General features: G+C 72.9%; 100 protein-coding genes and 1 tRNA gene (2 of these 101 only partly in view). 52 read left to right on the top strand and 49 right to left on the bottom strand.

Annotated features, from left to right (window positions below):
- Positions 1-1,906, top strand: the 3' portion of a protein-coding gene (locus ACIPN7_RS16720; RefSeq protein WP_400544324.1) for an FtsK/SpoIIIE domain-containing protein. 1,280 nt of this gene lie to the left of the window's left edge; only the last 1,906 of its 3,186 coding nucleotides appear in the window; its start codon lies beyond the left edge, outside the window; its stop codon occupies positions 1,904-1,906.
- Here ACIPN7_RS16720 and ACIPN7_RS16715 read toward each other — a convergent pair.
- Complete coding sequence (locus ACIPN7_RS16715; protein WP_400544321.1) at positions 1,854-2,024, bottom strand: hypothetical protein; 171 nt, start codon at positions 2,022-2,024, stop codon at positions 1,854-1,856. The two genes, ACIPN7_RS16720 and ACIPN7_RS16715, sit on opposite strands and share 53 nt — an antisense overlap.
- A gap of 539 nt (positions 2,025-2,563) precedes the next feature.
- Here ACIPN7_RS16715 and ACIPN7_RS16710 point away from each other — a divergent pair.
- Positions 2,564-2,812, top strand: a complete 249-nt coding sequence (locus ACIPN7_RS16710) for a WhiB family transcriptional regulator (protein ID WP_026365970.1) — start codon at positions 2,564-2,566, stop codon at positions 2,810-2,812.
- A 97-nt stretch (positions 2,813-2,909) separates the two neighbouring features.
- On the opposite strand, the gene ACIPN7_RS16705 is transcribed toward ACIPN7_RS16710, so the two are convergent.
- Positions 2,910-4,391, bottom strand: a complete 1,482-nt coding sequence (locus ACIPN7_RS16705) for a sensor histidine kinase (RefSeq protein WP_400544413.1) — start codon at positions 4,389-4,391, stop codon at positions 2,910-2,912.
- Positions 4,392-4,551: 160 nt separating this feature from the next.
- Here ACIPN7_RS16705 and ACIPN7_RS16700 point away from each other — a divergent pair, with 160 nt between their 5' ends.
- The 7 genes from ACIPN7_RS16700 (at position 4,552) to ACIPN7_RS16670 (ending at position 12,966) form a co-directional block, all read left to right on the top strand.
- Positions 4,552-5,076 carry a DUF2505 domain-containing protein gene (locus tag ACIPN7_RS16700; RefSeq protein ID WP_400544317.1) on the top strand — a complete coding sequence of 175 codons (525 nt, stop codon included), beginning with the start codon at positions 4,552-4,554 and terminating at the stop codon, positions 5,074-5,076.
- 292 nt (positions 5,077-5,368) lie between these two features.
- The gene (locus tag ACIPN7_RS16695) at positions 5,369-6,712 is read left to right on the top strand and encodes an ABC transporter substrate-binding protein (protein WP_400544314.1); all 1,344 of its coding nucleotides are present in this window, start codon (positions 5,369-5,371) and stop codon (positions 6,710-6,712) included.
- Positions 6,713-6,915: 203 nt separating this feature from the next.
- A complete protein-coding gene (locus ACIPN7_RS16690; protein ID WP_400544312.1) occupies positions 6,916-8,238 on the top strand; it encodes an extracellular solute-binding protein in 1,323 nt (440 codons plus the stop codon).
- Between the two features lie 171 nt (positions 8,239-8,409).
- Complete coding sequence (locus ACIPN7_RS16685; protein ID WP_400544309.1) at positions 8,410-9,426, top strand: carbohydrate ABC transporter permease; 1,017 nt, start codon at positions 8,410-8,412, stop codon at positions 9,424-9,426.
- Positions 9,423-10,340, top strand: coding sequence for a carbohydrate ABC transporter permease (locus ACIPN7_RS16680; protein ID WP_400544306.1), 918 nt, complete (start codon positions 9,423-9,425; stop codon positions 10,338-10,340). The genes ACIPN7_RS16685 and ACIPN7_RS16680 overlap by 4 nt, the downstream gene beginning before the upstream one ends.
- A gap of 5 nt (positions 10,341-10,345) precedes the next feature.
- A complete protein-coding gene (locus tag ACIPN7_RS16675; protein ID WP_400544410.1) occupies positions 10,346-11,944 on the top strand; it encodes a GH1 family beta-glucosidase in 1,599 nt (532 codons plus the stop codon).
- A complete protein-coding gene (locus ACIPN7_RS16670; RefSeq protein WP_400544303.1) occupies positions 11,941-12,966 on the top strand; it encodes a LacI family DNA-binding transcriptional regulator in 1,026 nt (341 codons plus the stop codon). Before ACIPN7_RS16675 ends, ACIPN7_RS16670 begins: the two co-directional genes overlap by 4 nt.
- Positions 12,967-13,041: 75 nt before the next feature.
- Here ACIPN7_RS16670 and ACIPN7_RS16665 read toward each other — a convergent pair whose 3' ends face one another.
- Entirely contained in the window at positions 13,042-16,578 is a 3,537-nt protein-coding gene (locus tag ACIPN7_RS16665; protein WP_400544300.1) for a bifunctional proline dehydrogenase/L-glutamate gamma-semialdehyde dehydrogenase, read from the bottom strand.
- Between the two features lie 109 nt (positions 16,579-16,687).
- On the opposite strand from ACIPN7_RS16665, the gene ACIPN7_RS16660 reads away from it, so the two are divergent.
- Positions 16,688-17,452, top strand: coding sequence for an AraC family transcriptional regulator (locus tag ACIPN7_RS16660; RefSeq protein WP_400544297.1), 765 nt, complete (start codon positions 16,688-16,690; stop codon positions 17,450-17,452).
- Between the two features lie 8 nt (positions 17,453-17,460).
- Here ACIPN7_RS16660 and ACIPN7_RS16655 read toward each other — a convergent pair whose 3' ends face one another.
- Positions 17,461-18,252: an ABC transporter permease gene (locus tag ACIPN7_RS16655; protein WP_400544294.1), complete on the bottom strand. Its 792-nt coding sequence runs from the start codon at positions 18,250-18,252 to the stop codon at positions 17,461-17,463.
- Positions 18,249-19,247: an ATP-binding cassette domain-containing protein gene (locus tag ACIPN7_RS16650; RefSeq protein ID WP_400544291.1), complete on the bottom strand. Its 999-nt coding sequence runs from the start codon at positions 19,245-19,247 to the stop codon at positions 18,249-18,251. The genes ACIPN7_RS16655 and ACIPN7_RS16650 overlap by 4 nt, the downstream gene beginning before the upstream one ends.
- 90 nt (positions 19,248-19,337) lie before the next feature.
- On the opposite strand from ACIPN7_RS16650, the gene ACIPN7_RS16645 reads away from it, so the two are divergent.
- The 3 genes from ACIPN7_RS16645 (at position 19,338) to ACIPN7_RS16635 (ending at position 22,791) form a co-directional block, all read left to right on the top strand.
- Positions 19,338-20,102 carry a TetR/AcrR family transcriptional regulator gene (locus ACIPN7_RS16645; RefSeq protein WP_400544288.1) on the top strand — a complete coding sequence of 255 codons (765 nt, stop codon included), beginning with the start codon at positions 19,338-19,340 and terminating at the stop codon, positions 20,100-20,102.
- A gap of 392 nt (positions 20,103-20,494) precedes the next feature.
- Positions 20,495-21,802: a Glu/Leu/Phe/Val dehydrogenase gene (locus tag ACIPN7_RS16640; protein ID WP_400544286.1), complete on the top strand. Its 1,308-nt coding sequence runs from the start codon at positions 20,495-20,497 to the stop codon at positions 21,800-21,802.
- 83 nt (positions 21,803-21,885) lie between these two features.
- Complete coding sequence (locus tag ACIPN7_RS16635) at positions 21,886-22,791, top strand: putative protein N(5)-glutamine methyltransferase (RefSeq protein WP_400544283.1); 906 nt, start codon at positions 21,886-21,888, stop codon at positions 22,789-22,791.
- A 29-nt stretch (positions 22,792-22,820) separates the two neighbouring features.
- Here ACIPN7_RS16635 and hemQ read toward each other — a convergent pair whose 3' ends face one another.
- The 3 genes from hemQ to ACIPN7_RS16620 all read right to left on the bottom strand — a co-directional run bounded on the left by hemQ (position 22,821) and on the right by ACIPN7_RS16620 (position 25,746).
- Positions 22,821-23,570, bottom strand: a complete 750-nt coding sequence (hemQ, locus tag ACIPN7_RS16630; protein WP_400544280.1) for a hydrogen peroxide-dependent heme synthase — start codon at positions 23,568-23,570, stop codon at positions 22,821-22,823.
- Positions 23,571-23,616: 46 nt separating this feature from the next.
- Entirely contained in the window at positions 23,617-24,771 is a 1,155-nt protein-coding gene (locus tag ACIPN7_RS16625; protein WP_400544277.1) for a ferrochelatase, read from the bottom strand.
- A 96-nt stretch (positions 24,772-24,867) separates the two neighbouring features.
- On the bottom strand, positions 24,868-25,746 hold the full coding sequence (locus ACIPN7_RS16620; RefSeq protein ID WP_400544274.1) for a LysR family transcriptional regulator: 879 nt from the start codon (positions 25,744-25,746) through the stop codon (positions 24,868-24,870).
- Positions 25,747-25,818: 72 nt separating this feature from the next.
- Here ACIPN7_RS16620 and ACIPN7_RS16615 point away from each other — a divergent pair, with 72 nt between their 5' ends.
- On the top strand, positions 25,819-27,096 hold the full coding sequence (locus ACIPN7_RS16615; RefSeq protein ID WP_400544271.1) for an MFS transporter: 1,278 nt from the start codon (positions 25,819-25,821) through the stop codon (positions 27,094-27,096).
- Positions 27,097-27,108: 12 nt separating this feature from the next.
- Here the strand turns inward: ACIPN7_RS16615 and ACIPN7_RS16610 are convergent, their stop codons facing one another.
- Together ACIPN7_RS16610 and ald are read right to left on the bottom strand one after the other, a co-directional pair.
- Positions 27,109-28,260: a glycerate kinase gene (locus ACIPN7_RS16610; protein WP_400544269.1), complete on the bottom strand. Its 1,152-nt coding sequence runs from the start codon at positions 28,258-28,260 to the stop codon at positions 27,109-27,111.
- 26 nt (positions 28,261-28,286) lie between these two features.
- Complete coding sequence (ald, locus tag ACIPN7_RS16605) at positions 28,287-29,405, bottom strand: alanine dehydrogenase (RefSeq protein ID WP_400544266.1); 1,119 nt, start codon at positions 29,403-29,405, stop codon at positions 28,287-28,289.
- An 86-nt stretch (positions 29,406-29,491) separates the two neighbouring features.
- Here ald and ACIPN7_RS16600 point away from each other — a divergent pair, with 86 nt between their 5' ends.
- Complete coding sequence (locus ACIPN7_RS16600; RefSeq protein ID WP_400544263.1) at positions 29,492-30,391, top strand: LysR family transcriptional regulator; 900 nt, start codon at positions 29,492-29,494, stop codon at positions 30,389-30,391.
- 52 nt (positions 30,392-30,443) lie between these two features.
- Here the strand turns inward: ACIPN7_RS16600 and ACIPN7_RS16595 are convergent, their stop codons facing one another.
- Complete coding sequence (locus ACIPN7_RS16595) at positions 30,444-30,911, bottom strand: MarR family winged helix-turn-helix transcriptional regulator (RefSeq protein WP_285105856.1); 468 nt, start codon at positions 30,909-30,911, stop codon at positions 30,444-30,446.
- 138 nt (positions 30,912-31,049) lie between these two features.
- Positions 31,050-31,811, bottom strand: a complete 762-nt coding sequence (locus ACIPN7_RS16590; RefSeq protein WP_377230233.1) for an isoprenyl transferase — start codon at positions 31,809-31,811, stop codon at positions 31,050-31,052.
- Positions 31,812-32,106: 295 nt separating this feature from the next.
- Here ACIPN7_RS16590 and ACIPN7_RS16585 point away from each other — a divergent pair, with 295 nt between their 5' ends.
- Complete coding sequence (locus ACIPN7_RS16585; protein WP_400544259.1) at positions 32,107-32,865, top strand: hemolysin III family protein; 759 nt, start codon at positions 32,107-32,109, stop codon at positions 32,863-32,865.
- On the opposite strand, the gene ACIPN7_RS16580 is transcribed toward ACIPN7_RS16585, so the two are convergent.
- The 4 genes from ACIPN7_RS16580 to mca form a co-directional block, all read right to left on the bottom strand.
- A complete protein-coding gene (locus tag ACIPN7_RS16580) occupies positions 32,841-33,971 on the bottom strand; it encodes a nucleoside hydrolase (RefSeq protein WP_400544256.1) in 1,131 nt (376 codons plus the stop codon). The two genes, ACIPN7_RS16585 and ACIPN7_RS16580, sit on opposite strands and share 25 nt — an antisense overlap.
- An 86-nt stretch (positions 33,972-34,057) precedes the next feature.
- Positions 34,058-34,876, bottom strand: coding sequence for a carbon-nitrogen hydrolase family protein (locus ACIPN7_RS16575; protein WP_400544253.1), 819 nt, complete (start codon positions 34,874-34,876; stop codon positions 34,058-34,060).
- On the bottom strand, positions 34,869-35,249 hold the full coding sequence (locus tag ACIPN7_RS16570; RefSeq protein WP_400544251.1) for a hypothetical protein: 381 nt from the start codon (positions 35,247-35,249) through the stop codon (positions 34,869-34,871). Before ACIPN7_RS16570 ends, ACIPN7_RS16575 begins: the two co-directional genes overlap by 8 nt.
- Positions 35,246-36,133 carry a mycothiol conjugate amidase Mca gene (mca, locus tag ACIPN7_RS16565; protein WP_400544407.1) on the bottom strand — a complete coding sequence of 296 codons (888 nt, stop codon included), beginning with the start codon at positions 36,131-36,133 and terminating at the stop codon, positions 35,246-35,248. Before mca ends, ACIPN7_RS16570 begins: the two co-directional genes overlap by 4 nt.
- Positions 36,134-36,304: 171 nt before the next feature.
- On the opposite strand from mca, the gene ACIPN7_RS16560 reads away from it, so the two are divergent.
- Positions 36,305-36,814, top strand: coding sequence for a DUF4307 domain-containing protein (locus tag ACIPN7_RS16560; protein WP_400544248.1), 510 nt, complete (start codon positions 36,305-36,307; stop codon positions 36,812-36,814).
- Positions 36,815-37,019: 205 nt separating this feature from the next.
- Positions 37,020-37,502, top strand: a complete 483-nt coding sequence (gene greA, locus ACIPN7_RS16555) for a transcription elongation factor GreA (RefSeq protein ID WP_108495916.1) — start codon at positions 37,020-37,022, stop codon at positions 37,500-37,502.
- A 64-nt stretch (positions 37,503-37,566) separates the two neighbouring features.
- On the opposite strand, the gene ACIPN7_RS16550 is transcribed toward greA, so the two are convergent.
- From ACIPN7_RS16550 to ACIPN7_RS16530, 5 genes are all read right to left on the bottom strand, one after another.
- On the bottom strand, positions 37,567-38,976 hold the full coding sequence (locus ACIPN7_RS16550; RefSeq protein WP_400544244.1) for an RNA polymerase sigma factor: 1,410 nt from the start codon (positions 38,974-38,976) through the stop codon (positions 37,567-37,569).
- A complete protein-coding gene (locus ACIPN7_RS16545) occupies positions 38,973-39,314 on the bottom strand; it encodes a YciI family protein (RefSeq protein WP_400544241.1) in 342 nt (113 codons plus the stop codon). The genes ACIPN7_RS16550 and ACIPN7_RS16545 overlap by 4 nt, the downstream gene beginning before the upstream one ends.
- 11 nt (positions 39,315-39,325) lie before the next feature.
- Positions 39,326-39,670, bottom strand: coding sequence for a YciI family protein (locus ACIPN7_RS16540; RefSeq protein WP_400544238.1), 345 nt, complete (start codon positions 39,668-39,670; stop codon positions 39,326-39,328).
- A 118-nt stretch (positions 39,671-39,788) separates the two neighbouring features.
- Positions 39,789-41,048: a threonine ammonia-lyase gene (gene ilvA / locus ACIPN7_RS16535; RefSeq protein WP_400544235.1), complete on the bottom strand. Its 1,260-nt coding sequence runs from the start codon at positions 41,046-41,048 to the stop codon at positions 39,789-39,791.
- Between the two features lie 29 nt (positions 41,049-41,077).
- Positions 41,078-42,325, bottom strand: coding sequence for an AI-2E family transporter (locus ACIPN7_RS16530; RefSeq protein ID WP_400544232.1), 1,248 nt, complete (start codon positions 42,323-42,325; stop codon positions 41,078-41,080).
- A gap of 225 nt (positions 42,326-42,550) precedes the next feature.
- On the opposite strand from ACIPN7_RS16530, the gene ACIPN7_RS16525 reads away from it, so the two are divergent.
- From ACIPN7_RS16525 to ACIPN7_RS16515, 3 genes are all read left to right on the top strand, one after another.
- Positions 42,551-44,908 (top strand): M6 family metalloprotease domain-containing protein, encoded by a 2,358-nt coding sequence (locus ACIPN7_RS16525; protein WP_400544229.1) that lies wholly within the window; start codon positions 42,551-42,553, stop codon positions 44,906-44,908.
- Positions 44,909-45,039: 131 nt separating this feature from the next.
- Positions 45,040-45,459, top strand: a complete 420-nt coding sequence (locus ACIPN7_RS16520; RefSeq protein ID WP_400544226.1) for a hypothetical protein — start codon at positions 45,040-45,042, stop codon at positions 45,457-45,459.
- A complete protein-coding gene (locus ACIPN7_RS16515) occupies positions 45,456-46,004 on the top strand; it encodes a peroxiredoxin family protein (protein ID WP_400544223.1) in 549 nt (182 codons plus the stop codon). Before ACIPN7_RS16520 ends, ACIPN7_RS16515 begins: the two co-directional genes overlap by 4 nt.
- A gap of 9 nt (positions 46,005-46,013) precedes the next feature.
- Here ACIPN7_RS16515 and ACIPN7_RS16510 read toward each other — a convergent pair whose 3' ends face one another.
- Together ACIPN7_RS16510 and ACIPN7_RS16505 are read right to left on the bottom strand one after the other, a co-directional pair.
- The gene (locus ACIPN7_RS16510; RefSeq protein WP_400544220.1) at positions 46,014-46,484 is read right to left on the bottom strand and encodes a helix-turn-helix domain-containing protein; all 471 of its coding nucleotides are present in this window, start codon (positions 46,482-46,484) and stop codon (positions 46,014-46,016) included.
- Positions 46,485-46,616: 132 nt separating this feature from the next.
- Entirely contained in the window at positions 46,617-47,216 is a 600-nt protein-coding gene (locus tag ACIPN7_RS16505; RefSeq protein ID WP_400544217.1) for a YdeI family protein, read from the bottom strand.
- A 111-nt stretch (positions 47,217-47,327) separates the two neighbouring features.
- Between ACIPN7_RS16505 and ACIPN7_RS16500 the strand changes: the two genes are divergently transcribed.
- Positions 47,328-47,891 (top strand): hypothetical protein, encoded by a 564-nt coding sequence (locus ACIPN7_RS16500; RefSeq protein ID WP_400544214.1) that lies wholly within the window; start codon positions 47,328-47,330, stop codon positions 47,889-47,891.
- Between the two features lie 21 nt (positions 47,892-47,912).
- On the opposite strand, the gene ACIPN7_RS16495 is transcribed toward ACIPN7_RS16500, so the two are convergent.
- From ACIPN7_RS16495 to ACIPN7_RS16485, 3 genes are read right to left on the bottom strand one after another with little or no spacing between them, the layout of a single operon-like run.
- On the bottom strand, positions 47,913-48,368 hold the full coding sequence (locus tag ACIPN7_RS16495; RefSeq protein WP_400544211.1) for a type II toxin-antitoxin system VapC family toxin: 456 nt from the start codon (positions 48,366-48,368) through the stop codon (positions 47,913-47,915).
- Positions 48,365-48,580, bottom strand: coding sequence for a ribbon-helix-helix protein, CopG family (locus tag ACIPN7_RS16490; protein WP_400544208.1), 216 nt, complete (start codon positions 48,578-48,580; stop codon positions 48,365-48,367). The genes ACIPN7_RS16495 and ACIPN7_RS16490 overlap by 4 nt, the downstream gene beginning before the upstream one ends.
- Before the next feature lie 32 nt (positions 48,581-48,612).
- The gene (locus ACIPN7_RS16485; RefSeq protein ID WP_400544205.1) at positions 48,613-49,404 is read right to left on the bottom strand and encodes a metallophosphoesterase family protein; all 792 of its coding nucleotides are present in this window, start codon (positions 49,402-49,404) and stop codon (positions 48,613-48,615) included.
- Positions 49,405-49,530: 126 nt separating this feature from the next.
- Here ACIPN7_RS16485 and ACIPN7_RS16480 point away from each other — a divergent pair, with 126 nt between their 5' ends.
- The 6 genes from ACIPN7_RS16480 to ACIPN7_RS16455 all read left to right on the top strand — a co-directional run bounded on the left by ACIPN7_RS16480 (position 49,531) and on the right by ACIPN7_RS16455 (position 57,704).
- On the top strand, positions 49,531-50,529 hold the full coding sequence (locus ACIPN7_RS16480) for a hypothetical protein (RefSeq protein ID WP_400544202.1): 999 nt from the start codon (positions 49,531-49,533) through the stop codon (positions 50,527-50,529).
- The gene (locus tag ACIPN7_RS16475) at positions 50,526-51,293 is read left to right on the top strand and encodes a hypothetical protein (RefSeq protein WP_400544199.1); all 768 of its coding nucleotides are present in this window, start codon (positions 50,526-50,528) and stop codon (positions 51,291-51,293) included. The genes ACIPN7_RS16480 and ACIPN7_RS16475 overlap by 4 nt, the downstream gene beginning before the upstream one ends.
- Positions 51,294-51,378: 85 nt before the next feature.
- Positions 51,379-52,062 carry a peptide-methionine (S)-S-oxide reductase MsrA gene (gene msrA / locus ACIPN7_RS16470; RefSeq protein ID WP_400544196.1) on the top strand — a complete coding sequence of 228 codons (684 nt, stop codon included), beginning with the start codon at positions 51,379-51,381 and terminating at the stop codon, positions 52,060-52,062.
- 101 nt (positions 52,063-52,163) lie between these two features.
- Positions 52,164-52,766 (top strand): pentapeptide repeat-containing protein, encoded by a 603-nt coding sequence (locus ACIPN7_RS16465; RefSeq protein WP_400544193.1) that lies wholly within the window; start codon positions 52,164-52,166, stop codon positions 52,764-52,766.
- Between the two features lie 122 nt (positions 52,767-52,888).
- Positions 52,889-55,435 (top strand): glycoside hydrolase family 2 protein, encoded by a 2,547-nt coding sequence (locus ACIPN7_RS16460; protein ID WP_400544190.1) that lies wholly within the window; start codon positions 52,889-52,891, stop codon positions 55,433-55,435.
- 100 nt (positions 55,436-55,535) lie between these two features.
- The gene (locus ACIPN7_RS16455) at positions 55,536-57,704 is read left to right on the top strand and encodes an alpha-galactosidase (protein ID WP_400544187.1); all 2,169 of its coding nucleotides are present in this window, start codon (positions 55,536-55,538) and stop codon (positions 57,702-57,704) included.
- Between the two features lie 318 nt (positions 57,705-58,022).
- Here the strand turns inward: ACIPN7_RS16455 and ACIPN7_RS16450 are convergent, their stop codons facing one another.
- On the bottom strand, positions 58,023-58,682 hold the full coding sequence (locus ACIPN7_RS16450) for a hypothetical protein (RefSeq protein ID WP_400544184.1): 660 nt from the start codon (positions 58,680-58,682) through the stop codon (positions 58,023-58,025).
- Between the two features lie 134 nt (positions 58,683-58,816).
- The gene (locus tag ACIPN7_RS16445; RefSeq protein ID WP_400544181.1) at positions 58,817-59,749 is read right to left on the bottom strand and encodes a LysR family substrate-binding domain-containing protein; all 933 of its coding nucleotides are present in this window, start codon (positions 59,747-59,749) and stop codon (positions 58,817-58,819) included.
- Between the two features lie 87 nt (positions 59,750-59,836).
- Between ACIPN7_RS16445 and ACIPN7_RS16440 the strand changes: the two genes are divergently transcribed.
- From ACIPN7_RS16440 to ACIPN7_RS16430, 3 genes are all read left to right on the top strand, one after another.
- Positions 59,837-60,238 carry a DUF5997 family protein gene (locus ACIPN7_RS16440; protein ID WP_285105820.1) on the top strand — a complete coding sequence of 134 codons (402 nt, stop codon included), beginning with the start codon at positions 59,837-59,839 and terminating at the stop codon, positions 60,236-60,238.
- On the top strand, positions 60,235-61,629 hold the full coding sequence (locus tag ACIPN7_RS16435; RefSeq protein WP_400544178.1) for a class I SAM-dependent methyltransferase: 1,395 nt from the start codon (positions 60,235-60,237) through the stop codon (positions 61,627-61,629). Before ACIPN7_RS16440 ends, ACIPN7_RS16435 begins: the two co-directional genes overlap by 4 nt.
- Positions 61,630-61,713: 84 nt before the next feature.
- Complete coding sequence (locus ACIPN7_RS16430) at positions 61,714-63,720, top strand: adenylyl cyclase (RefSeq protein ID WP_400544175.1); 2,007 nt, start codon at positions 61,714-61,716, stop codon at positions 63,718-63,720.
- An 83-nt stretch (positions 63,721-63,803) separates the two neighbouring features.
- Here ACIPN7_RS16430 and ACIPN7_RS16425 read toward each other — a convergent pair whose 3' ends face one another.
- Together ACIPN7_RS16425 and ACIPN7_RS16420 are read right to left on the bottom strand one after the other, a co-directional pair.
- Positions 63,804-64,205: an FKBP-type peptidyl-prolyl cis-trans isomerase gene (locus ACIPN7_RS16425; RefSeq protein WP_182619247.1), complete on the bottom strand. Its 402-nt coding sequence runs from the start codon at positions 64,203-64,205 to the stop codon at positions 63,804-63,806.
- Between the two features lie 58 nt (positions 64,206-64,263).
- Positions 64,264-65,175, bottom strand: a complete 912-nt coding sequence (locus ACIPN7_RS16420) for a LysR family transcriptional regulator (RefSeq protein WP_400544172.1) — start codon at positions 65,173-65,175, stop codon at positions 64,264-64,266.
- Between the two features lie 83 nt (positions 65,176-65,258).
- On the opposite strand from ACIPN7_RS16420, the gene ACIPN7_RS16415 reads away from it, so the two are divergent.
- A complete protein-coding gene (locus tag ACIPN7_RS16415) occupies positions 65,259-66,230 on the top strand; it encodes a DMT family transporter (protein ID WP_400544169.1) in 972 nt (323 codons plus the stop codon).
- A gap of 98 nt (positions 66,231-66,328) precedes the next feature.
- Positions 66,329-67,345 carry a LacI family DNA-binding transcriptional regulator gene (locus ACIPN7_RS16410; protein WP_400544166.1) on the top strand — a complete coding sequence of 339 codons (1,017 nt, stop codon included), beginning with the start codon at positions 66,329-66,331 and terminating at the stop codon, positions 67,343-67,345.
- Positions 67,346-67,440: 95 nt separating this feature from the next.
- Here ACIPN7_RS16410 and ACIPN7_RS16405 read toward each other — a convergent pair whose 3' ends face one another.
- From ACIPN7_RS16405 to ACIPN7_RS16375, 7 genes are all read right to left on the bottom strand, one after another.
- Positions 67,441-69,582 (bottom strand): family 10 glycosylhydrolase, encoded by a 2,142-nt coding sequence (locus ACIPN7_RS16405; protein WP_400544163.1) that lies wholly within the window; start codon positions 69,580-69,582, stop codon positions 67,441-67,443.
- Positions 69,579-70,418: a carbohydrate ABC transporter permease gene (locus ACIPN7_RS16400; RefSeq protein WP_400544160.1), complete on the bottom strand. Its 840-nt coding sequence runs from the start codon at positions 70,416-70,418 to the stop codon at positions 69,579-69,581. The genes ACIPN7_RS16405 and ACIPN7_RS16400 overlap by 4 nt, the downstream gene beginning before the upstream one ends.
- A complete protein-coding gene (locus ACIPN7_RS16395) occupies positions 70,418-71,395 on the bottom strand; it encodes a carbohydrate ABC transporter permease (RefSeq protein ID WP_400544404.1) in 978 nt (325 codons plus the stop codon). Before ACIPN7_RS16395 ends, ACIPN7_RS16400 begins: the two co-directional genes overlap by 1 nt.
- Positions 71,395-72,684 carry an ABC transporter substrate-binding protein gene (locus ACIPN7_RS16390; RefSeq protein ID WP_400544157.1) on the bottom strand — a complete coding sequence of 430 codons (1,290 nt, stop codon included), beginning with the start codon at positions 72,682-72,684 and terminating at the stop codon, positions 71,395-71,397. The genes ACIPN7_RS16395 and ACIPN7_RS16390 overlap by 1 nt, the downstream gene beginning before the upstream one ends.
- Before the next feature lie 97 nt (positions 72,685-72,781).
- Positions 72,782-73,750, bottom strand: coding sequence for a D-2-hydroxyacid dehydrogenase (locus ACIPN7_RS16385; RefSeq protein WP_400544154.1), 969 nt, complete (start codon positions 73,748-73,750; stop codon positions 72,782-72,784).
- Positions 73,747-75,846, bottom strand: a complete 2,100-nt coding sequence (locus ACIPN7_RS16380) for a hypothetical protein (RefSeq protein WP_400544151.1) — start codon at positions 75,844-75,846, stop codon at positions 73,747-73,749. Before ACIPN7_RS16380 ends, ACIPN7_RS16385 begins: the two co-directional genes overlap by 4 nt.
- Positions 75,843-76,739: an NAD(P)-dependent oxidoreductase gene (locus ACIPN7_RS16375; RefSeq protein ID WP_400544148.1), complete on the bottom strand. Its 897-nt coding sequence runs from the start codon at positions 76,737-76,739 to the stop codon at positions 75,843-75,845. Before ACIPN7_RS16375 ends, ACIPN7_RS16380 begins: the two co-directional genes overlap by 4 nt.
- 129 nt (positions 76,740-76,868) lie before the next feature.
- Between ACIPN7_RS16375 and ACIPN7_RS16370 the strand changes: the two genes are divergently transcribed.
- The gene (locus ACIPN7_RS16370) at positions 76,869-77,657 is read left to right on the top strand and encodes a hydroxypyruvate isomerase family protein (RefSeq protein ID WP_400544145.1); all 789 of its coding nucleotides are present in this window, start codon (positions 76,869-76,871) and stop codon (positions 77,655-77,657) included.
- Positions 77,658-77,673: 16 nt separating this feature from the next.
- On the opposite strand, the gene ACIPN7_RS16365 is transcribed toward ACIPN7_RS16370, so the two are convergent.
- Entirely contained in the window at positions 77,674-78,966 is a 1,293-nt protein-coding gene (locus ACIPN7_RS16365; RefSeq protein WP_400544142.1) for an RNA polymerase sigma factor, read from the bottom strand.
- Between the two features lie 38 nt (positions 78,967-79,004).
- On the bottom strand, positions 79,005-79,427 hold the full coding sequence (locus ACIPN7_RS16360; RefSeq protein WP_400544139.1) for a YciI family protein: 423 nt from the start codon (positions 79,425-79,427) through the stop codon (positions 79,005-79,007).
- A 287-nt stretch (positions 79,428-79,714) separates the two neighbouring features.
- On the opposite strand from ACIPN7_RS16360, the gene ACIPN7_RS16355 reads away from it, so the two are divergent.
- The 4 genes from ACIPN7_RS16355 to ACIPN7_RS16340 all read left to right on the top strand — a co-directional run bounded on the left by ACIPN7_RS16355 (position 79,715) and on the right by ACIPN7_RS16340 (position 84,099).
- Positions 79,715-81,643 carry a glycoside hydrolase family 15 protein gene (locus ACIPN7_RS16355; RefSeq protein WP_400544136.1) on the top strand — a complete coding sequence of 643 codons (1,929 nt, stop codon included), beginning with the start codon at positions 79,715-79,717 and terminating at the stop codon, positions 81,641-81,643.
- A 128-nt stretch (positions 81,644-81,771) separates the two neighbouring features.
- Entirely contained in the window at positions 81,772-82,698 is a 927-nt protein-coding gene (locus ACIPN7_RS16350; protein ID WP_400544133.1) for an alpha/beta fold hydrolase, read from the top strand.
- Entirely contained in the window at positions 82,691-83,350 is a 660-nt protein-coding gene (locus tag ACIPN7_RS16345; protein WP_400544130.1) for a WHG domain-containing protein, read from the top strand. Before ACIPN7_RS16350 ends, ACIPN7_RS16345 begins: the two co-directional genes overlap by 8 nt.
- Positions 83,347-84,099, top strand: a complete 753-nt coding sequence (locus tag ACIPN7_RS16340) for a hypothetical protein (protein ID WP_400544128.1) — start codon at positions 83,347-83,349, stop codon at positions 84,097-84,099. Before ACIPN7_RS16345 ends, ACIPN7_RS16340 begins: the two co-directional genes overlap by 4 nt.
- A 75-nt stretch (positions 84,100-84,174) precedes the next feature.
- Here ACIPN7_RS16340 and ACIPN7_RS16335 read toward each other — a convergent pair whose 3' ends face one another.
- Positions 84,175-85,056 carry a Bax inhibitor-1/YccA family protein gene (locus ACIPN7_RS16335; protein WP_377229051.1) on the bottom strand — a complete coding sequence of 294 codons (882 nt, stop codon included), beginning with the start codon at positions 85,054-85,056 and terminating at the stop codon, positions 84,175-84,177.
- A gap of 177 nt (positions 85,057-85,233) precedes the next feature.
- Here ACIPN7_RS16335 and ACIPN7_RS16330 point away from each other — a divergent pair, with 177 nt between their 5' ends.
- Both ACIPN7_RS16330 and ACIPN7_RS16325 read left to right on the top strand, forming a co-directional pair.
- A complete protein-coding gene (locus ACIPN7_RS16330) occupies positions 85,234-86,187 on the top strand; it encodes an ABC transporter ATP-binding protein (protein ID WP_400544125.1) in 954 nt (317 codons plus the stop codon).
- Positions 86,184-87,071, top strand: a complete 888-nt coding sequence (locus ACIPN7_RS16325) for an ABC transporter permease (RefSeq protein ID WP_400544122.1) — start codon at positions 86,184-86,186, stop codon at positions 87,069-87,071. The genes ACIPN7_RS16330 and ACIPN7_RS16325 overlap by 4 nt, the downstream gene beginning before the upstream one ends.
- A gap of 160 nt (positions 87,072-87,231) precedes the next feature.
- Here the strand turns inward: ACIPN7_RS16325 and ACIPN7_RS16320 are convergent, their stop codons facing one another.
- Both ACIPN7_RS16320 and ACIPN7_RS16315 read right to left on the bottom strand, forming a co-directional pair.
- A complete protein-coding gene (locus ACIPN7_RS16320; protein WP_400544119.1) occupies positions 87,232-91,125 on the bottom strand; it encodes an efflux RND transporter permease subunit in 3,894 nt (1,297 codons plus the stop codon).
- A gap of 209 nt (positions 91,126-91,334) precedes the next feature.
- Positions 91,335-92,570 (bottom strand): MFS transporter, encoded by a 1,236-nt coding sequence (locus ACIPN7_RS16315; protein WP_400544116.1) that lies wholly within the window; start codon positions 92,568-92,570, stop codon positions 91,335-91,337.
- Positions 92,571-92,626: 56 nt separating this feature from the next.
- Between ACIPN7_RS16315 and ACIPN7_RS16310 the strand changes: the two genes are divergently transcribed.
- The 4 genes from ACIPN7_RS16310 (at position 92,627) to ACIPN7_RS16295 (ending at position 94,846) form a co-directional block, all read left to right on the top strand.
- Positions 92,627-93,118: a MarR family winged helix-turn-helix transcriptional regulator gene (locus tag ACIPN7_RS16310; protein ID WP_400544113.1), complete on the top strand. Its 492-nt coding sequence runs from the start codon at positions 92,627-92,629 to the stop codon at positions 93,116-93,118.
- Positions 93,119-93,225: 107 nt separating this feature from the next.
- Complete coding sequence (locus ACIPN7_RS16305) at positions 93,226-93,438, top strand: hypothetical protein (RefSeq protein WP_400544110.1); 213 nt, start codon at positions 93,226-93,228, stop codon at positions 93,436-93,438.
- 30 nt (positions 93,439-93,468) lie between these two features.
- Positions 93,469-94,161 (top strand): ArsR/SmtB family transcription factor, encoded by a 693-nt coding sequence (locus ACIPN7_RS16300; protein ID WP_400544107.1) that lies wholly within the window; start codon positions 93,469-93,471, stop codon positions 94,159-94,161.
- Positions 94,162-94,243: 82 nt separating this feature from the next.
- Positions 94,244-94,846, top strand: coding sequence for a ClpP family protease (locus tag ACIPN7_RS16295; protein ID WP_400544104.1), 603 nt, complete (start codon positions 94,244-94,246; stop codon positions 94,844-94,846).
- Positions 94,847-94,886: 40 nt separating this feature from the next.
- On the opposite strand, the gene ACIPN7_RS16290 is transcribed toward ACIPN7_RS16295, so the two are convergent.
- Positions 94,887-95,411 carry a helix-turn-helix domain-containing protein gene (locus ACIPN7_RS16290; protein ID WP_400544101.1) on the bottom strand — a complete coding sequence of 175 codons (525 nt, stop codon included), beginning with the start codon at positions 95,409-95,411 and terminating at the stop codon, positions 94,887-94,889.
- 125 nt (positions 95,412-95,536) lie between these two features.
- Between ACIPN7_RS16290 and ACIPN7_RS16285 the strand changes: the two genes are divergently transcribed.
- On the top strand, positions 95,537-97,777 hold the full coding sequence (locus tag ACIPN7_RS16285) for an ATP-binding cassette domain-containing protein (protein WP_400544099.1): 2,241 nt from the start codon (positions 95,537-95,539) through the stop codon (positions 97,775-97,777).
- Positions 97,778-97,780: 3 nt separating this feature from the next.
- Here the strand turns inward: ACIPN7_RS16285 and ACIPN7_RS16280 are convergent.
- From ACIPN7_RS16280 to eno, 6 genes are all read right to left on the bottom strand, one after another.
- Positions 97,781-97,854, bottom strand: a tRNA-Leu gene (locus tag ACIPN7_RS16280).
- A 105-nt stretch (positions 97,855-97,959) separates the two neighbouring features.
- Entirely contained in the window at positions 97,960-99,414 is a 1,455-nt protein-coding gene (locus ACIPN7_RS16275) for an NAD(P)/FAD-dependent oxidoreductase (RefSeq protein WP_400544096.1), read from the bottom strand.
- A 168-nt stretch (positions 99,415-99,582) separates the two neighbouring features.
- Entirely contained in the window at positions 99,583-100,530 is a 948-nt protein-coding gene (locus tag ACIPN7_RS16270) for an exopolyphosphatase (RefSeq protein ID WP_400544093.1), read from the bottom strand.
- Positions 100,531-100,624: 94 nt separating this feature from the next.
- The gene (locus tag ACIPN7_RS16265; protein WP_400544090.1) at positions 100,625-101,125 is read right to left on the bottom strand and encodes a DUF501 domain-containing protein; all 501 of its coding nucleotides are present in this window, start codon (positions 101,123-101,125) and stop codon (positions 100,625-100,627) included.
- A 75-nt stretch (positions 101,126-101,200) separates the two neighbouring features.
- Positions 101,201-102,163, bottom strand: coding sequence for a septum formation initiator family protein (locus ACIPN7_RS16260; protein ID WP_400544087.1), 963 nt, complete (start codon positions 102,161-102,163; stop codon positions 101,201-101,203).
- A 184-nt stretch (positions 102,164-102,347) separates the two neighbouring features.
- Entirely contained in the window at positions 102,348-103,628 is a 1,281-nt protein-coding gene (gene eno, locus ACIPN7_RS16255; protein ID WP_397398353.1) for a phosphopyruvate hydratase, read from the bottom strand.
- Positions 103,629-103,918: 290 nt separating this feature from the next.
- Between eno and ACIPN7_RS16250 the strand changes: the two genes are divergently transcribed.
- The 7 genes from ACIPN7_RS16250 to ACIPN7_RS16220 form a co-directional block, all read left to right on the top strand.
- Positions 103,919-105,445: an ABC transporter permease gene (locus ACIPN7_RS16250; protein ID WP_400544084.1), complete on the top strand. Its 1,527-nt coding sequence runs from the start codon at positions 103,919-103,921 to the stop codon at positions 105,443-105,445.
- An 11-nt stretch (positions 105,446-105,456) separates the two neighbouring features.
- Positions 105,457-106,134 (top strand): ABC transporter ATP-binding protein, encoded by a 678-nt coding sequence (locus ACIPN7_RS16245; protein ID WP_400544081.1) that lies wholly within the window; start codon positions 105,457-105,459, stop codon positions 106,132-106,134.
- Between the two features lie 241 nt (positions 106,135-106,375).
- On the top strand, positions 106,376-110,569 hold the full coding sequence (locus tag ACIPN7_RS16240; protein WP_400544078.1) for an endo-1,4-beta-xylanase: 4,194 nt from the start codon (positions 106,376-106,378) through the stop codon (positions 110,567-110,569).
- A 174-nt stretch (positions 110,570-110,743) separates the two neighbouring features.
- Positions 110,744-112,366, top strand: a complete 1,623-nt coding sequence (locus ACIPN7_RS16235) for an ABC transporter substrate-binding protein (protein ID WP_400544075.1) — start codon at positions 110,744-110,746, stop codon at positions 112,364-112,366.
- Positions 112,367-112,460: 94 nt separating this feature from the next.
- A complete protein-coding gene (locus tag ACIPN7_RS16230) occupies positions 112,461-113,465 on the top strand; it encodes an ABC transporter permease (RefSeq protein ID WP_400544072.1) in 1,005 nt (334 codons plus the stop codon).
- Positions 113,458-114,387, top strand: coding sequence for an ABC transporter permease (locus ACIPN7_RS16225; protein ID WP_400544069.1), 930 nt, complete (start codon positions 113,458-113,460; stop codon positions 114,385-114,387). Before ACIPN7_RS16230 ends, ACIPN7_RS16225 begins: the two co-directional genes overlap by 8 nt.
- Positions 114,384-115,343: the 5' portion of an ABC transporter ATP-binding protein gene (locus ACIPN7_RS16220; protein ID WP_400544066.1), read on the top strand. It continues 123 nt past the right edge of the window; 960 of the gene's 1,083 nt are visible here — the first part of the coding sequence; the start codon lies at positions 114,384-114,386; the stop codon falls past the right edge of the window. Before ACIPN7_RS16225 ends, ACIPN7_RS16220 begins: the two co-directional genes overlap by 4 nt.

Here is a 115,343-nt window from a genome sequence, read left to right as displayed (position 1 = left end):
CGCTCTTGTCGACGGCGGCGCAGGCAGCGCCCTCCCCGGGACCGCCGACGCCCGGCGGAGCCTCCCGACAGCCCACGCCGGCGACCCGCGCCTGCCCGCCGCCGTGTCACTGACCAGGGCGCACGGTCTCGACGAGACCCCCGGACCGGACCAGGTCGCCGCTCGCTGGGCGCACGCCGACGGCTGGGCCGTGCCGCTCGGCCTCGGTGCGGACGGCGCGCCCGTGCTCCTGGACCTGGTCCGGGACGGGCCGCACCTGCTCGTCGCGGGCACCACCGGGTCGGGCAAGTCCGAGCTGCTCCAGACGCTGGTGCTCGGGCTGGCGCTGGCCCGGTCGCCCGCCGACGTCGCGCTCGTGCTGGTCGACTTCAAGGGCGGCGCGAGCTTCGGCGCCTGCGGCCGGCTGCCGCACGTGGTGGGGCAGGTGACCGACCTCGCACCCGGCCTCGCCGCGCGGGCGCTCGCCGGGCTGCGCGCGGAGCTGCGGCGCCGGGAGCGGGTCCTCGCCGAGCGCGGCGCGGCCGACGTCGTCGCCCTCCCGCCCGGCGTGCTGCCCCGGCTGGTCGTCGTGATCGACGAGTTCCGCGCCCTGGCCGACGACCTGCCCGCGTTCCTGCCGGCCCTGCTGCGCGTCGCGGCGCAGGGCCGGTCGCTCGGCGTGCACCTGGTGCTCGCGACCCAGCGGCCGGGCGGCGCCGTCGGCCCCGACCTGCGGGCCAACCTCAGCGCACGGCTGGCGCTCCGGGTCACCGATCCGCTGGAGTCGCGCGACGTGGTCGACGACCCCGCCGCCGCGCACATCCCGGGCACGACGCCGGGGCGGGCCGTGCTGCGCCTCGGATCGGCGCCGCCCGTGCTGCTGCAGTGCGCGCACGTCACGACGCCGCCCGAGGCGCGGATGCCCCTGGTGCGCCGCGCGCCCGCACGCCCGGGAGCCCGTGCGGCGGTACGCCGCCTCGCTGGACCGGGCACCCCGGAAGCGGACGCCACCGCGCCGCACGCCCCGGGACACGACATCGCCGGACACGACCCCGCCGTTCCGGACGTCGCCACGCTGGTCGTCGACGCCGCCCGCCGGGCCGCCGGGACGCTGGGTCATCGCCCGGGCGCGCCGCCCTGGCTGCCGCCGCTCCCCCGGTCCGCCGGGACCGCCGACCTGCCCCCGCGCACCCGGCGGGACCGGGGCGGCCTCGCGCTCGCCCTGGGCGACGACCCGGAGGCGCAGCGCCGCACGACGATCACCTGGCGTCCGGAGGACGGCCACCTCGCGGTGCTCGGCCGGGCCCGTTCGGGCCGCACCACCGCCCTGGTCGCGGTGGCCCTGGCGGCGCTGCACCTGGGCTGGCGGGTCCACGGGATCACGCGCGACGCCGCCGGGCTGGGAGCGCTGCGGGACCGTCCCGGCTACGCCGGCACCAGCCACCCGGACGACGCCGGGACGCTGGACCGCCTGCTGTCCGGCGAGCCCGTGACCGGCGTCGGCACCTCCCGGACGGCCCCCGGGACCTGGACGGGCACCGAGCCCACCGCCCCCGGCGGCGCGCCCCGCACGCTGGTGCTGATCGACGGTGTCGAGGACGTGCGCGCCACGCTGCCCCTCGCAGCGCTGCGGTCGGGGGTCGCGTTCGCCGTGACGGCCGACGGCCCGTCCGTGGGCGGCCTGGCCGCGCGGTTCGGACCGCACCTGGTGCTGCTGAGCACCGACCGCGCGGCCGACGTCGTGCTCGGGGCTCCGGCGATGCTCGCGGGTGCCGGCGGGCCGCCGGGCCGGGCCGCCTGGTGCGGCCGGGGCGATCCGGTGCTGTGCCAGGTGCTGGAGCCGGAGGTCGCGCCACCGGACCGGCCCCGGGCGCTCAGTCCTCCGAGCGGGTCCCGGACGTCGCCGCGACGACGGAGGGCGTCATGAGCAGCGCGGTCACGCCCACCGCGATCACGAGGGCCACCCACCCGCCCGGGACGGCGGGGCCGCTGCCGCTCCCGATCGCCGCGATCGACCCGATGATCTGGAAGAGCTGCCAGGTCACGACGGGTCCGCGACCGGATCGACGACCCGCGAGAAGCGCACGGCAGCACACCACGAGAACCCAGGCGACTCCCAGGAGGAAGAGAACCAGAAAGAGGCTCACTCCGACCGACATGGAACCGCCCGTAATGAGTTCGCCAAGAAGCACCAGCGCGAAAGCAACGAGGCCGATCACCTCGACCACGACGCCGATCACGAGGGCACGAAGAAACGGCGGGACACGAGGCGCGAAAAAGGCTTCCAGTACGGGCACGACGGACTAGGATACTTGCGAGACGGGTATTCACAATAGTGTGACGGATACCTCAGGGTTCATGGCCCAGAAACTTCGCCGTAACCCCTTGTGCGAGCGTTCACGAGCGTGTGAACCTAGATGCAGCAATCCCACACACCCCCGAACACACCCCCGTCGGTCGCCGCCTGGCGCTCAGGGATCGGAAAACGATCCACAACCAGACCTGCGCGCCCCAGACGCACGACGACGATGCTCCCTAGTGGCGAGCCGGACGGTGGGAAGTTCCTTCCAAGGAGTACGTGACCATGGACTGGCGCCACCGCGCAGCATGCCTCGAAGAGGACCCCGAGCTGTTCTTCCCCATCGGCAACACGGGCCCCGCCCTGCTGCAGATCGAGGAGGCCAAGGCCGTGTGCCGTCGCTGCGACGTAGTCGACACCTGCCTCAAGTGGGCGATCGAGTCCGGCCAGGATGCCGGCGTCTGGGGCGGCATGAGCGAGGACGAGCGCCGTGCGCTCAAGCGCCGCACCGCGCGCGCTCGTCGCGCAGGCTGAACCGACAGCACAGCACCACCCCGCACCACGATCTCCGCGAGCCACGCCTGAGCACACCCCCTCCGCCCAGGCGTGGCTCGCGTCTTTCCTGAGGCCGTCAGGAGCGGGCCGGCTCCGCCACCCGCAGCACGAGCTGCAGCACCACCTCGGTGCCGCCGTCGGGCCGCGCCGACCACTCGATGGTGCCGCCGAGCTCGTTGGTGACGAGCGTGCGCACGATCTGCGTGCCCAGGCCGCTGCCGGGGCCCCGTCCGCCGGCACCTCCGTTCTCGGGCAGCCCCACGCCGTCGTCGGCCACGACCACCCGCAGGTCGGAGTTCTCGCGCTCCACGGCGATCTCCACCGTGCCCGCGGAACGCCCGACGAACCCGTGCTCGACCGCGTTGGTGACCAGCTCCGTCAGCACGAGCGCGAGCGGCGTCGCGTCCTGCGCGGGCACCATGCCGAACGAGCCGGTACGCACGGTCCGCACCGAGGTGTCCGCCGACGCGACGTCGGCCGTGAGCCGCAGCGCCCTGCCCACCATGTCGTCGAGCTCGACCTGCTCGTCGAGCGTCTGCGAGAGGCTCTCGTGCACCAGGGCGATCGTGGAGACGCGCCGCATGGCCTCCTCGAGCGCCTCCTTGGCGGCCGGCACGTCCATGCGCCGGGCCTGGAGCCGCAGCAGCGCGGCCACGGTCTGCAGGTTGTTCTTCACGCGGTGGTGGATCTCACGGATCGTCGCGTCCTTGGTGATCAGCTCACGCTCGCGCCGGCGCAGCTCGGACACGTCGCGGCACAGCAGCACGGCGCCGATGCGCTGGCCACGGTCGGTCAGCGGCATCGCCCGCAGCGACAGGGACACCCCGTGCGCCTCGATGTCCGTGCGCCACGGGGCGCGCCCCATCACCACGAGCGGCAGCGACTCGTCCACGGGCTGGAGCTGCTCCACCATGTCGGCGGTCACCTCGACGAGGGACTGCCCCACGAGCGGGCCGATCACGCCGAGCCGGTGGAAGCACGAAAGCGCGTTGGGGCTCGCGTACAGCACCTCGCCCTCGGAGTTGAGGCGGATCAGGCCGTCGCCCACGCGCGGCGCGCCGCGGCGCGAACCGGTCGCCGCGTTCGGCAGGGGGAACTCGCCCCGCGGGATCATCGCCACGAGGTCGTCGGCCGCCTCGACGTAGTTCAGCTCCAGGCGCGACGGCGTGCGGCCCGAACCGAGGTTGGTCTGCCGCGCGATCACGGCGACCGCCGTGTCCTTGTGCACCACGGGGATCGCCTCCTCCCGCACGGCGTACGCGCCGAACCAGCGCGGCTCGCGGGCGCGCTGCGCCTTCGCCTCGGCCATCGCCTTGGCGAGCTGCGGGCGCTGCCCCTCGGGCGCGAACGAGCCGACGACGTCGTCGTAGTGCACGGTGGCACCCGTCGACGGCCGGCACTGCGCGATCGCGACGAACCGCCCGTCGTCGGTCGGCAGCCACAGGACGAGGTCCGCGAACGCGAGGTCCGAGACCACCTGCCAGTCGCCGACCAGGAGATGCAGCCACTCCACGTCGGCCGGCTCAAGGTCGGCGTGCTCAAGGATCAGGTCACTCATCGCAGACACGCGCCAAGCCTATGTCGGAACCGGCTCATGGCCCGATGAGTGCGCGGCGCGTACCCGGGGTCCGGGTACGGCTCCCTCAGATCGGACGCGCGCAACGCGTCGGTTAGAGTTCCACCACCGGCATGCCCCGTCGGCGCGAGGAGGAGAGCCCGTGCACCTGACAGTGGACCTGACGTTCCCCGCAGACATCGACGACGTCTCCGCGATGCTCGCCGACGAGTCGTTCGTGCGGTGGCGCGCCCAGCGCTCCACCGGCTCGGTGAACGGCGTGGTCGAGCAGGCCGACGTCACGGGGACCGCGGTCACCGGCTTCACCGTGGTGGTGCGCCGCACCCTGCCGACCGACATCATCCCCGTGCAGGCCCGCCCCTTCGTGGGTGCGCACCTCGAGATCCGCCAGGCCGAGGCCTGGGAGGCGGCGTCCGACGGGCGCCGGACGGGCACCGTGGCGGTCGAGATCATGGGCGCGCCGGTGCGGGTGACAGCCACCGCGGCCCTGACCGCCCTGCCCGACGGCGGCACCCGCCTGACCTACGCGGGCGACGTCCGGGCGACGGTGCCGCTGTTCGGCACCGTGATCGAGGAGGCCGCGGTCAGCGCCGTTCGCACCACCCTCGAGACCGAGGCCGCGGCGGGACGCGACTGGCTCGCCGGCAAGCGCACGGGAACGGCCTGAGCCGTCCCGAACGGGACTTCCCCTGACGGGGACGACCCTGCCAGGATGCCCCTGCGGGCCGCACCCGACGGTGCGGTCCGACTCAGATCCTGACGAGTTTTTTCCCTTCCAGGCACGACTGCGGCATTTCAGACATCGTTTGCTAATTGGTACTTTACGTTCGTTCCACCTCGTTCGTTTCCCGACGGCGAGGTGCTAGAACCTGAGCGAACATTCGTGTCGGATGTGGGCGAGTTTGTGCTCTGATATCGCTTTCACGCATCCACACGCGTACCGAACCCAAGGAGTATCAGTGCCCACCAAACACGGACCGGTCCGACGCCGGACCGTCGCCCCCCGCCGCGCGGCTGTCGCGACGCTCGCGGCCTTCGTCCTGCCCCTCACCGGATGCGGTTCGCTCCTGGGTGAGGATGCCGCGGGCTCCGACGGCGACGACGTTCCGATCACCCTGACCGTGTCCACGTTCAACGACTTCGGGTACACCGACGAGCTGCTCGCCCGGTACACCGAGGAGCACCCGAACGTGACCGTCGAGCACATCGTGGCGCCGACGTCCGACGAGGCCCGCCTGCAGATGCTCAAGGCATTCACCACGGGTGACGGCTCCGAGCTCGCCGACGTGGTCGCGGCCGAGGTCGACTGGCTGCCGGAGCTGATGGAGCACTCGGAGCTCTTCGAGGACCTGACGGACCCCGAGGTCACCAAGCGCTGGGTGGACTGGAAGGTCGCGCAGGCCACGACCACGGACGGCGAGCTCCTGGGCTACGGCACCGACATCGGCCCGGAGGCGATCTGCTACCGCGCCGACCTGTTCGAGGCCGCGGGGCTGCCGACCGGCCGCGACGAGGTCGCCCAGCTGCTCGGCGGCAAGGACGCCACGTGGGAGCGCTACTTCGAGGTGGGCCGCCAGTTCACGGCGCAGTCCGACGCCGCGTGGTTCGACGGCACCACCGGCATGTTCCAGGGCATGGTCAACCAGCTGCCCGCCGCCTTCGAGGACCCGGCGACGCAGAAGCCGACCGACCTGGCGACCAACAGCGAGGTCCGCGCGATCTACGACCAGATCACCTCCGGCATCAACGACGGCCTCTCGGCCGGCCTGGAGCAGTGGACCCCGCAGTGGACGGCCGGGTTCCAGCAGAACGCGTTCGCCACGATGCTCTGCCCCGGCTGGATGATGGGCCCGATCGAGTCCTACTCCCAGGGGGTCAAGGGCTGGGACGTGGCCAACGTCTTCCCCGGCGGCGGCGGCAACTGGGGTGGCTCGTTCCTGACGGTGCCCTCGGCCGGTCTGCACACGGCGGAGGCCAAGGAGCTCGCCGCGTGGCTCACGGCACCGGAGCAGCAGACGGAGGCCTTCACGACCGCGGGCGCGTTCCCGTCGCAGATCGAGGCCCAGGACTCCGAGGCCGTGCAGGGCTACGTGAACCCGTTCTTCAACAACGCGCCGGTCGGCACGATCTTCACCGCCCGGGCCCAGTCCATCGACGGCGCCCCGCACAAGGGCCAGTACTACTTCGCCATCCGTGACGAGGTCAACAACGCGCTGGCCGCCGTGGACGCCGGGACCAACAGTCCCGAGATCGCCTGGAACCAGGCGGTGCAGACCGTCTCGGGCTTCCGGATCAAGGAGTAGGCGCACCGGGCTTCGCCCACCCCCCGCCTTGACACAGCAGGGCACAGAACGCAACGATCAGGTCGCGTGGTAGCGCTCCCACACCCCAGGAGTGGGAGCGCTCCCAATGCCGGTACGCAGATGTGCCAAGCCCGGCACCAGAGCGCGACCCGCAGGAACCCGCAGAACCCGTAGGACCAGACCGCACGACAAGGGAGTCCCCAGTGCTGAGCAGTACCCGACCCACGCGGCGCGCAGCCGCCCGTACCCTCCAGGCGACCGCCGGCGTGGCCGCTGTCGCCCTCGCCCTCACCGCCTGCGGCGGCGGATCCGACGAAGGATCCGGCGAGGAGGACGGCCCGATCACCCTGAAGGTCGCGACCTTCAACGACTTCGGCTACACCGACGAGATGCTCGCCTCGTACACGGACGAGCACCCGAACGTCACGGTCGAGCAGGTCAAGGCAGCCACGTCGGACGACGCCCGCGCCAACCTGACCACCAAGCTCGCCGCCGGTGGTGACGGCCTGGCCGACATCGAGGCCATCGAGGTCGACTGGCTGCCGGAGCTCATGCAGTACCCCGACCTGTTCACCGACCTGGCCGACCCCGAGCTCGACGGCCGTTGGGTGGACTGGAAGGTCCAGCAGGCCACCACGACCGACGGCACGGTCATCGGTTACGGCACCGACATCGGCCCCGAGGCCGTCTGCTACCGCGCCGACCTGTTCGAGAAGGCCGGCCTGCCGACCGACCGCGAGGAGGTCGCGGAGCTGCTCGGCGGCGAGGACGCGACGTGGGAGGACTACTTCGCCGCGGGCCGCAAGTTCGTGAAGAAGTCCGACAGCGCGTGGTACGACAGCGTCGGCGGCACCTTCCAGGGCATGGTCAACCAGCTCCCCGCGGCGTTCGAGGACCCGGAGACCGGTGAGCCCAAGGACCTCGCGGACAACACCGACGTCAAGGCCATCTACGACGAGATCACCGGTTCGGTGGACGACGACCTGTCGGCCGGCCTGATCCAGTGGGAGGCCGACTGGGACGCGGGCTTCCAGAACGACGCGTTCGCCACGATGCTCTGCCCGGGCTGGATGACCGGTGCGGTCGAGGAGCGCGCCGGTGGCGTCGAGGGCTGGGACGTCGCCAACGTCTTCCCCGGCGGCGGCGGCAACTGGGGCGGCTCGTTCCTGACCGTCCCGGCATCCGGCGAGCACGCCGAGGCTGCCAAGGAGCTGGCCGCGTGGCTGACCGACCCGGAGCAGCAGACCAAGGCGTTCGAGGCCGCGGGCACCTTCCCGTCGCAGCTCGAGGCGCAGGACTCCGAGGCCGTGCAGAGCTCGACCAACGCGTTCTTCAACGACGCGCCGGTGGGCGAGATCTTCTCGGAGCGTGCCCAGAGCATCGACGGCGCCCCGTTCAAGGGCGCGAACTACTTCGCCATCCGTGACGAGGTCACCAACGCGCTGAACCGCGTCGACGTCACGAAGTCGCAGGACGCCGACAAGGCCTGGGACGAGGCCGTCGAGAAGGCTGCCGCGCTCGGCTGAGCAGGCTCTGCCTGAACCGGGCCCCTCCCGGGCCTGAACCGCTGGCCGCGACCGGTGGTCGGGTTGGTCGAGACACGCGTCTCGGCGACCCGGCCACCGGTCGCGCCACGCGGGCGTCGCACCGAAGCGACGACACGACGATGACACAGCGGAAGATGACCGGAAGATGACATGGCCGTCCTGACACCTCAACGATCGGCACCGGGGTCCGGTGCACCACAGCGCGAGTCGCGCAGACTCGGCTTCACCCAGCGGCTCGGCCGCTGGGACGTGAAGCTCTCCCCGTACCTGTACATCTCGCCGTTCTTCGTCCTGTTCGCGGTGACCGGCCTGTTCCCCCTCGCCTACACGGCCTACGTGTCGGTGCACGAGTGGAGCCTGCTGGGCGGGCAGGGCGACTTCGTGGGCCTGCAGAACTTCGTGGACGTGCTGAACCAGCCCACGTTCTGGAAGGCCCTGGTCAACACGCTGTCGATCTTCCTGTTCTCGTCGGTACCTCAGGTGATCCTGGCGATCGTCATCGCCGCGCTCCTCGACCAGAACCTGCGCGCGGCGACCTTCTGGCGCATGGGTGTGCTGATCCCCTACGTGGTCGCGCCCGTCGCCGTCTCGCTGATCTTCGGCCGCCTGTTCGCCGACCAGTACGGCCTGATCAACGGCATGCTCAACGCGATCGGCCTGGACTCCATCGCCTGGCACGGCGACCGGATCGCCAGCCACGTGGCCATCGCCACGATGGTGAACTACCGCTGGTTGGGCTACAACGCGCTGATCTTCCTCGCCGCGATGCAGGCCGTGCCCCGCGACCTGTACGAGGCCGCCGTGATCGACGGCGCAGGCCGCGTGCGCCAGTTCTTCTCCATCACCGTGCCGCAGATCCGGGCCACCATCATCTTCGTCGTCATCACGTCGACCATCGGCGGCCTGCAGATCTTCGACGAGGTCCGCCTGTTCGACTCGATCGGCCTCGGCGGGCCGGACCAGAACTGGATGACCACCGTGGTGTTCCTCTACGACCTCGCGTGGGGCGACCAGCACAGCCTCGGGCGCGCCTCGGCCGTCGCCTGGCTCCTGTTCCTCCTCATCGTGCTGATCGGCCTCGTGAACTTCCTGGTCACCCGCCAGATCTCGACGTCGGGCACCGACAAGAAGCCCAAGCGCAAGCGCATCACCAGGGGGAACGCATGAGCTCCGTCGCCGTCACCGCCCAGACCGCGGGATCGGGTGCCGCCAAGGCGGCCGCCCGCCGCCGGGCCCGGAAGGCCGGCGGCGGCGCGCACCGCCGCGCCGGCTGGATCGTCTACACCCTGCTGGGGATCGTGCTGCTCGTCTCGGCCTTCCCGCTGTACTTCACGCTGCTGCTCGGCTCGTCCGACCCGGTGGAGATCTCGCGCAGCGCGGTGCCGCAGTGGCTCCCCGACCTGTCGCTGTTCACGCAGTTCCGGACCGTCATCGAGTCGACCCAGATCAACTTCTGGAAGGCGCTGACCAACTCGGTGATCATCGCGGTCGTGGTCTCGGCCGCCGTCGTGCTGTTCTCGACGCTCGCCGGCTACTCGTTCGCGAAGCTGCGCTTCCGCGGCCGCGGGCCCCTGCTCGTGTTCGTCATCGCCACGATGGCGGTGCCGACGCAGCTCGGCGTGATCCCGCTGTACATCCTCATGTCGGACCTGCACTGGGTCGGCAAGCTCCAGGCGGTCATCGTCCCGGTGCTGGTCAGCGCGTTCGGCGTCTTCTGGATGACGCAGTACCTGTCGGAGTCGCTGCCCTACGAGCTGATCGAGGCCGCCCGCGTGGACGGCGCCTCCATGATCCGCACGTTCTGGAGCATCGCGCTGCCCGCGGCCCGCCCGGCCGCGGCCATGCTCGGCCTGTTCACGTTCGTGCAGCAGTGGACCAACTACTTCTGGCCGTCGATCGTGCTCAGCTCGGACAACCCGACGCTGCCGCTCGTCGTAAAGTCGCTGCAGTCGAACTACTTCGTGGACTACTCGTTGGTCATGGGCGGTGTGTTCCTCGTGACGCTGCCGCTGCTGGTGATCTTCGCCTTCGTCGGCAAGCAGCTCGTCGCAGGAATCATGCAGGGAGCCGTGAAGGGATGAACCAGATGACCCGCGAGCTCACGCAGAGCTTCAAGACCGACCCGACAGCGCCGCGCGTGCCCGCCCCCGGCATCGCGCTGCCGTACACGCCGAGCGCGCCGCGCACCGCGCCGTCGTCGAACGCGACCGGGAGCGTGGCCTTCCCCGACGGCTTCCTCTGGGGCGCGGCCACCGCCGCCTACCAGGTGGAGGGCGCCGCCCACGAGGACGGCCGCGAGGACTCCGTGTGGGACGTGTTCGCGCACGTCCCGGGCGCCGTCCTGAACCAGGAGGACGGCGAGGTCGCGTGCGACCAGTACCACCGCTACCCCGCCGACGTCGCGCTCATGAAGGACCTCGGCATCAAGGCGTACCGGTTCTCGACGTCGTGGTCCCGGGTCGTGCCCGGCGGGCGCGAGGTCAACCCGGCCGGCCTGGCCTACTACGACCGGCTCGTGGACGAGCTGCTGGGCGCGGGCATCCTGCCGTGGCTCACGCTCTACCACTGGGACCTGCCGCAGGCGATCGAGGCGGAGTCGAACGGCTGGGTGAACCGCGACACCGCGTACCGGTTCCGCGACTACGCCGTGACGATGCACGAGGCGATCGGTGACCGCGTCGACGTGTGGACCACGCTCAACGAGCCGTGGTGCGCCGCCTTCCTGGGCTACACGGGCGGCCAGCACGCGCCGGGCCGGCAGTCCCGCGAGGACGGCCTGGCCGCCGCGCACCACCTCATGCTGGCCCACGGCCTGGCCGTGCAGGCGCTGCGCGAGCGCGCGCCGGACGCCAACCTGGGCATCACGCTCAACTTCGAGGTCGAGGACCCGCTGAACCCGGACGACCCCGCCGACGTCGACGCCGCACGCCGGCTCGACGGGGGCTTCACCCGGATCTTCGCCGACCCGATCCTGCGCGGTGCGTACCCGCTGGACGTGCTGGAGGACGTGCGCGAGTACGGCCTGGAGCAGCACATCCAGGAGGGCGACCTCGAGATCATCTCGACGCCCATCGACTCGCTCGGCGTGAACTACTACCACGGCAACGCCGTGGCCGCGGTGCCGGCCGAGCGCCCGCTGGACGGCGGCGCCCCGGTGACCCGGCCGTCGTCCAACCCGTTCCCGGGCGGCGACGGCGCGTACACGCACCCGCGCGGGCTGCCCGTGACCACCCAGAACTGGGAGGTGCAGCCCGAGGGCCTCACCCGCCTCCTGCTGCGCCTGCAGCAGGACTACACGGGGCCGCGCGGCATCGCCCTGTACGTCACGGAGAACGGCAGCGCGTACGACGACGTCGTGGGCCCGGACGGGTTCGTGGACGACCAGGAGCGCCTCGGGTTCGTCGACGTGCACCTGCGCGCCGTCAAGGACGCGATCGACGAGGGCGCCGACGTCCGCGGCTACTTCGGCTGGTCCCTGCTCGACAACTACGAGTGGGCGTGGGGCTACGGAAAGCGCTTCGGCCTCGTGCGCGTGGACTTCGAGACGCAGGAGCGCACGGTCAAGGCGTCCGGCCGCTGGTACGGTCAGGTCGCGCGGGCCAATGCCGTTCCGGAGCGAAGTGTCGCACCCGTGCCGTACCCGACCGGCGACGACGGCGGAGACAAGGCGGTTCCGACGGCGTGACGACCTCAGGCCCACCCACCCTCGATGACGTGGCCCAGGCGGCCGGGGTGTCCCGGTCGACCGCGTCGCGCGCCATCAACGGCGGCCTGCGAGTCTCCCCCGAGGCGCAGGCGGCGGTCGACGACGCCGTCGCCCGCCTCGGGTACGCACCGAACCGAGCCGCCCGGTCCCTCGTGACCCGGCGCACCGACTCGATCGCCCTCGTGGTGCCCGAGCCGGACCAGCGCATCCTCACCGACCCGTTCCTCTCCGGCACCCTCGCGGGCGTCAGCGAGGGGCTCGCCGGGACGGACCTCCAGCTCGTGCTGCTGCTCGCCCGTCCGGGCGAGCAGCGCGGGCGCGTGGGCCGCTACCTGCGCAGCGGCCACGTCGACGGCGTCATCGTGGCGTCGCACCACAAGGGCGACCAGCTCGAGACGGAGCTCGGGCCGGCGGCGCTGCCGGCCGTCTTCGTGGGTCGGCTGTTCGAGCCCGACCCGTTCTTCTCGCGCGGCCTGCGCTACGTCGACGTCGACAACGTCGCGGGCGGACGCATCGCCACCCAGCGGATGATCGACCGGGGCCGCCGGCGCATCGGCACCATCACCGGGCCGCTCGACATGCCGGCCGGCGTGGACCGGATGACCGGCTGGCGGGACGCCCTGCGCGACGCCGGCCTGCCCGACGACGCGCTGGTCGAGGGCGACTTCACCGTCGCCGGGGCGCTCGTCGCGGCCGCGCGGCTCCTGGACCAGCACCCCGACCTCGACGGCATCTTCGCGGCCTCGGACCTGATGGCGGAGGCCACGCTGCGCGTGCTCGCCGAGCGGGGCCGGTCCGTGCCGGGCGACGTCTCGGTGGTCGGGTTCGACGACCTCGGCATCGCCGAGACCACGTCACCGCGGCTGACGACCGTGCACAACCCGGTGGTGCAGATGGTCGGCGCCGCCACGAGCATGCTCGTGGACCTGGTCGCGGGCCGCCCGGTCCGCGACGAGCGCCGCGTCTTCGCCCCGCGCCTGGTCGAGGGCGACTCGGCCTGACCCTCCCCCACGACGTGTCAGACCCTCAGGTCACCGGGGTGACCTGAGGGTCTGACACGTACGGGGCCGGCAGGGTCAGGCGGTGCGCAGGTGGCCGTAGCGGTGCATCGTGCGGCTGACCGCCTGCTCGCGGAGCATCGTCAGCAGCTCGCGGCGGCCGCTCGCCAGGACCGGGCCGTCCAGCACCGTCACCGAGCCGAGGCGGCTCGCCGCTGCGTCGCGCAGCCCGGGCGCCTCGCCCACCACGCGGATCCGGCCGGTCACCACGCCGTCGGCGACGGACTCGGCGAACGCCTCGTCCGTGATCTCCTGCCCGACGACGGTCGCGTCGACCCCCGCCCGCGCGGCCGCGGCCAGCACGCGCTGCACCTCGGCGTCCGGCGCGTCCGCTCCGACGCGCACGGTGATGCCCGGGACGGGCCGGTAGCGGAACACGTTCGACTCGACGCCCAGCCCGGACGGGTCGTGCGCCTGCGAGAACTCGGTGAGCCAGGCGCGGGCGTCGTCGGCGCGGGCCCAGGCGAGCCAGCCTGCCGGGTCCTCGGTGCGCGACGGCACGTCGGGTGCGTCGGCCCACCGGCCGAGCTGCGCCACGTAGTTGGGGCCGCCCGCCTTGGCGCCGGAGCCCACCACGGAGGCCTTCCAGCCGCCGAACGACTGGCGCTGCACGATCGCGCCGGTGATGTGCCGGTTCACGTACGCGTTGCCGACCTCGACGCGGTCGAGCCAGTGCTCCACCTCGGCGTCGTCCAGCGAGTGGATGCCGCCCGTGAGGCCGAACGACACCGCGTTCTGCAGCGCGAGCGCCTCGTCCAGCGTGCGGGCGGTCATGATGCCCAGCACCGGGCCGAAGGCCTCGGTGAGGTGGAAGAACGACCCGGGCCGGACGCCGTCGCGCACACCCGGGGTCCACAGGCGGCCCTTGCCGAGGCCCGCCTCGTGCGCCACCGCGTCCAGCCGGCGCGGCCGCACGAGCCAGCTCTCGCCCTGCTCCAGCGTGGTCAGCGCGCGCAGCAGCTTGCCCTGCGCGGGCTCGGTGAGCGGGCCCATCACGGTGGCCAGGTCGGTCGCGGGGCCGACGGCGAGCGACGACACGGCGTCGACGAGCTGGCGACGGAACCGCTCCCCCGTGACGGTGCGCGGGTCGCCCACCGAGCCGACGAGGATCACGAGCGACGCGGCGGAGCACTTCTGCCCCGCGTGCCCGAACGCCGAGCGCACCACGTCGGCGACGGCCAGGTCGAGGTCCGCCGACGGCGTCACGACGATCGCGTTCTTGCCCGACGTCTCCGCGAGCACCGGCAGGTCCGGCCGCCAGGACGCGAACATCTCGGCGGTCTCGATCGCGCCCGTGAGGATCACGCGGGACACGCCGTCGTGCGTCACGAGGCGGCGGCCGAGGTCGCCGTCCGGCACGCGGACGAACTGCGCGACGTCGCGCGCGATGGCCGGGTCCAGGCCGATCTCGGGCGCCACCTCGTCGAGCGCCGCGTGCACGGCCTCGACGGCGATCTCCAGGCAGCGCGGCGTGGGCGGCGCGGGCTTGGCGATCACGGAGGAGCCGGCCGCGAGGCCGGCGAGCACGCCGCCGATCGGGATGGCGACGGGGAAGTTCCAGGGCGGCGTGACCAGCGTGACGCCGTCCGGCGTGTACCGGGCGCCCGGCCAGGCCTCCGACGTCGGGTCGAGGGCCTCGGCCGCCTGCGCGTAGTAGGCGGCGAAGTCCACGGCCTCGCTGACCTCGGGGTCCGCCTCGGCGACGGTCTTGCCGGCCTCGTGCACCATGGCGGCGACCAGGTCGGCGCGTGCGGCCTCCAGGTGCTGGGCCGCGGAGCGCAGCACGCGTCCGCGGTCCGCCGGGGCGACCTTGGCCCAGGCCGCGCCCGCGCGGCGGGCGAGCGCGACGACGTCGTCCACCTGGGCGGACGTCGCCAGGGGCTCGGCGAGCGCGGGGACGTACCCGGAGCGCGCGGACGTGACCTGCCGCGCCCAGGCGCGGTTCGCCGCGACGGCGGGGTCGGTGTCGGCGGCGTTGTGGAACGGCCCGGTCACCGGCTCGGGCGCGTTGCGCGGACGGCGGCGGGGGGCGACGTCGTCGGCCCCGTAGTGCACGCCCAGCTCGACGGAGGCGCGGAACGCGGCCTCCTGCCGGTCCATGGCGCTCGTGGGGGCGGCCGCGGACTGCGGGGCGAACGCCGCGTGCAGGAAGTTCTGCTCCGTGGCGTTCTCCTCGAGGCGGCGCACCAGGTAGGAGATGGCGACGTCGAAGTCCTCGTCGCGCACGACCGGCGTGTACAGCACCACGCGGCCGCTGTCCTTGGCGACCTCGTCACGGACGGCGGCGGCCTCGGTGGGCGCCATGCCCTGGAGCATCTCGATGTCGAGCGCCTCGGAGACGCCGCGCGCCCGGCCGAGCAGGATCGCGAGCGCCACGTGGAACAGGTTGTGCGACGCCGCGCCGATGCGGACGGCGTGCGCGCGCTCGGGGCGCAGGGCGTGGTCGAGCATGCGCACGTAGTTGGCGTCGACATCGGGCTTGGTGGGGTACGGCGCCTGCGCCCAGTCGTGCAGGGCGGCCTCGACGTGCTCCATCGCGAGGTTCGCACCCTTGACGATGCGCACCTTGATGCGCGCGCCGCCGTCCGCGACGCGCTTCGCGGCGAACTCGGTGAGGCCGTCCAGCGCGCCGAGCGCGTCCGGGAGGTACGCCTGGAGCACGATGCCGGCCTCCAGGTCGCGGAACTCATCGCGACCCAGGATGTCGGTGAACACCGCGGTGGTCAGCGCCAGGTCGCGGTACTCCTCCATGTCGAGGTTGAGGAAGACGCCGTGGTCGCGCGCGGCGCGGTAGAGCGGCAGCAGCTGCTCGACGACACGGTCGCGGGAACCGTCGAGGTCCCACGTGACGAGCTGCGCGGCGACGCTGGAGACCTTGATCGACACGTAGTCGACGTCCGGGCGCTCGACCAGCGCGACGGTGCGGGCCAGGCGGCCGGCGGCCTCGTCCTTGCCGAGCACGGCCTCGCCCAGCAGGTTGACGTTGAGGGTGTAGCCCTCGGCCCGGGTGCGGGCGAGGTGCGCGGTGAGGCCGTTGCCGGCGTCGGCCACGAGGTGGCCGACGAGCTGGCGGAGGCGCGCGCGGGCTGCCGGGACCACGATGCCCGGGAGCACGGGGGCCGTGAGGGCGCCGGCGCGGAACAGCGCGCGGTCGCTCGCACTGAGGAACGTGGCGCTGCCGGCCTTCTTGCCGAGACGGGCCAGGGCCTTGGCGGCGACGTGGACGTCCTGCGGGCGGGCGACGTCGTCGACGAACCCGACGGCGAGCTCCAGGCCCGCGGGGTCGGAGACGAGCGCGCCCAGGGCGGCGGAGGCGCGGGCGACGGCCTTGTCGGTCTTCGACGCGGCCGGGCCGGTCGCGGTGCCGGCGTCGGCTCCCGTGGCCGTGCCGATCCAGGTCCGGGCGAGGGCTACGGCGTCCTCGACGAGGGTGTCGGCGGCGGGCTCGGCGGGCGGCTCGGTCGGAGCCTGCGGCGTCACGCTGTCCGGTGCGCCTGCGCCCCCGGTCGGGACGTCGGCGGTGTCGGCGCTCCCGCGCCGGGCAGAGGTCTTCATGACACCAGGGTGCACCCGGTGCCGCTCGCGTGTATTGGCAGGATCACTCGCGATCCGCACCGGTTTCGGCCAAGGGGTGACGGCGTGCGCCGCGTACGATCGGGACCCGATGAGCAACCCGCCGAACGGCGCCGCTCGGCCCGAGGCGCGGGCCCTGCTGGCTGCACTGCACCCCGCCATGGTCGCCCTGATGGACGAGCTGTCCGGCGTCATGTTCTGCGCCAAGGACGCCGACGGCCGGTACGTGCTGGTCAACCAGGTCTTCGTGGGGCGCACGCGCGAGCGGTCGCGGCGCGACGTGATCGGCAAGCGCGCCGTGGACCTGTTCGTCCCCGAGCTGGCCGAGCGCTACGAGAGCCAGGACGAGCTGGTCCGCACCACCGACAAGCCGCTGCGCGGCGAGCTGGAGCTGATCCGGCACGTCGGCGGGGCGCCCGGTTGGTTCCTCACGTCCAAGCTGCCGCTGCACGACGAGTCCGGCACCTACGTGGGCCTCGTCTCGGTGTCGCAGGACCTGCGCTCGGGCGACGCCGACGACGCGACGATCCAGGCCATGGCCCGCCTGCGCGGGCAGGTCGAGGACCTGCTGGAGCACGGCGAGGTGCCGTCCGTGGCGGACCTCGCCGTGCTCGCCGGGAGCGCCCCCGCATCCCTGGACCGCCGGGTGCGCCGGGTCTTCGGCCTCTCGCCGCGCCAGCTCGTGCTCCGGCTGCGCGTGGACCGCGCGGCCCACCTGCTCACGTCGACGACGGTGCCGCTCGCCGACGTCGCGACCGCGGCGGGCTTCTACGACCAGCCCTCGTTCACCCGCACGTTCGCGCGGCTGACGGGCGAGACGCCGTCGTCGTTCCGGAGAAGGTCCAAGCGAGACTGACCAGGGACTCAGCGGGACAGGCGCCGGTAGGCGCGCGCCGTCAGCGGCAGGAACACCAGGGTGAGCACGGCCGGCCACACCGCGGCGAGGAGCAGGGCGTGGTCCGCCAGCACTCCCCCGGTGATGCCGGTCGGGTTGCCGAACAGCTCACGGCAGGCGGCCGCCGTCGCGGAGATCGGGTTCCACTGCGCCAGGACCGCCAGCCACCCGGGCATGGACTCGGGCGCGACCAGCACGTTGGACAGGAACCCGAGGGGCCACACCAGCACCTGGACCACCGTCACGCCGCCCTCGCCACGGAACGTGAGCCCGAGGAACACCCCGAGCACCAGCATCGCGAACCGCAGCCAGAGCAGCAGCACGACGCCGAGCACGGTGGCGGCCACGCTGCCGGACGCGCTCCACCCGATGAGCAGCCCGCCCACCATGAGCACCGCGAGCTCGGCCGCGGAGTTCACCAGGTCGGCGCCGGCCCGGCCGAGCGGGACGGCGGCGCCGCTGATCGGCAGCGAGCGGAACCGGTCGGTCACGCCCTTCTTCGAGTCGTTGGCGATGGCGCTCATCGTGGCCTCGATGCCGAACATCATCGAGAGCGCGAAGATCCCCGGCATCAGGTACGCGAGGTAGTCCCCGCCGCCGGGCAGGGCGATCGCGCCGCCCAGCAGGTAGCCGAAGACGAGCACGAGCATCACCGAGAACGCGATCCCGAAGACGGGCGTCCACGGCTCGCGCTGCCAGTGCTTGAGGTCGCGCAGGGTGATCACCCAGCTCTGGCGCAGGGTGGCGGCGACGGCGTTCATCGCAGGGCTCCTTCGGTCGAGGCGGGGTCGGAGGATGCAGCGCCGGTGGGCGCGGCGCCCGTGGGCGCGGCGTCGTGGGCCGTGAGGTGCAGGAACACCTCGTCGAGGGTCGGGCGGCGCAGCAGGATGTCGTCGACGTCCAGGCCTGCGGCGTCCAGCGCGCGGACGACGGCGGTCAGCGCCGCCGCCCCGCCGTCCGGCCCGGCCTCGACGGTGACCTGCCGCAGCTCGGCGTCGGCCGTGCCGCCGAGCGCCGCGGCCAGCCGGTCCAGGTCGGCGTGCGCGGGGGCCGTCACGAGCACCCGGTCGCCGCCGAGGCGCCGCTTGAGCTGCTGGGGCGATCCCTCGGCGACCACCTTGCCGGCGTCCATCACGGTGATCCGGTCGGCGAGCTGGTCCGCCTCGTCGAGGTACTGGGTGGTGAGCAGCACGGTGGTCCCGGCGTCCACGACCTGCCGCACCGTCCGCCAGACCTCGTTGCGGGCCCGGGGGTCCAGCCCGGTGGTGGGCTCGTCGAGGAACAGCAGCGCCGGGCGGCGGATGAGCCCGGCGGCGATGTCGAGCCGCCGGCGCATACCGCCGGAGTAGGTGGACACCTTGCGGTCGGCGGCGTCCAGCAGACCGAAGGTGCCGAGCAGCTCGTCCGCCCGCTCGCGCGCGGCCGCCGTGGACAGGCCGTACAGGCGGCCGAACATCACAAGGTTCTCGCGGCCGAACAGGATCTCGTCGAGCGCCGCGTGCTGGCCCACCAGCCCGACGGACGAGCGGACCGCGGCGGGTTCCTCGCGCACGTCCCGGCCGGCGACGCGCACCTCGCCCTCGTCGCAGCGGGTGAGGGTGGCGAAGGTGTTGACGGCGGTGCTCTTGCCCGCGCCGTTGGGGCCGAGCAGGGCGTGGACGGCGCCGGACTCGATCTCGAGGTCGAACCCGTCCAGGGCGTGGGTGTCGCCGTACCGCTTGCGCAGTCCGCGGGCGACGAGGGGTGGGAGGGACATGGCGTCTCCTTTTCCGTACAGCGTACGACTAACAGCTCGCCCAGCGTAGCATCCATTCCGTACGGCGTACGATAAAGTTACGGTGGGTCCATGTCGGACCACCCGGACCCAGTCCTCCGCCTCCTGTGGCGCTACGACGGCGGCGCGCCGTCCGCGCCCCGCCGCGGGCGCAAGCAGCGGCTGAGCGTGGACGACGTCGTCGACGCCGCGATCCGGATCGCCGACCGCGACGGCCTGCCCGGCCTGTCGATGCGCCTGCTCGCCACCGAGCTCGGGCTCGGCGCGATGAGCCTGTACACCTACGTGCCCGGCCGGGACGAGCTCGTCGCACTGATGCTGGACCGCGTGCTCGGCCGCCGGAAGCTGCCGGCCCTGCCCGGCGACCTGCGCGAGCGGCTGGCGCTGGTCGCCCGGGTCCACTACGAGGACTGCCGGCAGCACCCCTGGATGCTGGAGGTGTCGGGGTTGCGGGCCTGGGTGGGGCCGGGCGCGTCCGACCGCTACGAGTGGCAGCTCTCCGCGATCGAGGGGGCAGGCCTCGACGACATCGAGATGGACCAGACGGTCGCCCTGCTCATCGGCTTCGCCAGCAGCGTGGCGCAGGCGCAGGAGCGCATCCGCGCCGAGGAGCGCACGTCGGGCATGACCCAGGCCGACTGGTGGGCGGCGAACACCGACGAGCTCGGCGTGGTGATGGCGGGCCGCGAGTACCCGCTCGCCGGACGCGTCGGCGCCGCCGCGGGCGAGGCGTACCAGGCCGCCACCGACCCCGCCCGGGAGCTGGAGTTCGGCCTGGCCCGCATCCTCGACGGGCTCGTCGCCCACATCGAGCACGTGCGGGGCGCCGCGGGCTGACGGCGCCGCGCCGCGCCGCACCGCCGCACCTGTACGACCCGCACAACTGGAGACACCCGTTACTGGCCCCAGGGACGACTGCCCGACCGGCCGCGGAGCGCCTAGGGTCAGTCACCATGACGACCATCGTGTGGCCGGCGCGGGAGTCTTCCTCGTCGGCGACGCCATCAGGGCCGCCCTCACAGGCGTCCTTCTCCCCGGCGCTTGGCGGCTGACGGAACGCTGATTCCCAAGCAATGGCACGATCACCGGAAAATCACCGGCCGACACCCCACGGCTGGGCACATTCGCCCATCGAAGCGATACGGTGAGACCGAGGCGCAAACCCCGCGCCGCGCAACCCGCGCCCCCGCCCCGAGGCGGTCGGCGCCGTTCTCCCCCGGAGGACCCACGTGACGACGACAACGACGTCCACCACTACCGCACCGCCCACCTTCGCCCCGTCCGACGCACCCGCGGAGGGCTCCGCGCTCGCGACCGCGCACGCGCAGCTCGCCACCGCCGCCGAGATCCTCGGCTACGACGAGGGCCTGCACCGCATGCTCGCGACGCCGCGCCGTGAGATCCACGTCGCGGTACCGCTGCGGCGGGACACGGGCGAGACCGTGCTGTTCCACGGGTTCCGCGTGCAGCACAACGTGAGCCTCGGCCCGGGCAAGGGCGGCCTGCGCTACCACCCCTCCGTCGACGTCGACGAGGTGCGGGCGCTGGCGATGTGGATGACCTGGAAGTGTGCGGTGGTCAACCTGCCGTACGGCGGTGCCAAGGGCGGCGTCGCCATCGACCCCCGCGGCTACTCGCAGGCCGAGCTGGAGCGGGTGACCCGGCGGTACACGTCGGAGATCATGCCCATGATCGGCCCCGACACCGACATCATGGCGCCCGACATGGGCACCGACGCCCAGACCATGGCCTGGGTCATGGACACCTACTCGGTCAACCGCGGGTACACGATCCCCGCCGTCGTGACCGGGAAGCCGCTGGCGGTCGGCGGCTCGCTGGGGCGCGGCACCGCGACGTCGGCCGGCATCGTGCACGTCACGGGTGCCGCGCTCGCCGAGGCGGGCGTCGACCTGAGCGACGTGTCCGTCGCCGTCCAGGGCTTCGGCAAGGTGGGCTCGCACGCCGCGGAGATCTTCGCGGCACGCGGCTCGCGCGTGATTGCCGTCAGCGACCAGTACGGCGGTATCCGGAACGACGCCGGCCTCGACGTGCCCCTGCTCATGGAGCACGTGCGGCGCACCGGCTCGGTCGTCGGGTTCGACGCCGCCGACCCGGTCACCAACACCGAGCTGCTCGCGCTCCCCGTCGACGTGCTGGTCCCGGCCGCGATCGAGGGCGTGCTCGACGAGACCACCGCGGGTTCCGTCAAGGCGCGCTGGGTGGTCGAGGGCGCCAACGGCCCGACGACGGCGGCCGGCGACGCCATCCTCGCGAAGAACGGCATCACCGTGGTCCCCGACGTCCTCGCGAACGCGGGCGGCGTGGTCGTCTCGTACTTCGAGTGGGTCCAGGCCAACCAGACCTACTGGTGGACCGAGCAGGAGATCGCCGACAAGCTCGAGTACCGCATGACCACGGCGTACGCCGAGGTGTCGGCGCTGGCCCGGCGCGAGGCCCTGTCCCTGCGCGACGCCGCCCTGGTCATCGGCGTCAAGCGCGTCGCGGAGGCGCACCAGATCCGGGGCCTGTACCCCTGATCCGGCCTCCGGCCGCCAACGTGTCAGACCCCCAGGTCACCGGGGTGACCTGGGGGTCTGACACGTTCGCCTACCCTTACGGCGTGAACGAACTTGTCGCGCGCCTGCGTGCCGCCGGCTGCGTGTTCGCCGAGGACGAGGCGCGGATCCTGCTCGAGGCCGCGACGTCGGACGGCACGACCGATCCCGTCCGGCTGGAGTCCCTCGTGGCGGCGCGGGTCGACGGGCTCCCGCTGGAGCACCTGGTGGGCTGGGCCGAGCTCGACGGGCGCCGCTGGCTCGTGGCACCCGGGGTCTTCGTCCCCCGGCAGCGGTCCGAGCTGCTGATCCGGGAGGCGGCGGCGCGCGCCCTGTCCGACGCCGTCGTCGGCGCCGCGGCCGCTGACGTGGCCGGCCCCGTCCTGGTCGTCGACCTGTGCTGTGGCTGCGGCGCGCTCGGCGGGGCCGTCGCGGCGCGGCTGCTGGCCGCGGGGCACGACGTCGAGCTGCACGCCGCCGACGTCGACCCCGTGGCCGTGGCCTGTGCGCACGAGAACCTGGAGGCGCTGGCCGCGGAGGCCTTCGCCGCCCGCGCCGCGGGGACCGGCCTGCCGCCGGACGACGTCGGACCCGGGCGGCTCACCGCGTACACCTCTGCCGGCGACCTGGCCGGTCCGCTCCCGGACGAGGTGTGGGGCCGCGTCGACGTCCTCGTCGCGAACGCGCCCTACGTGCCCACCGAGGCGATCGGCATGATGCCGCCGGAGGCCCGCGAGCACGAGCCGCACGCCGCGCTCGACGGCGGGGACGACGGCCTGGTGATCCTGCGCCGCGTGATCGACCTCGCCCCGGCGCTGCTGCGCCCGGGCGGCCACCTGCTCGTCGAGACGGGCGAGGCCCAGGTGAGCGCCGCCGTCGGCCACCTGGAGGCAGCCGGACTGATCCCCACCGTCCTGTCCGACGACGACCTGGGCGCGACGGCCCTGGCCGGAACCCGCCCGCCGAGATAGAACCCTGGTTCCGTCTCGGCGGGAGGGGGTCAGCTCAGGGGCTGGCGGTCCGCCCAGTCGGCCAGCAGGGTGCGCGGGCCGGTGAAGAACGGGACCTCCTCGCGCACGTGCCGGCGGGCCTCGGTCGCGCGCAGGTCGCGCATGAGGTCGACGATGCGGTGCAGCTCGTCGGCCTCGAACGCGAGGATCCACTCGTAGTCGCCCAGCGCGAACGCGGAGACGGTGTTGGCCCGGACGTCCTTGTAGTCGGCCGCCGCCATGCCGTGGTCGCGCAGCATGGTCCGGCGCTCCTCGTCGGGCAGCAGGTACCAGTCGTAGGACCGGACGAACGGGTAGACCGACATGTAGTCGCGCGGCGCCTCGCCGGCGAGGAACGCGGGCACGTGCCCGCGGTTGAACTCGGCCGGGCGGTGCAGGGCGGCGACCGACCACACCGGCTCCAGGGAGCGGCCCAGCTCGGACGCGCGCAGGCGCTGGTAGGCGCCCTGCACGGACTCGATCGTCGGGCCGTGGGTCCAGAGCATGAGGTCGGCGTCGGAGCGCAGGCCGCCCACGTCGTACCAGCCGCGGACCACCAGGTCGCCGGAGGTGGCGGCCGGGTCGACGGCGCCGCCGACGGCGGCCTCGGCGTCGGCCACGACGGCCTTGCGCTCGTTCTCGTCCGCCGGGAGCGTCTCGGTCAGCGAGAAGACCGAGAACATCGTGTACCGGATGCCCTCGTTGATCGCGGTCGTGTCGATCTCGTGCCCGGTGTCCCCGTGCACGTGCGTGTCGTTCATGTCCTGTCCCTCTGTCATTGGCGTCGTCCTGGCCGTCCCCCGGACCTCAGGAGTTCGGGTCGGTGCTGCACAGCGCCGGGATGCCGCTCGGCTCGCCGTCCCGCCGCAGGCAGCAACCTGGCGCGCAGACGGAACGGAAGGCCGGGAGCGACCCCACGGTCGCCTCGGTGACCGGTTCGTCGCGGGCCAGGGCCGCCCGCTCCAGCAGCAGGTCGACGAGCCCGCGGACGAACGGCTCCCGCGTGCCGACAGTACCGGCTCGCACCGCGGTGATGCCCAGGTCCTTGGCCGTGGCCAGCGCCTCGGTGTCGAGGTCGTAGGCGACCTCCATGTGGTCGGAGATGAAGCCGATCGGCGACAGCACCACGTCGCGGACGCCCGCGCCCGCGAGGGACTCCAGGTGGTCGTTGACATCCGGCTCCAGCCACGGCTGGCTGGGCGGGCCGGAGCGCGAGCAGTAGGCCAGGTCCCAGGGCACCTCGTGCCCGAGCCGCTCGGCCACCTGCGCCGCCACGACCTGCGCGAGATCCAGATGCTGCTCGGAGTAGGTGGCGTGCGAGATCCGCGAGGCCGCCTCCATGGTGTCCGGGATCGAGTGCGTGACGAAGACGAGCTTCGCGGCCGCCCCGGAGCCGCCGCCGGCCTCGAGCTCGGCGTACGCCTCGACGACGGCGTCGACGTTCGCCTGCGCGAAGCCCGGGTGGTTGAAGTAGGAGCGGACCTTGTCGAACTCCACGCCCGTCGACCCGTCAGGTCCGAGCTGCCCGCGCTTGTCCAGCGTGATCGCGAGGTCCTCGCGGTACTGGCGGCAGCCGGAGTACGAGGAGTAGGCGCTGGTCACGAGCGCGACGGCGCGCTTGGCGCCCAGCTCCTCCAGCTCGTCGACCGCGTCGTTCGTGTACGGCGCCCAGTTGCGGTTGCCCCACACGACCGGAAGGTCGAGGCCGCGGGCGGCGAGCTCGGCCTCGAGCGCCGCCTTCAGCGCGAGGTTCTGCTCGTTGATGGGGCTCTTGCCGCCGAACCCGTAGTAGTGCTCGCCCACCTCCTCGAGCCGCTCGTCCGGGATGCCCTTGCCCGCGGTGACGTTGCGCAGGAACGGCACCACGTCCTCGGGCTGGTTCGGGCCACCGAAGGAGTAGAGCAGGAGGGCGTCATACGGCGCGGCGTCGTGCGCCGCAGGCTGGGGGGAGATCGCGGGCATGCGCACATCTTTCCACCGTCCGGCGCGCGGGACCGACCGGAGGGGCGCGAACGGGACGTGACATCGAACCGACGCCCTGTCAGAACCTCCGGGCGCTCAGGGGCGGGCGTGCACGTTGCCCTCGCGCAGCCGCTCGCGCAGCCCGGGCAGGGTGTCGAGGAGGATCTGCGGCGCGGGGCTGCGGGTCACCATCGAGAGCGTCACCCGCCCGCGGGTCGGCGCGGGTACCGTCCGGTCGCCGGGCGCGGCGTACCAGCGGGCCACCATGTCGGGCACGACGGCGGCGCACCGCCGCTCCCGCGCCGTCCGCACCGTGGCCTCCGCCGTCGCACCGGGACGGGCGTGCGCGCCGAGCTCGGTGAGCCGCCGGTGGAGGACGTCGCTGCTGAGGTCGAGCGGGCAGTAGACCACCGTCTGCCCGGTGTAGGGACGGCGGCCGGGGCCGGGCACGGGGGCGCCGTCAGGCAGGAGCGTGACCAGGTCGTGCCGCCCGACCTCGGTGACCACCAGGCCGCGCGCGATCGGAACCTGCTTCGCGATGGCCACGAACGCCGCGTCGAGCGTGCCCCGCTCCACCCACTCCAGCAGGCGAGGCCCGTGCTCCACCTCCGGCTGCACCACCACGTCGTCGAGCAGCACGTCGAGTGCGGCGAACAGGGTGCCGGCGATGCTGGGGAACGCGCCCACGGAGACGGTGCGCGACTGGGCGGCCGCCAGGCTGCGCTCGACGATCCCGCCGAGGTGGTCGAGCACGTGGGCCGCCTGCTCGCAGAACTCCTGGCCGGCTGCCGTCGGTCGTGCTCCGGTGGTGTCGCGGTCGAAGAGGGCGACCCCCACGCGCCGCTCCAGGGCCGCGAGCCGCTGGCTCGCCGACGGCTGGCTCACCAGCAGCTCGCGGGCGGCCGCACCGAGAGAGCCGTGGCGCGCGACGGCGCCGACGAGCCGGAGGTCATCGACCGTGGGGTATGACGTCATAGCAAGAGCCTATGCCTGCTCATGCGCACCGGCGGTCTACCGGCCGTTCGTCGCGGGCCGCAGGATGGCGCTGTGCACCAACACCTCACGACGCTGACCGCCACGACCTTCGTCACCTGGACCGGCCAGCGCATCACCGCCGTCGCGCTGCCGCTGGTCGCGCTCGACCAGACGGGCGACGCCTGGACCACCGGGCTGGTCGGCGGGTTCGCCGGCCTGCCGCTGCTCACCTCCGCGTGGTGGGGCCGAGGGCTCCGCTCGCGCCTGACGTCGGGGCCGGCCCTGGCGGTGCTGCTCGGCGTGCAGGTGCTCGGGCTGCTGCTGGTGCCGGCGGCCGCGGCCGGCGTCGGCGTGGGTGCCGTCGTCCTGTGCGCGTCGGGACTGGTCACGGGGGCGACGTCGGCCATGCTCGCCCCTGCGCAGCGTGCCCTGACCGCCGACCTGGCCGAGCTGCCCGGCAACCCGCCCGGCACCGGGGCCCGGGCGCTGGCCTGGCAGGACCTGGCGCACCGGTCCTCGATGATCTTCGCGCCCGCGCTCGGCGCGTGGCTGCTGGTCGCGTGGGGCGCCGAGCCGCTGCTGTGGTGCGAGGCGGCCGCCGTCGCACTGGCCGCGGGGGCCATGCTCACCGTGCCGGCCGCGCGTCACGAGGGTCCGGCGGCGGACGACGCCGGCGCCGGAGCCCGGCCCGACGGGACCGACCGGCGGCAGAGCCCCGACGCGGTCCCGTCCGTCCGCGCCGTGCTGCGGGCACACCCGGATCTCGCGATCGGCATCGGGCTCGCGGGGATCGGCGGCATCACGTGGTTCGCGTTCACGCTGGGGCTGGCGCTGCTCGGCGCCGAGCTCGACCGGCCGGGTGAGCTGATCGCCGCGGGCATGACCGGCTACGGCGTCGCGACCGTCGGCGTCTCGTTCGTGGTGCCGCTCGTGGTGCACCGGGTGCCGCGGGTCCCGGCGATCGTGGTCTCGTGGGTGACGCTCGGGCTCGCGTACCTGGCACTGCCCCTGGCCGCGCCGAACCTGCTCGCCGTCGGCGTGGTGTCCGCGCTGGGCGGCCTGGCCATGCCGTTCGGGATCGCGGCGCTCAACGCGCTCGTCGTCGACCGGACCACGGGAGCCGAGCGGAGCGCCGCCTTCACCGCCGAGACAGTCCTGCACAGCGGCGGCGCCTCTGCCGGGCTGCTCGTGGGCGGCGCGCTGATCGGGGCGTTCGGCGCCGGCCCCGTGCTCGTTGTCGCCGGCGTGCTGCAGGTCGTCGCGGCCCTGGGCGCGGCGGTCTGGCTGCGCACCCGGCATCGGACCGCGCGTGTCAGACGCTCAGGTCACCCGAGTGACCTGTACGTCTGACACGGGCCGTGCTCACGGGCGGGCGGCGCGGACCAGGCTGGTGACGGCGGCGGCGAGGTCGCGCAGGCGGGGCGCGGTGCGGGCGATCAGGTCGTCCAGCCCCACCGGGCCGGGCGCGATCGAGAACGCCGCGGCGATCCCGGCGGCCCGCGCCTGCGCCTCCGGGAGCAGCACCTGTCCGGCCAGCACCACGACGGGCGGCCGGGTGGGCGACGCCGCGGCGAGGCGTGCGACGCCGTCGGCCACCTTGCCGTTCACCGACTGCGAGTCGAAGGACCCCTCCCCCGTGATCACGAGGGCGGCGTCCGCGAGGGCCGCGGGCAGGCCGACCGCCTCGGCGACCAGCTCCGCACCGCGGGTGGTCTCAGCGCCGAGCACCGCGATCAGCCCGGCAGGCACGCCGCCGGCGGCGCCGGTGCCGGGCAGCGCGGCGACGGCCGTCCCCGTCTCCCGCTCCAGCACGTCGGCCCAGTGCGCGAGGGCGCTGTCGAGGAACTCCGCCTCGCCGTCCCGGGCGCCCTTCTGCGGGCCGAACACGCGGGCGGCGCCGTGCTCGCCGACCAGCGGGTTGGTGACGTCGACGGCGAGCCGCCAGCGCACCTCGCGCGCCCGGGGGTGCAGCCCGGACAGGTCGAGGGAGCTGACGGAGGCCAGCCCCTCGCCGCCGTCGGGCACCTGGTCGCCCTCGGCGTCGAGGAGGCGGGCGCCGAGGCCGGTGAGGATGCCCGCGCCGCCGTCCGTGGAGGCGGAGCCGCCCAGGCAGACCAGGACCTCGGCCACGCCCGCGTCGAGCGCCGCGCGCGCCAGGTCGCCGGTACCGCGCGTGCTCGCGTGCAGCGGCTGCAGGGGCATGTCGGAGACGCCGGGCAGCCCGCTGGCCTCGGCGAGCTCGACCACGGCGGTGCGCCCGTCGGGCGAGACCGCCCACCGGGCCGACGTCGGCCGCCCGATCGCGTCCACCGTCGCGGTGACCTCCGCGGCGCCGCCCCAGACGGCGAGCAGCGCGTCGAGGGTGCCCTCGCCGCCGTCTGCCATGGGCAGGCTCGTGACGACGGCGCCGGGCGCGGCGTCCAGGACGCCGTCGGCGATCGCGGACGCGACCTCGGACGCGGACAGGCTGCCCTTGAACGAGTCCGGGCAGACGACGATGTGCAGCGGCTCCACGCGCCGATCGTAGGCCGTCGCGGCCGTCACGCTGCCAGGATCTCGGCCACCGGGACCGCCTCGGTGCCGAACGCCTCGGCCACCCCGGCGTTCGTGATGTGCCCGGCGTGGGTGCTCAGCCCGCGGGCCAGGGCCTCGTCGGCCCGCAGCGCCTCGCGCCAGCCGCGGTCCGCGAGGGCCACCACGTACGGCAGCGTCGCGTTGGTCAGCGCGCGGGTCGACGTCGCGGGCACCGCCCCGGGCATGTTCGCGACGCAGTAGTAGAGGGTGTCGTGCACGGCGAACGTCGGGGCATCGTGCGTGGTGGGTTGCGAGTGCTCGAAGCAGCCGCCCTGGTCGATGGCGATGTCGACGAGCACGGCGCCCGGCTTCATCACCTTGACCATGGCGTCGGTGACGATCTTGGGCGCGGCGGCGCCGGGGATCAGGACCGACCCGATGACCAGGTCCGCGGCGGAGACCTGGTCGGCCACCTCGTACGTCGTCGACACCCGGGTGCCTACGGCCCCGCCGAACCGCGCCTCGATGCGGCGCAGCGCCGGCAGCGACACGTCCAGCACGGTGACGTCGGCGCCCATGCCGAGCGCGTTCGCGGCCGCGTGCTCCCCGGCGACGCCGCCGCCGATCACCACGACCTTGGCCCGGGGCGTGCCGGGCACGCCGCCCATGAGCACGCCCGTGCCGCCGTGCGGCCGCATCAGGTGGTAGGCGCCCACCTGCGCGGACAGGCGCCCGGCGACCTCGCTCATGGGGCTCAGCAGCGGGAGCGAGCGGTCGGCCAGCTGCACCGTCTCGTACGCGATGGCCGTTGTGCCCGCGGCGAGGAGCGCGTCGGTGCAGGGCGCCGACGCCGCGAGGTGGAGGTAGGTGAACAGGGTCTGGTCCGGGCGCATGAGCTCGTACTCGGGCTCGATCGGCTCCTTGACCTTGACGAGCAGGTCTGCCTCGGCCCAGACCTCCTCGGCCGTGGGGACGGTGCGCGCGCCGGCGAGCCGGTAGGCGTCGTCGTCGAAGCCCGAGCCCTGCCCGGCGCCGGCCTGCACCAGCACGTCGTGCCCACGACGGACCAGCTCGTGAGCACCGGCGGGCGTGAGCGCGACCCGGCTCTCGTTGTTCTTGATCTCCGTGGGAACGCCGATGTTCATAGGGTGACGGTAAGCACCTCGCGGTGTGCGGGTCCAGACCACGTTCCCGAATAGAATGTTCGGCGAACCTGCACAAGGATGTGCCCATGCTCAACCCCTGGCGCCTGCGCCTCCTGCACCAGCTGCACCTGCTCGGGACGGTGCGTGCCGTCGCCGACGCGACGCACCTGAGCCCCTCCAGCGTCTCCCAGCAGCTCTCCACGCTGGAGACCGAGGCCAGGACCCAGCTCTTCGAGCGCGTCGGACGGCGCATCCGGCTCACGCCCGCGGGCGTCACGCTCGCGGGCCACGCCGCGCAGATCCTCGACCGCATCGCGGCAGCCGAGGCCGACATCGCGGACCTGCACTCGGAGCCCACCGGGGTGGTGCGGCTGTCGGCGTTCACCAGCGCGTTCCACGGCATCGTCGTGCCCGCCGTCGCGGCCCTCACCGAGGAGTACCCGCGCATCTCGGTCCAGCTCACCGAGGCGGAACCCCAGGTCAGCCGGGCTGCGTTGCAGCGCGGCGAGGTGGACGTCGCGATCTGCGCGGACTTCCCGGACGCGCCCGTGCCGCCCGACGCCGACCTGGCCCGCCTGCCGCTGACCGGCGACCGCGTGGTGCTCGTGACGGCACGGGAGACGGTGACCGGGGAGCGCTCGGGACGCGTGGACCTGACCACCCTGGCGGACGAGCCGTGGGCGTTCGAGCACCCCGGCGCGCACCTCGCCGACCTGGCCGAACGTCTCTGCCGGCGGGCCGGGTTCACGCCCCGCGCCGTGGCCCGGTTCGAGAGCCACGGCACGCTGCTGAGCCACGTCGAGGCGGGTCTGTCGATCACCCTGCTGCCGCTGCTCGCGGTGCACGACCGCTACGCCGTGCGCACCCTGGACCTCGTGGACCCGCCCCGGCGCGACATCCACCTGGTGGCACGCCGCACGACGCTGGACCGCGCCGCGGTGCGCATCGTCGTGGAGGCGCTCCGCGGCCAGGCGCGAAGCGCCTGACCAGCCGGCCTGATCAGCGGGCCTGATCGGCGGGCGGGCCCGCCCGGACCCGTCAGAAGTCGTCGATGTCCGCCTGCGCCCCGCGCAGCGCGTCGGCGAGCTGGCGCAGGTGGTCCAGGTCTTCCGCGTCGAGAGCGGGCCCCACGTAGTGGGCGATGGAGCGCACGTGCCGGCGCCCGAGCTCCTTCTGGGTCTCCGAACCCTCCGGCGTGAGGCTCACCAGCACGCCCCGGCCGTCGTCGGGCGAGGGGTGGCGGCGCACCAGGCCGCGCTTCTCGAGCCGCTCCACCATGCGCGACAGCGAGGACTGCGCCATCAGGATGTTCTCGTTGAGCTCCCGCAGGCGGAGTGTCTCGTCGGGCGCGAGCGCGAGCGTGAACAGCACGTCGTACTCACGCATGCTCAGGTCGCCCCAGATGTCGTCCGCCAGGAGCCGGCGCATCACCGTTACCTGGGCGCGAAACAACGACTCCCACGCCTCGGCGGCCTCCCGCGCCGAGGGCACCCGTCGCTCGGTCATCAGTGCGCCCACCTTGTCATCTTCGGCACGCTACCTGACTGAACTTTCAGTCACCTACCTGGGCGCGCGGTGGCGAATTTCACCATGCGAATTTCCAGCAGGCCGCATGGATCCGGGCCGCGTCCGGGTCGGCTCCGGTCACCGCCCGAGGCGACGTTCCCGGAGGGAGAAGTCACGCAGCGCGCGCAGGAAGTCGACGCGCCGGAACGCGGGCCAGTAGGCCTCACAGAAGTAGAACTCGGTGTGCTGGCTCTGCCACATCAGGAACCCGCCGATGCGCTGCTCCCCGGAGGTGCGGATGACCAGCTCCGGGTCGGGCTGCCCCTTCGTGTACAGGTGCTCGGCGATGTGCTCCACGTCGATCGACTCGGCGAGGTCCGCGAGCGTGGCCCCGTCCTTCGCGCGCTCGGTGAGGTAGGAGCGGACGGCGTCGGCGATCTCGGTGCGGCCGCCGTACCCGATGGCGACGTTGACCTGGAGGCCCTTGACCCCGGCGGTGCGGTCGGCGGCGGCGCGCAGGGCGGCGGCCAGGCGCGCGGGAAGCAGGTCGAGGCGCCCGATGACGCGCAGGCGCCAACGGCCGGACTCGGAGAGGTCGGAGACGGCGTCCTCGATGATGTCCAGCAGGTTGCTCAGCTCGTCCGCCGACCGGCTCAGGTTGTCGGTGGAGAGCATCCACAGCGTGACGACCTCGATGCCCAGCGACTCGGCCCAGCCGAGGAACTCGGTGATCTTGTCGGCGCCGCGGCGGTGTCCCGTCGCCGCCGTCTCGCCGAACGAGCGCGCCCAGCGGCGGTTGCCGTCGAGCATCACACCGATGTGCCGGGGCAGCGTGGCGCCGTGCAGGGCGGACGCCAGGCGTCGCTCGTAGAGGCGGTACAGCGGGCTGGGCAGGCGCACGGATACCTCAGGGGATCGGGCCGTCGGACCCGCGGTGCGCGGTCCGGACGGCAGCTCTGACGCTGGGCTTCGTACCCGGCAGGACGTGGACAAAGGTACCCCTCGAACACGCATGTTCCTGCCGCCCGGAGCCCGTCGAACGCGCTGGGCGAGCGACTCCCGCGAACCCGGCGCAGGATCTTCACAAGGCCCCTGTCCGGCCGGAGGGGCCCTAACCTACGGTAGAGTAAGTTACGCGACCGTAGGTAGTGCCCCGGCACCGGAGGGCACCGGTCGCCGACGGTGAGGAGTCCACGTGGTAGCTCAAGCAGACGGGCCCGACCGTCCGGCCGACCGCCTGGACGAGGTCACGAACAGGGTCTCGGAGACGCTGCAGGGCATCTCCACCTCGGTGTCCTCGACCGTCGAGAAGGTCGAGAAGAAGGTCAAACCCCGCCTGCGCGGCTGGATCCACGCCGGCACCTTCCCGCTGGCCCTCGCGGCCGGCACCGTGCTGATCGCGCTCGCGCCGACCACGGCGGGCAAGATCTCCGCGTCGGTCTTCGGCCTGAGCGCCTGCCTGCTGTTCGGCGTCTCCGCCGTGTACCACCGCGGCACCTGGTCCCCCCGGACCGAGGCGGTGCTGCGCCGGCTCGACCACACCAACATCTTTCTGATCATCGCCGGGACCTACACCCCGCTCGCGGTGCTGCTGCTGCCCAGAGACCAGGCGACGGTGCTGCTCGCGCTGGTGTGGGGCGGCGCGCTGGTCGGCCTGCTGGCCCGGATCTTCTGGCTGAACGCGCCCCGCTGGGTCTACGTGCCGGTCTACCTCGCCCTTGGCTGGGTCGCCGTCGCCTACATGGGCCAGTTCTGGGCCACCGGCGGTCCGGCGGTCGTGTGGCTCATCGCCGCGGGCGGCGTCTTCTACACGGCCGGCGCCATCGTGTACGGCACCAAGAAGCCCGACCCGAACCCCGCCTGGTTCGGCTTCCACGAGATCTTCCACGTGTGCACCGTGCTCGGGTTCGCCTGCCACGTGGTCGCAATCTACCTGGCCAACCTCGCCATCTGATCGTCGGCCGCGGTGCCGTTCAGGCCCGCGTGGAACAGCTCCTCGAAGAGCGCGCCGTCCGCCGTCGTGCCCACGTGCTGGGGCGTCCCTCCGGGGACGCTCACGGTGCGGCCCGACGACGGCCCCTCCAGCACGACGTCGACCGGGCGCACCCGGTAGCCCACGCCCTCCCCGGTCACGAGCGAGACGGCGGCCAACGCGTCCCACCAGAACATGACCCCCTGCCCGATCAGCTCGGGCATGCCCGGCTGCGTCACGATGGCGTGCACCGTGCGGGCCTCGTAGGTCGCCGCCCCGGCCCCCAGGCTGTCCACGAAGGCGGGCGTGATCGGCACGTGGTTCGTGGCGTCCAGCCCGACGACGCTCACCCGCGCGCGGGGCATCGTGGCGAGCACGTGGTCGGCCGCGGGCGGGTCGATCCACATGTTGACCTCCTGGGTGTTGTCGAACCCGGCGGTGGTCGAGCCGAACAGGTTGCCGCCCACGTCGAAGGCCCCACCCATGACGACGACCCGGCCCAGACGGTCGCGCAGCGTGCGCGGGCCCATCCGGTCCAGCGCCGCCGACACGTTGCTGAGCGGCCCCGTGGCCAGCACCGTCACCGGCGTCCGCGACGCGCGGACCGTGGCCGCGATGAGGTCGGCCGCCGACGTCGGCCCCGGCACGTCCGGGACGTCCGCGTCGCCCAGGGCGCCTGACAGGACCTGCTCGAACAGCTCGCGCGCCTCCGGCGGCGGCTCGTTGACCCACTCCGGCGACCCGTCCGCGACCGGCACGTCGGGCAGGCCGCAGTCGGCCAGGATGGTGCGCGCGTGCGTCAGCGAGCGCCCCGGCGTGCCCACGCCGTTGTTCACGACCGTGACGGCGCGCAGGTCGATCAGCCCGCGCTTGTCGGCCTGGCACAGGTACAGCAGGGTCGCGGCGTCGTCGAAGTCCAGGTCGGAGTCGTAGACGACGGGTACCGGCCGGGCGGGCCCGCCGGCGTCGGTCCCACCGGGCCGCTCGACGGCGGCGGCCGGCGTCACCGCGCCACCGGCCACGCCCAGGGCGAGCGCCGCCGACGCGAGTGCGCGCACGCTCGACGAGAACCTCCAGGCGACCACCATGACGCTCTCCCTCCGACGACGGATGGAGCCATGGTGCTCGCGCGGCCGGCGCCTGCCCACGACATTCGGCGCTGTCCGAAAGCTGCTCAGGCGCCGGTAGGGACGACCGTGTACCGGCGGTTCGCCAGCGACGGGTTGGTCCTGCGCACGGCGGCGAGCGGCGCGGGGTCCAGGTCGACCGTGCGGTAGGCCTGCTCCTCACCCATCTCCAGCCCGACGACGCCGTCCGGACCCGCGAGCAGCGTGCGGCCGGTGACGCCCTTGCCCGTCATGCCGACGCCGATGACCACCGCGGTGTTCTCGATGGCCCGGGCCGTCAGCAGCGTGCGCCAGTGGTCCGCCTTGAGCGGGCCGGCGACCCAGGCCGCCGGGTACACCAGGACGTCCGCCCCGGCGTCGACCACGCGGCGCGCGGACTCGGGGAACCGCAGGTCGTAGCAGGTCAGCACGCCGAAGGTGAGCCCGCCCAGGCGCAGCGTGACCGGGTCGGCGTCCGCGGGGCCCGGTTCGAGCAGCTCCGACTCCTGGTACCCGAACGCGTCGTACAGGTGCACCTTGCGGTAGACCCCGGCGAGCTCGCCCGCGCCGTCGACCACGACCAGGGCGTTCGCCGCGCGGACGCCGTCCGAGCCCGGCAGGGTGACGCCGGCGATCACGGCGATCCCGTGCTTGCGCGCCCGGTCCCGCAGCAGCGTGACGAACGGGCCGTCGAGCGGCTCGGCGTGCTCCGGCCCGACCCCGCGGGGGTCGTAGGCCGACGCGTACTCCGGGAGCACCAGCAGGTCGGACCCGACCCGGTCGGCGACCTGGAACGCGTCGAGCACCGTCTGGCGGTTGGCCGCGTGGTCGTCCGAGACCGCCACCTGGCCGACGGTCACACGGACGGCGCCGGCCGGGTCAGCCAACGGAGCCGCCGCCGCCCTTGGTGCTGCCGCTCCCGGCGCCGTCGGCACCGTCACCGTCCGGCGCCGAGGCGCCGCCGGTCCCGGCGTCGGGGCCGTCGCCCTCGGCGCCCTCGCCCGGACGGCTGAAGCTGATGACCTCCGGCTCGGGGACGGGCAGCCCCTGCTGGCGGGCGTTGTGCCCGGCCCGGCGCAGGTGCTTGCTCATGTTCAGGAACAGCAGCACGCACGCGAGGGCCAGCACGAACGTCACGAGGAAGCCGACCAGGCCCGGCGAGACCTGCCACGACTCCAGCCCGGGGCGGAGCTGGCCCTCGGTGGGGTTGGGCGACGGGTCGGCCGCGAGCGCGAGCGCGCCGGCGAACAGGGGGCTCATGCGTGGACCTCCGACCGGACACCCTCGAACAGGTCTTCCTCGTACTCGCCGGGAGCGCGCTCCGGCAGCGGGACGCGCGACTCGGCGAGCTCGTACTCGTCCCAGGGCCAGACGTCGACCTCGAGGTCGCGGGGCACCGCGAAGAAGAACCCGGTGGGGTCGATCTGCGAGGCGTGCGCCGTCAGCGCTGCGTCGCGGTTCGGGAACCAGTCGGCGACCGGCACCAGCGTGGTCACGGTGCGCTCGGGGATCTCGCGCGCGTCGCGCGACTCGACCCACTCGCCGAACGGCGACTCCAGCCCGGCGCCCTCGATGGCCTCGTGCACCGCGCGGATGCGCTTCATCGAGAACCCGTGGTTGTAGTACAGCTTGAGCGGCTCCCACGGCTCGCCCGTCCCGGGGTAGCGGTCCGGGTCGCCGGCCGCGGCGAACGCCTCGAACGACACGTCGTGGCACTTGATGTGGTCCGGGTGGGGGTAGCCGCCCGACGGGTCGTACGTGGTCATCACGTGGGGCCGGAACTCGCGCACCGCCCGCACCAGCGGCTCGGCCGCCTCCTCCAGCGGCACCAGCCCGAAGCAGCCCTCGGGCAGCGGGGGCAGCGGGTCGCCCTCCGGCAGGCCGGAGTCCACGAAGCCCAGCCACTGCTGACGGACGCCCAGCGCCTCGGCGGCCCGGGCCATCTCCAGGCGACGCACGGCCCGGCGACCCTCGATCGACTCGAACTCGTACCCCTCGGGCACCTCGAACGACGGGTTCAGGACGTCGCCCCGTTCGCCCCCGGTGCACGTCACGACGAGGACCTCCACCCCCTCTGCGGCATAGCGGGCCGTCGTCGCGGCCCCCTTGCTCGACTCGTCGTCAGGGTGCGCGTGCACCGCCATCAGACGGAGCGGCTCGCGCTCGGGTACGGACACTGGGTCCTCCTGTGGGGCAGGGACTGGGACGGAGTCTGAGAGTCTGAGCGTCTGGGAGACAATCACTCTCATGGACCATGATGGTCCACGGACAATCTTGCTACGAACCACCGACACCCCCGATCCGAGCGAGCTGTGATGAGCGACCACGACCCAGCCGTCCCCATCGGCGACGCGAACGAGCCGGCGCCGGACCTCGCCGCGCGCTACGGCCGCGGGAGGACCGGCACCCGGCAGCCCGCCGCGCGGACCGAACAGGACGAGCCGTGGGACGAGGCCGACGGCGTCCGCCCGCGACCCAAGATGTCGGTCGGCGCGCGGATCGCCGTGGGCCTGGCGCTGGCCGCGGGCGTCGCGATCGCCGCGTGGTTCACGATCGTCGACACGCAGCGCGACCCGGTCAGCTTCGTCGACGTCGGGTTCTCCGTGGCGAGCCCCGAGGAGGTCGAGGTGACGTTCGACGTCAGCATGCCGCCCGGGACCGAGGCCGTGTGCACGGTGACCGCCCTCGCGCGGAACTTCGCCGAGGTCGGCGCGGTCGACGTCGAGGTGGGTCCGGAGGAGGCGCGCACCACACGCCACGTGGTGACGATCGCCACGACGGAGCTCGCCACGACGGGCCTCGTCGACCACTGTGACCTGCGCTGAGAGTTCGTCCTCGGAAATAGATACACCGTCCGCTCACAGCGGAACCGGGGAATGTCTTGGCATGTCTTTCCCGGCAATTGGTATTCTCGTCGTTTCACACGCTGTGTTGACCGGCTGACGCGCGTGCCCGATCCGCTTCGTCGGCCGGGACCTGCGCGCTGCCAAAACTGTGGCTCGAACGAGCAACGACGAAAGGAGAGCCCCCGTGGCCGACGCTTCTGTCACCTGGCTCACCCAGGAGGCGCACGACAAGCTCAAGGCTGAGCTGGAGCATCTCTCCGGCCCTTACCGGTCGGAGATCACCGAGCGCATCGCCGCTGCCCGTGACGAGGGCGACCTCAAGGAGAACGGCGGATATCACGCCGCGCGCGAGGAGCAGGCGAAGAACGAGGCACGCATCCTCGAGCTCACCGAGAAGCTTCGTAACGTCCACGTCGGCACGCCGGCGGACGACGGCAAGGTCGAGCCGGGCATGGTCGTGACCGCTATCGTCGCCGGCGACGAGATGAACTTCCTCTTCGGGTCGCGCGAGATGGCCGGGTCCACGGACCTCGACGTCTACTCGCCGACATCGCCCCTGGGCGCCGCCATCGACGGCAAGTCGATCGGCGCGAAGACGAGCTACCACGCTCCCAACGGGAACGACATCCCCGTGGAGATCACGGGGGCCAAGCCCTTCCAGGGCTGATCCCGGATTCCCGGCAGTCCGACGGGCCCGCCCGGCGTCCGCCCACCGCACGGTGGGACGAGCGTCAGGCGGGCCCGTCGACGTCTGCCAGCTCCGCGAGCCGCCGGCTCAGGAGCCGGCGGTCCCCCTCCCGGTCCACCTGGCCGAGCGCCCGCCCGTACTGGAGTGCGGCCTCGTCCGGCCGTCCCGCGCGCCGCAGCAGGTCGGCCCGCACCGCCGGGAGCAGGTGGTAGGCCGCCAGCTCGGGCGCGGACGCCACGGCGTCCAGCTCGGCCAGGCCCGCCTCAGGCCCGCGCAGCATCCCGACCGCGACCGCCCGGTTGAGCGCCACCACCGGCGAACGCGTCATGTCCAGCAGGACGTCGTAGAGCGCGGCGATCTCGGCCCAGTCCGTGTCGTCGGCGGACGCCGCCCGCGCGTGCAGCGCCGCGACCGCCGCCTGCACCTGGTACGGCCCCGGACGCCGTACCGCGAGCGCGTCGTCGAGCACCGCGAGCCCCTCGGCGATCTCGTCCTGCCGCCAGAGCGAGCGGTCCTGCTCCTCCAGCGTGCGCGGCACGGTGCCGGCCGCCAGGTCGGACGCCACGCCGGACGACGACCCGGCCGGCGAGCCCGGCCCCAGCCGCGCCGCCCGCCGCGCGTGCTGCAGCAGCAGGAGGGCGAGGAGCCCGCGCGCCTCGGGCTCGTCGGGCAGCAGCCGGGCGACGAGCCGGGCCACCCGCACCGCGTCGTCGGCCAGGGCGCGGCGGGCGGCGGCCCCCGCGACGTCGTCCGCGGGCTCGGCCCACGCGTCGTAGCCCTCGGTGAACAGCACGTACAGCACCGCGAGCACGGCGGAGACGCGCTCGTGCAGCAGCTCGGGCGGCGGCACCCGGAACGCGATGCCCGTGCTGCGGATCTTGCGCTTCGTCCGGGTCAGGCGCTGGGCCATGGTGGCCTCCGGCACGAGGAAGGCGCGCGCGACCTGCGCCGTCGTCATGCCGGTGAGGGAGCGCAGCGTGAGCGCCACGCGGCCCTCCAGCGGCAGGGCCGGGTGGCAGCACGTGAAGACCAGGCGCAGCAGGTCGCCGTCGGGCTCGTCCGGCCCGACGGCGTCCCACGCCGCGCCGTCCAGCGTGCTCACCGCCGCGTCGCCCACCGGGTCGGGCTCGGCCGCGCCGTCGTCGGCCCCGGGCACCCCGCCGGCCCGGTAGGCGAGCCGGGCCGCGGTGGCGGTCTTCTCCCCCTCCACCTTGCGGCGCCGCAACCGGTCCAGCGCACGGTTGCGGGCCGTGGTGGTGAGCCAGGCGCCGGGGCGGTCCGGGACGCCGTCGCGCTCCCACGTCCGCAGCGCCACCGCGAACGCCTCCTGCGCGCAGTCCTCCGCGAGGTCGAGGTCGCCCGTGCTGCGCGCGACGGCGGCGAGCACGCGGGCCCACTCGTCCCGGAAGGCGGCGGAGACCGCGTCACCCACCGACGCGTCGCCGGCGCTCATGCCCCCGGCGGCTCGTCGACGGGCCAGTACGGGTGCACCTCGATCACACCGTCGGAAGCCCCTGGAAACGCCGCAGCGATCGCCAGCGCGGCGTCCAGGTCGGGCGCCTCGATGATGTCGAAGCCGCCGATGACCTCCTTCGACTCCGTGAACGGGCCGTCGGTCACCACGGTCCGGCCGTCCCGGACGGCGACCCGGCGGGTGTCAGCCGCCGGCCGGAGGCGCGAGCCGGTGACCCGGGTGCCTGACGAGTCCAGGTCGGCCACCCAGCGGTCCAGCTCGGGCGTGGGGGCGCGGTCGGGGGTGTCCTGCTCGATCGTGAACATCAGGTAGCGCACGGTCGCTCCCCTCAGGCCTGGTCCAGCTCGAGCGGCCAGAAGGGGCGCAGCTCGATCGCGCCCGTGTGCGCCATCGGGTGGGCGGCGGCGATCCGGATGGCCTCGTCGAGGTCGGGGGCGTCGAGCACGTCGAAGCCCGCGATGACCTCCTTGGTCTCGGAGAACGGGCCGTCGGTGACGATCACCTCTCCGGTGCGGACCTGCACGCCCACGGCGTCCGCGGGCGGGCGCAGCCGGTCACCGAGCACGGCGCGGCCGGTGTCGTAGGTGTCCCGCACCCAGTCCTCGATCGCGGGCACGTTCTCCGGCTCGGCCGGGGCGTCAGGGGTGGACAGGACGAGCATGAGGTAACGCATGGCGTGCTCCCTTCCGGGGTGGTCCCCGGTCACATGGTGGCGCGGCCGGTCGGCCGCGTCACCCTGACGACGAACGGGAGCACGCCCGCACGACACCCGGACCCGATCAGAGTTCAGGTCAGAACGCGGCGACCTCGTACCCCTCGGACTCCAGCCGCTCCACGACGGCGGTCCGGTGCTCCTCGCCCTTGGTCTCGAGCTGCAGGTTGACCGACACCTCGGACACCGAGAGCGAGACGTCGGTGCGCGTGTGGTCCACGGCCACGATGTTGGCGCCGGCGGCGGCGATGGTCTCCACGAGCCGCGCGAGCGCGCCGGGCTTGTCCATCAGCCGCACCTGCAGCTTCAGGTATCGCCCGGCGGCGACCAGACCGTGCTGCACCACGCGGAGCAGCACGAGCGGGTCGATGTTGCCGCCGGACAGCACCGCGACGACCGGCCCCTGGAACACGCCCGGCCCGGCGGCCATGATCCCGGCGACCCCCGCCGCGCCGGCCGGCTCGACCATCAGCTTGGAGCGCTCCAGCACCGCGAGCAGGGCCCGCGAGAGCTGATCCTCGGTGACGGTCCGGACCTCGACGCCTTCCTTCTGCACGATCCCGAACGGCACGTCGCCCGGGAGGCCCACCGCGATGCCGTCGGCCATGGTGGCGCCGAGCGTGCCCGCCATGGGCTTGCCCGCCTTCAGCGAGCCGGGGTAGGCCGCGGCCGACGCCGCCTGCACGCCGACGACCTTGACGTGCGGCGCGGCCTCGGCCAGCACGGCCGCGATCCCGGCCACCAGCCCACCGCCGCCCAGCGGCACGACGACGGTGGCGACGTCGGGCACCTGCTCCAGGATCTCCAGGGCGACGGTGCCCTGGCCGGCCACGACGTCGACGTGGTCGAACGGGTGGATGAGCACGCGCCCGGAGCGGGCGGCCTCGACGCGCGCGGCGGCGAGGGCCTCGTCCACGGAGGTACCCACCATCCGCACCTCGGCCCCGTACCCGCGGGTCGCGGCGACCTTGGGCAGGGCCGCGTCCACGGGCATGTAGACGACGGTGTCGATGCCGAGCATGCCCGCGGCGAGCGCCACGCCCTGCGCGTGGTTGCCGGCGGAGGCCGCGACGACGCCGCGTTCTCGCTCGGCGGGTGACAGGCGCGCGAGCCGCACGTAGGCGCCGCGCACCTTGAACGAGCCGGCGCGCTGCAAGTTCTCGCACTTGAGCAGCACCTTCGTGCCCGCGATCGTCGAGAGCGCGCGGCTCTCGGTCACGGGCGTACGGGTGATGACGCCGTCGAGGAGCTCGGCGGCAGCCCGGGCGTCGTCGGCGGACACCGTGAGGTGACCGCCGTAGGACTCCAGGTCGAACGGATCCAGTGGCACAGCGCGCATGTTGCCCGACTGCGCCGCCAGATGCACGTTCAGAGCTTCGGATCACCCTCCGGCGCGGCCGGTTCCGCGTCGGTGGACACGTCCTCGACGGCGTTCTCGGCCAGTGCGCCGGGGCTGCGGCGCAGCCGCAGCGGGATCGGCGGGGCATCGGCCGCGCGCCATCGGATCGGTAGGGCGTCCTCGTCGCCGAGCTCCGGGAACTTGTCGTGCCCGTTGAGGTACAGGATCACGGTGTTCAGCAGCGCGGCGAGCGGCACGGCGAACAGGGCGCCGACGATGCCGGCCGCCAACGACCCGGCGGCCACCGCGAGGATCACCGCGACCGGGTGCAGCGAGACGGCCTGGCCCATGAGGAACGGCTGGAGCGCGTGCGACTCGATCTGCTGCACCAGCAGCACCACGCCGAGCATGATGAGCGCCGCGACCCAGCCGTTGGACACGAGCACGACGACGACAGCGATGGCGCCGGTCACGATGGCACCGACGACGGGCACGAACGAACCGACGAACACCAGGATGGCGATCGGCAGCGCCAGCGACGGGACGAAGAACACCGCGCCGATGCCGATGCCGACGGCGTCGACCGCCGCGACCAGGATCTGGGTGCGGGTGTAGGCGGCGAGCGTCACGGCGCCGCGGCGCCCGGCCTGGTTGACCCGCTCGCGGGCGGACAGCGGGAGCAGCCCGACGATCCAGCCCCAGATGCTCCGCGGGTCGTACAGGAAGAAGAAGGTGCAGAACAGTGCGATCAGGGCACCGACCAGGACGCTGCCCGCGGTCGCCGCGGCGCCGAGGGCGCCGCTCACGATCGCGCCCTGCTGCGCCTCGAGCTGGTCGAGGATGTCCTGGCTGTAGCTCTGCAGCTCGGTCTCGAGCCCGAACGTGGCCGAGAGCTGCGACCACAGCTCGTTGAAGCCGGTGACGGCCTGCGTCCGCAGGTCGGCGAACCCGTTCGCGATCGACTGCCCGGCCAGGGTGATCAGGCCGGCGACCACCAGGATCAGGCCGATCAGGGAGAGCCCCGCGGACAGCCCGCGCGGTACCCGCAGCCGCTCGTTCAGGAGGCGCCGCACCGGGGTGAGCATGATCGTCAGCAGCAGGGCGACCGCCACCGGGACCACGATCGTCTTGAGCAGCGCGAGTAGCCACAGGACCGCCGCGACGAACACGCCGATCAGCAGCATGCGCCACGACCACGAGGCGGCGGCCCGGATGGCCGGCGGGACGGCGCCCGACTCGTCGGTGCGGGGCGGCGCGGTGGTCTGGCTCGACGTCACGCTTGTCTCCTCGGTCTGCGGCACGGACAACACCCTAGGGGAGCACACCGACACCCGGCAGGCGCGTTCACGCGCCGCACGGAAGGTGCACCGGGCGCACACGGATCCGACAGATGTCGGAGGCAACACCCGACACCTGACCGATGACGCCGCGCGCGGGCGCTCGTAGCCTCGCGGCACGGCCCGGTCCGGGTCGTGCCACGGACGATCGGGAGGGCGACCCGCATGAGGCTCCGACGAGGCACACGACCGGCACCGACCAGCAGGACCGGCGACCGGGTCGTCCGGCGCACGGCGGCCGTCGCGGCCGCCGCCGCGCTCGCCGTCCCGCTCACCCTGCCCCTCGCTGGGGCGACGTCGACCGCGGAGGCGACCGGTCCGGCGTCGGGCAGCCCGATCACGGCGCCCGACCCGCAGGACTGGACCGACCAGGCCGAGATGACCTGGGAGGACTACACCCCGGTGCGGCCGGCGGAGTGGGACTCGGCCGAGACCTCGTCGGGCAGCGACGTGCAGTACCGGACGGCGGTGATCCTGCTGGAGTTCGAGGACCAGCCGTTCCTCATCACGCAGGACCCGCAGTCGCACCCGTTCGGCAACCCCGCGAGCGGTTTCCAGCCGGTGGCGCCCGGCGACGTCAACCAGTGGTTCTACGACTACTACGCCACCCCGAACGAGTACAACGGCGGCCAGACCCTGCACGGGTACTGGATGGAGGACAGCCACGGCCGGATCGGCGTCGACGTCGAGGTGTTCGGTCCGTACGAGCTGCCGGGCAAGCTGCACGAGTACGGCTACGACGCGTCGTTCAACGCGCCCGTCGAGGAGTTCTGCCCGCAGGGCGACGAGTGCGGCAAGAACATCCGGCAGGCCGGCTTCGCGGCCTGGCACGAGGACCTGGGTGGCTGCGCGGAGCAGCTCTGCGGCTTCGACAACGCCTTCTGGGTGACGGCGGGGCACGACGAGACCTCCACGTGGGAGGAGTTCGGGCAGATGATGTTCGAGTCACCCGAGGACGTGCCGGACGCGCTCGGCCCGCCGCGCGGTCCGGACGGCGAGGCGCCCCTGAACCAGAACGGCGACCCGATGCCGAACTGGGCGCACACCCGGTACGTGGAGTGGACGTCCTGGCAGTCGGCGGCCAACCACTGGCCCAACGCGAGCGGCGGTACCTCGACGCAGGCGGAGAGCTCCGGCCTCGGCGTGTTCGCGCACGAGTTCAGCCACCTGCGCAGCCTGCCGGACAACTACAACAACCCGTTCGCCGACAACACCCGCGCCTACACCGGCTACTGGGAGATGATGAGCCGCGGCTCCTTCAACGGACCGGGCGGCACCCACAACCGGTGGCAGATCCCGAACGCGGGCGGTTCCGCCCTCGGGCCGCACCACATGCTCCACTTCAAGCAGGACCTCGGCGTGCTGACCGAGGAGGACCAGGTGCTGCTGACCCGGTCGGGGCTCGCGGAGCAGGGCGTGGCGGTCGCCACGCTGCAGGCCCGCTCCGCCGTGCCGGCCTCGCAGGGCGGCGACGGCAAGGTGGGCCTGGAGGTCGCGCTCGACGGCGGGTACACCGCGGGCCAGTGCGCCGTGGACGTGCCGGAGGACACCGACTTCTGGTGCCCGGACGGCGCGGCCTGGACCGACTACACGCTGGAGGTCGTGGACCGGGTGGGCAACGACTCGTTCACCGCCGGCCACGGCGTCCTGCTGGCCCAGAACCAGCCCCGGGGCACCCCGCGCGAGTGGGTCGTCGACGCCAACCCCGCGGACATCGGCCGCATCGACTACTACCGGCCGGACGGCACGCCCGTCCCCGTCGTGCGCGGCGACCCGCGCCAGCTCGACGACGCGACGTTCCACGCGGGCACCGGCTCGGGCAGCTCCTTCGAGTACGTCGACGAGCCGAACGACCTGCACGTGTACGTCCTGGACGCCGTCCGCGACGCCTCCGGCACGCTCACCTACGACGTCGCCGTGCGCAACCGCCAGGCCTCGGGCACGTTCGAGCGCGGGGCACGGCTCGGCCGGGCGGAGCAGTACCCCGTGGGCGCCGGCACCACCGTGGTGAACGTCCCGCTGCGGAACACGGGCGAGGCGGGCGAGGGCGTGCACGGCTCCGACGTGTACCGGATCTCGGCGTCCGTGCGCGGCCGCGGCTGGGACGTGGCGCTGCCGTACGAGGTGACGGCGGTCGAGGCGGACGGCACGCTGCCCGTGTCGGCCTGGGCGACGGCGGCCGACGGCGCGGCGCGGTCCGCGACCCTGACGCTCACCGTCACCAGCGAGTCCGACCCGGACGTGTCGAGCACGGTCCGCGTGCCGCTGCGAGCGCAGGCGCCCACCCTGCACACCCTGTCCGACCTGGTGGACGACTACCGGGAGCGCGGTGTGCTCACCCGCGCCGAGGCACAGCGGCTGACGGCGCTGCTCCGCGTCGCGGCCCACGCCCACGGCGGCGCGGCGGACGCGGCGCTGGCCCGGTTCGCGCAGGACGCCGCGGGCCTGGCCGACGTCGGGCAGCGCAACCTCGCCGCCGGCGCGCTCGCCGCGGCGGCCGGCGACCTGCGGGACGCGGGGTGAGCTCGCGGGGCGGGCGCGGTCGCGCTCTCTGGTGGGACGGTCGCGGCCAGTTCGGTCCGTCGCACCGAGATCGGCACAGCGACGGACCGATCTCGGTGCGACGGGCCGAACTCGGTGGGCAGGCCGGGCGCTTGAGGGCGGTCGTCGTCGGGGTCTGCCTGCTCGGGGTGGTGGCCGGCTGCTCGGGCAAGGCCGCGGGCGCCGGGGAGACGCAGGCCGTGCGCCTCGTGGTGCCCGACGCGAACATCCGCGAGCCCGCCGACCCGTGCTCGGGTGCGCGTGCCTTCCGGTACGCGCACCCGGAGGCGCCGTACGAGCTGGTGGCCGACGGCGACGTGCTCGCCGCCGGTGCGCTGCCCGAGGGCCGGGCCGAGAAGGCCTTCTCGATCGACCTGGGCGCCGCACGGCAGCCCACCGTGTGCGTCATGTCGATCGAGGTCCCGGCCTCGGTCGACCTGGCGGGTGCCGAGCTGACCGTCGACGGCCACGGCCCCGTGCCGATCGAGCCCAACCCCGCCCTCGACGACGCGCCCGAGGCGGTGCTGCGGTGAGGGGCTTCGTCGCGGCGCTGCTCGCGGCCGGGCTGGTGATCGGCGCCCTCGCAGGCTGCGCCGGGACGCCGCGGGGGCAGCTGCCGGGGCCGGTCCCCGCGGGCGTCGAGTTCCGGCCCGTGCCCGACGACGCGCCTCCGGCGCCACCGCTCACCCTGGAGCTGACCGACGGCACCACGCTGGACCTGGCCGGGCAGTGGACGGAGCGCCCCGTCGTGCTCGTGTTCTTCGAGACCTGGTGCACCCGGTGCGCGGGGCAGCAGGGCCCGATCAACGACGTGGTCGAGGAGTACGAGGACCAGGTGCTGTTCCTCGGCGTCGCGAACCTCTCGGACCCCGACGACGTCGCCGCCTACGTCGAGGAGAACGACATCACCTATCCCGTGGCGGTGGACCCGACCGGTGACGCGTGGCTCATGTACGCGGTCGCCGAGGCGCCGCTCGTGGCCCTGGTCGGCAAGGACGGCGGTCTGCTGCGCGGCTGGCCCGAGGGCGTCACGGGCCGCGAGCTCAGTGCCGCCGTCGCGGAGCTGGCGGTGCGCTGACCCGCCCCCTCACGCGCCCGGCGCGGCCGCCTGGTCGGGGAGCCGTCCCGCCGCCCGGGCGACCCTGAGCGCCAGGTGCAGGGCGAGCCGCTCGGTGCCGTCCTTGAGGTCGGTGCCGGCGAGCAGCTCGACCCGCTGGAGCCTGTAGTACAGCGAGGTGCGGTGCAGGTGCAGCGCCTCCGCCGTCGCCCGCGCGCTGCCCGCGAGCTCCAGGTACGTCTCCAACGTGCGCAGCAGGAGGGCCGCCTCCGGCAGGCCGAGCAGCGCTTCGAGGCCCGGGTGCACGCTGGCGCCGTCGGCGGCGAGGCGTGCGGCCACGGCGTCCAGCGCGCCGGCCGCCGTCGTGCTCCGGACGGCGGGCGGCGCGGGAGGCGCGGGAGGCGCGGGACGAGCGGTGCCGGACGGCGACGCGGGGCTCGTGGGGACGAAGGTGACCAGCACGTCCCCCGACTCGAGCCGCAGTACGACCTCGCTGTCCACGGCCCTCCTCGGTCTCGGCGGTGCCAGGAACCGGCGTTGCCGGGAACCGCCGCTGCCAGAAACCCTAGTGAAGCCGCTCAGCGGATCTCAAGGACTCCTTCAGGTCAGCTCCCGGGCAGATCGCGGCCGCGGTCACTCCTCCAGCTTCCGTTTCTGGGGGTAGACCGTCTCGCCCCGCTCCAGCATGCCCACGAACTTGGTGATGTTCCGCGCCCGGGTCTCCGGCTTCTTGACGCCCGTGATGCGGAAAAGGATCGCGAACCGGTTCTGCGCCGTGAGGATCCCGAACATCGCCGTCGCCCGGGGGCTGGCCGCGAGCGCCTCCGCGAGGTCGGGCGGCACCTCGATGTTCTTGCTGCCCTCGTACGCGACGTCCCAGCGGCCGTCGTCCTTGGCCCGGTCGATCTCCTGCTGGCCGCGGGGACGCATGCGCCCCTCGGTGGTCAGGCGGTCCACGATCCGCACGTTCCGCGCGGACCAGCGGCTGCGCGACCGGCGCGGGCAGAACCGCTGGAGCGACGTCGTGTCGTCCCGGCTGCGGCCCTGCGCGTCGATCCAGCCGCTGCACAGCGCCTCGTCGAGCGCGGTGTCGTAGGTCAGGGTGGTCGGGGCGTCCTTGCCCTTGCGCGCGAGGATCAGCCAGACGCCGTCCGACGTCTCCTCGTTCTCGTCGAGCCAGGCGCGCCAGGCTGCGACGTCGGTGATCAGCAGCTCGGGGTCGGTGTCGGCCATGGACAGGACGGTACGCCGGACCACTGACATCGCCCGTGACACCGGCGCCGCACCGGTGCCGGCACTCGCACCAGCGCTGACACCGGCGGGCCGCGGTACTACCGTGGCGAGATGACGACCTGGCAGATCAGCACGTCCACGGGCGATCCTGCGCGGGTCGCGACGATCCTCCCGGGCAGCGGGTACACGGCGCAGGGCCCGCTGCTCCGGTACTCCGCCAAGGCGTTGCGCGCGGCCGGCTGGACCGTCCGCACCTTCGCCTGGGACGAGCCCTCGCCGGACTGGGCGGCGGCGCGCCGCGCGTACGGGGAGTCGCTCCAGGCCGCTCCGGTGCCCGACGGCGGCCGGCACCTCGTGGTCGCCAAGTCGCTGGGTACGTTCGCCCTGCCGGTCGCCGTCGAGCTCGGGCTCCCGGGCGCGTGGCTGACGCCGGTGCTCACCGGGGACGCGTCCGGGCCGGTCCGGGCCGCGCTCGCGTCGGGGACGGCACCGGCGCTGCTCGTCGGCGGCACGGCGGACCCGCTGTGGGACGGCGGCGTCGCGACCACCCCGGACGTGGAGGTGCTGACGGTCGACGGCGCGGACCACTCGCTCGAGGTGGGCGACTGGCGGCGGTCGCACCAGATCCTCGCCCGCGTCACCGAGGCGGTGGAACGCCTGGCGGCTCAGCTCTGAGCCGCCGACCCGACCGCGCCCTCAAACAGGCCCGTCGTCCGCCGGCAGGATCGCGAAGTAGTCGTGTCCGCTGAGCGGGCTCACGACCCGGTAGTCCTGGTCGGTCGCCACGATCAGGTTGGTTCCCAAGGAACCGGCCACGACCACGTTGATGGCATCCGCGAGGTCCAAGGACCCGGGCTTGCGGCGCTTGCGCTGCATCTTTCCCTCGTACTTCTTGATGAGGGTCCTCGCAGTGCCGTAATCCTCCGGGCGCGGATCTGCCACCTCGAAGAAGCCATCCGTGACGTTCTCCAGGAAGTCGCTCGCTGCCAGATGCTCACCCGCAGCGCTCAGCAGATAGTGGACCTCGGCTATCACCAGCGGCGTGACGACCGCGATCCTGGCTGATTCAAGGGTCTCCCGAAACTGGTCGTGCTGCGGCTCGCCCGGGTCCATCGCCGCGACGATCCCTCCGGTGTCGGCGATGACGATCACTCGCCGAAGCCATCCAGGAGCTCGTCGACACGACGCGTCAGGCCATGCTGCCGCAGACGCCCCTTCATCTTGGGACGGGTGCGCAGATGGTCGTGGATCACCTGGTCGATCCCCTCGCGAATGAGGTCCGCCTGCGATCGACCCGTGAGCGCACCAACACGTTCGAGAGCAGCCTTGCGTTCCTCGTCGAGATAGATGCTCGTCTTCATCATGCCCTACATGATGCCCTACGCCATGCCCTACATCAAGACGTGGGGGCTTCGGGCCGCCCGTCCCTCGGGCCGAACACCCGCAGCGCGTCGGCGTCGCTGTTGGCCGACGTCACGTACTGCCGTGCCCACTCCTCCGCCGCGGGGTAGGCGCTCCCGGCAGCGACCGCCGTGACAGCCGCCTCGACGCCGACCGGGGTGTGCCGCACCTCGACCTGCCCGTCACGCAGGAGGGCCCACGAGCCGCCGGCACGGCCGTAGGGCATGCCGACGCTGCCGGGGTTGACGCACAGGCGCCGGTCGACCAGCCGGACGAACGGCATGTGGGTGTGTCCCATGACCACGGTGGTCACGTCGGCGTCGAGGCCGCCGAGCACGTCGGCCCAGCGCTCCAGCGACGAGTCGACGAGCACCACCTCCTCGTCGTCGCGCGGGGTGCCGTGACAGAAGACGACGCGGCCGAACCCGCGCACCGTCAGCTCGACGGGGTGCGGCAGGCCGGCGAGCAGCGCGACGTCGTCGGGCCGCAGCCGGGACGCGGCCCAGGGCGCGACCGGGTCCGGGATGTCGGTGGTGCCGCCGCGCGCGAGCGCCACGAGCTCGCGGTCCGCGTTCCCGCGAACCAGAACGGCCCGCTCCCCCAGGGCCCGGAGGCGGTCCAGGACCTCGACGGGCTGCGGCCCGGCGGCGTGGTCGCCGGTGACGACCACACGGTCGGCGGCCGCCACGTCGGGTTCCGCGAGCACCGCCTCCAGGACGGGGAGCACCCCGTGGACGTCCGACAGGACCGCTACCGCACCGACCTCGCTGCTCGTGTGCCCGCTCATGTGCCGACCATGGCGCGCGTCGCCACGAGGCGCCACCGCATCTGCCCAGGGCAGAACTCAAGAAAGCGTCTCGCATGATCCGGTGAAGTCGCCTAGAGTATAAGCATTAGACAGGAAGGGCGTCTGATGCTTATCACCGAACCGTGGACCACGATCGCCGACCGGCTGGGCCTCGTCGTCACGGCACCGCCGGAAGGTAGCGGTGCCGACGTCGTGCTGGCAGGCGCAGGCTGGCCGAGCACGGCCTACCGCACAAAGACCTTCCCGGCACCGATCCGGCCCTCCACTGTCCACGCCCATGCCGCATCCGCACGGGAACGGGGCGTCTGGCTGCTGCTCGTCGTACCGTCCGCGAGCGCCGGGGTCAGCCAGGCTGCCCTGGAAGAGAACGTGTCCCTGTTGATCGTGCCTGGTTCGCCGGGCACGCCCGTGCGAGGCTCTCTGCTCTCGCCCGCAGGCCGGCGAGATCTGGCCGATCCCGCCGCGACACAACCGAGCCGGCGCCCAGGACGTGTCCCCTGGGCGACGTACGCGCTGGCCTTCGAGCTCCTTGAAGCGCCCAAGACCTCCCAGCGCGTGCTGGCCGGCCGGATCGGAGTGACCCAGCCACGCATCAGCCAGGCCCTGCAAAACCTCGGTGATGCCGTGCACCGCACTCCCACGGGATGGGAGGTGCACTCGCCCGACCATCTGGCCGACTGGGTCCTCGCCCGGTATCCATGGCAACCGAGGATCGCCACCTCGTGGCTGACTCTCGACGCACCGGTGACAGCCGCCCAGCGCGCGACGACGTACCTGCGGGAAGGGGGTATCGAGCACGCGGTCGGTGGCGACGTCGCCGCGGACTCGGTCGCACCCTGGGCTCGGCCGTCCAGCACCTGGATCTGGTCGGCGGTACAGGTCGACCTCCAGGAGATCGAGGCGACGCCGACGACCGCGGACGCGGCGAACCTGTTCCTCGCCGTCCCCGACGACCCGTATCTCCTCGGGTCAGCCCCCCCTCCGGAGAACGGCTACCCGGTGCTCCCCCCGTGGCGGGTGTGGATCGACCTCGCGCACCAGGGCCACGGCGACGCCGCTGATGCCCTTCGACGCCACCTCACCACACGAAGAGGTCAAGCATGACCGTTCTCCAGCTGACCTCGCCGTCCGCGGCGACCGACGGAGCCTGGCTCGCGGCAGCCGACGTCGCCGCGATCAGCGCGTCGCTCGGTGTCGAGTACCGCCTGGTCGGCGGCATCGCCACCACGCTCCTGACCCACGTCCACGAGGTCGCGGACCGCGTGCCCGCACGAGAGACCGCCGACGCGGACATGGGTGTGTCCACGTCGGTGTGCTCGGACCCACGCCTGCCCGAAGCGCTGTCGAGACTCGGCTACACCCGAGAGGACGGCAGCCGCTTCGCCCGCGAGGCCCCGGGCGAACGGCGCGTCATCGACGTGCTCGTCCCGTCGTATCTCGGCAAGCATGAGCCCAACCAGGAACTGGGGTCCCTGGTCGTCGATGCCGTGCCTGGACTGTCGCTCGCTCTCGCACTGCCTGCGGCGGAAGTGGTGCTGGCGGCCCGCCTCAGCAACGGGAGTGCCGTTGAACTGTCTCTGTTGCTCCCTGACGTACGCGCTGCGCTCGTCCTGAAGGCGTACGCGTACCGGGCACGACTCACGGAAAGGGACGCCGTCGACGTCTGGAGGCTTCTCGAGTCCGCGGAGAACGCGGGACTCCGAGCCGGCGACTGGCCGGCTCGGGCGAGCGGGCGTGATGCCGCGGCGTACCTGCACAAGTTCTTCGGCAACGCGGGTGCGCCGGGCGCGCGACGTGCGTCGTCGGCACCCGGGACGCAGGCACGGGTGCGGCTCCTCGTGCAGAGGCTCATACCCCGGCCCGCGTAAGCATGCCGGAACACTGTCACCCAGGTCCGTGTTGTGATGGACAAACGTGCCACCGCACGAATCAGACCCAAAGGATGTGTGTTCGATGACCTTTCTGAACTCGCTCTTCGGCCCCGGCTCCGGTTCCAAGACCACCATGGTCGCGCCCGAGGACGCCCTGCCGGGTCGTACCGCTCCTCAGCTCCAGAACCCCCGCCCGCACACGGTGCTCGGATCGTCGATCACGGGTCCGTGGGAGCCGGGTACGCGCGTGCTCTACCTGGCGATGGGCTGTTTCTGGGGCGCCGAGGAGATCTACTGGCAGGTCCCCGGCGTCGTGAGCACCGCCGTCGGCTACATGGGCGGCACCACGCCCAACCCGACGTACGAGGAGGTCTGCACCGCGCGGACCGGCCACACGGAGACCGCACTCGTGGCGTACGACCCGGCCAAGGTCAGCGAGGCCGAGCTGCTCAAGATCTTCTGGGAGCGGCACGACCCGACGCAGGGCTTCCGCCAGGGCAACGACGTGGGCACCCAGTACCGCTCGGGCATCTACTGGACCACGCCGGAGCAGGCCGAGGCCGCGCAGGAGACGGCCAAGCAGTACGCCGAGGTGCTGAGCGCCAAGGGGTACGACGCGATCACCACGGAGATCGCCCCCGCCGCCGAGGCCGGACCGTTCTTCTACGCCGAGGACTACCACCAGCAGTACCTGTCCGACGCGAAGAACCCGAACGGCTACCGCTGCCACGCGACCACGGGCGTCCCGTTCCCGGACGCCGCCTGAGCGCCTGACCGCTTGACCGTCTGACCCGACGCCCCGCCGCCCGCAGCGGCGGGGCGTCGTCGGTGCGGGGACTGTCGGTGGGTACCCGTAGGGTCGACCGCATGATCCGGATGCCCGCCACAGAGCTCACCGTCAGGGGCGAGGACTGGTACGCCCGCGACCTGTCGGGCGAGGACCACATGGCCACGCTGTTCGCCGACGTGGACCTGACGGAGGCCACCGGGACGGGCGCCACGTTCGACTCGTGCGTGTTCCGCGGCGTGCGCTTCAACAGCACCCACCTGACCGAGTTCGCCTTCACCTCGTGCGTCTTCGACGCGTGCGTCTTCTTCGACGCGAAGCTGGAGCGCTGCAAGCTCGTGGGCTCGCAGTTCGCGAACTGCAGGTTCGACCTGCTCAAGGTCGAGGGCGGCAACTGGTCCTTCACCAACCTGCACCGCGCTGCCCTGGCCGGTGCGCAGCTCGACGGCGTCCGCCTGCGCGAGGCCGACCTCTCCGGGATCAAGGCGAACGGCGTCGTCCTGGTCGGCTGCGACCTGTCGGGCGCGGACCTCCACGAGGCCGACCTCACCAACGCCGACCTGCGGGGCAGCGACCTGTCGACGCTTGATCCCCTGGCGGCGAACCTCACCGGAGCGGTGGTCGGCGAGGCCCAGGCGATCCTGCTGGCCGAGCGGCTCGGCCTGGTGGTCCGGCCCGACTGAACGCCGTCCCGCGGGCGGGTGAACCGACCGGTGATATCGGTTCGATCCGCGGCGACGCGCCGCCTATGCTCGGGTCCGCTCGCACACGCACTGAGCGCACCGCTCTGGGAGGACGAGGATCGATGAAGATCAGCCGCGACCTGACCGACTGGACCCTGACCGCGACGGGCGGCCCCGTCCCGGAGGACCTTGCCGGGGTCCCCGTCCCGGCAACCGTGCCGGGCACGAGCCACACCGCCCTGCTGGAGCAGGGGCTCATCCCCGACCCGTATGTCGGCACCAACGAGACCGCGCTCGCCTGGATGAGGCGCACCACCTGGCGGTACGCGACCGTGCTGGACGAGCCGCCCGCCGCTGACGACGAGCGCGTCGACCTGCTCCTCGAGGGCATCGACACGGTCGCGGGCGTGGCCGTCGACACGGACGTGGAGCACGCCGCCGTCGGCCAGGGCCGCACCCACCTCGGCCGCACCTCGAACATGCACCGCTCCTACCGGTACGACGTGCGCGAGCTGGTCGGCACGCCGGCCAACCTGGTGGTCGACCTCGACTCCGCGCTGGAGACGGCCGAGGCCGAGGCGATCCGCCTCGGCGCGCGCCCCTCGGCCAACACCCACCCGTTCAACATGGTCCGCAAGATGGCCTGCTCGTTCGGCTGGGACTGGGGCCCCGACCTGCAGACGGCCGGCCTGTGGAAGCCCGTGCGGGTGGAACGCTGGCGGGTGGCGCGGCTGGCCTGGGTGACCCCGCTGGCCACCGTGGCCGACGACGGCACGGGCCTGGTCGACGTGCGGGTCGAGGTCGAGACCTCCGGCCTGGCCGACACGCCGCGGCTGACCGTCGACGTCTCCGTCGGGGACCGCGGGACCACGACGGGGATCCCGGCCGGCTGGGCCGGCGGCGTCCTGGACGTGCGGGTCGAGGCGGGCGACGTGGACCTGTGGTGGCCTGCCGGGCACGGCGACCAGCCGCTGTACCCGATCGAGGTGACCGTCTACGAGGGCGACGGCGAGGACCGCTCGAACCCGCTGGACGCGTGGTCCGGCCGGGTCGCGTTCCGCACCGTCGAGGTGGACCGCGAGCGCGACGAGCACGGCACGGGCTTCACGTTCCTGATCAACGGCAAGCCGGTCTTCGCGCGCGGGGCCAACTGGATCCCCGACGACCACCTGCTGACGCGCATCACGCGCGAGCGCCTCGAACGACGTGTGGACCAGGCCCTGGGCGCGAACCTCAACCTGCTGCGGGTGTGGGGCGGCGGCATCTACGAGTCGGACGACTTCTACGACGTCTGCGACGAGAAGGGCGTCATGGTCTGGCAGGACATCCTGCTGGCCTGCGCCGCCTACCCCGAGGAGGAGCCCCACCGGTCCGAGTTCGAGGCCGAGCTGCGGGAGAACGCCGCCCGGCTGGCGCCGCACCCGTCGCTGGTGCTGTGGAACGGCGGCAACGAGAACATCTGGGGTCACGAGGACTGGGGCTGGAAGGAGCGGCTGGGCGACCTGACCTGGGGCGCCGGCTACTACTACGAGCTCTTCCCGAAGGTGCTGGCCGAGGTCGACCCGACCCGCCCCTACTCGGACGGCTCGCCCTACTCCCCCGGCTCCACGCCCGAGCAGGTGCACCCCAACGACCCGGACCACGGCACGCACCACCAGTGGGACGTGTGGAACCGCGTGGACTACACCCACTACCGCGACGACGTGCCGCGGTTCGCGTCGGAGTTCGGCTTCCAGGGCCCGGCCACCTGGGCGACCCTCCGGCGAGCAGTCCTTCCTGACAGCGCTGACGGGCCTGATGGTGCTGCGGTGCCGGACGGCTTCAAGGAGTCCGAGGTCTTCCTGCTGCACCAGAAGGCGATCGACGGCAACGGCAAGCTGGACCGCGGCCTGGCCCCGCACCTGGACGTCCCCGACGACTTCGTCGACTGGCACTGGGCCACGCAGCTCAACCAGGCGCGCGCGGTGCGGTACGCCGTGGAGCACTACCGGTCGTGGTGGCCGCGCACCGCGGGCGCGATCGTGTGGCAGCTCAACGACTGCTGGCCCGTCACCTCCTGGGCCGCCGTGGACGGCGACGGCCGGCGCAAGCCGCTCTGGTACGCACTGCGGAACGCGTTCGCCGACCGCACGGTCACCGTGCAGCCACGCGGGGACGAGCTGGTCGCGGCGCTGGTCAACGACACCGACGAGCCGTGGGCCGGCCCCGTGACGGCGGCCCGGACCACGCTGGGCGGCGAGGTGCTGGCGGCGTCGGACAGCGAGGTGGTGGTGCCGCCGCGCTCGGTGACGCTGGTGCCGCTGGCGGGCGACCTGGTCGCCGTGGCCGACGCCGCCCACGAGGTGCTGGTCGTGACCCTCGGCGCGGAGCGCGGGCTGCACCGCTGGGCCGAGAGCAAGGACCTGGCCCTCGACGCCGCGCCGCTGGAGACCGCGGTGACCGCCCAGGACGGCGGCTACCGCGTCGAGGTGACGGCGACGTCGCTGGCGCTCGGCGTGTCCGTGCTGGCCGACCGGCTCGACCCGGACGCCGAGGTGGACGAGCAGGTGGTCGACCTCCCGGCGGGCGCGACGGCAGTGTTCCACGTGACGACGAGCCGCGACCTCGACCCGGCGGCGCTGGTCTCCCGGCCGGTGCTGCGCACCGAGAACGACCTCGTGAAGCGCTAGGCACATCCCCCAGCACATCACCCGTCCGAGCAGGACAAAACCCGATCCCATGTCAGTGACCGCGCGTACGGTGTGGTCCAGGGGGCGAGAGGACAGCACGATGCACAGGTTCGACGAGGTCTCCAGCTGGTCGGTGCTGCGCCGCGACGGTGTCGCCGTGGTCGTGGCCCACCCCGAGCGCGGGCTGCCGCTCGTGCTCCACTGGGGCCCCGACCTGGGCGACCTGTCGCCCGCCGACCTGCAGTCGCTCGACTCGGCGACCAGCCGGCAGACCGCGCCCGGCACGCTCGACGCCGCGTGGCGGCCCTCCGTGCTGCCGCAGGAGTCGGACGGCTGGGCGGGCCGGCCCGGCCTGCTCGTGGCGGCGGGCGGCATCTCGCTGTTCCCGCGCTGGACCGTCACCGAGGTGGAGCGGGACACCGCCGACCTGCTGGTCACGGCGCACGACCCAGGCCTGGGGCTGACGCTGCGCTCGCACCTGGAGATCGGCGCGGGCGGGCTCGTCCTGCTGTGGCACGAGCTGGCGAACGACGGCCACGACCCCGTGGACGTGCACTGGCTGGAGGCCACGCTGCCCGTGCCGCGGGCCGCGGACCACCTGACCCAGTTCACCGGCCGCTGGTCCCGCGAGAAGTCGCCGGTGACCACGCCGATGCCGAGCGGCAGCACGGCCCGGCAGACCCGTCGGGGCCGGTCGGGTCACGACGCGCCCTGGGTGACGGTGGCGTCGTCGGGCACCCCGCGCCACCGCGCCGGCGAGGCGTGGGCCACCCACCTGGGGTGGAGTGCCGACGTGACGCACCGCGTGGACCACCTCACCGAGCACGCCACGCTGCTCGGGGCGGGCGAGCTCGTGCGGCCGGGCGAGGTCCGGCTGGCGCCCGGCGAGGCGTATCGCACGCCCGTCGCGTACTTCGCCTGGTCGCCGCGGGGCCTGGACGGCGTCGCGGACCGGTTCCACACCTGGATGCGGGCGCGGCCCCAGCACGTGACCAGCCCGCGGCCGCTGGTGCTGAACACGTGGGAGGCCGTGTACTTCGACCACTCCCCGGCCAAGCTGGAGCGGCTCGCGCGCCGGGCCGCGGCGGTGGGTGTGGAGCGCTTCGTGCTCGACGACGGCTGGTTCCACTCCCGGCGCGACGACACCACCGGGCTGGGCGACTGGGTGGTCGACCACGACGTGTGGCCCGACGGCCTGGGCCCGCTCGCGGGTCTGGTCCACGAGCTGGGCATGGAGTTCGGGCTGTGGTTCGAGCCCGAGATGGTCAACCTCGACTCCGACCTGGCCCGCGCCCACCCGGAGTGGATCCTCTCGAACACCGCGGCCGTCCCGTCGCCGGACGGGCTGTCGTTCCGCACGCAGTACGTGCTGGACCTCGCCGTCCCCGAGGCCTGGGAGCACGTGCGCGGCCAGATCTCGGCGCTGGTGACGGAGCTGGGCATCGACTTCATCAAGTGGGACCACAACCGCGACCTCACGGAGCCCGTCCACGTCGGGGCGGACGGCGTCGGGCGGCCGGGCACCCACGTGCAGACGCTCGCCGCGTACGCGCTGATCGCACGGCTCAAGGCGGACCACCCGGGGCTGGAGATCGAGTCGTGCTCCTCGGGCGGCGCGCGCACCGACCTGGGGATCCTCGAGATCACCGACCGCGTGTGGGCCTCCGACTCCAACGACCCGGTGGAGCGCCAGGACATCCAGCGGTGGACGTCGCTCGTGCTCCCGCCCGAGCTGATCGGCGCGCACGTCGGCCCGTCGCCGGCACACTCGTCGGGACGCACCACCGACCTCTCGTACCGCGTGGCCACCGCGCTCCAGGGCCACGCCGGGTTCGAGTGGGACCTGCTGGCCTGCACGGACGACGAGCTGGTCGCGGTCACGGCGTACGCGACGCTCTACAAGGAGCTCCGCTCGCTCGTGCACACCGGCACGGTCGTGCACGGCGACACGGTGGACCCCGCGCTGCGGGTCACGGGCTTCGTCTCCCCCGACCGGGCCGCGGGCGTGTGGACGGTGGCCACCGTGGCCTCGCTCCAGGACGCGCTCACGGAGCGGGTGCGGCTCGACGGGCTCGACCCGGCCCGGCGCTACAGCGTGCGGGTACGCGACGAGGTGGGGTCCGCGAGGTGGACAGGTGGCATCACGCCCGGCTGGCTCGGCAAGGAGGCCGTGGACGTGCCCGGTTCCGTGCTGACCGAGGTCGGGCTGCAGCTGCCCACGCTGTGGCCGATGCAGGCGCTGATCATCCAGGTGACGGCGGTCGACTAGTACGGGTCGAGCCGCCGGCACAGGACAGGACACAGAAGCAGGGCGGGGGGGGGGCCGGGGGCCCGGGGCCCCCCCCCCCCCCCCCCCCCCCCCCCCCCCCGGGCGCAGCGAACCAGCCCCCCCCGGGGGGGCCGCCCCGTCAAGGGGGCCCCCCCCCGCCCCCCGGGGTGGCCCGGGGCGGCCCGGAAACCCCCGGGGGGGGGGGGGGCCGGGCGGGGGGGGCCCCCCCCCCCCCCGCCCCCCCCCCCCCCGGGGGGGGGGGGGCCCCGGGGCCCCGGCCCCCCCCCCGCCCTGCTTCCGTAGCGGTGTACGGACTGCTCAGCTACCGAGCACGCCCTTGCGGCGCAGCACGATCAGGGTCACGCCGCCACCCACGAGAGCGAGCGCGATCAGCGTGAAGCCGACGACGGTGCTGGCGCCCGTAGCGGCGAGCACCTCGGGCTCCTCACCGGCCGGGGCGGGCGTGGCGTCCTCGCCCTCGACCTCGCCCGGAGCCGCAGACTCCTCGATCGGCTCGTTCCCGTCCTCGGTCGGCTCACCGGGCGCCGACGGCTCGACGCCGGTGTCGTCGGTCGGCTCCTCGCCCGGCACCGTCGGCTCCTCGCCCGGAACGCTCGGCTCCGGCGTCGGCTCGGCCTTGACCGTGATCAGCGTGTAGTGGCTGATCGCCTTGCCGGACGAGTGCGAGATCGTCACCTCGGTCGCGGGCGGGTCGACGACCACGTCCTCCGGGCCCAGGCCCTGGTTGGCCGAGCCGGCCTTCACGCAGTAGCCGGTGATGAGGTAACCCTCGGGCGCGGTGACCACCAGGGTGGTGTGGTCGCCCTGGACGTCCACCTTGCCGTCCTTCGGGCAGGTGGCTTCGCCGGTGGTGGCGACGGGTGCACCGGCGACCGGCGCGGCGAACGCGGCAGCCGAGGGGACCAGGAGGCCCGCGACGAGGAGCGCGGACGCTCCCAGGACAGTCATCTTGCGCACTGCGCGCTCCTTCGAGACGGGAACTGGACGCGTGTCCGACGTCGGACACGATTCCCGGAGCGTAGCGACAATGGCGCAGATCGCCAATATCCGCCCATCTCAGCAAAATACCTTACAAGGGCTTTTCTTACGCCCTACCGGCCTTTGCCCTTTTTCTTTCCTGGGGAGGCAGAGCGTCCGCCCTTGCCGCGCTGCGCACCCCCACGCCCCCCGGCGGCGGCCGTACCGCGCCCCGTACCAGACCTCTTCTTGGCCCCGGACACGCCCTTCGACGATTTTTTCGCCCCCGCGCGGGCGGTCCGGGCGGCCGGTTCACCCCCTGCTTCCCCGGTCTGCGCGCCCCGGGCCGACGGCGCGCCCCGGCCGCGCGAGCTGTTGACCGTGCGCCCCCGGACGATCCCGATGAGCTCCTCGACGAGATCCGTGGTGCGGTCGACCGGCCAGACCAGGCCCACCCGCGCCGTCGGCCCGTCGGAGAGCAGGCGGTAGGTCACGTCCTTGCGGCGGTGCAGCCGTGCCAGCGACATCGGCAGCACTGCCACCCCGACGTTCGCGGCGACAGTCGCGACGACGTCGGCGGTGGTCGGGACCCGCTCCAGCGGGTTGCCTTCCGGATCTGCCGGCACCGCGCCCGGGACCGTGCGGCCGCCGGTGAACAGGACGTCGTCGCCCGGCACCCAGACGGGGTCCTGTGCGATGTCGCCGGCGGACACGGTCTCGTCATCGCCGAGGGCGGCGAGCAGGTGGTCCCGGGAGAAGCAGACCACCGACGTCTCCTCGTAGAGCGGGATCGCGGAGAACACGTCCTTGTCCACGGGGAGGCGGCCGATCGCGGCGTCCACGTCGCCCGTCTCCAGCGCGGCCGCGACCGCGCCGGCCTCCACCTGGACCAGCTCCAGGCGCACGTCGGGCAGCCGCTCGTGCCACACGCTCGCCCACTTGCCCGGCGTCGCGCCCGGCACATAGGCGAGGCGGAAGCGGGGCTCGCCGGCGGGTCCGACGTCAGAGGTCTCGTCGGGGACCTCCGCCGGGGAGGCGGGTCCGACGTCCTGCACGGGCTGGTTCACGCCCCCAGGCTACGGGGCCGGGCAGGAGCGGCGAGGATCACGCCCGCCATGGAGAGCGCGGCGGGCGCACGCCGATACCCTGGGAACATGAGCTCCTCCTTCGCCTCGCAGCGGTTCAAGCCGTCCAACGCCGCCAAGCGACTCGGCGTCTACCTGCCTGCCACGCCGCAGGAGTTCCAGGACACCCCGATCTCGCGCGCGGAGCTCGAGGAGCTGGAGACCAACCCGCCCGAGTGGCTGGCCGAGCTGCGCCGCAACGGCCCGCACCCGCGGCCCGTCGTGGCCGGCCGCCTCGGCATCTCGATCGCGGGCCTGGCCCGCGGCGGCATCACCGACCCGCTGACCACCGAGCAGATCGACGAGCTGCGCGACAACCCGCCGGAGTGGCTGGCCCAGGAGCGCCAGACCGCCGCCCAGGTGCGGGCCGAGGAGGAGCGCGTCGAGGAGGCCCGCAAGGCGGCCGAGAAGAAGGCCCGCTCCGCGCGGTGAGCCCCGAGGTGGAGGCCGTCCTCGCGCGGCTGCAGCCGTATCCCGAGGACGGGTCGCGGGCCGACGGCCCGGTCGCGGCCGACGCGACCGACCGGCTCCTGCTCGACGAGGCCGCCGCGCTCATCCGGGAGCACCCCGACGGCGTGGTGGTGCTCGGCGACCGGTTCGGGGCGCTGACCCTGGGCGCCTTGGCGAGCGGGGCCCACACGGTCCGCACGCAGACGGACGCAGTCACGGCCGAGGCGGCGCTCTCCGCCAACTCCGCGCGCGTGAGCAAGGTCCTGTGGGACGGACACGCCCGGGCCGCCGCGAGCGCACCCGTTCCGCGCGGACCCGCCGGGCTGGGGTTCACCCAGCACGACCGGCTGGAGCCCCGGCTGTTCGACGGCGCCCGCGTGGTGCTGCTCCAGCTCCCGGCGTCGCTCGCGGAGCTGACCGAGATCGCCGAGCACGTGGCCCGGTACGCCGACCCCGCCGTCACGCTGTTCGCGGGCGGCCGGGTCAAGCACATGACGCACGCGATGAACGACGTGCTCGGCGTGTCGTTCACGCAGGTCAGCGCGTCGCTCGCCCGGCAGAAGTCGCGGCTGCTGATCGCGCGGGAGCCACGGTCCGACGTCGGGCCGCTCACCTACCCCGTCTCGGCGCGGCTGACCGACCGGGAGATCCTGGACGCGATCGTCCCGCCCGGGACCGTCCCGCCCGGCACAGCCTCGGAAGACCAGGCCCCGGACCAGCCCGCGGGCCTCACCGTCGTCGCGCACGGCGCGGCTTTCGCCGGCGCCACCCTGGACCACGGCACGCGCTTCCTCCTGGCCCAGGCGCACCGCTGGCCCCACCTGTCAGACCTTCAGGTCACCCCGGCGGCCCCGACGTCGGATGCGCCCGGCCCGTCCGACACCCCGGTCCCCGGCATGGACGCCCACCCGGTCGCCGTCGACCTCGGGTGCGGCACCGGCATCCTCGCCACCGTCCTGGCCCTGCGGTACCCCACCGCGCACGTGCTCGCGTCAGACCGGAGCAGGGCCGCGTGCGACTCGGCCGGGGCGACGCTCGCCGCGAACGGCGTCCGCGCCGCCGGGATCGTGCGGGACGACGCCGGGACCCTGCTCCCGATCCCCGACGGCTCGGCCGACCTCGTGCTGCTCAACCCGCCCTTCCACGACCGCGCCGCGCTGAGCACCGACGCGGCGCACCGGATGTTCGCCACCGCGGGCCGCGTGCTGCGCGACGGCGGGGAGCTGTGGACGGTCTTCAACACGGGGCTGCACTACCGCCGCGCGCTGGAGCGCGCCGTCGGGCCCACGGAGCATGTGGCCCAGGACCGGCGGTTCACCGTGACCCGGAGCGTGCGGAAACTACTTACCGACATGTCAGTGACCGGCGGTTAGCCTGGCTGGGCGCTCGCCCGGGCGCACCCGCACGGCAGCACGCCCGGCCCCGGCCGGCCTGCCCCGAGCACGAAGGAACTGTCGATGAGGACACTTCGCACCACCCTGCGCGGCGCCGCCGTCGCGGCGGTCGCAGCATCGCTCGCCGCGGGAGCCGCGGTCACGGCGCTACCCGCCACGGCAGCACCGGCCACCGCCGAGGGCAGGACCATGGCAAAGGCCTCCGCGACGAAGCAGGCCGAACCGGCCGCGCAGCAGCCCGGCAAGCACAAGCCGGCCAAGCCCAAGACGCCCAAGCCGAAGAAGGCGGCCGCCGACCCCGACTTCGGCCCCAACGTCACGTTCATCGACGAGACCTGGACCGCCGACCGGATCAACGCGTTCCTCGACACGGTGAACGACGAGGCGGAGTTCAGCCAGGACCGGCACCAGGTCTTCTTCGAGCCCGGCACCTACGGGAGCGCCGCCGGCCAGGACGACCCGGCCACGGCCACCGGCATCGTCAACGCCCACGTGGGCTACTACGAGTCGATCGCGGGCCTCGGCGGGCAGCCGGGCGACGTCCAGATCAACGGCGCGCTGCACGTGGAGCCCGTGGTGGGCTGCCCCAACGAGCCCTGGGCGTGCGCCGACCCCGGCTCGCTGACCCGCTTCTGGCGGTCGATCTCCAACATGGGGATCAACCCGATCCAGCGCCCGGTCGGCGACGACGCGGCCCTGCCGTACCCCGCCGGTGTGACCGAACCGCACCAGATGCGCTTCGCCGTCTCGCAGGCTGCCCCGATGCGGCGCATGGACATCCAGGGCGACCTGACGATCTTCGGCCGGTACGGCGAGTTCGCCTCCGGCGGCTACCTGGCCAACTCGCGCGTCTCCGGCACCATCGCCTCCGGCTCGCAGCAGCAGTGGTTCACGCGTAACTCCGAGGTGGGCGCCTGGGACGGCGGCGTCTGGAACATGCTGTTCTCCGGCGTGACGGGTGCGCCCGCCACCAACTTCGGCCAGCCGGTGGGCGAGGGTGTCGGCGTGACGACGACCGTCGGGTCCACGCCCGTCAGCCGCGAGGCCCCGTTCCTGTACCGGGACGGCTCCGGCGAGCTCGCCGTGTTCGTCCCGAACGCGAAGACCGACAGCAGCGGAACCGACTGGTCCACCGGACCGGAGGCCGGCGGGTCGATCGGGATCTCCGACTTCTACATCGCCAAGGAGGGGACGGACGACGCGGCGTCGATCAACGCGGCGCTGGCCGGCGGGAAGAACCTCGTGCTGACCCCCGGTGTCTACGAGCTCGACGCGCCCCTGCGGATCGACCGCGCCGACACCGTGGTGCTCGGCCTGGGCTACGCGTCGCTCACCCCGACGGCGGGCAACGCCGTGGTCGAGATCGGCGACGTCGCGGGCGTGAAGGTCGCGGGTATCACCGCAGACGCCAACGTCCCCGAGTCGGAGACGCTCATCCAGGTCGGCCCGCAGGGCGCCACCGTCTCCGACGCCGGCGACCCGACCACGCTGACCGACGTCTTCGTCCGCGTGGGCGGCCCCTGGGCCGGCAAGGCCGTCACCTCCATCGAGGTGAACAGCCCCGACACGCTCATGGACCACATCTGGGCCTGGCGCGGGGACCACGGCAACGGCATCGGCTGGGACGTCAACACCGGCGCCCACGGCGTCGTCGTCAACGGTGACCGGGTCACCGCGACGGGTCTCTTCGTCGAGCACTACCAGGAGGAGCAGACCATCTGGAACGGCGAGGACGGTCAGACGCTCTTCTACCAGAACGAGATCCCCTACGACGTGCCGAACCAGGCCGCGTGGATGGACGGCGACCGCCTCGGCTACGCCGCCTACCGTGTCGCCGACGACGTGCAGAACCACACGGCGACCGGCACCGGCACGTACTCGTTCTTCAACCAGGGCCAGGACATCCGCCTGGAGTCCGGCATCCAGGCGCCGAACGCGCCGGGCGTGTCGTTCCGGTCGCTGACCGCCATCTTCCTCAACGGCTCAGGCGGCATCAACCACGTCATCAACGACACGGGCGGCGCGGTCCAGCAGGGAACGCAGCGGTCCCAGGTGGTCACCTACCCCTGACCACCCCGCCGAACTAGACCAGGGCGAGACAGAACTCTGGCGCACCCCGCGGGGTGCGCCAGAGTTCTACTTCGGCGTGGGGGTCACTTGACGTCGACGACGTCCACCACGAAGACGAGGGTGTCGCCGCCGCCGATGCCGGCCTGCGGCACACCGCGGGCGCCGTAGCCGTGCTCCGGCGGGATCGAGAGCAGCAGGCGCGAGCCGACGTTCTGGCCGACCATGCCCTTGTCCCAGCCACCGATGACGGCGCCGACGCCGATCGGGAAGTCGATCGTGGTGCCACGGTCGTAGGAGTTGTCGAAGACGTGGCCGCCCCAGGTCTGGCCCAGGTAGTTCACCACGATGGTGCGCCCGGACTCGACGACCGGACCGTTGCCCTCGGCGAGCACCTGCACCTGCAGGCCGGCGGGTGCGCCACCCTCGGGGAAGGTCAGCTCCGGCTTGTCACCGAAGGACCCGGAGGCGGTAGGAAGCGTGGTCACGAGGATTGCCTCTCGCTCGGGATGACGCCGGTCGCCCGGCGTCGGGTACCTGCCCACCCTATGCGGCCACCACCGCTGCCCGCGAAGCGACGGCGGCCCGCCGCAGCGCCTCCAGCGCGGCGATCGCGGGCGGGGTGTGCGCGACGGCGTCCTGCAGCACCGCGTAGATCGAGCGCACCGGGGCGGGCCGCACCACGGGCACCGACACGGTGCCGGCCGGGAGCTGGACGGCGCCGAGCTCCGGCAGCACGGTCATGCCGATCCCGGCCTCGACGAACGCGACGGCCGTCGGGTAGTCGTGCGCCTCGACGTGGAACGTGGGGCTGAACCCGGCGGCCGTGCACGCCTCCAGCAGGTTGCGGCGGCACCAGCCGCGTGCGAAGTCGTTGTCGACCCACGACTCGTCCGCCAGCTCGGCGAGCTCGATCTCGTCCCGGCCGGCGAGCCGGTGGCTGCGCGGCAGCACGGCGACGTACGGGTCGTCGAGCAGGTGGTGCGCGGTGAACCCGCTGCCGGCGTCGAACCCGGTCTGGGCGACGGCCACCTGCAGGTCGGCCCGGTCCTCGGTCTTGTCCGGGATGTGCTCGGCGAGCTCCAGGTCCAGGCGCACGCCCGGGAAGTCCGTGGTGATCACCCGGACGACGTCGGGCAGCCAGGCCGAGCCCACGGACGCGAAGTAGGCGATCGAGAGCGAGCCGGTCCGGCCGGCACGCAGGTCGGCGACCATGGACTCGGCCTCGCCGAGACGTTCGAGCACGCCGTCCGCCTGCGCGGCCAGGGCCCGCCCGGCGGCGGTGGGGCGGATGCCGCGGCCGTGCCGGGCCAGCAGCTTGAGACCGGTCTCGCGCTGGAGCGCGGAGACGTGCTGGCTGACGGCCGACGGCGTGTAGCCCAGGTTCGCCGCCGCGGCGCCGATGGATCCCGAGGCGACGACGGAACGGAAGACGCGGAGGCGGTGGACGTCGAGCATGTCCACCACTGTACAGCGAGACTGAATCCAGATGAAGGAACAGTCGCTGGTGCTTCACAGTGGTTTCGGGCAAGGATCGCACCATGACCAACGCCACGGCCGATAGCCGCCAGACCCCGCCGCTCGCGCCGGGCAGTGTTGCGGACATGAGCACCGCCACCGTCCAGGACGCCCCGGGCGCGCCGCCGGCCACGCACCGCCTCCTGGTCCCGGCCGCCGCCGCGGTCACCGTGGTGCTGTGGGGTTCGGCGTTCATCGGCATCCGGTCCGCCGGCTTCGACTACTCGCCGGGTGCCCTCGCCCTGGGCCGCATCCTCGTGGGCACGCTCGCGCTCACGGTCATCGCCGGCCTGGCCGGCAAGCTCCGGCTGCCGCGCGGCCGCACGCTGGTGGGGGTCGCCGTCTGGGGCGTGCTGTGGTTCGGGCTGTACAACCTCGCGCTCAACGCGGCGGAGCGCACCCTCGACGCCGGCACCGCCTCCCTCCTGGTCGGGCTCGCGCCCATCCTCATCGCGGTGTTCGCCGGGATCTCGCTCGGCGAGGGCTTCCCCTCACGGCTCCTGGTGGGCATCGGCATCGCCTTCACGGGCGTCGCCGGCATCGCGCTGGCCACGTCGAGCGGGGCGTCCGACGTCGTCAGCGTGCTCCTCGGGCTGGTCGCCGCCGTCGTCTACGCCGGGAGCACCATCCTGCAGAAGCGGCTGCTGCCCCAGGTCGACTCGCTGACCATGACCTGGCTGGGCTGCCTGGCCGGGACGATCGCCTGCCTGCCCTTCGCTCCGGTGCTCCTGCGCGAGCTCGCCGCGGCCCCGGCGCCGGCCACCCTGAGCGTGGTCTACCTGGGCGTGTTCCCCACCGCGATCGCCTTCGTGACCTGGGGCTACGCTCTCACCCGGACGACGGCGGGCCGCCTCGGCGCCGCGACCTACGCCGCCGCGCCCCTCGCGGTGCTCATGTCCTGGGCGCTGCTCGGCGAGGTCCCGACGCCGGTCGCCCTGATCGGCGGCGGGCTGTGCCTCGCCGGGGTGCTGGTGGCGACGCTCAGGCTCCGCTGAGCCCCTTGGTTTACCGATTGACCACGTAGGATGGCGCTCGAGATGAGCGCCCCATGACAGCACCCAGGACAACGCCCGGATCGCGGGGAAGCGGCCGTGTGACCATCAGCGACGTGGCCGCGCTCGCGGGCGTCTCGCCGGGGGCCGTCTCCAAGGTCTTCAACGGGAACGGCCGCATCTCGGAGGCCACGTCGGAGCGGATCCGCGAGGCCGCCCGCAAGCTCAACTGGCGCCCCAACGCCACCGCCATCGCCCTGCGCACGGCACGGTCGCAGGCGATCGGTCTGGTGCTGACGAGCGACAGCAAGGTGCCGGGCGTCGGCGCCGGGAACATGGACTTCATCTCCGGCATCGAGTCGGTGCTCAGCCCGCGGGAGTACGGGCTGCTGCTGAACGTCTTCATCACCGGGCAGCACGACGAGGACCACTTCTACCGCACGCTCGCCGAGCGCCAGCGGATGGACGGGATCATCCTCACCAACTCCCGGGTCGGCGACACCCGGCCCGAGCTCATGTCCCGGCTCGGCCTCCCGGCGGTGCTCGTCGGGGCCCCGTGGACACCCGGCGCCATCGAGTTCGTCGACGCCGACCCGCCGAGCGCGGGGATCGCGGAGACCGTGGACCACCTCGTGTCCCTGGGACACGAGCGCGTCGCGTTCATCAGCGGGCCCCGGCACTTCGTGCTGCCGGAGCTCCGCCGCGAGGCCTTCGTCCAGCGCCTGGCGGACCACGGGCTGCGGCCGCACGCCGTGGTCCCGGTCGAGTACTCGCCGGCGCGCGCCGCGGAGGAGACCTCGGCCCTGCTGGCCGGCCCGGTGCGGCCGACGGCGATCCTGTACGGCACCGACACCATGGCGATCGCCGGGATGCGGACCATCCAGGCGGCGGGCCTCCGGGTGCCCGACGACCTCTCCGTGGTCGGCTTCGAGGGCCTGACGCTCGGCGAGTGGGTGGACCCGCCGCTCACCACGGTCCAGCGGTTCGCCTTCCAGCGCGGACGCGCGGCCGCCGCCACGGTGCTGACGCTGCTCGGCGAGACGGTCGACGAGCCGGTCCCGCTGGAGCGCCCCGCGCTGATCGTCCGCGGCTCGACCGGACGGGCACCCGGGCAGTAACACCGTCGGCGGGGCGCCGTAGGGCCGCCGGACGGGAGACGAGCAGGCGAGCACACCTCCGGCAAGGGTGGCCAGCTGCGCCACCACCACCGCCGTCACCAGCTCAGGCGGACCGCGGCGAGCTCCCGGACCGGCGGCAGCGACACCTCGATCCGCCCGCCGGACGCGGTCGCCTCGGCCCGCTCCCAGACCTCCCCGACCAGCACCTCCACCCGGAGTCCGGCGCCGGGTCCGGCGTCGGCCGGCTCCTGCGGCACGGTCGAGCCGGCCAGCGCCCCGACCCGGTCGACGTCGAGCACGACTCGCACGCCGGCGAGCGGGGACACCGCCCGGCGCTGCCCGCGCATCATCATCGGGTCGGTCAGGTTCGCGGCGAGCACCGTGAACGACCGGTCGCCCGCCCAGGTCGCCACGTCGAGCACCCCCGGGCCGTGCAGCTCCACCGCACGCCGTCCGCCCAGGCCGCGGCGCACCAGGTTGTCCAGGAGCGTCAGGTGGTCGGCCTGGAGCGCCTGCCAGTACAGCTCGGTCAGGTTGAAGCCGACCACGTCGACCCGGCCGGCACCGACAGGGCCGCCGAGGACCGCAGGGTCCGTCGGCTCTGACCGCGGGTAGACCTCCTCCATGGGCAGGTCGGGATGGTCGGGCACGAAGCGCCAGGACACGTCGAGCCCGCCCGCGCCGTCCGGCACGGCGAACCGCACCAGCCGGGTGCCGCCCACGACGCGCCGGGCGTCGCCGAAGCCGTCCTGCAGCGCTCCCCGGGGCTCACGCTGCACGTAGTTGTTGCGGACGATGCCCCCGCGCCGCTCCACGACGTCCACCCCGAGCAGCGCGGTGACCAGCGGGCCGCGCCCCGGGACGTCGGCGCCATCGCCGTCGCCGCCGCCGACGACATCGGGCCCACCGCCGGTGAGCAGCAGCGCACCGCCACCCTCGGCGAACGCCCGCAGGGCGTCCGCGGCGGCCTCGTCGAGCGTCGGCACCTCGGGCACGACGACGAGCCGGACGCCGGGCCGCGACAACGCCGCCAGGGACCCCGGGCCCACGTACTCGAACGGGACGCCCAGCTCGACCAGCGCCTGGTAGACGCCCGACGCCGCGTCCCGCACCGGGGTGGTCGCGCCGCGCTCGTCGGCGTCCCACACGAGCACCTCGGCGACCGGCCGCGACTCCCCGAGGTCGGCTGACACCGCGCGGTGCAGCCCGAACCCGCGCTCGACGGCGGGGATCCACCGCGGGTCGGGGATCCGTGCGGCGAACTTGGTGAACCAGGGGAAGGCGCCGTGCACGAACCCGTCGACGATCCACCCGGTGGTCTCGACCGCCGCGTTGACCGAGTCCTTCCACCGGAAGTCGTGCGACTCCGGCCCCACGGAGGTGATGAGGCCGACCGGCTTGCCCGGATGCAGCGCGCGCACCCGCTTGGCGTCCCGGCCCGCGGACCAGAGCGCCTCGCCGTCGCCCCGGGCCTGGTGGTCCACGAGCAGGAACGGCACGGCCCGCGCGACCCGCGGCTCCAGGTCGGCGGCGGTGAACGAGCCGAGGTTCGGCACGAACCGCACCGCCGGCGCCACCTCCTGGACGGCACGGTCCCAGTGCGCCACGAGGTCGCTGAGCCGCGAGCGCCGCCAGGCGCGGTAGGTCGCCCAGGCCTCGCCCCCGGCGGGATCCTTCGAGGTGGGCAGCGCGCGCCCGGTCGCCGCCCGGAAGTCCGCCGCCGTCGTCGCGGTGTAGCCGGGACCGTGCCCCTGCCACCGGTTCGCGAACAGCGCGTCGACGTCGTAGTCGCGCGCGATCTCGCGCAGCACCTCCGTCGTCAGCTCCCAGCTGTACCCGCCGAACGCGTCGGTGAGGTAGATGCCGGGCATCGCCCAGTGCTCCAGGAGCTCGCCGTCCTCCGTCCGCGCGATCCAGTCGGGCCGCTGCTCGACGACGTCACGGTGCACCGCGTGCGGGTCCACCCGGGCCATGACGGCCATCCCGCGCGAGCGGGCCAGGTCGACCACCTCGCCGAGCAGGTCCCGGTCGCCGAGGTACGCGCTGCGGTGGTGCAGCGGCACCTTGGTCGGGTAGTACGCGACGTAGCCGCCGGCGCTGATGCAGACCGCCGTGGACGCGGTGCGTTCCATGACGTCGGCCCACTCGTCGAGGTCGAAGTCCAGCGGGTCGTTCTCCACGAAGGTCAGCTGGGTCCAGCGGTGGGTGCCGTCCAGTCCGGTGCGCGCAGCAGTCATTTGATTCCCGTCGTCGCGATGCCCTTGATGATGTAGCGCTGAGCGAAGACGAAGAACAGGACGATCGGCACCAGGGACAGCAGCGACATGGCGAACATCGTGCCGATGCCGCTCTGCGTCTCGGTGTCGACCAGCGACTTCAGCGCCACCGGGACCGTGTACAGCTCGGTCCGGGTCAGGTACAGCAGCGGGCCGAAGTAGTCGTTCCACGTCCAGATGAAGGTGAAGATGGTGGTCGTGATGAGCGCGGGCTGCATCAGCGGGAGGATCACCGACCAGAAGATGCGGAACGGCCCGGCGCCGTCGATCATCGCGGCCTGGTCGAGCTCCCGCGGCAGGGACCGGATGAACTGCACCATGAGGAAGATGAACACGGCGTCCGTGGCCAGGAACTTCGGCAGCAGCAGCGGGATGTAGGTGTTGATCCAGCCCAGCTCCGCGAACAGGATGTACTGCGGGATCACCAGCACGTGGAACGGCAGCATGATCGTCATCAGGGTGAGCGCGAGGTAGACCTTGCTCATCCTGAAGTTGAGCCGCGCCAGGGCGTAGGCCGTGAGCGAGCAGGAGAACAGGTTGCCGACCACGGAGCCGACGCCGATCAGCAGCGAGTTGCCCAGGAACAGGCTGAACGGGGAGCCGAGCGCGTCCCAGCCGTCGGCGTAGTTGTCGAGCGTGACCTCGCCGGGGAACAGCCCCGTCTGGGACAGGATGAGGTTGCTCGGCTTGAACGAGCTCACGAGCATCCACAGCAGCGGATAGGTCATGAGCAGCACGAACACGATGAGCACGGCGTGCCGCACGGCGCGGCTCAGGGTCGAGGTTGAGGCAGCCATCATTCGTCTCCGTAGTAGACCCAGCGCCGCGACACGATGAAGTTCGCGGCGGTGGCGGCGGCGATGACCAGGAGCAGCACCCACGCCATCGCGGACGCGTACCCCATGTCGAAGTTCACGAAGCCGCGCTGGTAGATGTAGAGGGTGTAGAAGAGGGTCGAGTCGAGGGGCCCGCCGCTCCCGCCGCTGACCACGTGCGCCTGCGTGAAGGCCTGGAAGGCGCTGATCATCTGCAGCACGAGGTTGAGGAAGATGATGGGCGTGAGCAGCGGGATGGTGATCGACCAGAACCGCCGCACGCGGCCGGCGCCGTCGATCATCGAGGCCTCGTACAGCTCCTCGGGGATCTGCCGCAGCCCCGCCAGGAAGATCACCATGGGCGAGCCGAAGGTCCAGACGTTGAGCACCACCAGGGTGGACAGCGCCAGGGACGGGTCCTGGAGCCATGAGCCCAGCTCGAGGCCGAACCAGCCCAGGACGTGGTTGACCAGGCCGTTCTCGCCGAAGATCTGCCGCCACAGGATCGCGATGGCCACGCTGCCGCCGAGCAGCGAGGGCAGGTAGAAGGCGCTGCGGTAGAGCGACAGCCCGCGCAGCCCCTTGTCGAGCACGACGGCCAGGAACAGCGCGAACCCGAGCTGCAGCGGCACCGACACGAGCACGTAGACGAGCGTCACGCGGACGGCGGCCCAGAACCGTTCGTCCCCCGCCATCCGCACGAAGTTGTCGAGCCCGATGAACTGCGGCGGGCTCAGCAGGTCGTAGTCGGTGAACGCGAGCACGGCCGAGGCGATCAGCGGGCCGGCGGTCACGGCGACCATCCCGATCATCCACGGCAGCAGGAAGACGTGGGCCACCAGGCCCTGGCCCCGGGTACCACCCGACGGCTTGGCCCTGCCCCGCGGCGGCTTCGTCCCGGCCGCGACCGGCGCCCTGCGCACCCGGCGCCCGGTGTCCTTCGACGAGGTCAGGGTCATCATGCGCCCGCGATCTCGCCCTCGACGGCCTCGACGAAGGCCGCCGCGGCGTCGGGCACGCTCTTCTGGCCGAGCGTCACCTCCTCGAGCTCGCGGATCATCAGGTCGCGCCAGCTGCCCGACCCGGCCGGCGCCTCGTACCGCGGGCGCTGCTCCGTCCCGGCGATCTCGCGGGTGATGGCGATGACCTTCTGCTCGTCGGGCGTGGCGTCGGGCTCGTACGCGTCGAGCAGCTCCGCGTTGGGCGGCGCCCCGGCCGACAGGCCGACCAGGCTGAGCAGCTCGGGCGAGTTGAGGTTGAAGCTCATCAGCGAGGCGGCGGCCGCCACCCGGTCGTCCGGCACGCCCGCGTACATGGCGAACCGGCTGTAGTAGGTGAAGTGGTAGCCCGCGGCGGCGTCCTCGGCGGCCGGCACGTCGCGCTGGTCGAACACGTAGTCCGGGAACGCCTGGGCGTCGTCGACGATGTGGTTGGAGTTGGCGAAGGTGAGCAGCACCTTGTCGCCCACCTGGGCCCAGGACGGCTCGATGCCGTCCTGCTCGCTCACGCTCGTCGTCGCGCCCGCCAGCCGCAGCTTCTCCCACCAGTCGATCCACGCGGCGACGCCGTCGACGCTCGCCCCGAGCGTGCCGTCCTCGGTCCACAGGTCCTCGCCGCGCTGGCGCAGGAACGACTCGAACGGCATGTCGTGGTACGGGCCGTACGTGGTGCCCTTGCGACCGCCGGCGTTGTTCTTCGAGTAGTCGATCAGCAGCTCGGCCAGGCCGTCCCAGGAGAGCTGGTCGGGCAGCGACACACCGTCCTCCTCCTGGAACGTGGTGTTCCAGCGCACCACCGGGCTGAAGATCGACTTGGGCAGCGTGTTGAGCTCGCCGCCGAGCTTGAAGGTCTCGACCTGGTCCGCGCCGAACGCGGCGAGGTCCAGCCCGTCGACGCCGTCGAGGTCGCGGTACAGCCCCGCGTCGCGGTAGGTCAGCACGGCGGGCGACGGGATCCAGAAGACGTCGGGCACGTCGCGCGCCGCCATCTGCGTGGTCATGCGCTCCTGGTAGGCGTCGTAGTCGCCGAACTCCGGGGCGACCTTGATCTCGGGGTGCTCCGCGGTGAACGCGTCGAGCGCCTCCAGGTAGGCGCGCTGCCGGTCGGAGCCGCCCCACCAGGCGAAGCGGACCGAGTCGCCGCCCCCGGAGGAGCCGGACGGGGAGCAGCCGGCGAGGGAGAAGGCGGCGACCGAGAGCGCCCCCATCCCCGTCCACGTGAGGAACGACCGGCGAGTGAGGTCTGACATGGTGTCCTTCTTTCAGTACGTCGTTGTACGAGGCGGTACGGACTGCTGGTGCGCGCGGGGCGCGGTGTCGGAACGCGTGGTGTCGAGGTGGGCGGTGTCAGGGCAGGCGCCCGACGTCGACGACGTTGCGCAGCGGCCGCCGCGCGAGCCATCGGTCCAGGTTGTCGAGGAAGATCGCCGTGCCGCGGTCTGCGGTGGCGGGCGTCGTCGCCCCGTTGTGCGGAGTGACGATCGTGCGGGGCAGGTCCCACAGGGGTGAGTCCGGGGGCAGGGGTTCGGTGGCGTGGGCGTCCAGGCCAGCCCCGGCGATCACGCCGTCGCGGACGGCGGCGACCAGGTCGGCCTCGCGCACGATCCCGCCGCGCGAGACCACCACGAGGTGCCCCTCCGGGCCCAGCGCGCGCAGCGCCCGCAGCCCGACCGCCCCGGCCGTCTGATCGGTGAGCGGCGCGGCCACGACCAGGAAGTCGCTGACGGCGGCCAGCTCGTTCACCGCGTCCGGGGGCAGCATGCGGTCCACCGGGTCGCCTGGCTCCGCGGGCCGACGGCGGAGCGCCACCACGCGCATGCCGAACGCCCGCGCCCGCACCGCGAGCTCGCGCCCGACGTTGCCGTAGCCGTAGATGCCCACGGTCCGCCCGGCGAGCTCGCCGTGCGTGAACCGCTCCCAGCGGTGGCCCCGCTGGGCGTCGCCCCAGCGCAGGGCCTGCCGGCTCAGCATCAGCATCAGCATGAGCGCCTGCTCGGCCAGGGGGACCGCCCCGTTCCCGGCCGACGACGTCACGGTCACCTCTCCCGGCGCGTCCGGCCCCGTGGCGGGTCCCGTCGCGCGACGCCGCAGCGCCGGCCCGACGTCGGACTCCACGCCCGCCGCCCACGAGTGCACCCAGGCCAGGTGCGGCATGGCCGCGACCTCGTCGTCGGTGAGGCGGCCCGCCGCCACGGTCGCGGTGCGCAGCGCGTCGGCGTCGTCCGCGGTGGCGACGACGAGCCCGGGATGGGCGGCGCGGACCTGGTCCACGACCCGGTCGCCCTGACCGCCCCGGACGATCACCATGTCGGTCATGAGAGCCCCCCGTCGGTCGCCGGGGCGCCGTCCTCGATCACGACCACCTCGAGCTCGGCCACCGTGGCGATCCGCACGAGCAGGTCCTCGCCGTCGTCCGCCACGGACGCGGCGCCCGCCAGCGCGCGCGCCGGGCGCCCGGCCAGCCCCGCGGCGCGCACGGTGACGTGGTGCGCCGGGACCACCGGCCCGTACCCGTTGCCGCGCTGGCCGGAGTGGTTGAGCAGGTGCACCACGAGCCCCGCCGCCGAGCGTCCGACGACGACCTCGACCTGCTCCGGGGCCTCGACCGTGACCGGCAGGCACCCCTCGGGCCGGTCCACGAGGCGCTCGACCACGAGGTCGACCGCCACATCCCGGATCCGGGTCAGCCTGGTGTCCAGGTACGCGGTGCCGGCAACCCAGGGAAGCTGGACCACCGTGCCGGCGCCGTGCCGGCGCTCGCCGCCCACGTGCTCGGTACCGGGCACGTGCCCGTATGCCTTCTCGGGCGGCCCGTACGGCGCGCTCTCGATCAGCCGGTGCCGGCCGACGACGTCGGACCGCCACGCGAGCCGGTGGTGCCTGCCGTGCCGCGGGACCAGCACGGAGCCCTCGACCGCGGTGCCGGCCGGGTCCTCGGCCTCGCCCTCGGCGCCGTCGAGCCGCACGTAGCTCGACCTCAGGGCGTCCCGGTCGGCGACCACCTCGACCACTCGCTGCCCGGGGAACCACTCGACCACCGAGCCGTCGGCCCCGGTCCCGCTCCGGCCGGTCGCCACGAGCGATCCGCCGCCGCGGACGAACCGGTCGAGCACCGCGAGGGCGCCCGGCGACAGGGACGGCAGGTCGGGCAGCACGAGCACCCGGAACCGCGCGTCCACGTCCCGGGCCTCCAGCGCCCCCACGGGCACCACGTCGAAGGGCACGTGCCGCTCGACGAGGCCGGTGAGCAGGCCGCGGTGCTCGGCCGTGCCGGTTCCGTACCGGCCGTCGTCGTCCAGGGGGTCGGGGCGCACCAGGCCCACCTCGGCCGCGGGCGCCAGCCCGGTGTACTCCCGCCGGTGGTCGCGGTGGAACCGTGTCACCGCCGCCGCTGACGCGAGCCCGCCGTAGGCGATGCCGCCGGTGGGGCCCATGATGTAGGTCGACGGGTTGGCCCCGCGCGAGATCGCCTGCGCGAGGTACTGGCCGAGCATCTCGGGCTGCTCGTCCGCGAGCCGGTACGGCATGTCCCAGAAGGCGACGGCGTTGACCAGGACCGGCTTGCCGGGCCGCGCCGAGCGCAGCGCGCTGACCGCCTCGCCGGTGGCGTACGGCCACAGGGTGCGGCCGATCGCGTTGTTCGCCTCGTGGAACAGCACGTCGGCGGCCGTGCCGAGGATCAGCCCGGCGTCGGGCCGGCGCGCGGCGATGTGGGCCCGCACCCGCGCCGTCAGCGCCTCGATGGTGGCGGCGGCATAACCGCGCCACTGCCGGTAGCCCTCGTCGCCCGCTCGCTCGGGCAGCCGGTCGAGCCCGGTGTGCTCCCGGAACCCGGCGACGCACGCCGCACAGTGGCAGACGCCGTGCACCCGGCCGGCGTAGTCCCGCTCGTTGAAGCCGAACCAGTTGAAGAAGAAGCCGTCCACGGCGTACCGGTCGAGCACCTCGTCGACCACGTCGAACAGCCGCTCCTGCTGGTACCCGGCGCTGGGGCAGACGCTGACCAGACCTTCGAAGACCTGCCGCTCGCCCGACGGCGAGACGAAGTGCCACTCCGGGTGTGCGTCCGCGATCGCGGGCGCCACCTTGGAGAAGTCCATCCGGGCCAGCAGCCGGACGCCCCGGCGCCGGGCGGCCGCCAGCGCGTCCCCGACGAGGTCCCCGCCGGGGCGCGCGGCGAGGTGCGGGTTGCGGGTCTGGAAGTCGAGCCCGGTCGGGTAGTGCGAGAGGATGCCGCCCACGTTGAGCAGCCAGACGTTCGCGCCGTGCCGCTCGACGTCGTCCAGCGTGCGCTCGACGTCGAGCCCTGCGTCGATCTCACGGAGGTTGGTCTGGAACACCTGGAACGGCTCGTCCCACCAGCCGGGGCGGACCCGTTCGCCGGTGCCGGGCTGCTGCGTGGTCAGGCTCATCGCGCCTCCGTCCCGTCCGTCGTGCCGTTGAGCTCGCGGGCCAGCGCCACCAGCGCCGAGTGGTCGCGGCCGCCGTCCCCGCGCTGCACGAGCGACTGGACGAGGCGGCCGACCAGGGCGGTGACCGGGAGCACCGCCCCGCGGGCCCGCGCGGCGTCCTCGACGATGCCCAGGTCCTTGTGGTGCAGCTCCAGGCGGAAGCCCGGCGTGAAGTCCCCGGCCAGCACGCCGTCGGCCTTGCGGTCGATGACGGTGCTGCCGCCGAGCCCGCGCGCGATGACGGAGAGCCCTGTGGCGACGTCGGCGTCGTGCGCCTCCAGGAAGACCACCGCCTCGGCGAGCGCCTGGAGGTGGGTGGCGACCACGAGCTGGTTGGCGGCCTTGACCACCTGTCCCCCGCCTGCCTCGCCCACGCGCACGACGGTGGTACCCATCGCGCCGAGCAGGTCCCGCCACCGCTCGGCCACGTCGGCCGGCCCGCCGACCATGATCGAGAGCGTGCCCTCGCGCGCCCCGGCCTCGCCGCCGGAGACGGGCGCGTCGAGCACGTCGTGCCCCGCCTCGGCGAACCGCGCCGCGATCTCGCGCGCGGCCCCGGGCTCGATGGTGCTCAGGTCGATGTAGGCGCCGGACGGGGCGAGGTGCTCCAGCACGCCGCCCGGGCCGAGCGCGACCGCGCGGACGTCGGGGGTGTCGGGAAGCATCGTGAGCACGACGTCGGCACCCTTGACCGCCTCGGCCACGCTCGCGACGACCGGTACCCCGAGCTCGGCGGCACTCGCCCGGCCCGCCGCTCCCCGGCTGAACGCCCGCACCTCGTGCCCGGCGCGGACGAGGTTGGCCGCCATCGGCCGCCCCATGACGCCCAGCCCGACAAAGCCCACGACTGCCATATGACCGAACTCCCTCGTCCGATGATCTATCGATTGATCAGTGCGATCTCACTTGCGTATCGACCCTGGCCTGAGGAAGGGTATTTCGATATACCTGTGATGGTCAATGCCCGAAGATCGGAGAGCTCGATGCCCAGGTTCGCCGCCAACGTCTCCCTCCTGTTCAGCGAGGTGCCGCTGCCGGAGCGGTTCGCCCGCGCCCGTGCCGCCGGGTTCGAGGCGGTGGAGTGCTGGTGGCCGTTCGCCGGCCCTGACCCTGCCGGTGCGCAGGTGGAGGCCTTCGTCCGCGCGCTCGACGACGCGGACGTGCGGCTGACCGGGATCAACCTGTTCGCCGGGGACATGCCGGGCGGGGAGCGCGGCATCGTCTCCCATCCCGGCCGGACCGAGGAGTTCGCGGCGAACCTCGCGGTGGTCCGGGCCGTCGTCGAGGCGACCGGCTGCGCGTGCGTCAACGCCCTGTACGGGCAGCGCCTGCCCGGTGTCCCGGCCGAGGCACAGGACGAGGTCGCGACACGCAACCTGCGCCGCGCGGCCGACGTGCTCGGCGCCGTCGGCGCGACCGTGCTGGTCGAACCCCTGACGCGCGGCGAGAACGGGGACTACCCCGTGCGGACCCTGGACGACGCGCTGGCCGTGGTCGACCGCGTGGGCGACGGCGCCGGCGTCCTCTTCGACGCCTACCACCTGCACAACAACGGCGCGGACGTGGTCGCGGACCTGGGCCGCGCGGCCGGCGCCGTCGGCCACGTGCAGGTCGCCGACTCTCCCGGCCGCGGCGAACCGGGCACGGGCACGATCGACTTCGAGGCCTTCTTCGCCACCCTGGACGCAACGGGCTACGCGGGCTGGGTCGGCTGCGAGTACCGCCCCACGACCCGAACGGAAGAGACGCTCACCTGGCTCCCCACCCCCTAGCCCGTTGAGTGCTGGGTCAGGGGAGGGCGGCGGCCTTTGACTCCAGGACCGTTCGTTCTGCCGTGTTGCGGCAGAGCTCCGCCGCGCGGAGGTACTCGCCGCGGGCCTCCGCGGTGCGGCCGAGCCGGGAGAGCAGCTCGCCCCGCACGCCGGGCAGGAGGTGCGACCCGGCGAGCACACCCTGGTCGACCAGGCCGTCCACGACGCGCAGCCCCAGGTCGGGCCCGTGCGCCATGGCCACGGCCACGGCCCGGTTCAGGTCCACCACGGGCGACGGGGCGATGCGGCCCAGCGCCTCGTAGAGCAGCACGATCCGCTGCCAGTCGGTCTCGGCCACGGACGGGGCCACCGCGTGGCACTCGGCGATCGCGGCCTGCAGGGCGTAGCTGCCCATGCCCGCAGGGCCGACGCCCCGCCGCAGCGCCGCCCGGCCGCGGGTGATCGCCGCCCGGTCCCAGCGTCGCCGGTCCTGGTCCTCCAGGAGGATCGGCTCGCCCGTGGGACCGGTCCGCGCCGGGAACCGGGCGGCGGTCAGCTCCAGCAGCGCGAGCAGGCCGAAGGTCTCGGGCTCGGGTGCGAGCCGGGTCAGCACCCTGGTCAGGCGCACGGCCTCACGCGCCAGGTCGTGCCGGATCCAGTCGCCGCCCGACGTCGCGGACGAGCCCTCCGTGAAGATCACGTACAGCACGTTCCGCACCGACGAGAGCCGGGCGACCCGGTCCTCGCCGTCGGGCACCTCGAACGGAACCTGCGCCGCCGCGATCGTCTTCTTGGCGCGCGTGATGCGCGCCTGGACCGTGGCGACGGGGACGAGGAACGCGCGGGCGATCTCCTCGCTGGTCAGACCGCCCACGACGCGCAGCGTCAGCGCGATCCGTGCCTCCCGGGACAGCACCGGGTGGCACGAGACGAACATGAGGGCGAGCACGTCGTCGTCGATCCGCTCGGGGTCGAGCAGGGCCGGCTCGGTGCCCGGGTCGCCGGCGCCGGCCCCGGGTGCCGTCGGGCCGCCCACCGCCACCTCGCCCTCGGCCAGGCCGTGCGCGAGCGCGGCGTACCGCTCGTCCCGCCCGGCCCGACGCCGGTAGGCGTCGATCGCCCGGCGGCGGGCCGTCGCGATGAGCCATGCCGCGGGGTCACGCGGCGTGCCGTCGCGCGGCCAGGAGACGAGCGCCGCGGCGAGCGCCTCCTGGGCCACGTCCTCGGCGAGCTCGAAGTCGCGGGTGTAGCGGGTGAGCGCGCCGACGATGCGCGCGGACTCGATCCGCCAGACCGCCTCGACGGCCCGCCGTGCGGCGTCGTCGTCCATCTCCCCGCCCTCTCTGCCGCTGCCCTACGGACCCGGCCTCAGAGCTGACCGGTGGACTCGCGCCAGGCCCGCTCGTTCTGGATGTGCTCGTTGTCCTGCGGGAACTGGTCGAGCTCGGTGACCTTGCGGATCTCCGCCTTGCTGCCGGGCCCGGCGAGCGGCGCGCGCTTGGCCCACTCGACGGCCTCCTCCTTGGAGGCCACGTCGAGGATCCAGAAGCCGTTGAACAGCTCCTTGGTCTCGCCGTACGGCCCGTCGGTCACGACCGGCGTCTCGGTGGAGTAGTCGACGACGACGGAGTCTGCGGCATCCTCGAGCCCCTCACCGGCCACGAGCACGCCGGCCTTGATCATCTCCTCGTTGAACGCGCCCATGTCGTTGATGATCTTCTGGAAGTCCATGTTCTGGTAGGCGGTCACCGTCTCGTCGGTCGCGCGCATGATCAGCATGTACTTCGCCATGGTTTCTTCTCCTCCGTGGTTTCTGGTCCCTGGTGGGACCTTCTCATCCACAGGTCGAACGGGAAACAGGTGGATCGACACGACCCGCGAATCTGTTTCGTGGAGCATGCGGACAGGTTCCGCGCGTCACACACATCCGGCTTGCCAGGCGCGCGGAACGTGCGGAACCCTTGATCCTCATGACGCTCGAATCGATTGACGCGCAGGGGGCCGACGCCCCCTCCGCCCCCTCCGCCGGCACGCCCTCCACGGGCGGTCAGATGCCGACGCCCGTGAGCCCGGGCCCGGTGAGAGGTCACAGATCGAGCGAGGGACTCTTTCCGCAGCCCTGGGACGGGCGCAGCAAGTTCCCGCACATCGGTGAGTACGGCTTCCTGTCGGACTGCGAGGCCAACGCGCTCATCGCGCCGTCGGGCAGCGTGGAGTGGATGTGCCTCCCCCGTCCCGACTCGCCCAGCATCTTCGCCAAGATCCTCGACCGGGGAGCCGGCCACTTCCGGGTGGGCCCGCACGGCGTGCGCGTGCCCGTCGCGCGCCGCTACCTGCCCGGCACGCTGATCCTCGAGACCACGTGGCAGACCGAGACGGGCTGGCTCGTGGTGCGGGACGCCATGCTGATGGGTCCGTGGCACGACCTGGAGTCGCGTTCGGGCACGCACCGCCGCACGCCTACCGACGACGACGCCGAGCACATCCTGCTGCGCACCATCAAGTGCGTGTCGGGCACGGTGGACCTCGAGGTCGAGTGCGAGCCGCGGCCGGACTACGCGCGCTCCGAGGTCGACTGGGAGTACAAGAACAGCGGGTACTCCGACGTCGTCGCGCACGTCGGCGACGCCACGCCCGACCTGCACCTGCGGTCCAGCCTGCGGTTCGGCCTGGAGGGCAAGCGGGCCACGGCGCGCACGCGGATGACGCAGGGCGCCGAGCACTTCGTGGCGATGTCCTGGGGCTCGCAGGAGCCGCCCACCACCTACGCGGCCGCGCTCGAGGCGATGTGGCGCACCGAGCGGTTCTGGCGCGACTGGATCACGCAGGGCACGTTCCCCGACCACCCGTGGCGCGTCTACCTGCAGCGCTCGGCCCTCACGCTGAAGGGGCTGACCTACTCCCCCACCGGCGCGCTGATCGCCGCGGCGACCACGTCCCTGCCCGAGACCCCGGGCGGCGAGCGCAACTGGGACTACCGGTACGCGTGGATCCGCGACTCGACCTTTGCGCTGTGGGGCCTGTACACGCTGGGCCTGGAGCGCGAGGCGAACGACTTCTTCTCGTTCATCCAGGACGTCTGCCGCGACAACCGGCAGCTCCAGATCATGTACGGCGTGGGCGGCGAGGAGACGCTGGAGGAGTTCGAGCTACCGCACCTGTCCGGCTACGAGGGCGCCCAGCCCGTGCGCGTCGGCAACGCCGCCTACGACCAGCGCCAGCACGACGTGTGGGGCGCGGTGCTCGATTCGGTGTGGCTGCACGCCAAGTCGCGCGACCAGCTCCCCGAGTCGCTGTGGCCCATCCTCAAGCGGCAGGTCGAGGAGGCCATGAAGCACTGGCACGAGCCGGACCGGGGCATCTGGGAGGTGCGCGGCGAGCCGCAGCACTTCACCAGCTCCAAGCTCATGTGCTGGGTGGCCATGGACCGCGGCGCCAAGCTCGCCCGGCTGTACGACGAGCCCGACTACGCCAAGTCCTGGCAGAAGATCGCCGACGAGATCGCCGACGACATCTGCACCAAGGGTGTGGACGACCGCGGCGTCTTCACGCAGCGCTACGGCGACCCGGCGCTCGACGCGTCGCTGCTGCTGGTGCCCCTGCTGCGGTTCCTGCCGTCGGACGACCCGCGGGTCCGGGCGACCGTGCTCGCGATCGCGGACGAGCTCACCGAGGACGGCCTGGTGCTGCGGTACCGGACGGACGAGACCGACGACGGCCTGCGCGGCGAGGAGGGCTCCTTCACCATCTGCTCGTTCTGGCTGGTGTCCGCACTGGTCGAGATCGGCGAGGTGGAGCGGGCCCGGGCGCTGTGCGAGCGGCTGCTCGGCTACGCGTCCTCGCTCGACCTGTACGCGGAGGAGATCGAGCCCGGCAGCGGCCGGCACCTGGGCAACTTCCCGCAGGCGTTCACGCACCTGGCCCTGATCAACGCCGTGATGCACGTGATCAAGGCGGAGACCGGCGAGGCGGAGAAGGGTTACTTCGGGGTGCCCCGCCCGCACTGATCCGTCGCGTCCCCGTCTGAGTGCGGGATCTTCGCCCTGGCCGGCCTCGGCCGAGGGCGAGGATCCCGCACTCAACGTGTTTCCGGAGGGTCTTGCGCGCGTTGGCTAATGGGCGTAGCTTTATGGCTATGACAACCAGCCAGAGCAACCAGCTCGCCGTCCTGTCGCGGCCCGAGGGCAACATCGCCTACACCGACGAGGGGTCCGGGCCGCTCGTCGTCGCCATGCCCGGCATGGGCGACCTGCGGTCCACCTACGACGACCTCGCCCCCGCGCTCGTCGACGCGGGCTACCGCGTTGTCGTCGCGGACCTGCGCGGCCACGGCGACTCCGACACCACGTTCCGCACGCACGGCGACGACGCCACCGGCGCGGACTTCCTCGCCCTCGTCGAGCACCTCGGCGCCGGGCCGGCCGTGCTGCTCGGCAACTCGATGGCGGCGTCCGCCGCCGCCTGGGCGGCCGCCGAGCGTCCGGAGCTCGTCCGCGGACTCGTGCTGCTCAGCCCGCTCCTGCGCGAGCCGGGCTCCCCGGCCATGCAGCGGGCCATGCGGCTCGCCCTCCGCGTGCTCCTCGCCCGGCCGTGGGGTGCCGCGTTCTGGGCGTCCTACTACTCGTCGATCAGCAAGGGCCGGAGCTCCGCCCGGCACGCCGAGCACGTCGCGGCGGTCCGGCAGAGCCTGCGCGAACCGGCGCACCTGCGCTCCTTCCGCGACCTCGCCCTGGCCCTCGACCACTCGGTCGTCGAGGCCCGGCTGTCCGACGTCGCGGCGCCGTCGCTGGCCGTGGTCGGCAAGCTCGACCCCGACTACTCCGACCCCGCCGCGGAGCTCGCCTGGATCACGGAGACGATCGGGTCGCGCGGTGTGCTGGTCGACGAGGTGGGGCACTACCCGCAGCACCAGGCGCCCGACGTGGTGGTACCGGCCGTGCTCGACTTCCTCGCGGGGCTCCCGGACCACCCGGCCGACAACGGGGCCGACGGCGCGAACGGGGCCGCGTCCGGCGGCTCCGACAGCGCCGGCAGCGTCGCGGACGGCGGCCGGAATGCCTAGGGCGGGCCTGTCGCACGACGCCGTGGTGCGCCTGGCGCTGGAAGTGGTCGACGACGGCGGGGCGCGCGGGTTCGCGGACCTGACCCTTGCCAAGGTCGCCGCGAAGGCCGGGGTCGCGGCCCCCAGCCTCTACAAGCACGTCGGCTCCCTGGCGGACCTGCGCCGCGAGGTGGCCCTGATCGCCGTCCGGGAGGTCACGGCCGCCGCGACCTCCGCGACCGTCGGCCGGGCCGGCAGCGACGCCCTGCGCGCCCTGGCGACCTCCTGGCGCACCTACGCGCACCAGCACCCCGGCAGGTACGCGGCCACCCAGATCGGCCCCGACCCCGAGGACCCGGCCGACGCGGGGCCGCGGGAGGCGGCCGCCGAGAGCGTCCAGGTCGTCGGCGCCGTGCTGCACGGTTTCGGCCTGCCCGACGAGCGCCTGATCGATGCCATCCGCGCCGTCCGGGCGGGCTTTCACGGCTTCGTCGTGCTGGAGCTCGGGGGCGGCTTCCGGATGCGGGAGGACGTCGACCAGAGCTTCGCCGTGCTGCTCGACATGCTCGTCGCAGGGGTCACCGCGCTCGCCGCTTCGGGCACGGCGGCCGATGGCGCGCCCGCCACACCCGACACCGTGCTGGACCACGACACCGCTGGGAGCCACCGATGACCACCGCTCAGGGCACCACCACTCGCTCGTCCGACGCGGGCCGGACCGCCGCGCAGTCGACCGCCGCGCGCTGGACCGCCGTCGCCTTCGTGGCGGCGGGGCTCGCCTTTCTCCTGTTCCCCCTGCTGCGCCCCTGGCCGGACGAGACCGTCGCGAGCGCCGACCTGGCCGGCGCGTTCGCCTCCGACCGCTGGGTCGTGGCGCACCTGTGCGGCATCCTCGGCCTGGGCCTGATCGCGCCCGCGCTGCTCGGTCTGCGGACGGTCCTCGCAGGTGCGGGTTCGGGCGCCGGCGCCGGCGCGGGTACCTCGGCCGGGCGCGCCGCGGGCGTGCGGAGCGCGACCTGGGCGCTGATCACCGCCTGGACGGGCGCCGGGTTCGCCGCGCTCTACTTCGGGGCCGAGATCTTCGGCATCCGCACCCTCGCCGAGGCAGCGCTGCGCGACGGCGACCTCGGCCTGCTGGCGGACGTCGAGGTGCTGCGCATGCAGCCCTGGGCCGTGACGGCGTTCGGCGCCGGGCTGTTCCTGCTCGCGGCGGCCGGGGTGCTCGTCGCGGTCGCGCTGTGGCGTTCGAGTTCGCGGGGTTCGGGCACGCACCCGCGGTGGATCGGGCTGCCGCTGGCGCTCGGGCTGGTGCTGGTGCTCCCGCAGTTCTTCGGCAGCCCGGAGCTGCGGATCACGCACGGTTTCCTGGTCGCGGTGGGTTGCGTGCTGGTCGCCGGCGCGGTGTGGAACCGTCGGGCATGACGAAGGCGTGCACCCCGTCCGGGGGTGCACGCCTTCGTCCTGCCCGCACCGACCGCGTCAGCGGCCGGAGGAGCGTCAGTCGCTGCTGTTGAAGATCGCCAGCAGGCGCAGGAACTCCAGGTACAGCCAGATCAGCGTCACCAGCAGGCCGAAGGCCGCCGACCACGCCATCTTGGCGGGAACGCCTGCCTCGACACCACGCTTGATGGAGTCGAAGTCGACGATCAGCGACGCGGCGGCCAGACCAACGGCCACCAGGCCGATGATGATGCCGAACGTGCCGCCCCGCATGCCCCAGCCGCCGAGCACGCCGGTCCACACCAGGACCAGGTTGATCAGCGAGAACGCCGCGTAGCCGACCATCGCGATGATCAGCCAGCGCGTGAACTTCGGGGTGACCCGCACCTTGCCCGACTTGAACAGGAAGAGCGCGGCGGCGAAGGTCGCGACGGTCGCGAGCACCGCCTGGAGCACGATCCCGTTGGTCTGCGCCTCGTAGAACATCGAGATGCCGCCGAGGAACATGCCCTGCGCGATCGTGTACAGGATGATCAGCACGGGGCTCGGGTTGCGCTTGAACGCGTTGACCAGGCCCAGCACAAGACCCGCGATCATGCCGAAGATCCACAGGCCCGGCGCGAGCGTCCACGTCGCCGCGCCGACCACGACCAGGAGGGCCAGCAGCCCACCGGTCTTGACGATCACGTCGTCGTACGTCAGCCGCTTGGTGTCCGCCGTGGTGGCCGACGGCGACTGGTACATCGCGTCGAGCTGCGACGCGTCCATCGCCTGCTGTCCCGCGGCGCCGTACTGACCGTACTGGCCAGGCTGCGGCGGAGTGCCGTATGCGGGAGTCTGGTTGGGGTAGGTGGCGGTGCCGCCGCGACGCGCACCGGCAGCGCCGGTGCGACGGGGCTCACCGAAGACGTCGCTTCTAGAAAAGACGGGGTTGCTCATCTGCTCCTCCTGGTCTGTCTGACCATCCTAGGGAACGCTGCGGACACTCCAGGAGTTCCCAGGTCATACCAACGGATGAAGTGGATCCGACCACGGGATGATCCGGGCCGGTATTGGGTGCGCGGGCCATCTCCCCTACCTACTCTCGTAGTTACGAGTCTCCTGGAAGGGCAAGTGATGATCGAGGCCAGAGGCCTGATGAAGAGGTACGGCGCCAAGACCGCCGTGAACGACGTCACGTTCACCGTCCAGCCGGGCCAGGTGACGGGCTTCCTCGGCCCGAACGGCGCCGGCAAGTCGACCACCATGCGCATGATCGTGGGGCTGGACCGGCCCACGGCCGGCTCGGTCACCGTGAACGGCAAGCCGTACACGGCGCACCGCCGTCCGCTGGCCGAGGTCGGCGCCCTGCTCGACGCGAAGGCCGTGCACACCGGCCGCACCGCGCGCAACCACCTGCTCGCCATGGCCGCGACGCACGGCATCGCCACCAAGCGCGTCGACGAGGTGATCGAGCTCACCGGGCTGCAGTCCGTCGCGAGCAAGCGCGTGGGCGGCTTCTCGCTCGGCATGGGCCAGCGCCTCGGCATCGCGGCGGCCCTGCTCGGCGACCCGCGCACCCTGATCCTGGACGAGCCCGTCAACGGGCTCGACCCCGAGGGCGTGCTCTGGGTCCGCAACATCGCCAAGTACCTGGCGTCCGAGGGCCGCACGGTCTTCCTGTCCAGCCACCTCATGAGCGAGGTCGCCCTCACGGCCGACCACGTGATCGTGATCGGCCGGGGCCGCATCCTCGCCGACGCCCCGGTCGCGGAGTTCGTGGACGGCGCGGCCCGCAAGGTGGTGCGCGTCCGGTCGCCGCAGGCCACGGAGCTCGCCGACCTCCTGAAGGCCAAGAACGCCGAGGTCGAGGACGTCGAGCCCGGCCTGCTGGAGGTCCGCGGGGCCGAGGCGTCCGCCGTCGGCGAGCTGGCCGCCAGCTCGCGGATCGTGCTGCACGAGCTCACGCCCGTCGCGTCCACGCTCGAGGAGGCGTACATGTCGCTCACCGCCGACTCGGTGGAGTACCAGTCCGAGAACCTCGCCGCCGTAGCCGCGGCGACGTCCCACATCGAGGGGAGCAAGGCATGAGCGCGACGGTCACCGCTCCGGCGAGCGGAGCGGCGTCGGGCCCGACGACGGAGCACACCCCGGTGCAGAACGTCACCTTCTGGCGCGTGCTGCGCTCGGAGTGGATCAAGCTGTGGACGCTGCGCTCGACGTGGTGGACGCTCGGGGCGACCGTCGTCGTGATGGTCGGTTTCGCGCTGCTGCTGGCGTTCATCGTGCAGCTCGTGGGCAACGAGATGGAGGGTGCCTCGCCCGAGGACCAGGCGGCGATGGGCGGCGTCCTCGGCGGGACCACGGTCGTGGCCGCCGGCTTCGAGATGGCGGCCCTCGTGGTCGCGGTGCTCGGCGCCCTGATGATCACCGGTGAGTACTCCACCGGCATGATCCGGTCGACGTTCGCGGCGGTGCCCGCCCGTCTCCCGGCCTTCTTCGGCAAGGCCGTGGTGCTCGTGCTCGTGACGGCGGTGCTCACCACCGTCTCCCTGGCGCTGAGCTGGCTCGTCACCTACCCGCTCCTGAACGCCAACGACGCCACCGTGGACTTCGGCGACAGCGACCAGGTGCGTGCCCTCGGCGGCACCGTGCTCTACGTGACGCTCGTGGCCCTGTTCGCCCTGGCGCTCGGCGCACTGCTGCGGCACACCGCGGGTGCGATCTTCACCGTGGTCGCGATCTTCCTGGTGATCCCGACCGTCTTCCAGATCGCGACGTTCGCCGCGGCCCAGCTGGAGTGGATCGGCACCGTGAACAAGTTGCTGCCGAGCGTGGCGGGTGCCCAGATCACGCCGAACGCGGGCGCGTTCCCCGACGTGCTCGACCCGTGGGTGGGCATCGGCGTGCTCGCCGGCTACACGGTGCTCGTGCTGGTCGGCGCGTCGGCGCGGCTGAAGCTGCAGGACGCGTAGCGTCCTCGGCCCGCAGGCTTTGCCTGCGGAAGGACTGCTGCTCCCTGAGTCGTGTTGCTCCGCGTAGACATTGTCCACCGGTGGCAACACGGCTCGGGGAGCACGTGTTTCCGGGCCTGCTCGCCGTCCCGAGGCGGACCGTGGCCGCGCCGCGGCGCCGTCAGTCCATCGGGTCGAGCGGGTGCGGCCACCTCGGCGGCGTCTGCTGCCGGCGCTCCGGCTGCGGTTCAGGGTCCTGACGACGCTGGGGCAGCTCGGCGTGCGACGCCGGCTGCCGCTGCGGGGCGTACGGCTGCCGCGGGTTCCCCGGCGCACGCTGCTCGGGCGCACGCTGCTCGGGCGCGAACTGCGGCATGTACTGCGGTGCCGGCTGGCGCGGTGCCGGCTGCCGCGGTGCCGGCTGCGGCGCTGTCTGCTGCGGCGCGTGGCGCGGCTCATGCCGGGCACGTTCCTGTGGCACGTAGTGCTCCCCCTGCGGGGCACGTTCCTGCGGCACGGGCTGCTGCGGCGCACGCCGTTGCGGCGCGAACTGCGACGGAGCCGGCTGCTGGCCGGCCGGCTGCCGGGACGCCCGCGGCCCCGATGCCGGCACGTGCTGCGCCGAGGCCTGCATCGGGGCCGGAGCGGACGGGGCCGACCAGGCCGGTGGTACCTCCGCCTGCCGGGCGTACTGGTCGGCTCCCCCGTGGCGGGGCCCCTCGTAGTGCGCCGCCGCGTGCTGCGCCGGCGATGCCTCCCGGGCAGGAGGCCAGCCCTGCCCCGCCGCACCGGCCTGGCCCGCACCACCCGCCACCGGCCGCGCCCCCACGGGCCGCCCGACGGCCCGGAGCGCCCCGGTCGCCACGCTGACCAGCGCACCCGTGAGCGGGCGGCGGACCCGGCCGGCGGCCTCGTCGGCCGCCCGGCGCCGTTCCGCCCGGCGCTCGAAGAGCGTGTAGATCACGGGCACCACGTACAGCGTCAGCAGCGTCGAGGACACCAGTCCGCCGATCACGACCAGCGCGAGCGGCTGCGAGATGAACGCGCCGCCGCCGGTCACGCCGATCCCCATGGGGGTGAGCGCGAAGACCGTGGCCAGCGCCGTCATGACGATCGGCCGCAGCCGCTTGCGGGCGCCCTCGCGCACGGCCTCGTCGAGCCCCATGCCGCGGACGCGGTACTGGTTGATGAGGTCGATGAGCACGATCGCGTTCGACACCACGATGCCCACCAGCAGCAGCGTGCCGATCAGGGCGGGCACCCCCAGCGGGGTGTTCGTCGCCACCAGGGCGACCAGGGCGCCCACGGCGGCGAACGGGACGGACACCAGCAGGATGAACGGCTGCGCCAGGCTCCGGAACGTCGCCACCATGACCACGAACACGAGCGCGATCGCCGCCAGCAGCGCCAGGCCCAGGTCGCTGAAGGCCTCGGCCTGGTCGGCGGCCGCGCCGCCCACCGCCACCGTGGCGCCGGCCGGCAGGTCGATCGCCGCGATCTCGGCGTCGACCTCGTCGGTGACCGCGCCGAGGTCGTCACCGGCGGGTGTGACGGAGACGGTGGCCGACCGCTCGCCGTCGATCCGCGTGATGGACGTCGGCGAGCTGGCGATCTTCACCTGCGCCACGTCGCTCAGGGGGACGGCGCCGGCCGCGGTCGGGACGGGGATCTCGCCGATCTCGGCCATGGTCGTCGGGACGGCACCGGCGGCCAGCGTGACGCCGACCGGCCCCTCGGCGGTCTGGAGCTCTCCGACGTCCCGCGCGCCCGTCATCGCTGCCGACGCGATCCCGGACACCTGCGTCTCGGTGAGCCCGAACTGCGCCGCGGCCTTGCGGTCGACGGTCACCTCGACGATCTCCTGGGCGGCGGCCAGGTCGTTGCCGACCTCGGCGGTTCCCTTCAGGGCGCTCATCGCCTCCTGGAGCTGGTTCGTGGCCGCCGTCAGCGTCTCGACGTCGCGGGCGCGGACGAGGAGGTCGATCGAGGACGTGCCCACGGAGTCGCCGGCGGAGACGGAGACCTCCGTCGCGGGCGCCTCGGTCAGGTCCACGACGGCAGCGCGGATGTCCGCGGCGGCCTGCTCGCCGTCGGCGTCCTCGTCGAGGGTGATCGCGAAGCTGGCCTTGAGCCCGGCGCTCGCCCCGCCGAACGCGGCCATCGACAGGTCGCCGCCGCTGCCGACCGTGGCCTGCACGCTGTCGACGGCGTCCACACCCGCGAGCGCGGTCTCGACCTGCTGCGCCGCCTCGTCCTGGCCCTTGAGCGAGGTGCCGGGCGCGTAGTGCTGCGTGACGGTCACGGTGTCCTGACCGCTGTCGCCGAGAAAGCTGGTCTCCATGTTCGGGACCAGGGCGGCCGTGCCGCCGAGGATCGCCACGGCCACGCCGATGGTGACGGCGGGCAGCCGCAGCGCGCCGTTCAGGGTGGGCACGTAGATGCGCTGCCAGATCCCCCGGCTCTCCTTCTCCTCGGCGGCCTCACGGTCGACCGCCCCGCCGCGCCGCGCCTTCCTCGGCGGCCGGATGAACCAGTAGGCCAGCACCGGCACGATCGTCAGCGCCACGACGAGCGAGGCCAGCATCGCGATCGAGACGGTCAGCGCGAACGGCCGGAACAGCTCGCCCACCATGCCGCCCACCAGCGCGATGGGCAGGAACACGGCGACGGTGCAGATCGTGGAGGCGGCGATGGCCCCGCCGACCTCGCGCACCGCCGCGAGGATCGCCGGCCCTCGCTCCTCGCCGTACGACATGTGCCGCTTGATGTTCTCGATCACCACGATCGCGTCGTCGACCACGCGGCCGATCGAGATGGTGAGCGCACCGAGCGTCAGGATGTTCAGCGTGTAGCCGCCCGCGTCCATCGCGATGAACGTCACCGCGAGCGACAGCGGGATGGAGATCGCGGAGACGAGCGTCGACCGCATCGACATCAGGAAGACGAGGATGACGAGCACCGCGAACAGCAGGCCGAGGCCGCCCTCGGTGGCCAGGCCGTGGATCGAGTCCTCGATGAACGGCGCCTGGTCGAAGACGACCGCCGTCGCGATGGTCCGTTCGGTCAGCGTGTCCGCGATCTCGGGCTCGGCGAGCGCGTCCTCGATCGCGTGGGACACCTCGACGGTGTTGGCCTCCGGCGTCTTGGTGATGGCCAGGCCGAGGGACGGCGAGCCGTCGAGCCGGGAGTAGGACGTGGCCTCGACCGGCTTGAGCTCCACGGACGCGACCTGGCCCAGCTCCACGGGTGCGGCCGGCTCGGCCGGCAGACCGCCGGCGGCCGGGTCCGGCGGCGTCGCACCCCCGGCCGCTCCGGTGCCCCCGGCCGCGGTGCCGCCGGGGAGCACGGGAAGCTGCTTGAGCTGGTCGACCATGTCGACCGGCTTGCCGAGCTGGACCGACCATGCACGGCCGCCCTCGGTGATCTCCCCGGCCGGGATGACCACGCCGTTGTCCTGCAGCACGGTGGTCAGGTCCTCGGTCGTGAGGCCGGCCGCGGCGAGCTTGTCCTGGTCCGGCAGGATGCGCACCTCGGTCTCGCTCTGCCCGGTCACGGCGACGGAGCGGACGCCGTCGACCTCCTTGAGCGCCGGCACCACGACGTCCTCGACGGTCGAGGCGAGGGCGTTGGGGCTCTTGTCGCCGGACACCGCCATCTGGACCACGGGCACGTCGTCGACGGAGCCGGTCGTGACCTGCGGCTCGACGTCCTCGGGCAGAGCCGGCTGCACCCCGGCGACGGCGGTCTGGAGGCGCTGGGTGGCCGACTCCATATCGGTGCCGTAGGCGAACTCGACCGTGGTCAGGGAGATGCCGGTGGACGCCGTCGACCGCACCGACGCGACCCCGTCGACGGAGGCGATGGCCTCCTCGATCACGTCGGTGACCTGCTCCTCCACGACCTCGGGCGAGGAGCCCTGGTACTGCGCGCTCACGATGCCCGTCGGGAGCTGGAGCGACGGGATGAGCTCCTGCTTCAGGGAGGTCATGCTCAGCACGCCGAACACCGCGATCGCGATGGTCACCAGTGCTACGACGGCTCGGTTCGCGAGGGACAGCCGGGCGAGACGGAACACGAGGACTCCACGGTGCGGCGGGGTTCGGGCGTACGGCGCGATACCGCCGTCGTGACCCGGCGGGACCAACGGGGTGAAATCAGACCGAAGTCACAGAGTAGGGCAGTGCGCCGCACCGCCTGCAAGCGGTCGGGGACATTGACAGCCGCCCGAATTCCGTCCCGCACCGCCCGCCCTGGCCCGTCCGCACGACGGGCCAGGGCTTCACGTCACAGCTCGGACATGGCCTCCTCGGGCGTGCGCTCGGCCACCTCGGCCGCCCGGTTCCAGCGCTGCCAGAGCACCCGCTCCCCGATCGGCCGGGCCATGAGGTGCGCCGTCACCAGGAAGACGACCACGCCGACGAGCAGCACCGCCGACGCCACCCAGAACGGCGACGCGGGGCTGACGCCCTCGGCGAGCAGGCCGGCCACGACCGGGGCCGGGGCCGCGAAGCCCCAGCGGACAAGGTTGAACGCGCCGGTCGTGACCCGGCGGTCCGGGTCGCCGAGCGCGAGCGACAGGTCGGTCAGGTTCGCGTTGGCGATACCCATGAACACACCGGCCACGATGGTCACGACGATGGAGCCCGCGGTGCCGACGCCGACCGCGAGCAGCGCCACGCACACCAGCACGCCCGCGACGGCGACGCCGAGCGTCTGCACGAACCCGATCCGGTGCGCGAGCCTGTGGCCCACCGCCAGGATGCCGACGGCAACGCCGATGCCCCAGGCGGTGAACACCAGGCCGAGCGGCACGACGTCGAGGCCGAGGAAGACCGGCACATAGCCGAGCACCACGAAGAACACGAAGTTGTAGGCCGCCGTCACGACCGCGAGCGCCAGGAAGCCGGGCTTGCGGAACAGCCCGAAGACCTGCCCGAGCTTGAGCGGTGCGGGCTTCTCGGCCGGGTCCTTGAGCCGGGTGGCGGAGACCAGGAGCGCGACGACCATGAGCAGGCCGCAGACGAAGAACGGCACGCGCCAGCTGATGTGCCCGAGCAGCCCGCCGATCAGCGGCCCGACGGCGAAGCCGAGCCCCACGCAGGTCTCGAACAGGCCGACCACCCACTCGCGGTCCTTGGCGAGGGCGACGAGCAGCACCATGGCGGTGGCGAAGAACATCGCGTTGCCGAGGCCCCACACGCCGCGGAGCACCGCGAGCTGCACGATGTTGCCGCTCAGGGCCGCCAGCACGGCGGCGATGGCGACGAGCGTGACGCCGGTCGCCAGGATCTTCTTGTACCCGAACTTCCCCGTGGCCATCACGGCGGGGATCATGCCGATGGCCATGACCGCGATGTACGCGGTGAACAGGAGCTCGATCTCCCAGGTGGTGGCGCCGATCTCCGCGCCGATGACGGGCAGGATCGGGTCGACGACGGCGATGCCGGCGATCGCGAAGAACGCGGTGAGCGCGGTGGCGTAGATGGCTGTCTTGTTCGGTTCGTTGCGCGCGCTGGCCACGCGGCCTCCTCAGGAATTATCTGTATCACCCAGGTATATGCCTGTAGGCTACACCTATGTCGAGGGAGACGGAAGAGAACGCCGGTGACGACCAGTCCGCCGAGGCCTCGCTGTCACGCGTGGAGCTCCAGCTCGCACTCCTGCTGCGCCGGGCGGAACGCACGGGCGCCGTCCGCGCCGGCCACACCCCCACCCTCGAACGGTCGGGCTACCTGCTGCTCCAGGTCCTCAGCGCCGAAGGCCCGCTCGGCATCAACGCGCTCGCCGCCCGCCAGGGCCTCGACGCGTCGACCGTGACCCGCCAGGTGGTCAGCCTGGAGAAGGCCGGGTTCGCGCGGCGCAGCCGGGACCCGCTCGACGGGCGGGCGGTCCTGGTCGAGGCGACGGCGTCCGGCAGGGACCAGCTGGAGCGCGAGCGCGCCCGGCGCAGCGCGATGTACGACCAGATCCTCACCGACTGGTCCCCCTTCGAGCGGTCCCTGCTCGCCGAGCTGCTGGAGCGCCTGAATCACGACCTGGACGCGTTCCGGCGCGACCCGGAGGAGTGAGGCGCCACTTCCAAAGAATATATTGCAAAGAAACCCTTGCAAAGGTGTGTTGGCATGCGTAGGGTGAGTCGCACGAGCTACCCCACACCTAGCCAGGAGCAGCCACCATGAGCGCCTTCGCCCCCACCGCCGTCCCGCAGGTCCGCCACCTCCTCGCGCCGCGTACCGTCGCGGCCTCGATCCCCGGCCGCCGTCCCGAGGCCCCCGCCACCAACCACGAGGCGCAGCGCCGGGAGGCCGAGCGCATCGCCCGCCAGCGCGCCCAGGCCGAGCGCGCCCGTGACAACGCGGCGGCACGCCACCCGCTCGCGCTGCGCTGAACCCGGCGCGCAATGGGTAACGTCCTGCCTATGGCGACTGCGCGTGAGGACTCCCCGGGGCACGAGGCAGACCGGGGCGGTGCCTCCCCCACGTCACCCGCGACCGGGTCCCCCGCGGCGCCCGAGCCCGCCGGTCCGCCGGCGGAGCTGGGCCCGGCCGCGCTGCGGGCGCTCTCGCACCCGCTCCGCATCCGCATCCTCGACCTGCTGCCGAGCCACGGTCCGCTCACCGCCAGCAAGCTCGGCGAGATCGTCGGCGAGTCCAGCGGCTCGACGAGCTACCACCTGCGCCAGCTCGCCAAGCACGGCCTCGTCCGCGAGGTCGAGGGCAAGGGCACCGCACGCGAACGCTGGTGGGAGCGCACCCCGGGCGGGTTCAGCATCTCCACGCTGGGCAAGGACTCGCCCGCCACCCGGCAGACCGCCGAGGCAGTCAACATCGAGTTCCTCCGTCTGCGCCACGAACGGGTGATGGCCTTCGTCCGCGCGGGCCAGGGCGCCGACGAGGAGACCCTGAAGGCCTGGGACGGGACCACGACGTTCTTCGCCGCCAACAAGTGGGCCACTCCCGAGCAGATGCGGGCGATCGTGGTGGCGTGGGAGCAGTTCACGACCGAGCACATCGACCCGCTCAGCGGGCAGGAGGGCGCTCCTGGAGCCATCCCGTTCGAGGTCCACTTCGACGCGTTCCCGACGATCGACCCGGACGGCAACCCGATCTGACGCGACGCACCTCTGCCATCAGCAGATCTGCGGCGAGCAGAGACGGCTGTCCGGCGGGCCGGCGTCCGGCGATGGTGGAGGCATGACCGAGACCACCCTTGCCCAGCCCTTCGACGACCACCTCGCCACGCGGCTGCTGCACCAGCGGATCGTGCTGATCGGCAGCGAGATCGACGACGCCGTCGCCAACCGCGTGACCTCGCAGCTCCTGCTGCTCTCGGCGGAGGACCCGGCCGCCGACATCAGCCTCTACATCAACGCCCCCGGCGGCTCGATGAGCGCCGGCGTCGCCGTCCACGACACGATGCAGCTGCTGCCGAACGCGGTCTCCACCGTGGCGGTCGGGTTCGCAGGCGGCACGGCGCAGTTCCTGCTCGCCGCGGGTGCGCCCGGCAAGCGCTACGCCCTGCCGCACGCACGGATCATGATGCACCAGCCCGCCGGCGGGGCGGGCGGTACGACGACGGACGTGGTGGTCCAGGCGGAGAACATCCGGCACATCAAGGACGTCGTGACGCGGCTGCAGGCCGAGCACACCGGCCAGCCGGTGGAGACGGTCGCGGCGGACTCCGAGCGCGACCGCTGGTTCACCGCGGAGCAGGCCCTGGCCTACGGCATGATCGACAAGGTCGTGGACCGGGTGAACGACGTGCGCCCGGGCGGGAAGCGGCGCGCGGGACTCTGACGGCGGAGCGGGCTCCGGCGCCGTCCCGTGCTCCGGCGGCTCACGCCGCCAGCAGCACGGCCTCCCCGCGCCGTCCGACGGCGGAGGTGCCGGCCGGCGCCGGCTGCCCGGCCTGCAACGGGTGCCGCGACGAGGAGAAACCGGCCGAACGGCGGGCCGCGGACGACAGGACGCGGACCCGCCGGCCCTCCTCCTGGGCCGCGAGCGCGATCGCGAGATCGGCCCACGCGCGCTCGACGAGGTCGACGAGCCGCATGCCGAGCGCCTCGCACACCGCGGCGAGCACCTCGGAGGAGGCCTCCTTGCGCCCCCGTTCCACCTCGGACAGGTAGGCGGTCGAGACCCGGGCGTCCGTGGCGACGTCGGCCAGGGTGCGGCGCTGCTCCCGCCGCGCACGACGCAGGATGCCGCCCACGAGGTCACGCAGCAGCGGTTCGCGCGTGCGCTCCAGGGTGCCGGGGCGCGCGCCCGGCACGCCGTCGCCGGTGGTACCGGGCCCAGCGGGGCCCGCAGTAACTGTCGAGATCATCGCCATGTGCCCACTCCCGCCGTTGGTACCCGTCACGCTACCCAACCCCACCGACATGCCGGGTCGTTCCGCCGTCTGCTGCTGGCGTAACGGCGTGACCCCGATGCCGGGTGCGTGTCAGTGGCTCCTGGCACCATGGGACCACCGACCAGGAGAGGACAGTGGTGTTCGGATCTATCGAGGTGCGCGGAGCCCGCGAGAACAACCTGCAGGGCGTTTCGATCGACATCCCCAAGCGCAAGCTCACGGTCTTCACCGGGGTCTCCGGGTCGGGCAAGAGCTCGCTCGTGTTCGGCACCGTCGCCGCGGAGTCACGCCGGCTGATCGACGAGACGTACTCGGCGTTCCTCCAGGGCTTCATGCCCTCCCGCCCGCGGCCCGACGTCGACACGCTGTCGAACCTGTCCGCGGCGATCGTCGTGGACCAGGAGCCGATGGGCGCCAACGCGCGCTCGACGGTCGGCACGGCCACCGACGCCTACACGATGCTGCGCGTCATCTGGTCGCGGCTCGGTGAGCCGTACGTCGGCGGGTCCAACCTCTTCTCCTTCAACGACCCCCAGGGCATGTGCGCCAACTGCGAGGGCCTCGGCCGCGTCTCCGCGATCGACACGGAAGCCCTGGTGGACCGCAGCAAGTCGCTGAAGGAGGGGGCCATCACGTTCCCCAACTTCGGGGTCGGCACCTGGTACTGGAAGGTCTACGCGGACTCCGGCTTCTTCGACGTCGACAAGCCGCTGAAGGACTACACCGACACCGAGTGGCACGACCTGATGCACGGCGACGAGCGGAAGATCGTCTCGGGCGGCATCAACGTGACGTACGAGTCGCTGGTCCCGAAGATCACCCGGCTCTACCTGGTCAAGGACGTCGACTCGATGAAGGGCGCCATGCGGGCGGCCGTCGACCGGCTCGCCACCTTCACGCCGTGCCCCGAGTGCGGCGGCACCCGCCTCAACGACCGGGCACGGTCGTCGCTCGTCAAGGGCAAGCACATCGGCGAGGCCGCCGCCATGCAGCTCACGGACCTGGCCGAGCTGGTGCGCGACCTCGCGGACCCGCAGGTCCAGCCCATCCTGGACGGGCTCAACGACCTGCTCGCCACGTTCGAGCAGATCGGCCTGGGGTACCTGTCGCTGGACCGGGAGTCGTCGTCGCTCTCCGGCGGGGAGGCGCAGCGCACCAAGATGGTGCGGCACATGGGCTCGGCCCTGACGGACCTGACCTACGTGTTCGACGAACCGACCATCGGGCTGCACCCGCACGACGTGCGGCAGATGAACGCCCTGCTCCAGCGCCTCCGGGACAAGGGCAACACGGTGCTCGTCGTGGAGCACAAGCCCGAGGTCATGGCAGCCGCCGACCACCTCGTCGACATGGGCCCGGGCGCCGGCACCCACGGCGGCACGGTGGTCTACCAGGGCGACATCGCGGGGCTGCGCACGTCCGGGACCGCGACCGGCAAGCACCTGGACCAGGCGGTGACGCTCAGGTCCACGCCCCGCACCCCGACCGGCTTCCTGCGGATCGAGCACGCGAACCTGCACAACCTTCAGGACGTCTCGGTGGACGTGCCGCTCGGCGTCCTGGTGGCGGTGACGGGCGTGGCCGGCTCCGGCAAGAGCTCCCTCATCCACGGCTGCCTGCCGCGCGACGGCGTCACCTTCGTCGACCAGACGGTGATCCGCGGGTCCCGGCGGTCCAACCCCGCGACCTACACCGGGATCCTCGAGCCCATCCGCAAGCAGTACGCCCGCGCGAACGGGGTCAAGCCCGCACTGTTCAGCGCCAACTCGGCGGGCGCGTGCCCGGAGTGCAAGGGCGTGGGCCTCATCTACACCGACCTCGCCTTCATGGCGGGCGTCGCCAGCGTGTGCGAGGCGTGCGGCGGCAAGCGGTTCACCGACGAGGTGCTCGGCTACACGCTGCGCGGCAAGAACATCGCCGACGCGCTCGCCATGTCCGTCGAGGAGGCCCTGGACTTCTTCACGGAGAAGACGGTGCTCCCGATGCTGTCCCGACTGTCCGACGTCGGGCTGGACTACATCTCCCTCGGCCAGCACCTCAACACCCTGTCGGGTGGAGAGCGGCAGCGCCTCAAGCTGGCCATCGAGATGGGCGGCGACACCCCGACGTTCGTGCTCGACGAGCCCACCGCCGGCCTGCACATGCAGGACGTCGACAACCTGGGCGGCCTGCTCGACCGGCTCGTCGACTCCGGCCGGTCCGTGATCGTCGTGGAGCACAACCTGTCGGTCGTCGCGCGGGCCGACTGGGTGATCGACATGGGCCCGGGCGGCGGGCACGACGGCGGTCGCGTCGTCTTCGAGGGGACGCCGGCGGACCTGGCGCGCCAGGAGTCCTCACTGACGGGACGCCACCTCGCCGAGCTCCTCGGCTGATCGTGCCCCCACCCGGGTTCGAACCGGGACTGGGCCGGGTTTAAGCCGGCTGCCTCTGCCAGTTGGGCTATGGGGGCGCACCCCAGAGACTACCGAGCCCCGTCGTCGAGGTAGAGCTGTGGCGAGGTAGAACCGTAGCGACGGTTCTACCGCGCCACGGTTCTACCTCGGCGGTACGGGGGTCAGGCCTTGGAGCCCGACTCCGCGCGCGCGGCGGACGACTCGGCCGTCTGCTCGACCTTCTCGCCCACGGGCTTCGGCGGCACCGACGCGTTGCGGAACTCCTGCCGCGGGTCGTGCAGCGAACCGAGCGAGACGAGCTCACGGCCCATCAGGAACTGGCCGATCCAGCCGACCAGGATGCGCGCCTTGCGGTTGCCGGTCGGCATCGCCATGACGTGGTAGCCGCGGTGCGCCACCCAGGCCGGGAACCCGCGCAGCTTGATGAAGCCGAACAGCTCGGCGACACCCTTGTACAGACCCAGCGACGCGACCACACCGACGTTCTTGTGGTTGTACTCGACGGCGGGCTTGTCCTTGTAGAGCGCGACGATGTTGTCGGCCAGGCGCACGGCCTCGCGGATCGCGTGCTGCGCGTTCGGCGGGCAGAACTTGCCGGGGTTGAGCACGTCCGGCACGGCGGCGCAGTCGCCCGCGGCCCAGGCGCCGTCGACGATCTCGCCGTCCTCCGTGGCGACCTGCAGCGTGGGGAGCACGATGACGCGGCCCAGCTTGTCGAACGGGAGGTCCGAGGCCTCCTTGATGACCGGGTTCGCCTTGACGCCCGCGGTCCACACGATGGTCTCGGTGTCGAACTCGACGCCGGTCGAGGTGACGACGTGCCCGTCCACGCAGGACGAGAGGAACGTGTTGAGGTGGAACTCGATGCCGCGCTTCTTCAGCTCGGCGAGGGCGTACTCGCCCATCGGCTCCGTGACCTCGGGCAGGATGCGCCCGGCACCCTCGATCATCACGAACCGCAGGTCGGACGGCTCGATCGTGTTGTACTGCCGCGTCGCGTAGCGCGCCATGTCCTCGATCTCGGCGAGCGCCTCGATGCCGGCGAACCCGCCGCCCACGAACGTGAACGTGAGCATGCGCTTGCGCAGGTCGGCGTCCCACGTCGAGGAGGCGACGTCCATGCGGTTGATGACGTGGTTACGGACCGCGATGGCCTCTTCCACGTTCTTGAACCCGATCGCGGCCTCCGCGAGACCCGGGATGGGCAGCGTGCGCGAGACCGAGCCGAGGCCGACGACCAGCTGGTCGTACGTCACCTCGTACTCGTCGCCCTCCTCGGGCTGGATCTTCACGGCCTTGCGCCCGTGCTCGATCGTGGTGACCTTGCCCTGGAGCACGTCGATGCCCTTGAGGGCCTTCCGGTGCGGCGCGACGACGTCGCGGGCGTCGATGGAGCCCGCACCCGCCTCGGGCAGGAAGGGTGCGTACGTCATGTACGGGCGCGGGTCGACGACGACGATGGCCGCTTCCCGCTTCTTCAGCTTCTTTCGCAGGCGGCGCGCCACGTAGAGGCCGACGGACCCGCCGCCGAGCACCACGATGCGCGGCACCTTCCGCGGACGCGGCGTCACCGGGTCGGAAGCATGGCTGACCGAGGTCAGGTCGTTCTGAGGCATGATTCCCAGGGTACCGCGCCCTAAGCGTGTTTCTTCACATGGCAAAGAGCGGCGGGAGCGTGACGCCCACCACGCCGCTTCGCTGCGTATCGTGCCCGGTCAACGGACCACCAGGGACGGGAGTTCCCGACCACCGGAAATCCACCGGTGAAGAATGTCGGGAAGGCGTCAGGCCATCGCGAGCGCGATCCCGTCCAGGATGTCGTGCTCGCTCGTGACCACGTGGGTCAGCGACCCGCCCGCGGACCGGACGTCGGCCACGACGCGCTGGATCACCTCGGACCACACGAGCGCCCCCGCCGCGATCACGTCGACCCGGCCCGGGTGCAGGAAGCCCATCACCGCCCGCTCGGCGCGCGGCGCCGCCAGCAGCGCCGCGCAGGACGCCAGCACCGTCTCGACCGGCAGCTCCGCCTGGTTCACCCGCTCCCGCTGGTACTCGGCCAGGCCCAGGGCGTGCGCGGTGACGGTGGTGATCGAGCCGGCCAGCCCCACCAGCGTGGCGGTCCTCCCGAGCGGGACCACGCGGGCGGCGTCGTCCAGGTGGGCCCGGACGTCGGCGCGCGCGGTCTCGATCTCGGCCGCGGACGGCGGGTCGCCGTGCAGGTGGCGTTCCGTCATCCGCACCGAGCCGATGTCCATCGAGACGCTCGCGTCCACCTCGCTCGTGCCGAGCACCAGCTCCGTGGAGCCCCCGCCCAGGTCGACCACGAGGAAGGGACCGGCGTGCGCCGCCGCGGCGCCGGTGGCGCCGCGGAACGACAGCTGCGCCTCCTCGTGCCCGCTGATCACCTCGACGTCGACGCCGAGCGCGCCGCGGACGCCGTCGAAGAAGGCGTCCCGGTTGCGCGCGTCCCGGGTGGCCGACGTGGCCACGAACCGCACCCGCTCCGCCCCGGCCGCGTCGATCGCCGCCGCGTACCCACGGGTCGCCGCAAGGGTCCGTTCGAGGGCCTCCGGCGCGAGCTCGCCCGTGCGGTCCACACCCTGGCCGAGCCGCACCACCTCCATGCGGCGGTCGAGCTCCGTGAGGTTTCCGGCGGCGTCGACGTCCGCGACCAGCAGGCGGATCGAGTTGGTGCCGCAGTCGATCGCGGCTACGCGAGAGGAAGTCACGTGAGGATTCTCCCAGGCACACCTGCCGCTGGGCACCGGACGTGCCGGTTCGCGAGAAACCTCACTCCCTCCCGGCTCGCGACGGGTGCGGGCCTCAGCAGGTGCAGCGGTCCGGGCGCCACGTGTCCCGGGCCAGCGCCAGCGCCTCGTCGCCGAGCGGGTTCACGCCTGGTCCGGCGGCGAGCGCGTGCGCGAACAGGACGTGCAGGCACTTGACGCGGGTCGGCATGCCGCCCGCGGAGATGCCGTCGATCTCGTCGACGTGCCCGATGGCCTCGCGCTGCGCCAGGTAGTGCTCGTGCGCCTTCCGGTAGGCGGCGGCGAGCTCCTCGTCGGCCTCGAGCCGCGCCGTCATCTCCTTCATGACGCCGTTCGCCTCCAGCGTGGAGGCGGCGGCGACCGCGCCGGGGTGCGTCAGGTAGAAGACGGTCGGGAACGGGGTGCCGTCGGGCAGGCGGGGCGCGGTGCGCGCCACCGTCGGACGGCCGCACACGCAGCGCGCCGCGATCCCCACGACGCCGCGCGGTTCGCGGCCGAGCTGCTCGGCCAGGACCCGCAGGTCGTCGTCGGACACGGTCTCAGTCGCGGTGTTCACCGCTCCATTGTCTCCCAGCGCGCGACCGGCACCGCGCGGCGCCGGCGCGTCGTGGCGCACCGCACGCCGCGCGTGCTACTCGCCGTCCGCGATCCGCACGGAGTCCCACACGTTCGTGTACCAGGGGACGTCAGCGTCCTGGGACGCCCCCGGCGACGGCTCGACGACGCCGGGCTCCGGCTCCTCCTGCTCGACCGAGTCCGTGTCCAGCGGGCGCCACACCTTGTCCCCGGGCATGACGAACCGCAGGCGCGACCGCGCCTGCTCGATCACGTACGACCGGTCGTCCCAGCGGGCCAGCTCGGTCTCGAGCTCGGCCTTCTGGTCCTGCTGCTGGCTGAGCTCTGAGCGCAGCTCGCGCAGCTCGGCCTGCTGCGTGATGACCGCGCGCACCGTCGGGAGCAGCAGCACTACCGCGAGGAGCACCACGACGGACAGCACCATGGCGCGCACGGTGAGCACCTCGGGCACCACGAGCCCGTAGCTGCCGCGCTTGCGGTCCGCCCGGGCCGGGCGCGTGGGCGGCGCGACGCTGCCGGTGGCCGTGCTCCGGCGGCGCGGCTGCGCCGGCCGCTTCGCCCCGCTGCCCGACGTCGGCCGCGCACCGCGTGCGGGGGCCCCGGCCGAGCGTGCGGCCGGCCGTCCCGGAGCGGTCCGAGGCGCGGCCGTGCGGCGGCCCGCCGACGTCGAGGGCACGGCGGGCTTGCGTGCGGTCGACGTGCCCGTCGTCGAGCGGGCCGACGCCGGCTTCGCGGCCGACCTGGCCGTCGTCGTCCCCGTCGCGCCTGCCTTCTTGGCCGCCGGCCCCTTCGCGGACGACGCCTTGGCCGCCTTCGTGTCCTTGGCCGCGGAACCCTTGGCCCCCTTCGCCGCCGGCCCGGACGGCTTCTTGGCCGACGCCCGACCGTTCGCCGGCGTCGTCCCCTTGCCGCCCTTCGCACCGGAGGCCCCCGCACCCGCGCGCGGGGTCGACGACGGGCGCGCACCCGAGCCGCGCGCCGAACCCGAGGGCCGCGCCGGGCGACGTGAGGAAGGCATGGGTCGATTGTGCCGATTCGCCAGGCCTTTGTACCGGCATTACCTTCGGCGCGCCGTGTGTCGAACTCGTGGAACGCGAAAGCTGTCAGACCCGGGCGGACGTGTCAGACGGACAGGTCACCGGAGTGACCTGTACGTCTGACGCGGCAGCGCGTGTCTGACAGCTCAGCGCAGGCGGACCAGCTCAGCCCTGGAAACGCGGGAACGCCGACCGGCCGGCGTAGGTGCCGGCCTCGTCGAGCGCCTCCTCGATGCGGAGGAGCTGGTTGTACTTGCTGATGCGCTCGCCACGGGCGGGGGCACCGGTCTTGATCTGGCCGGCGTTGGTCGCCACGGACAGGTCCGCGATGGTGGTGTCCTCGGTCTCGCCGGAGCGGTGCGAGGTCATCGTGGTGAAGCCGTTGCGCTGGGCCAGCGTCACGGCGTCGAGCGTCTCGGTGAGCGTGCCGATCTGGTTGAGCTTGACCAGCAGCGAGTTCGCCGACTTGAGCTCGATGCCCTTGGCGAGGCGCTCGGGGTTGGTGACGAACAGGTCGTCGCCCACGATCTGCACCTTGTCGCCGACCTTGCCCATCAGGCCGGACCAGGAGTCCCACTCGTCCTCGGACAGCGGGTCCTCGATCGAGACCAGCGGGTAGTCGGCCACGAGCTGCTCGTAGTACGCGATCATCTCGTCCGGCGTCTTCTTGCCGCCCTCGAACGCGTACACGCCGTCCGAGAAGAACTCGGTCGAGGCGACGTCGAGCGCGAGCGCCACGTCGGTGCCGGGCTTGAGGCCAGCGCGCTCGATGGCGACGAGGATCAGGTCGAGCGCCTCACGGTTGCTGCCGAGGTTCGGCGCGAAGCCGCCCTCGTCGCCCAGGCCGGTGGCCAGGCCCTTCTCCTTCAGCACGGACTTGAGGGAGTGGTACACCTCGGTGCCGGTGCGCAGCGCCTCACGGAACGTCGGGGCGCCGATCGGGGCGACCATGAACTCCTGGATGTCCACGTTCGAGTCCGCGTGGGACCCGCCGTTGAGGATGTTCATCATCGGGACGGGCAGGACGTGCGCGTTCGGGCCGCCCACGTAGCGGAACAAGTCCAGGCCCGAGCTCTTGGCGGCGGCCTTCGCGACGGCGAGCGAGACGCCCAGGATCGCGTTCGCGCCCAGCTTGCCCTTGTTCGGCGTGCCGTCGAGGTCCAGGAGCGCCTGGTCGATGATGCGCTGCTCCTCGGCGTCGTACCCGATGAGCTCGGGGGCGATCTCGTCGTTGACGGCCGCGACCGCCTTCTCGACGCCCTTGCCCAGGTAACGGCCCTTGTCGCCGTCACGCAGCTCGACGGCCTCGAACGCGCCGGTCGAGGCGCCGGACGGGACCGCCGCACGGGCGAAGGTGTTGTCGTCGAGGACGATCTCCACCTCCACGGTGGGGTTGCCGCGCGAGTCGAGGATCTCGCGTGCTCCAACGGCTTCGATGCTAGCCACGGGGTCTCCTTCTAAGGATGTTGCTCGGAGGTTACGGCCCCCAGCCTAGGACGTCGGGCGAGGGGGCGCGGAACCGTCCACCGGGCCGCAGTTCACAGCGCCACCACAGGTTTGCGACAGCCCGACCACAGCGTGCCTGCCTAGCGTCCCGATCGTCCGGCGCAGACCGCCCGCGGTGCGACACGCACGCCGCTCGCCCCCTCCCCTTCGGCGTGGCGACACAGCCCGCGTGGCGGTCTGCGCGGACACCAACGTCCCCGCACGTTTCCTCAGGACCGAGGCAGGAGCCCATGTTCTTCACCTATCTGCGCAGAGAGCTGCGCAACCGACGCAAGCAGACGGTGGTGGTCGCGATCGGCCTCGCGGTCGCGATCGCGCTGGTCATCGTCGTCAACGCGGTCTCGACCGGCGTCAGGAACGCCCAGTCCGAGGTGCTCGAGTCCGTCTACGGCGTGGGAACCGACATCACCGTCACCCAGGCGAGCGAGGGGCCCGGCGAGGGAGGCGGCCCCGGCCGCTTCGACTTCGGCGGGGACGAGGGCGAGGCGAGCGAGGACGGCACCCGCAGCCTCGCGCAGGACCGCCTCAGCACGGCCATGGGCTCGACGTCGTTCGACGCCGCCGCTCTGGAGTCCGTCTCCGGGCTGGAGCACGTGTCCGGCGTCGCCGCGACCCTCGACCTGCAGAACATGTCCTTCTCCGGTGAGATGCCGGACTTCGAGGCCATGCAGGAGGAGGGCGGCGGGCCCGTCGACCTGCGGATGGGCGAGGACGGCACCGGCGAGGGGTCGGCCGGTGGGTCGTCCTTCGAGATCGAGCAGTTCTCGGTCACGGGCGTGGACCCGGACGCCGCCGCCGTCGGGCCGCTGACCACCGCCACGGTGGCCGACGGCCGGACGCTGGAGGCGGGCGACGAGAACGTCGCCGTCCTGGACGCCACGTACGCCGAGCAGCAGGAGCTCGCCGTCGGCGACACCATCACCACCGGCGGCGAGAAGCTGAAGATCGTCGGCACGGTCACCTCCACGACGGGCGACGACGTCGCGACGGCGTCGGACGTCTACGTGCCGCTCGCCACGGCCCAGACCCTCGCCGACCTTGCCGACCAGGTCACCGACGTCTACGTGCAGGTCGACTCGGCCGAGAACGTGGACGCCGTGGCGACCGCGATCGAGTCCGAGCTGCCCGACGCCTCGGTGAGCACCCAGTCCGACCTCGCGGAGAACGTCACCGGTTCCCTCTCGACGGCGTCCAACCTGATCGGCACGCTCGGCACCTGGCTGAGCGTCATCGTGCTGGCGGCGGCCTTCGGCCTCGCGATCCTGTTCACCGTCTCCGGCGTGAACCGCCGGACGCGCGAGCTCGGCACCCTCAAGGCGATCGGCTGGAGCAAGGGCCGCGTGGTGGGCCAGGTGGCCGGCGAGTCCGTGGTGCAGGGCCTGATCGGCGGTGCGGCCGGCCTCGCGATCGGCGCGCTGGCCGTGTGGGCCGTGAACCTGGCCGGCATCACCCTGAGCGGCGGCACCTCCGGCGGCGGCTTCACCATGGGCGGCCCGGCCGGCGGTGGCCCCGCCGGCGCCATGCAGGACGCCGGCGGGCAGGCGGGGGCGACCGGAGGCTTCGGCGGGGCGCGTCCCGGCGGTCTGGCCGACGCCGCGAGCAGCGCCGTCGACGTCGCCCTCCAGGCCCCGGTCAGCCTGTGGATCGTCCTGGCCGCCATCGGTCTCGCCGTGCTCGGCGGGCTGATCGCGGGTGTGGTGGGCGGACAGCGTGCCGCGCGTCTGCGCCCGGTCGAAGCCCTTCGCTCTCTCGCCTGAAAGGTCTACCCATGTATCAGATCGACGACCTGACCAAGACGTATCAGCAGGGCAAGCGCGTGGTGCGCGCGCTCAAGGGGGTGTCCCTGACCATCGGCGACGGCGAGCTGGTCGCCGTCCAGGGACCCACCGGCGGCGGCAAGTCCACCCTGCTGCAGATGCTCGGCGGGCTCGACCGCCCGACGTCCGGCACCGTCAAGCTCGACGGGACCGACCTCGCCGGGATGAGCGACGCGCAGCTCACCGCAGCGCGGGCCGAGACCATCGGCTTCGTGTTCCAGAACTTCAACCTCATCCCCACGCTCACCGCGCTGGAGAACGTGGAGACGGCGCTCGTGCCGGCCAAGATCCCGCGGCAGACCAGGACGGCGCGGGCGCTGGCGGCGCTCGAGTCCGTCGGGCTCGGCGACCGCGGGGACCACCTCCCGGGCGAGCTGTCGGGCGGGCAGCAGCAGCGCGTCGCGATCGCGCGGGCGCTGGTGAAGAACCCGAAGGTGCTGCTGGCGGACGAGCCCACCGGCAACCTCGACGAGGAGACCCGCGACGAGATCGTGGATCTCATCGTGGGGCTGTGGAAGGACCAGGGACTGACGATCGTGCTGGTCACGCACGACTCGGTGGTCGCGCAGCGCACGCCGCGCCGCCTGCGCATCGCCAAGGGCGCGGTCAAGGACCTGACGGCGGTCTGACGGCAGTCCTCGCGAGGTCGGCAGTTCCCTCAGCGAGTCGGCACTTTGCATCGAGATCGGTCCAGGCCTGGGCCGATCTCGATGCAAAGTGCCGACACTGCAGGAAGATGCCGACCCGCGCACCTGCCGATCTGCTGGTCTCGACGGTGCCGGGCAACTCTGGCTACGCTGCCCCTACGTTCGCCGCGGCACCGTCGCCCCGGCGTCCGCCCCACCGGAGACACGCGCAAGGGAGCGCAGGATGCCTCGTCGAAATCGTTTCATCAGCAGAGACCGCTCACGCAGAAATCGTTTAGCACCCGGCCTTGCCGCGGGCCTCGCAGCAGTCGTCACGGCCGGATCGCTGGCCGTCGCGCCCGCCGCGGCGACGGCGACCACCACAGCGGCGACCACCACGGCAGCGACCACCACGCCGGCGACCACCCGAGCCGCGGCCGACACCGTCGTCACCGCCGTCGACTTCGAGGACGGCACCACCGGCACCTGGACCCCCAGCGGCGGCGCGGGCCTCGACGTCGTCCCGGATCCCGACGGCGCCGGCAGCGTCCTTTCGATCACCCGGGCCGCCGACTACGAGGGCCTCCAGTCCCCCACCGGGATCTTCCAGCCCGGCCTGACCTACACGTTCAGCCTGCGCGCCCGCCTCGCCGAGCCCGCGGAGCCCACCGACCCGCCCGCACCGACCAGCACCGGCGTCCGGTTCGTCCTGAAGCCGGCGTACACCTGGGTCGGGAACACCACGGTGGGCACCGACTGGACCACGGTGTCCGGCACGTACACGGCCGCGGCCGACGCCGACCCGGCCGAGCTGCAGGCCTACCTCGGCAGCACCGACCAGGACGCCCCCTACACGATCCTTGTGGACGACATCATGGTGACCACCGCTGACACACTTCCCCCGGACGACGTCGTGCCCGGCGGCGCGATCAACCCGGTCCCGACACCGGTACACGCAGCCGAGGGCAGCGGCGACGTGTCCGCCCTGACCTTCGACGACGGCCCGAACCCCGGCACCACGCCCGCCCTGCTGGACTTCCTCGCGGAGCACGACCTCCGGGCCGTCTTCTGCGTGATCGGGCAGAACATCCAGGCCGACGGCGGCGCCGCGCTGCTGCGCCGGATCGTCGCCGAGGGCCACGTCCTGTGCAACCACTCGACGTCGTACGCCGACATGGGCTCCTGGTCGCAGGAGCAGGTGCGCGCCGACCTGGTCGCGAACCTGGGGATCATCCGCGACGCGCTGGGCGACCCGAACCAGAAAGTCCCCTTCTGGCGCGCCCCGAACGGCTCCTGGGGCGTGACGCCCGGCGTCGCGGTCGAGCTGGGCATGCAGCCGCTCGCCGTCCGGAACACCATCGCCGACTGGGAGACCCAGGACGTCCCGACCCTCACCGCCAACCTGCGCACCGCCATGGTCCCCGGCGAGCTGGTCCTCGCGCACGACGGCGGCGGCGACCGGTCCGGCACGCTCGCCGCGGTGCGCACCGTCGTCACCGAACGCCTCGCCGACGGCTGGGCGTTCACGTTCCCGCAGGGCACGCCCCCGGCGTCGGGCACGGTGATCGGCACCGACTTCGAGGACGGCACCCTCGATGGCTGGGCGCCGCGCAACGGCACCGACGCCTCCGACTTCACGCTCGCGGTCACGGACGCCGACGCGCACGGCGGCACCTACGCGGCCGCGCTCACCGGCCGCGACGCCACCGGCGACGGCATCGGCCGGGACGTCACGGGCGTGCTGCGCGCGGGCGTCACCTACGACGTCTCCGCCTGGGTGCGCTTCCCCGCGGGGCAGACCCCGGGCGACGTCTGGCTGAGCCTGGCCGGCACGGTCGACGGCACCCAGACGTTCTCGACGCTCGGCCAGTTCACCGGCCTGACCAGCAGCGGCTGGACCGAGGTGACCACCACGTTCACCATGCCGGACCACGACAGCGCGCTCCTCTACCTCGAGACGGCGTACAACGGAGGCAACACCAGCGACTGGCTGATCGACGACATCGTGGTGTCCGTCCCGGAGCCGCCGCTGATCGAGGACCTGACCGGTCTGCAGGAGACGGTCGACTTCCCGGTGGGCGTCGCGATCGACAGCCGCGAGACGTCGGGGGCGGCCGCGCAGCTGCTGAGGAGGCACTTCGGCCAGATCACGCCCGAGAACCACATGAAGCCCGAGGCCTGGTACGACGCCGACGGCACGCTGCGCCGGCACCCCGAGGCGACGGCGCTCATGGACTTCGCGCAGGAGAACGACCTGCGCGTCTACGGCCACGTGCTGGTGTGGCACAGCCAGACGCCGGGCTGGTTCTTCCAGGACGACGCCGGCGAGCCGCTCGCGGCCGACGAGGCGGGCCGGGCGGTGCTCCGCGAGCGCCTGCGCGACCACGTGTTCGGCATCGCGGAGAACCTGAGCGACGACTACGGGCTCTTCGGCTCGGCGACGAACCCGCTGGTCGCGTTCGACGTGGTCAACGAGGTGGTCTCGGACGGCGCGGAGAACGCGGACGGCCTGCGCCGCAGCGAGTGGTTCCGCATCCTGGGCGAGGAGTACATCGACCTCGCGTTCGGGTACGCGGACGAGGCGTTCAACGAGACGTACGCCGCCCCGCCGTCGGAGGCGGTGCGTGAGCGCCCGGTCACCCTGTTCATCAACGACTACAACACGGAGCAGGGCGGCAAGCAGGACCGGTACCGCGCGCTGGTGGACCGGCTGCTGGAGCGCGGCGTGCCGGTGGACGGCGTGGGGCACCAGTTCCACGTGTCGCTCGCGATGCCGGTCAGCGCGCTGGAGGGCGCGATCGAGCGGTTCGCGGAGCTGCCGGTCACGCAGGCCGTCACGGAGCTGGACGTCACCACGGGGACGCCGGTCACGCAGGCCCGGCTGGTCGACCAGGGCTACTACTACCGCGACGCGTTCGACGTGTTCCGCGCGCACGCCGAGGACCTGTTCAGCGTCACGGCGTGGGGCCTGACCGACGGTCGGTCGTGGCGGGTCGACAGCGGCGCGCCGCTGCTCTTCGACGACCGCTTCCAGGCCAAGCCCGCCTACCACGGCGCGGCCGGGGCCGAGCTGCCGGCCCGGCTGCGCACGGCGAACGTGTTTGCCGGGGACGTGCCGCTGGACGGTTCGGCCACGGCGTCCCCGGTGTGGGACCGGCTGCCGCGGCACACGTTCGAGGCCCCGGACGGCGGCGCGGCTGCCTTCCAGCTCCGCTGGGCGGCCGACCACCTGACGGCGTTCGTCGCGGTGGACGACGCCGGGGCCGCCGCCGGCGACGCCGTCACGCTCGTGCTCGACGACGCCGGGTACACGGTGGCCCGGGACGGGACCGTGACCGGTCCGGGCGACGGGGCGGGCGACGGCGCGGACGCGGAGGTGAGCGAGCGGGAGGGCGGCTACGACATCGTCGTGCACCTGCCCGCGACCCTGGCCGAGGGCGCGACCGCCACGTTCGACGTGCGCGTGACCAGCGGCGACGAGACCACGGCGTGGAACTCCCCGGGTGCCGTGGGCACGCTCACGCTGGTCGAGGAGCTGTCGTACCTGGAGGTCGCCGAGGCCGCGCAGGCCCCGGTGGTCGACGGCGACGTCGACGACGTGTGGGACACGGCGGGTCCCGCGGTGACCACCACCAAGCAGGTCGAGGGCTCGGACGGCGCCGTCGCGACCGTCCACACCCTGTGGAAGGACGGCACGCTGTACGTCCTGGCGGACGTCGCCGACCCCGTGGTCGACGTCTCGGGCTCGGACCCGTGGATCCAGGACTCGGTGGAGATCTACGTGGACGGCGGCAACGCGAAGAACGGCGGCTACCGGGCCGACGACACGCAGATCCGCGTCTCGGCCCGCAACGCCGTCTCGTTCGGGACGGGCGACGAGGCGGCGCAGCGCGCCCGCGTGGCCAGCGCCGCCACGGCGACCGACGACGGCTACCGCGTCGAGGCGTCGGTCGACCTGCTGTCCTCCGGCGGCCCGGGCACGTTCCACGGCCTGGACTTCCAGGTCAACGACGCGGCCGGGGGCGCACGGACCGCCGTCCGCAACTGGGCGGACCCCACGGGCACGGGCTACCAGTCCACCGCGCGCTGGGGCGTGGGCCGGCTCGCCGAGGCGGAGGAGCCGGCGGCCCCGGCCTGGTCCGCGAGCACCGCGTACACGGCGGGTGACCAGGTGAGCCACGGCGGCGCGGTGTTCACCGCGCTGTGGTGGACGCGCGGCCAGACCCCCGGCGCCACGCCGTGGGGCCCGTGGGCCGAGGTGGGCGCGCCGTCGGCCTGCGCCGGCGGTACGTACCCGGCCTGGACGTCCACCGGGGTGTACGACGGCGGCGAGACGGTGGTGCACGACGGCCACAGCTGGACCGCGCAGTGGTACAGCCGGAACCAGGAGCCCTCGGCCACGCCGTGGGGTCCGTGGCGGGACCTCGGCGGCTGCTGACGTACGCCGCTCGTCGGGTCTCCTTCCGCGCGAGCGCAGGTCGCTCGCAAGGAAGGAGGCCTGACGAATCGTTACAGACGGTTAACACGACTTTCCAGGCGGCCCCACTTCCGTGGCGATATGGTCCAAACCTCCCCGCCGATTGACCGGGGAGACGAACTGGGGAGGCAATCAGTGAGGCAAGCACGCATCGCCACCATCGCCGCGGGGGCGGCCGTGGTGGCCCTGACCGTAGCCGGGTGCAGCCCGAGCGACACCGCCGAGGACGACGGGCCGGTCACCCTGAACCTGACGATCGACCAGGACATGGAGACGCTCTTCCCGGGCGACTCCGGCAACGCGGACAACATCGCGATCCTCGACGTCGTCTACGACGGCCTGGTCCGTTACGACCCGGAGACCACGGAGCCGTACAACTACGTGGCCGAGTCGATCGAGTCCGACGACAACACCGTCTGGACCATCAAGATCAAGCCGGACCTGACGTTCCAGAACGGTGAGCCCGTCGACGCCGCCGCGTTCGCCCGCTCCTGGAACTACACGGCCGGCCACACCGAGCTGTACAGCAACTACTTCTTCGAGCGCTTCAAGGGCTACGAGGAGATGCAGGACGAGCTCGACGACGACGGCAACATCGTCGAGGAGAACCCGACGGAGGAGCTGTCCGGCCTCACCGTCGTCGACGACCTCACCCTCGAGGTCGAGCTCACGGCGCCGTTCGCCGGCTTCTCCACGATGCTGGGTTACACCGGCTTCTTCCCGGTCGCCGAGGAGTGCCTCGCGGACGTCGACGCCTGCGCCATCACGCCGATCGGCAACGGCCCGTTCCAGGTCACCCAGTGGGAGCAGGGTGTCGCCGTCGACGCCGAGCGCTGGGAGGACTACCCGCTGGAGGAGACCCCCGACGGCGTCGACGCGATCAACTGGCGCGAGTACTCCGGGGCGTCGTCCTGGAGCGACTTCGAGGCCGGCGACATCGACGTCAGCTACCCGGCGCCGGCCGACCTGGCCGCCGCACAGGAGGACCCCGAGCTCTCCGAGCGGCTCGCCCAGGCACCGGGGGCCGCGCTGACCTACATCGGCTTCCCGCTGTACGAGGACGGCCCGTGGCAGGACAAGGAGTTCCGCAAGGCGATCTCCCTGGCGATCGACCGCGACACGATCATCGAGCAGCTGTCGGGCGGCCTGGCCACCCCGGCCGACTCGTGGGTCGTGCCGGACGGCGTGCCCGGCGGCGAGGCCGGCACCTGCGAGTGGTGCACGTTCGACCCGGAGGCGGCGAAGGCCGCGCTGGAGAAGGCGGGCGGCTGGCCCGAGGGCGAGACCCTGACCATCGGCCTGAGCGACGACGAGACCGAGATCGAGTACTTCAAGGCCATCGGTGACTCCATCGAGGCCAACCTCGGCATCCCGTACGAGCTCAAGCCGAACCCGGACTTCTTCACCATCCGGGCCGAGCACGGCTTCGACGGCATCTTCCGGAACAACTGGTTCCCGGACTACCCGCTGAACGAGAACTACCTGTCCTTCTACGCCGTGGGCGAGGAGGGCGCGGGCAACTTCGGCTGGTACAGCAAGGAGTTCGAGGACAAGCTGGCCGAGGGCGACCAGGCCGCGACCCTCGACGAGGCGGTGGTCAAGTACCAGGAGGCCGAGGCGATCCTCGCCGAGGAGTTCCCGACCATCCCGTTCCGCTTCAACGCGGGCGCCGAGTACTACAGCGAGCGCCTGGACAACGTGGTGCTCGACCCGTTCAGCGGTGCGGTCCGGATCCGCGAGCTGACGGTCACGCAGTAACCGACCCACCCCGCCACGGGTCAGGCGTTCAGGTCACCGAGGTGACCTGAACGCCTGACTTGCGGCGGACCCCCATACCCCCCGGAAGGACCCCATGGGGCGCTACATCCTCCGCCGTGTCGCGCAGGCGGTCGGCATGCTGTTCCTGGTGATGTTCGTGCTGCACCTGCTCACGACCCTCGCGATCCAGCTCAACGGCAATCCCGCTCTCGCGTTCTTCGGCGACAAGATCCCATCCCCGGCTCAGATCGCCGCCGTCGAGCAGCGGTTCGGGCTCGACGACCCGTGCTACGACCAGCCCGGCAACCCGTGCCTCGGCCCGTTCGCCGAGCGGCTCGGCCAGTACGCGCAGGGCGACTTCGGCACGAACCTGCGGGGCCGCGAGGTGACGGACATCGTCGCCAGCGCCGCCCCGAACACGCTGCGCCTGTTCGTCATGGTCACGATCACGTGGCTCGTGCTGGGCATGGTGCTCGGCTCGGTCGCCGCCCGGTGGCGCGGCTCGACGTCCGACCACGGCATCCGCATGACGTCGGTGCTCATCGACGCGCTGCCCGTGTTCGTGCTGCTCCTGGTCTACAAGGAGGTCGTGACGGTCCCGCTCAGCAACTGGTCGAAGGAGACCTTCGGCGAGAACAGCTGGCCGCCGTACTGGTTCAAGCCGTCGTTCGACCCCGAGCACCCGTGGGCCACGGTCGCGGTGCCCGGCATCCTGCTCGGCCTGGCCGGGTCGGCCGCCTTCATCCGCCTGGTGCGGGCGAGCCAGCTCGAGTCGTACGGCGGCGACCACGTGCGGACCGCCCGGTCGAAGGGCCTGAGCGAGGGGCGCGTCATGGTGCACCACGTGGTGCGCAACTCGTCGATCCCCGTGGTGACCGCCGTCGGTCTCACGTTCGCGGAGGCCCTGAGCGGCGCCGTCATCACCGAGGGAATCATGAACATCTACGGCATGGGCGGCGTCCTGTGGGACGCCGTGCAGAGCAGCGACGTCGGCCTGGTGCTCGGCATCGTGACCATCCTGACCGCAGTCACGGTGGCGGTGATGATCGTCGTGGACATCGCCTACGCCGCGCTCGACCCGAGGATCCGCTATGAGTGAGGCAGCCTCCGCCGCGACCGGGAACGTGGCCGGCGCCGCGTCCCGCACCCTGGCCTCGGACGCCTGGCGCAGCCTGCGCCGTCGGCCCGACGTCATCGTCTCCAGCCTGGTCGTCCTGTTCTTCGTGGTCATGGCGGCGTTCCCCACGCTGTTCACCTCGGTGGACCCGCGGCACTGCGTCATCGGGGACGCCAAGACCAAGCCGCAGGGCTTCGGCAACGAGTTCCCCCTCGGGACGGACTCGTTCGGGTGCGACACCCTGGCCCAGCTCGCGCACGGCTCCCGGCCGTCGCTGCTGCTGGCCCTCGTGGTGGTCGGCACCGCGCTGGTCCTCGGCGTCACCCTCGGCCTGCTCGCCGGGTACTACCTGGGCTGGGTCGACTTCGTGGTGTCCCGCACGATCGAGATCTTCCTGGTGATCCCGTACCTGCTCGCGGCGATGCTGCTGCTGAGCCTGTTCAAGAACGTGGACCTCGGCTCGGGCACGTTCACCACGATCATGCTGCCCGCGATCGTGCTGACGCTGTTCGGCTGGATGAGCTACGCCCGGTACGTCCGGGCGAGCGTGCTCGAGGCCAAGAACCTCGACTACGTCACGGCCGCCCGCGCGCTGGGCGCCTCCGACCTGAGGATCATGTTCCGGCACGTGCTGCCCAACGCGATCGGCCCGGTGACCGCCCTGGTGCCGACGGCGATCGCCGGGGTGATCGGCGCGGAGGCCGTGCTCGCGTTCCTCGGCATCGGGGTGCGTCCGCCCGCCATCTCCTGGGGGATCATGATCGAGAACGGCTCCTCATGGGTGCTCGGCGGGTACCCGCACATGCTGCTCGTGCCGCTGACCTGCCTGCTCGCGACCGTCCTGTCCCTCGTCGTGCTCGGTGACGCCCTGCGCGACGCCCTCGACCCGAGGCTCTCCGCATGAGCGCGGCGAAGGGCGAGCAGGAGGCACAGCCGCTCCTGGAGGTCACCGACCTCGCCGTCGAGTTCCGGACGCCCGACGGCGCGGTGCGCGCCGTCGACGGGCTGTCCTACCGCGTGGAGGCGGGCCGCACGCTCGCGATCGTGGGCGAGTCCGGCTCGGGCAAGTCCGTGTCGTCGCTGGCCGTGATGGGCCTGCTGCCGGACACGGCGCGGATCACGCGCGGCAGCGTCCGCCTCGCCGGCACCGACCTGCTCGCCCTGAGCCGCAAGGAGCACCGCGCACGCTGCGGCGAGCAGGTGGCGATGGTGTTCCAGGACGCGCTGGCCGCGCTCAACCCCGTGCACACCGTGGGCTACCAGCTCACCGAGGCGCTCCGGGCCCGGCGCGGGCTGTCCCGCGCCGACGCCCGCAAGCGGGCGGTCGAGCTGCTCGACCTGGTCAAGGTGCCGAACGCGAAGGCCCGCGTGAAGGAGTACCCGCACCAGTTCTCGGGCGGCATGCGCCAGCGCGTGATGATCGCGTCGGCGCTGGCCATGGACCCCGACGTGCTCATCGCGGACGAGCCCACCACCGCCCTCGACGTGACGGTCCAGGCGCAGGTGCTGCGGCTGCTCGCCGAGATCCAGGCGGAGCGGCACATGGGCCTCGTGCTGATCACGCACGACCTGGGCGTCGTGGCGGGCGTCGCCGACGACGTCACGGTCATGTACGCGGGCCGCGCCGTCGAGCAGGCTCCCGTGGTGCCCGTCTACACGGCGCCCGCGCACCCGTACACGCGGGCGCTGCTGCGGTCGATCCCGTCCGCGGCCGGGACGGGCCGCCTGCCCGTGATCCCGGGGCGCCCGCCCAGCCCGGCCGCGATGCCGGCGGGCTGCCCGTTCCACCCGCGCTGCGACGCCGTGCGCGACGTCTGCCGTACCGACGTGCCGCCGCGGGCGACCCCGGCGCCCGGCCGG

The sequence above is a fragment of the Promicromonospora sp. NPDC090134 genome (assembly GCF_044746965.1).
Classification (GTDB): Bacteria; Actinomycetota; Actinomycetes; order Actinomycetales; family Cellulomonadaceae; genus Promicromonospora.
This window is presented reverse-complemented; position numbering and strand designations above follow the sequence as displayed.

Coding starts and splice junctions, on each gene's coding strand:
- ACIPN7_RS16710 (WP_026365970.1), top strand. CDS start 2,564: ATGGACTGGCGCCACCGCGCAGCATGCCTCGAAGAGGACCCCGAGCTG.
- ACIPN7_RS16705 (WP_400544413.1), bottom strand. CDS start 4,391: ATGAGTGACCTGATCCTTGAGCACGCCGACCTTGAGCCGGCCGACGTG.
- ACIPN7_RS16685 (WP_400544309.1), top strand. CDS start 8,410: ATGGCCGTCCTGACACCTCAACGATCGGCACCGGGGTCCGGTGCACCA.
- ACIPN7_RS16680 (WP_400544306.1), top strand. CDS start 9,423: ATGAGCTCCGTCGCCGTCACCGCCCAGACCGCGGGATCGGGTGCCGCC.
- ACIPN7_RS16675 (WP_400544410.1), top strand. CDS start 10,346: ATGACCCGCGAGCTCACGCAGAGCTTCAAGACCGACCCGACAGCGCCG.
- ACIPN7_RS16665 (WP_400544300.1), bottom strand. CDS start 16,578: ATGAAGACCTCTGCCCGGCGCGGGAGCGCCGACACCGCCGACGTCCCG.
- ACIPN7_RS16660 (WP_400544297.1), top strand. CDS start 16,688: ATGAGCAACCCGCCGAACGGCGCCGCTCGGCCCGAGGCGCGGGCCCTG.
- ACIPN7_RS16655 (WP_400544294.1), bottom strand. CDS start 18,252: ATGAACGCCGTCGCCGCCACCCTGCGCCAGAGCTGGGTGATCACCCTG.
- ACIPN7_RS16650 (WP_400544291.1), bottom strand. CDS start 19,247: ATGTCCCTCCCACCCCTCGTCGCCCGCGGACTGCGCAAGCGGTACGGC.
- ACIPN7_RS16645 (WP_400544288.1), top strand. CDS start 19,338: ATGTCGGACCACCCGGACCCAGTCCTCCGCCTCCTGTGGCGCTACGAC.
- hemQ (WP_400544280.1), bottom strand. CDS start 23,570: ATGAACGACACGCACGTGCACGGGGACACCGGGCACGAGATCGACACG.
- ACIPN7_RS16625 (WP_400544277.1), bottom strand. CDS start 24,771: ATGCCCGCGATCTCCCCCCAGCCTGCGGCGCACGACGCCGCGCCGTAT.
- ACIPN7_RS16620 (WP_400544274.1), bottom strand. CDS start 25,746: ATGACGTCATACCCCACGGTCGATGACCTCCGGCTCGTCGGCGCCGTC.
- ald (WP_400544266.1), bottom strand. CDS start 29,405: ATGAACATCGGCGTTCCCACGGAGATCAAGAACAACGAGAGCCGGGTC.
- ACIPN7_RS16600 (WP_400544263.1), top strand. CDS start 29,492: ATGCTCAACCCCTGGCGCCTGCGCCTCCTGCACCAGCTGCACCTGCTC.
- ACIPN7_RS16595 (WP_285105856.1), bottom strand. CDS start 30,911: ATGACCGAGCGACGGGTGCCCTCGGCGCGGGAGGCCGCCGAGGCGTGG.
- ACIPN7_RS16580 (WP_400544256.1), bottom strand. CDS start 33,971: ATGGTGGTCGCCTGGAGGTTCTCGTCGAGCGTGCGCGCACTCGCGTCG.
- ACIPN7_RS16570 (WP_400544251.1), bottom strand. CDS start 35,249: ATGAGCCCCCTGTTCGCCGGCGCGCTCGCGCTCGCGGCCGACCCGTCG.
- mca (WP_400544407.1), bottom strand. CDS start 36,133: ATGGCGGTGCACGCGCACCCTGACGACGAGTCGAGCAAGGGGGCCGCG.
- ACIPN7_RS16560 (WP_400544248.1), top strand. CDS start 36,305: ATGAGCGACCACGACCCAGCCGTCCCCATCGGCGACGCGAACGAGCCG.
- ACIPN7_RS16550 (WP_400544244.1), bottom strand. CDS start 38,976: ATGAGCGCCGGCGACGCGTCGGTGGGTGACGCGGTCTCCGCCGCCTTC.
- ACIPN7_RS16540 (WP_400544238.1), bottom strand. CDS start 39,670: ATGCGTTACCTCATGCTCGTCCTGTCCACCCCTGACGCCCCGGCCGAG.
- ilvA (WP_400544235.1), bottom strand. CDS start 41,048: ATGCGCGCTGTGCCACTGGATCCGTTCGACCTGGAGTCCTACGGCGGT.
- ACIPN7_RS16525 (WP_400544229.1), top strand. CDS start 42,551: ATGAGGCTCCGACGAGGCACACGACCGGCACCGACCAGCAGGACCGGC.
- ACIPN7_RS16505 (WP_400544217.1), bottom strand. CDS start 47,216: ATGGCCGACACCGACCCCGAGCTGCTGATCACCGACGTCGCAGCCTGG.
- ACIPN7_RS16500 (WP_400544214.1), top strand. CDS start 47,328: ATGACGACCTGGCAGATCAGCACGTCCACGGGCGATCCTGCGCGGGTC.
- ACIPN7_RS16490 (WP_400544208.1), bottom strand. CDS start 48,580: ATGATGAAGACGAGCATCTATCTCGACGAGGAACGCAAGGCTGCTCTC.
- ACIPN7_RS16485 (WP_400544205.1), bottom strand. CDS start 49,404: ATGAGCGGGCACACGAGCAGCGAGGTCGGTGCGGTAGCGGTCCTGTCG.
- ACIPN7_RS16480 (WP_400544202.1), top strand. CDS start 49,531: ATGCTTATCACCGAACCGTGGACCACGATCGCCGACCGGCTGGGCCTC.
- ACIPN7_RS16475 (WP_400544199.1), top strand. CDS start 50,526: ATGACCGTTCTCCAGCTGACCTCGCCGTCCGCGGCGACCGACGGAGCC.
- msrA (WP_400544196.1), top strand. CDS start 51,379: ATGACCTTTCTGAACTCGCTCTTCGGCCCCGGCTCCGGTTCCAAGACC.
- ACIPN7_RS16465 (WP_400544193.1), top strand. CDS start 52,164: ATGATCCGGATGCCCGCCACAGAGCTCACCGTCAGGGGCGAGGACTGG.
- ACIPN7_RS16460 (WP_400544190.1), top strand. CDS start 52,889: ATGAAGATCAGCCGCGACCTGACCGACTGGACCCTGACCGCGACGGGC.
- ACIPN7_RS16455 (WP_400544187.1), top strand. CDS start 55,536: ATGCACAGGTTCGACGAGGTCTCCAGCTGGTCGGTGCTGCGCCGCGAC.
- ACIPN7_RS16440 (WP_285105820.1), top strand. CDS start 59,837: ATGAGCTCCTCCTTCGCCTCGCAGCGGTTCAAGCCGTCCAACGCCGCC.
- ACIPN7_RS16430 (WP_400544175.1), top strand. CDS start 61,714: ATGAGGACACTTCGCACCACCCTGCGCGGCGCCGCCGTCGCGGCGGTC.
- ACIPN7_RS16420 (WP_400544172.1), bottom strand. CDS start 65,175: ATGCTCGACGTCCACCGCCTCCGCGTCTTCCGTTCCGTCGTCGCCTCG.
- ACIPN7_RS16415 (WP_400544169.1), top strand. CDS start 65,259: ATGACCAACGCCACGGCCGATAGCCGCCAGACCCCGCCGCTCGCGCCG.
- ACIPN7_RS16405 (WP_400544163.1), bottom strand. CDS start 69,582: ATGACTGCTGCGCGCACCGGACTGGACGGCACCCACCGCTGGACCCAG.
- ACIPN7_RS16400 (WP_400544160.1), bottom strand. CDS start 70,418: ATGGCTGCCTCAACCTCGACCCTGAGCCGCGCCGTGCGGCACGCCGTG.
- ACIPN7_RS16395 (WP_400544404.1), bottom strand. CDS start 71,395: ATGACCCTGACCTCGTCGAAGGACACCGGGCGCCGGGTGCGCAGGGCG.
- ACIPN7_RS16390 (WP_400544157.1), bottom strand. CDS start 72,684: ATGTCAGACCTCACTCGCCGGTCGTTCCTCACGTGGACGGGGATGGGG.
- ACIPN7_RS16385 (WP_400544154.1), bottom strand. CDS start 73,750: ATGACCGACATGGTGATCGTCCGGGGCGGTCAGGGCGACCGGGTCGTG.
- ACIPN7_RS16380 (WP_400544151.1), bottom strand. CDS start 75,846: ATGAGCCTGACCACGCAGCAGCCCGGCACCGGCGAACGGGTCCGCCCC.
- ACIPN7_RS16375 (WP_400544148.1), bottom strand. CDS start 76,739: ATGGCAGTCGTGGGCTTTGTCGGGCTGGGCGTCATGGGGCGGCCGATG.
- ACIPN7_RS16370 (WP_400544145.1), top strand. CDS start 76,869: ATGCCCAGGTTCGCCGCCAACGTCTCCCTCCTGTTCAGCGAGGTGCCG.
- ACIPN7_RS16365 (WP_400544142.1), bottom strand. CDS start 78,966: ATGGACGACGACGCCGCACGGCGGGCCGTCGAGGCGGTCTGGCGGATC.
- ACIPN7_RS16360 (WP_400544139.1), bottom strand. CDS start 79,427: ATGGCGAAGTACATGCTGATCATGCGCGCGACCGACGAGACGGTGACC.
- ACIPN7_RS16350 (WP_400544133.1), top strand. CDS start 81,772: ATGACAACCAGCCAGAGCAACCAGCTCGCCGTCCTGTCGCGGCCCGAG.
- ACIPN7_RS16345 (WP_400544130.1), top strand. CDS start 82,691: ATGCCTAGGGCGGGCCTGTCGCACGACGCCGTGGTGCGCCTGGCGCTG.
- ACIPN7_RS16340 (WP_400544128.1), top strand. CDS start 83,347: ATGACCACCGCTCAGGGCACCACCACTCGCTCGTCCGACGCGGGCCGG.
- ACIPN7_RS16335 (WP_377229051.1), bottom strand. CDS start 85,056: ATGAGCAACCCCGTCTTTTCTAGAAGCGACGTCTTCGGTGAGCCCCGT.
- ACIPN7_RS16330 (WP_400544125.1), top strand. CDS start 85,234: ATGATCGAGGCCAGAGGCCTGATGAAGAGGTACGGCGCCAAGACCGCC.
- ACIPN7_RS16325 (WP_400544122.1), top strand. CDS start 86,184: ATGAGCGCGACGGTCACCGCTCCGGCGAGCGGAGCGGCGTCGGGCCCG.
- ACIPN7_RS16310 (WP_400544113.1), top strand. CDS start 92,627: ATGTCGAGGGAGACGGAAGAGAACGCCGGTGACGACCAGTCCGCCGAG.
- ACIPN7_RS16305 (WP_400544110.1), top strand. CDS start 93,226: ATGAGCGCCTTCGCCCCCACCGCCGTCCCGCAGGTCCGCCACCTCCTC.
- ACIPN7_RS16300 (WP_400544107.1), top strand. CDS start 93,469: ATGGCGACTGCGCGTGAGGACTCCCCGGGGCACGAGGCAGACCGGGGC.
- ACIPN7_RS16295 (WP_400544104.1), top strand. CDS start 94,244: ATGACCGAGACCACCCTTGCCCAGCCCTTCGACGACCACCTCGCCACG.
- ACIPN7_RS16275 (WP_400544096.1), bottom strand. CDS start 99,414: ATGCCTCAGAACGACCTGACCTCGGTCAGCCATGCTTCCGACCCGGTG.
- ACIPN7_RS16260 (WP_400544087.1), bottom strand. CDS start 102,163: ATGCCTTCCTCACGTCGCCCGGCGCGGCCCTCGGGTTCGGCGCGCGGC.
- ACIPN7_RS16250 (WP_400544084.1), top strand. CDS start 103,919: ATGTTCTTCACCTATCTGCGCAGAGAGCTGCGCAACCGACGCAAGCAG.
- ACIPN7_RS16245 (WP_400544081.1), top strand. CDS start 105,457: ATGTATCAGATCGACGACCTGACCAAGACGTATCAGCAGGGCAAGCGC.
- ACIPN7_RS16240 (WP_400544078.1), top strand. CDS start 106,376: ATGCCTCGTCGAAATCGTTTCATCAGCAGAGACCGCTCACGCAGAAAT.
- ACIPN7_RS16230 (WP_400544072.1), top strand. CDS start 112,461: ATGGGGCGCTACATCCTCCGCCGTGTCGCGCAGGCGGTCGGCATGCTG.
- ACIPN7_RS16225 (WP_400544069.1), top strand. CDS start 113,458: ATGAGTGAGGCAGCCTCCGCCGCGACCGGGAACGTGGCCGGCGCCGCG.